Here is a 115,343-nt window from a genome sequence, read left to right as displayed (position 1 = left end):
TGAGGTCGTTTTTGCCAGCCAGAACGCGACCGGCAGCCCGAGCAGAATAATCAGGCCGACCGATATCAGACTCAGGCCGAGCGACACCACCACCGCATGGCTGTCGCCGTAAGCCAGATGAAAATCTGACCACGGCGTCAGGAAAAGCAGCGTGACAAAAGGCACCATCAGCAGTGCCAGCGCGGGAACCGCCATTCCTGACGCACGCAACTTAAAGGTTTCCGCCTTTAGGTTTGTCGTAGCCGTTTTGTTCAAACAGCTTCTGACCTTTGGCGCTTTGCAGGTAAGTGATAAATTCTTTCGCCAGTTTCGGATGCGGCGCGTTGTTCAGCACCACCGCGTAGAAGACCAGCGGCTGCGTGCTCAGCGTTTTCTCTTTGCCGGTGGAATCTTTGACGTTGAAAGTCACCTTGCTGTACCAGTCTTTCGACATCTGCGGATTGCTCAGGTTAATTTCATCCGGCAGTTTGATGTACGGCAGGTGCGCGGAAATCGTGGCACTTTCGTAGCCCGACGCGGCATCAACCTGACCGGCTTCCAGACGGGTCAGAAGGCCGCCCTCGCCCGAAATCTGCTTCGGATTCTGTACATCGCCCAGCACGGCTTTTTCCAGACCCGGCTGTTTGTAGTAATTTTCGGCCAGCATCATGGTGAAAATAATGTTCTGACCCTGAGGATCGCTGACCGGATCGGTACGGCCGAACTGTAATCCGGGAGTTTGGAGCACTTTCCACCACGGCTCAGCGCCCGCTTTGCCTTCCTTTATCGCGGCAAATTTTTCGGCATATTTGCCTTTCGGATTATAAGCAATGACCATGCTGGTGCTGGCCACCGGGATTGCCTGCCCGGCCATGCCCGCTTTTTGCAGGATCTCAACCGGCCCCGGCGTTATCGAAACGAACACATCCGCCACGACTTTTTTCGACGCCAGCAAGTTCGCCATGCCGTAAGCGCCCTGCCCCTGGCCCTGATAATTGACCTTCTTCTCTTTCGCAAAATCCGGCCCCAGATATTTGTCCATTACCACGCCCATCGAACCGGCGTAGGTGACGCGAAAATCGTCAGCGGCTTGTGAAGCCTGCGCCGCCATCAGTCCTGCCATCAGCAGAAGTGTTGTCTGCATTTTTGCCATTGAAAATCCCCTTACCCTTCATCGTTATATAATTTGGGAGATAACGATAAGCCAATCTGCAAGGGAATTTCTAAATAAAGTGTAAATGAGAGAAAAATGAAAAATACCGGTAAGGCGAAACCGTTGCTTGACCTTCCCCTTGCTGGAAGGTTTATCCTCTGTTCTTAGTGAAAGTTAACCCAAGGAAAACCACTATGACCACCACCGTATTATCTCTGCAAGGCCTGTCCTGCGGGCATTGTGTGGCTTCAACGCGTAAAGCGCTCGAAGCGGTTGACGGCACCACCGCCGTTGAAGTTTCTCTGGATAAAGCCATTGTGAAAGGCGACGCCAGCAGCCAGAGCCTGATCGACGCCGTCGTAAATGCCGGATATGAAGCACAACTGGTGGAAGACGCGTCCCCAAAATCTGAGCCGCTGACCGATAAGGCGAGTGTTTTGCCGGAACCCCTGTCAGCGGCCGCGTCACCTGTTCCGGCTGAAAACCACATTCTTCAAACCTCAGCCTCTGATGACAGCGTGCAGCTGTTGCTCAGCGGTATGAGCTGCGCCAGCTGTGTCAGTAAAGTGCAGCGGGCGCTGGAAGGCGTGAACGGCGTCGAACGTGCGCGGGTCAATCTGGCGGAACGCAGTGCGCTGGTCAGCGGTGATGCTGACCAGAATGCCCTGATTGCGGCGGTTGAACGCGCGGGTTACGGCGCTGAAATCATTATTGATGAAACCAGACGCCGCGAGCGCCAGCAGCAAACGGCGCGCAGCAGCATGATCCGTTTCAGTTGGCAGGCGGCGGTCGGGCTGGCGGCGGGTATCCCGCTGATGTTGTGGGGATTGCTGGGCGGCGAAATGATGGTCACCGCCAGCAACCAGACCGGCTGGCTGATTGTCGGCCTGCTGACGCTGCTGATCATGATTGTCGCAGGCGGCCACTTCTACCGCAGCGCGTGGAAAAGCCTGATGCACGGCAGCGCCAATATGGACACGCTGGTATCACTTGGTACCGGTGCGGCGTGGATATTTTCCATTTCTGTCAGCCTCTGGCCGGATGCCTTTCCGATGCAGGCGCGGCATCTTTATTACGAAGCCAGCGTGATGATCATCGGCCTGATTAACCTCGGCCATGCGCTGGAACAACGCGGGCGTCAGCGCTCGTCACAAGCTCTGGAACGCCTGCTGGATCTCACGCCGCCGACGGCGCGCGTGGTGACTCCGGAAGGCGAAAAAACGCTGCCGCTGGCCGATGTGCAGCAAGGTATGACGCTGCGCCTGACCACCGGCGACCGCGTTCCGGTTGACGGCGAAATTCAGAGCGGCGAAGCGTGGATGGATGAAGCGATGCTGACCGGCGAACCTGTCCCGCAACAAAAATCTCAGGGCGAAAAAGTGCATGCTGGTACGCTGGTCAGAGACGGCAGCGTATTGTTCCGCGCGGATGCGATTGGCAGCCAGACCACGCTTTCTCGCATCATCAAACTGGTGCGGGAAGCGCAAAGCAGCAAACCGGAAATCGGCAAACTGGCGGATAAAATTTCATCCGTCTTCGTACCCGTCGTGGTGCTGATTGCCCTGTTCAGCGGTGCCATCTGGTATTTCTTCGGCCCGCAGCCGCAGCTGATGTACACGCTGGTGATCGTCACCACGGTGCTGATCATCGCCTGCCCTTGCGCACTGGGGCTCGCAACGCCGATGTCGATTACCGCCGGTGTCGGGCGCGCCGCAGAGTTGGGTGTGCTGGTTCGTGATGCCGATGCCCTGCAAAAAGCCAGTACGCTTTCGACGCTGGTTTTCGATAAAACCGGGACGCTGACAGAAGGCCAGCCGAAAGTGACGGATATTCACACCTTCGGCGGTGTCAGTGAACAGCAGGCACTGCGCTTTGCCGCCGCGCTGGAACAGGGCTCGCACCACCCGCTCGCGCAGGCGATTGTCGATAAAGCGGAGGGTCTGGCGATACCTGACGTGCAGTATTTCCGCACGCTCGGCGGGCTGGGCCTGCGCGGTGAAGCAGAAGGCAAAACGCTGTTGCTGGGGAATCAGGCGCTGATGCAGGAAAACGGCGTCGATACACAGCAGACCGATGCGCTGTTGGAAGCGATGTCTGAGCAAGGTGCAACGCCGGTGCTTCTGGCGGCAGACGGTGAAATTGCCGCGCTGTTCGCCCTGCGGGATCCGCTGCGCAGTGACAGCATTGCCGCGCTGCAACGCCTGCATCAGCTGGGTTATCAGCTGGTGATGCTGACCGGCGATAATCCGCGCACGGCACAAGCTATTGCCGCGCAGGCAGGCATCGATACGGTGATTGCCGGTGTTCGTCCGGAAGGAAAAGCCGAGGCGATTAAAGCGTTGCAGGCCAAAGGCCAGCAGGTTGCGATGATTGGCGATGGCATTAACGATGCGCCCGCACTGGCGCAGGCAGATGTCGGGATTGCAATGGGCGGCGGCAGCGATGTGGCGATTGAAACGGCGGCCATCACGCTGATGCGGCCAAGCCTGAACGGCGTTGCCGATGCACTGGCCATGTCACAGGCCACGCTGCGCAATATGAAGCAGAACCTGTTAGGCGCGTTTGTGTATAACGTGATTGGCATTCCGGTTGCCGCAGGCGTGCTCTACCCGCTGACCGGCACATTGCTCAGCCCGGTTGTCGCAGGCGCGGCGATGGCGTTGTCTTCCATTACCGTTGTCACTAACGCAAACCGCCTCTTACGCTTTACCCCGAAAAAACAAGACGTTTCCTCTGTTCGCTAAAACGCTGACGCGTTAGCATGGTCTCTCATTTTTCGGGAGACCATGCGATATGGCACAGTTTTTCAACCAGGCTTTCAGCTGGCTACGCAGGCTGTTTCCTGTCGAGTATTCATATCCTGCCATGGATATCCGGCTTCCCGGCAACCGCTCGCTGCATCTGGTCGGCAGCATTCATATGGGCACGCAGGATATGCAACCGCTGCCCGCGGCTTTGTTACGCCGCCTGCAAAAAGCCGATGCCCTGATTGTCGAAGCCGATATCAGCGGAACAGAATCCCCTTTCAGCATGTCCGGCGAATTTCCGCCTCTGGCCGATCGTCTGACCGAATCCGAATATCTCCACGTTGAGCGCTTATGCGAAGAGCTTGGCGTTTCAATGTGGACGCTGAACCCGCTTCCTTCCTGGCAGGTTGCGCTGATGTTGCAGGCAACACAGGCACAGCGTCTGGGATTGCGCGGGGATTACGGCATCGACTATCAGTTGTTGCAATCGGCAAAGCAGCAAAACACGCGGGTCATCGAACTCGAAGGGCCGCAGGAACAGTTTGAACTGTTGCAGCAACTGCCCGACGGCGGCAGAGCGCTGCTCGAAGATACGCTGACACACTGGCACACCAACGCCCGATTACTGCAAACGATGATCAGCTGGTGGCTTGATGCCAAACCGGGGCTGGCGATTGAACAGCTGCCGAATACGTTTAGCAACGATCTCTACGATATTCTGATGAATCAGCGCAATGTGCGCTGGAAAAAACAGCTTTCCGAACTTCCGCCGGGAAATTACGTGGTCGCCGTGGGCGCGCTGCATTTGTATGGTGAAGGGAATCTGCCGGAATTGCTGAAAGGATAAAAAAATGGCCGGTTTTTAAGGCCGGCCAGTCAAAGAGGAATTTCATTTTTTTGTTATAGCTTCAGTACCGGCCTTTTCAGGCACAGCACCGGCGCGCACAGGGTAGCAACCTGTAGCGGGTCTTGGCAATAACCATTCATTGCTCTACTATTTCCCCTCCGCGTAATAAAGATACTTTGTTGTTAAATTTCATCAGATTGAGCTGATGACGTTTTTTCGAACAAAAAAACAAAATAAGGAGACAGGTATGACCCCTGCCGTATTGCTCCTGGAAAAAAATAAAGTCAGTTTTACCCTTCACCCGTATGAACACAGCAGCGACGAAACCAACTTTGGCGACGAGGCGGTAAAAAAGCTCGGGCTGGATGCGCGTCAGGTCTACAAAACATTGCTGGTTTCACTGAATGGCGATCCCAAAAATCTCGCCGTTGCCGTCACGCCGGTGGCATCAATGCTGGATCTGAAGAAAGTCGCCAAAGCGCTCGGCGCCAAAAAAGCCGACATGGCCGATCCCGTCATCGCACAGCGCGTCACCGGTTATCTGGTGGGCGGCATCAGCCCTCTGGGGCAGAAAAAGCTGCTGCCGACGGTGATCGATAGCCCGGCGCAGACTTTCTCTACCATTTATGTTTCAGGTGGTAAACGCGGGCTTGATCTTGAACTTGCGGCAGGCGATCTTTGCCGCTTACTGAAAGGCCAGTTTGCTGAGATCGCAAAAGCCGACTGACCGGATCGACTGATTCCCTACACGCATTTCCTATATGCACAAATAAGACAGGTTCATCTGCTATGACCGACAATACGGCCACGCCAGACAGCCCGCAGAAAGACGCAGTCAAAAAGACTGCGTTTTCTATTCTGGCGGCGATCAGCGTTTCTCATCTGCTCAATGACATGATTCAGTCGCTGATTCTGGCGATCTATCCGTTGCTGCAAAACGAATTCTCACTCAGCTTTACTCAGATTGGCCTGATCACGCTGACGTATCAGATTACCGCGTCGCTGCTACAACCGCTGATTGGTTATTACACCGATAAACATCCGCAGCCATATTCGCTGCCCATCGGCATGGGCTTTACGCTGTCTGGTTTGCTTTTGCTAGCCGTGGCGCAAAGTTTCCCGGTGGTGCTGCTGGCCGCCGCGCTGGTCGGTACAGGTTCGTCGGTGTTCCATCCTGAATCGTCCCGCGTGGCGCGTATGGCTTCCGGCGGACGTCACGGGCTGGCGCAATCGCTGTTCCAGGTCGGCGGGAATTTCGGGGCATCGCTTGGCCCGTTGCTGGCGGCGTTAATCATCGCGCCCTACGGTAAAGGCAACGTCGCGTGGTTCTCGCTGGCGGCGCTGCTGGGGATTGTCGTTCTGCTGCAAATCAGTAAGTGGTATCGCCAGCAGCATCTGATGGCGAAAAAGCGCGGACCGGTGAAAAATACCGTGACCGTGTTGCCGCGTAAAACTGTGGCGATGTCGTTGGGGATTTTACTGGTGCTGGTGTTCTCGAAGTATTTTTACCTGACCAGCCTGAGCAGTTACTACACCTTCTATCTGATTCATAAATTTGGTGTTTCCGTACAGAATGCGCAAATCCATCTGTTCGTTTTCCTGTTTGCCGTAGCAGCCGGAACCATTATCGGCGGTCCGGTTGGGGATAAGATTGGGCGCAAATACGTCATATGGGCGTCAATTCTCGGCGTCGCGCCATTTACCCTGCTTTTGCCGCACGCCAATCTGATGTGGACCAGCGTTCTCAGCGTCATTATCGGCGTGATTCTGGCCTCGGCGTTTTCGGCAATTCTGGTGTTTGCCCAGGAACTGATGCCGGGAAAAGTCGGTATGGTTTCGGGGCTATTCTTTGGCCTGGCGTTTGGCATGGGCGGCCTTGGCGCTGCGGTGCTGGGCTATGTGGCGGACAGAACCAGCATCGAGCTGGTTTATCAAATTTGTGCCTTCCTGCCATTGCTGGGGATACTGACGGCATTCCTGCCAAATATTGAACGTAAACAAGCCTGAAGCATTCCCTTCCACTGCCGATAATGATTTATCGGCAGCAAAAAAAGCCGTTGCCTCTTGAGATTCGCCCGCGAAAACCCATTTAAATCTCCCGTTCGAATTTTTTTTTCGGTCTGTCGTGCATTTAGCGCAAAAAAGGCCAAAAAATACCAACGCGTAAACGATTTTTACCATAAACTTAGAAACAATCTGCAACACATTTGTGCCATGCATAACCAGAAGGAGACTGAATGCATCATTCTACGCCTCTCATCACTACCATCGTCGGCGGTCTGGTACTCGCTTTCCTGTTAGGAATGCTCGCCAACCGCCTGCGAATATCCCCTCTGGTTGGCTATCTCGCCGCAGGCGTGCTGGCCGGTCCTTTTACACCGGGCTTTGTTGCTGATACTTCACTTGCACCGGAGCTGGCCGAAATCGGCGTGATATTGCTGATGTTTGGCGTCGGTTTGCATTTTTCCATGAAAGATTTACTCGCGGTAAAGTCGATAGCCATTCCCGGCGCTGTAGCCCAAATCGCGGTAGCGACGCTGCTTGGGATGGGTTTATCGCGTTTACTCGGCTGGGACATGGCGACCGGGCTGGTGTTTGGCCTCTGCCTGTCCACCGCCAGTACCGTAGTTCTGCTGCGTGCGCTGGAAGAACGGCAACTCATTGAAAGTCAGCGCGGGCAAATCGCCATCGGCTGGCTTATTGTTGAAGATCTGGTGATGGTACTGACGCTGGTTTTGTTACCGGCATTCAGCAGCATGCTCGAAAGCAACCACGCCAGCATTACCGGCCTGCTGACTGAACTGGCGATTACTATCGGCAAAGTCATTGCCTTTATGGTGCTGATGATGGTTGTCGGCCGCCGCGTGGTGCCCTGGATCCTGGCAAAAACCGCCAGCACCGGTTCACGCGAGCTGTTCACGCTGTCGGTTCTGGCACTGGCACTGGGCATCGCCTACGGCGCGGTCGAATTCTTCGACGTGTCGTTTGCACTGGGCGCGTTCTTCGCCGGGATGGTGCTGAACGAATCCGAACTCAGCCAGCGCGCCGCGCACGATACGTTACCGCTGCGTGATGCTTTCGCCGTGCTGTTCTTTGTGTCGGTCGGCATGTTGTTTGACCCGATGATTCTGGTGCGCGAACCGCTGACAGTCGTCGCTACGCTGGCGATTATTGTGTTCGGCAAGTCGATTGCCGCCTTCTTACTGGTGAAGATGTTCGGGCATTCGCGGCGCACGGCGCTGACGATTTCAGTCAGTCTCGCGCAGATTGGTGAATTCGCCTTTATCCTCGCAGGTCTGGGTATTTCGCTGGGGCTGCTGTCTGAGCATGGCCGCAATCTGGTTCTGGCGGGCGCAATCTTGTCGATTATGTTTAACCCGCTGCTGTTCAGTTTGCTGGAAAAATATCTGGAAAAAACCGAGACCATCGAAGATCAGAGCGTTGAAGAAGCGGTGGAAGACGAAAAACAGATCCCGTTTGATCTGTGCAATCACGCCCTGCTGGTCGGTTATGGCCGCGTGGGAAGCCTGCTTGGCGAGAAGCTTCAGGCTGCCGGTATTCCGCTGGTGGTGATTGAAAATTCGCGTCCGCGCGTCGAAGCATTGCGCGATCAGGGAATAAGCACGGTGCTGGGGAATGCCGCCAATCAGGAAATTATGGATCTGGCGCGCCTTGACTGTGCCCGCTGGCTGCTGGTGACGATTCCGAACGGTTATGAAGCCGGTGAAATCGTCGCATCAGCCCGCGCAAAACGGCCCAATATTGAGATCATCGCCCGTGCGCACTATGACGATGAAGTCACCTACATCATGGAGCGCGGCGCGGACCGCGTGGTGATGGGCGAGCGTGAAATCGCCAACAGCATGATCGATATGCTGCAAATAGACACCCTGACCGAAGACCAGAAACGGCCATTTTGCCCCATCTGATTCTTTCTGAATGCCGGGCGCAGTACTTTTGCTGCGCCCGTCCCCTTCCCGCACAAATTTCCCTTTAACTTGCGCAACATAAAAAGAACCAAATCAGATCGTTTCGCGGTATCCTCTTTTTATGCCAAAAATTGACCGGTACTGCGATGTTGCTATCCCATCTGGAAACGTTGAACATTTTGAGCACGCCGGTCTGGGTTGTCTCATTACATAACCAGCAAATTCTTTTCGCCAATACAGCGGCCAGAAAACTTGCGGGTAACAGTTTGCTTGGTCCCCTGCGCAACGGGCAGTTTTCGGCCCGGTCTTTGCAATCCCTCGAGTCCTATCTGCCACATCTGAAAAAAGGCGATCAGGTGATTGAAATCTGGACCATCCACAAAGAAGGTCGTGCCTTCCCCCTGAGCTGTCGTCTTTCTCTGGCACAGTTTGGCTTGCAGGAACAGGTCATCGTGTTCGAAGGCACGCATACCTCTGCGGCCAATGTTCCGGCACCCGGTTCATTCCTGAGCGAAGCCCGACCTTACCGCCGTGATCAGAGCGGTTTCTATGAACGATTTTTCCAGACCAACACCGCGCCGATGCTGCTGATTGACCCGGACAATAACGGGCAAATTGTGGATGCAAATCTGGCGGCGACACGATTCTATGGCTATTCACGCGATGAAATGTGCATGAGACACACATGGGAAATTAATGCGATGGGGCAGGATGTATTACCCGTGATGCATGAAATCGCGCGTTTGCCCGGCGGGCATAAGCCGCTGACGTTTATGCACAAACTGGCAGACGGCAATCTGCGTCATGTGCAGACCTATGCCGGCCCGGTGGACGTGGATGGCGTGCGGCTGATGCTGTGCATCATTCATGATATTACCGAGCAAAAGCGCCTTGAGCAGGAGCTGGAACACGCGGCGCTCCGTGATCCGCTGACCGGGCTGGGCAACCGCCGCCAGTTTATGCAGTTGGTGGAAAACGCGCGGACGCAAAACCCGCAGCGAACGCATAATTTCAGTCTGATGCTGGTGGATGCCGATCACTTCAAGACGATTAATGATCAGCACGGTCATAACAAAGGCGATGATGCGCTGGTAATGCTGGCGCGAACGCTGGAAACGGGGATCCGCGAAAGCGATACTGTGTTTCGCTGGGGTGGCGAGGAGTTTCTGATTTTGCTGCCGCTGACCGGCCTGGAAGGCGCATTACATGTCGCTGAGACGCTGCGCTTAGCCGTGGAAGGATTTACGCACAATGATTTACCTGCAATGACCGTGAGCGTCGGCGTGGTGCAGTATGAAACGGGGGAAGACTTCACCCGGCTGTTTAAACGTGTGGATGACGCGTTATATCGCGCGAAAACGTCAGGCAGGAATCAGGTTCAGGCGGGCTGAAAAAAAAGGGCGGAGGTTCAAATCCCCCCGCCCTTTTGACTTCCCGTTCCCGGCCACGTTTATCGTTCCCAGTAACTTTCTTCCAGACTGTCTTCACGTTCCGGCAATCCTCGCGTCAGACGCGGAGAATGCTGATTCAGTACCTGATAGCTGACGCGGTTGGCATATTTGCACACCTGCGCCAGCGAGGAATACGTCAGATACTCACGGGCGTGTTTGCTGGAATTCGGCACAGAAGTACGGTGGAAACCGTTAGCCGCAATGTCATGCAGCAGCGCAGACAGCGCGCCATCGCCCGCCCCGTTGGTATTCATGATTTTTTCCGGCCCGCCCATATACGGCGCGATATGCGAATAAATTTTCATTGGCTGCTGGCAGCAGTCGCGGCGCATTGCGCGGCTGAATTCATACTGGTTGAATTCAGCAATCGCGCCCGGCAGCAGCGGATGCTGCGTGGTGCGCTTGAATTCCTCTTCGGTATAACTCGCCATAAATAAGCCGTTCGGTCCGGCGGTACACAGCACCAGATCCACCCACTCCAGAGCCTTGTCGGCGGCCATCAGCGGGTCTTTCAGACCGGTCAGTGCGAAACCCTCGTCTTCGTTCATCGCCAGAATCGAAACGTGATCACGCAGGAAATCACGCCAGGCCTGAGGATCATCGGCAATGACGTATTGCGTACCGAGCGTTAAGACCACCGGCACCTGATGTTTTTTCGCGTATTCAATCGCCTGCATCGTAGCTTCCGGCATCGGTTCGCCGGGTTTGCTGCGCAACAGATAGGACGTCAGCAGCAGCGCGGACGCCCCGGCAATGACCTCTTCCGGCACGCTTGAGGCGTGCAGTTCGTTCATTTTGCCCGGACTGATGGCAAACGTACGCTCGCCTGTATCGCTTATCAGCGTGAAGCAGCGGCCAATTGCGCCGTCCACGCCTTGCAGGTAATTGAGATCAACACGGCTGGAGGTGTTACAAAGATACCGGTAGGCGTAATCGCCAATCTTCACGTTGCTGCACATCACGCCGAGCAGGACGGAACGGTCATCGGCCAGCACGGAGTAGTTGTGCAAGGTATTGCCGACGGTACCGCCCGCAAACTGATGAGAAATGAGATCATGACTTCTCAGTTCCTGATAAAGCGCTTCCGACATTTCATCATTCAGAATGTTGGATTCGCCGGGCGTCAGCCCGTAGCGGGCCACAAAACTTTCATCAACGCGCGCTTCAATATCGACCATGGTCTGGTCGATACCCACGATATAAGACGCGCCGCCTTCGGATTCCGGCTGCATCTCCTGCAACATGGAGTCACGCAATAAGGGGTCACGTGCGCTGACCGGAAAATAGTGTTTAGACTTACGTTTACCAGGAAATTTCATTCATTGTTCTCGGGAAATTCAAAAAGCTCAGGCTTCAGTCAGAAGTGCTGAGTGACCAGCTGTTGCAGCAAATCGATATGCTCGGGCTGGTCGTTTAAGGCGTCAATATATTCGAAGCGCTCGCCGCCTGCATGAATAAAAATCTCACGGTTCTCTTCTTTGATTTCTTCCAGCGTCTCCAGACAGTCCGCCGCAAAGCCCGGGCAGATAATCTGAATGTGCTTAACGCCCTGAGCCGGAAGGCCTTTCAGCGTTTCATCGGTATACGGCGTCAGCCAGGGTTCGCGGCCAAAGCGCGACTGGAACGTCAGCATAATTTTGCCGGCGGGAAGTTGCAGCGCCTCGGTCAGCGCCTGCGCCGTTTCATGGCAGCGTTTTTCATAATCATCGCCTTCCGCTACAAAACGTTTCGGTATCCCGTGGAAGGACAATACCAGACGATCCGGTTCACCATGCTGAGCAAATGAACGTTCGATGCTGGCTTTCAGCGCAGAAATGTACGCCGGATGCGTGGCGTAATCGCGGATAAAGCTCAGGGAAGGCAGGCGACGCTGGGATTTCAGCACACGCGCCACGCCGTCAAAAACGGCCGCGCTGGTGGAACAGGAATATTGCGGGTACAGCGGCAGAACCACCATTTTCGTTACGCCCTGCGCCAGCAATTTTTCAATCGGCTCTTTCATGCCCGGCTTGCCATAACTCATCGCCAGTTCCACCGGCGTCCCCGGCAGACGCTCTGCCAGTGCCTTTTGCTGACGGCGGCTGAAGACCATCAGAGGCGAACCTTCTTCCATCCAGACCGCTTTATACAGTTTAGAAACGCGCGGAGAGCGCAGGGGCAAAATCACGAAATTCAGAATAGGCCACCACAGCAGACGTGGGGTATCCACAACGCGGATATCACTCAAAAACTCAGCCAGATATTTTTTAACGGCCTGCGGAGTTGGTGCTTCCGGTGTCCCGAGATTGACCAGAAGGACACCGAATTTGGTCTGCGTCATGCGGAATTTCCTAAATTGAAGGCCCTGAAGCCAGTGTGAAAAGATGGGCGCCGCCGTTTAACTGAGACATGGCAAAGTGGCGCACGTCATTGTAACGAAAACAAAGACAATCGGAACAACGGCAATAGCTATCAATGCGAATTGTTATTAATTACCCGTCATACTTCGGGTTGCAGAAAAACAAACGGGGCGACCGAAGTCACCCCGTGATAGTGCAGAACTTGTGAGAATTAGCCTAAAATTTTAGCCAGTTCATCACGTACTGCGGAAACCTGCTGTGTACCGTCGATTTTGACGTATTTGGTGTTACCCGCAGCGGCTTCTTTGCTGTAGTAGGAAATCAGCGGCTCAGTCAGCTCATGGTATTCCACCAGACGTTTACGCACGGTTTCTTCCTGATCGTCTTTACGGGTGATCAGTTCTTCGCCAGTGACATCGTCTTTGCCTTCAACTTTCGGCGGGTTGTACTGGATGTGATACACGCGGCCAGAGCCCGGGTGTACACGACGGCCAACGATACGGTCAACGATCAGTTCGTCCGGCACATCGAATTCCAGCACGTAATCCACGCTGATGCCTGCGTCTTTCATGGCGTCAGCCTGCGGGATCGTGCGCGGGAAACCGTCTAACAGGAAACCGTTGCGGCAATCTTCCTGCTGAATACGTTCTTTCACCAGTGCGATAACCAGTTCATCGGTCACCAGTTTACCGGCATCCATAATCTCTTTTGCTTTCTTGCCGAGCTCACTTCCGGCCTTCACAGCGGCGCGCAACATATCACCGGTAGAAATCTGAGGAATACCAAATTTCTCCATGATGAATTGAGCCTGAGTACCCTTACCTGCGCCCGGAGCGCCCAGCAGAATGATACGCATTGCGTAAATCCCCTTGCATGTAATTATTATGAATCTCGAAAACCGGTCAACCATACCATTCTGAGCACTTTTGCTCAAGGAACAACCCCTGCGGGCACCGGGTTAACGCAACGGAAAACACAGCGGCCATAAAAAAAGGGCCTCGTTTTCACGATGCCCTTTTCAGTGTTATTTCAGCCAATTATGCCTGCAAAAGCGTATTCATGCGGCGGATAAACAGGTTTGGATCTTCCAGCGTACCGCGCTCAGCAAACAGCGCCTGATCGAGCAGCAGTTCGATCCACTCGCTGAACTGGTCTTCGTCAGCCACATCAGACGCGCGTTTCACCAGCGCGTGTTCCGGGTTCAGCTCGAAGATGTATTTCACTTCCGGCGCGTCCTGACCGGCAGCGGCGAACAGTTTTGCCATCTGCGTGGTCATTTCATCGGCACCGGTGGTGACGATAGCTGGCGTGTCGGTCAGACGGTGCGTCAGACGCACTTCTTTCACGCGATCGCCCAGCAGCGTTTTCACACGTTCAACGAACGGCTCCAGCGCTTTCTCAGCTTCTTTCTGCTCTTCGCTTTCGTCAGCCAGTTTGTCGAGCGTGTCGTCGGCTTTGCTGACGGACTGGAAGGTTTTGCCATCGAACTCAGTCAGATAGCTCATCATCCATTCGTCGATGCGGTCAGACAGCAGCAGAACTTCAATGCCTTTTTTGCGGAACAGTTCCAGGTGCGGGCTGCTCTTAGCGGCGGCATAGCTGTCAGCGGTGATGTAATAAATCTTGTCCTGACCTTCCACCATGTTCGCCACATACTCTTCCAGCGACAGTGTTTGCGCGCTGTTGTCATTGCGGGTGCTGGCGAAACGCAACAGTTTGGCGATCGCTTCTTTGTTCGCGCCGTCTTCTGCCGGGCCTTCTTTCAATACCAGACCAAACTGTTTCCAGAATTGCAGGTATTTTTCGTTGTCGTCTTTGGCCAGTTTTTCCAGCATTTGCAGAACACGCTTGGTCAACGCGCTGCGCAGGTTCTGGGTAATACGGCTGTCCTGAAGGATTTCACGCGAAACGTTCAGCGGCAGATCGTTGGAATCTATCAGGCCCCGCACGAAACGCAGGTAGTTCGGCATGAACTGCTCGGCTTCGTCCATGATGAACACGCGCTGAACATAGAGTTTCAGGCCGTGTTTGTGATCACGGTTCCACATGTCCCACGGTGCCTGCGAAGGGATGTACAACAGGCTGGTGTATTCCTGTTTACCTTCAACGCGGTTATGGCTCCAGCTCAGCGGATCGCTGAAGTCATGGGAAATGTGTTTGTAGAATTCTTTATATTCTTCATCGGTGACTTCGGCTTTACCACGGGTCCACAAAGCCTGCGCTTTGTTGATTTGCTCCCAGGTCACGGTGCCGTCTTCTTCGTTGCGGGTTTCGACTTCAACCGGCAGCGCAATGTGGTCGGAATATTTGCTGATGATGGAGCGCACGCGCCAGTCATCCAGGAACTCGTCCTGATCTTCACGCAGGTGCAGGGTAATTTCGGTCCCGCGATCGGCTTTTTCGATGTCTGCCAGGGTGTACTCGCCTTCACCGGCGGATTCCCAGAACACGCCTTCATCAGCGCTGGCGCCCGCCGCACGGGTACGCACGGTCACTTTGTCTGCCACGATGAAGGCAGAGTAGAAGCCCACACCAAACTGGCCGATCAGCTGGCTGTCTTTAGCCTGTTCTGAACCGACAGATTGCAGGAAAGCCTTGGTGCCGGATTTCGCGATAGTCCCGAGGTTGTCGATGACTTCATCGCGGGTCATCCCGATGCCGTTATCGCTCAGCGTCAGGGTGCGTTTTTCTTTATCAAACGCCAGACGCACATGCAGCTCGCCGTCGCCTTCATACAGTTCAGGCGTAGACAGCGCACGGAAGCGCAGTTTGTCAGCGGCATCGGAAGCGTTAGAGATTAACTCGCGCAGGAAAATTTCTTTGTTTGAATACAGAGAATGGATCATCAGATGAAGCAGTTGTTTTACTTCAGACTGGAACCCGCGTGTCTCTTGTCCTTTCATACTCATCAAATTACCTCAATCCAGATACTGTTAGTGACCAAATCAGACGTTGAGGAGTAAGTGGGGTTATGGACCGGGGTTTTCAAGCATAAGGGAAAATTTTTAAGAAGAAATGCAGAGGGATAGCAGAAATTAAGCCGGGGCAGCAAGGTGCGCCCGGCGATAATAGTCAGAACCGGAAGGGATTGCGTCCGGCGAGGGAATGCGACAGCGTGGTGCCGTCAACCATATCCAGTTCGCCGCCGACCGGCACACCGTGCGCGATACGGCTCGCCAGCACGCCATACTGGCCGCACATTTCTGCGATGTAGTTAGCGGTCGCTTCACCTTCAACCGTCGGGTTAGTCGCCAGAATCACTTCCTGAATGTTTTCACTCTCAAGACGCTCTTCCAGACGGCCTAAACCAATATCGTCCGGCCCGATGCCATCCAGCGGTGACAGGTGGCCCATCAGCACAAAATAGCGACCGGAAAACTGACCGGTTTGTTCTATCGCGTGAATGTCCGCCGGGCTTTCGACCACGCAAATCTGGCCGTTCTCTTTACGCCGTGGATTGGCGCAAATCGTACAGATTTCCTGCTCGGTAAAAGTACGGCAATCGGCACAGTGACCGATTTCAGACATGGCGCGCGTTAAAGACTGCGCCAGCCGCATTCCGCCGCTGCGATCACGTTGCAGCAGCTGGAATGCCATACGCTGCGCTGACTTCGGGCCAACGCCCGGCAGGCAACGCAACGCCTCCATTAAAGATTCAAGGAGAGGGCTGGTTTGCATCAGAATGGCATCTTAAAGCCTGGTGGCAATTGCATGCCGCCAGACACCGCTGCCATTTTTTCTTTCTGAGTTTCGTCGATACGACGGGCCGCATCGTTGAATGCCGCAGCGATCAGATCTTCCAGCATGTCTTTATCGTCTTCCAGCAGGCTTGGATCGATTTCAACGCGACGCACGTTGTGCGCACCGTTGATGGTGATTTTCACCAGGCCAGCGCCTGATTCACCGGTGACTTCCAGCTGAGCGATTTCCGCCTGAGCTTGTTGCATTTTTTCCTGCATTTGCTGGGCCTGTTTCATCAGGTTACCAATGCCGCCTTTTCCAAACATAGTCTTCTCTCTCAGCAATGGCCGCGTCACAACCGCGGCGTTTAAATAGGGCGAATACTTTCTTCATCCAGCTCTGCATCGAAGAAACGACGCAAAGTCTGAATGTTGTTATCCGCAATAATAGACTGACGCGCCTGCGCCAGCTTTTCTTCATAAATGGCCTGACGCCATTCCAGCGGCGTTTTCACCGCCAGATTATCATCTTCCACTACGGTCAGTTCAACCGGAGTCTGATGCAGTGCCGATAAGGCATCCGACAGTACTTTCTGCGCCGACGGTGAATTCAGGTGCTTTTGCGATGAACGCAGATGCAGGCAAATTTTGCCCGGCTCGGGTTGCTCACAAAATGCATTCAGTGCCAGCTGTTGTACCAGTTTTGGCATTGGCATCTGGCTAATCTGAGCGGCCCATGCGTCACGTTCAATAGCTTCTTCGGCGAGACGCGAAGCCAGTTCCGGCGATTTTTCATGTTCCAGCGCGGCACGTAATGCTTTTGGCGTGGCGACCGGTTCCGGCGCTTCTTCCGGTTCGTTCTGCGCAACCCAGCGGTACGCCTCTTCTTTTACCGGCGCAGCGGGTTCTTTCTTCACGCTGGCCATTGTCTGCGCACGTTCAGTCACCGAAGCGAGGCGCTCCAGTGCTGAATTTGCCGGCCGCGCTTTTCCTGGCGCTGCCGGCTCAGCTTTTTTTGGGGTGGTACTCCCCTGCCTGAGCAACTGAGTTCGCGCCTGCAAAAGCTGGGCGGTGGTGTCCGGCATCTGCGCCGGTTCCGCATTGCCCTGCGACGGCGGTGACGAATAATTCTGTGGAGCTTGCGGAGCCTGAGGCGCGTTGTACGGCGCGGCGGACTGCGCCGGTGCCTGTGGTGGAACGTACGCAGGAGCCGCCACCGGCACCGGCGCCGGTTCTGCAATAATCACTTTCGGATGGAAGGCCAGCGCGCGCAGCAACGTCATTTCAACGCCCATGCGTTTGTCCGGCGCATACGCCAGCTCTTTGCGGCCAATCAGTAATGTCTGGTAGTAAAGCTGGACGTCGGCTGGTGGAATCACCCGCGCCAGCTCACGCAAACGTTGTTCGATCGCGGCGTAATGGTTGTCGAGGACGGAAGGTAACAGCTGAACCATCGCAATGCGGTGCAGTAATGCCAGCGTTTCCACCAGCAGATTTTCCCAGTCCACGCCACGCGATGCGGCCTGTTCCACCTGCGCCATCATCTGGCCGCCGTCCGCACTGACCAGCGCTTCAAGCATGGCCAGCGGTTGTTCGTCGTCAAGCGTACCGAGCATCTGCGCTACGGTTTCTGTCGTCACCGCGCCCTGCCCCATGGCGATGGCCTGGTCGGTAAGGCTCAGCGCATCACGCATACTGCCGTCCGCCGCGCGAGAAAGCAGTTGAAGCGCACGCGGTTCAGTCGTGATCGTTTCTTCAGTTAAAACGTGTTCGAGCTGTTTGCGGATCTGTTCAGCGTCCAGCGCCTTCAGATGGAACTGCAAACAACGCGATAAAATAGTGACCGGTAATTTTTGCGGATCGGTGGTCGCCAGCAGGAATTTCACGTGCTCCGGCGGCTCTTCGAGCGTCTTCAACAGCGCATTAAAGCTGTGGCGCGAGAGCATGTGGACTTCGTCAATCAGGTAAACTTTGAAGCGGCCACGGGCCGGTGCGTATTGCACGTTATCCAGCAATTCGCGGGTATCTTCAACTTTGGTGCGGGAAGCGGCGTCGATTTCGATCAGGTCAACAAAACGGCCCTGCTCGATTTCGCGGCAGTTTTCACAAACGCCACAAGGTGTGGACGTGATGCCCGTTTCGCAGTTAAGCCCTTTCGCCAGCAAGCGGGCAATAGTGGTTTTCCCCACGCCGCGGGTACCGGAAAACAGGTAAGCGTGATGGATGCGCCCGAGCGACAGGCCATTAGCCAGTGCGGTCAGCACATGTTCCTGTCCGACGACGTCGGCAAAAGTTTGGGGGCGCCACTTACGGGCAAGAACCTGATAGCTCATTAATACCGGGAAAGTCAGGGGATCATGAAGGCAATGCTATCACAGCCTCGCCTGAGCAGGCGAGGCTTGTCTGGATCAATGCCCGTCGAAAGAAACCAGGCTGTAGCAGTTGATGCTTAAATCGTTGAGGCGTTTTTCACCGCCGAGTTCCGGCAGGTTGATGATGAACGCGGCGTCGGTTACTTCCCCACCCAGACGGCGGATCAGTTTCGCGGTGGCTTCAATCGTGCCACCTGTTGCCAGCAAATCGTCGATCACCAGAATTTTTTCGCCAGGCTGAATAGCATCAACGTGGATTTCAAGGCTGTCAGTACCGTATTCAAGATCATACGTTTCGCTGATAGTTTTACGCGGTAATTTACCTGGCTTGCGAACGGGGACAAAACCCACGCCCAGAACCAGGGCAACCGGTGCGCCAAACAGGAAACCCCGTGCTTCGGTGCCGACCACTTTGGTCACACCGGCGTCGCGGTAACGATCGGCCAGTAACTGAATGCTTGCAGCATAAGCTTTCGGGTCTTCCAGCAAGCTGGTGACGTCACGGAACAGTATGCCTAGCTTAGGATAGTCAGGGATGGTCTTAATACTGTCTTTAATAAACTGTAGCTGCTGTGCGGTAGCGGTCATAATGTTAATTGCCTGATAAAGCTGCTGTTCATACTTAAACGCGGGCGGTCAAATGTCCCCCGTCACGCTCATATAAAGCATGCCGTTTAAGGAAGGAAATTGGGAGCGCACCGACGTACGAGATGCCCAAATCTATGCAAAGCTGCTTTAAAAAGCAACCCGCAGCCGGACATGATCACCTTTTTTATTGCTCAAGGTCAACCACTGGTAATCGCCACATCATGATAAGCAACATAAACATCATGCAGACCAATAAAATACGCACCCATAATAGCGGGACAAAATAAATCGAAATGGCGAAAGTCACTGCGATCAGGATCACTGCTTTGGGTTTTGCCCCTTTTGGCAACGCACGATGTTGCTGCCAGTGGCGTAGGTAACCGCCAAACCATGAACGATAGAGTAACCACTGGTGGAAACGTGGCGATGATCGGGCGAAACACCAGGCGGCGAGCAGCAAAAAAGGCGTCGTTGGTAGCAACGGCAAGACGACACCCAGTGTGGCCAGCACGACACATACCCAGCCACCGATAATCAACAGAACACGTTTCATGGAGAGGTTAAGGTTTTAGAATGAGGAAAGATGTGTCCCAGTGTAAACAAGTGTGAGATTGCTGTCATATCCGGGTGAGACTTGTATCGCCGGGGGTTACAGGTAAGCTAGGCGCGTCATCCAAGGAGAGTCGCCGTGAGCACAGAACGAATTTTACATGTCCTTGATCAGCAGATAGAAACGCTGGCGCGGGAAATTGAGCCGATTGGCCACGTTTCGGCTTCTCAGGCGCGCTTTGATGTCGCCCTGTTTTCAACCAAAGGCACCCGTCTGCGGGATTATCTGGCTGAAATAAAAATCAATTTGCAGCAACTGAATCAGGAAGTTGTCGAAAAGCGTTCAGCGCAGGTGGCTTTTATTGCCGAACGACTGGTGGCGCAAATTACCGCCATGCAGCGCGAACTGGCGACGCAAACATTGCGGAAAACGCACCAGACGCCGGAACGCAAAAGCCATGATAACTATACGCGACTGGCGGAAACTCAGCAGTTTGAGCGCCGTCTGGTGGCAATGATTGAAGACCGGGAAACGACGCTCGGGCAACTGGCTACTTTCGCCGATCAGCAGCGGGTACAGAAAGAACTGGCTGCACTGGAAGGCCGTCTGATGCGTTGTCGTCAGGCGCTGGCTAAAATTGAGAGACAAATCGAGCGTCAGGAAAAAGGTTTTTGAATCTTTATCACATTTTTTGAATCCGGCATTCAGAGCCCGCCTTTTCTTATCTATAATGATAAGTCCAAAACCTGCTTCTAATAATGTTGGCTAATATGTCAGTAGAAAATGCGCCCCCCGAACTTCAGCTTGCTGTCGATCTGATTTACCTGCTTGAGTGCAATGAAATTGCGCCCGAGACGGCTCTTGCAGCACTGGAAATCGTTCAGCGTGATTATCAGGAAAAGCTGAAAAACAGCAAAAACACGCTTTCTATCAGTTATCTCTAAGCCGTCCGCCCGGCTGCCTGTTTCAGGGGAATCCGTCGCTTTCCCCTGAATTGTCCGGCGGTAATCAGCTCTGCGGCAGCGCGTCCGGTTCATCTCCCGGTTGTCTCAGCGACCGCTTCAGTTCCTGCACTTCATTCCCGTCCTGGTTATGCAAATACACTTCCAACTGATTGAAGGCGATATTGATGTCGTTTTCGCGGCAAAGTTTATCAATGCTGCGGTTAAGCTCATCGACGGTATAACTGCGATCCCCCAGTTCACGGACATAAACCCGCAGTTCGTGATCCAGCGTGCTGGCACCGAAATTCAGGAAAAACACCAGCGGCGAAGGATCACTCATCACGCGCGGATTCTCATGCGCCGCTTGCAATAAGATCTCTTTCACTTTGTCGAGATCGGATCCGTAGGCCACACCGATTTTGATCAGCACGCGGGTCACGGTGTCGCTCAGCGACCAGTTGATCAGCCGCTCAGTAACGAATGCTTTGTTCGGGATGATCACTTCTTTGCGGTCAAAGTCGATAATCGTCGTCGCGCGGATACGGATGCGGCTGACCGTGCCCGAGAACGTACCGATAGTGACGGTATCGCCAATACGCACCGGGCGTTCAAACAATATGATCAGACCCGATACGAAGTTGGCGAAAATCTCCTGCAAACCAAAGCCCAGCCCGACCGACAGTGCTGCCACCAGCCACTGCAATTTATCCCAGGAAACGCCGAGCGATCCGAGTGCGGTTATCGCGCCAATCACCGTAATCGAATAAGTCAGGATCGTGGTGATGGCGTACGACGTCCCCTGCCGCAGTTGGAGGCGCGAAAGCACCACAACTTCCAGCAATCCCGGCAAGTTGCGCGTTAAAACATACGCCACTATCACCGCCAGGAATCCAAGCAATAAATTCCCCAGTGTGACCGTTTGTTGCGTCACGGTTCCGGCCACTGTGCCGGAGTAATGCCACAGAGAAATGCTGTCGAGATAGGAAATCACCGTCAGTAAATCAGACCAAATCCAGTAAAACACGGTGGCAAAGATGAAGAACAACACCATGGTGGTCAGCCGCAAAGACTGCTGGTTAATCTGATCCAAGCCCAGCGGCGGCTCTTCTTCTACCGGTTCACTCCCTTCCGCGCCCTCTTTCGCAGCGGCAGTCTGTCGCCTTGCCAGCGCACGGCGATAAGCCAGCCGTCGCGCCGCCACACTCAGTCCTCGCAGCGCGGTGAGATACATGATGTTCCAGAAAATCAGCAGATAAAGGCTGTCAATCCAGCGACCTGCAAGACGTAGTGTGGTGTAGAAGTAGCCGGTGACGACCAGCCCTGTCAGGAAAACCGGTGCCAGCGCAATAGCCGTGACCATCACGAGACGAATGCTGTGAGAATCTTTTTCACGCCAGCCGTCGCGGGCAATCGGGAAGACCAGCACGCTCAGCGCCAGTAAGGTCAGGAATATCACTATCTGCCCGATGATGTCGTCCACCAGCCCCAGCGGCGCTTTTTCACCACGTACCGACCAGAAGATCAGCGGCAACATTACCAGGCTCAGGCGGATCACCGAACGCCGGTAATGTGCGCATGTGGCAACCGGCGTATTAAAGTGACGTTCATTAATGCCGCCAGGTTTGAGCATCCGGTAGCAAAAGCCCATCACAAACTGGAAGACGGCCAGCCGCTGCGCCAGCGTCCATAAAAAATCACTCGAATCAATATCGCATTGTGAAAGCCAGTAGCCGATGCCCAGCGTCAGAAACACACCCGGCAGCACGTTGAGCGCCAGAAGAATCAGCGCCTGCGGCGTGTGCAGCTGGCTGTCACGTTTGAGTTGCCCGACATCATTACTCAGAGATTCGATGCGCTGGTTGATATATTTCCGGCGCCAGAGTAAAAGCAGAATGACCAGTAAAATCGGGATCGTGGCGGGCAATGAATGCAGCGCGCCCATCATCAGCTCGCCGCGCGGGAAATTAAAACTCAGACTGCTCAGCTGGTTTTTCACATCGTCAGGCAGCGACTTTATGAATTCCCAGTTCATCGGTTTGTTGCTGCTCACCCAGAAAATCTGCTGCGTCAGCGTTTCGGTCAGCGACTGGTTAATACTTATCAGTTGCTGCTGGTTAATCTGCAAATTGATTGCCAGAGAAAGCTGATTGCCGAGCTGTTTATTCAGTTGATCGAGCAGTTCACGGCGCATGTCCACAATTTGATCGAGCGCGTCGCTGATATCTTCGTTAATGTTTTCTTTGCTGGTGGCGACGACGCCCTGAATGTAACTGTCGCCCTGGAATAACGCGTCACGCTGCTGGTTAATGGTGAACTGTTCAAGGCGTAAATCGGCAATGTGCGCACTCATGTCAGTGATCAGGCCGGACGGCGGAATAGTATTTTGCTGTTGCTGATACAGGATCCGCGAAAGCAATAAGCTGCCTTTCAGTACGGTAATTTGCTCTTTAAGATCATGCTCGGCCTGCGCAGAACGGTCGAGCCAGTTTTTTACCGTGATATTTTTCTGAACCAGCTGGTTGCCCTCTTCCGTGGCGGCAATCAGACGTTCGCTGAGCTTGCGGTTAATTCCCAACTCCTGCGCCACCAGCGGGTCGTTCTGAATGTTCGAGGTATCGTCCGGCGTCTGGGCTTCTTTCGCCGTCCGCTCGGACAAAATCAGTCGCTTGCCATTTACCACTTCCTGCAATAACTGCGCGGTATGTTCGAGCTGGTTAATGTGCGCGTTGGTGTAGTCACGTTGCTTTTGGAGTAAATCCTGCAACGTGGTGTTGGCCTCGAGACTTTTGCGCTGTAAATCAATCTGCGCGCTGAGCAGCGCCTGCTGCGTCACCAGCATCGTTTGTTGTGTATTGCGAAGGTCCTGTTGCCCCGGCGACATTCCGTTGAGCTGATTACGGATTTTCTGAATCGCCAGAGAATAGCTGTACATCGCGTTCTGCACGCGTTCGGGCTGGGTTTGCAGCGAAATCAGCTGGGTGTTGAACGTCGACAAATCTTCCTGAGAGGACTGGAGATCGTCGAGCGTATCATTGAGGCGATTCTCCAGCTGACGCAGCGACAACGCGGAAAGCTGCGCTTTATCCACGTCATCTTTGGTGCTGTTCTTTAACTGATCAAGCCCGTCCATCGCAACACGCAGTTTCTGCGGCGCTTCGGCAACCTGCTGATGAAGCTGAGTGACATCCTGTTTAACCCGATCTAACGCATCCAGATATTCCAGCGTGTGAATCAAATCCTGCTGCGACAATTTATCTACCGGCGTCAGGTTCTTCTGCCGGTTTAACGCATCCAGCTGATTTTGGACTTCATTGCGGGTCGGAATATCGTTGCTGGCGGCATGACCGGGAAGGGAAAATATCAATATTGAGAGATAAATCACGAGCGTGAAAACGCGCCAAATCCCATTTTTTTTCAGGACAGAAACGTTGTCTGAAGGAACGGCCATACACCGGATAAACATACGTCAGCTTCAACTCATTTGCCGAATGAATAATATAAGGATGACAATAGCAGCGTTCGACTTTAAAGGAAGGAGAAAAGCGTTTCTGAATACAACATCAGAAAGTGAAATTTTTGGGCTGAGGTGTCAATAAAGATTGCAGACTTATTAATTGCGAGAAAACGATTACACGGTTTTGGTCGGGAGAACCAGGAAAGAGGAGTGGCGCAGCATGTCGAGATAAGTGTCCACAAACCGCTCAGCATTACTTTGTAAATCAAAGCTTTCGGGGATAAATAACCAGTTTTCCATCAGCCCGGTCAGGTAAGCCCGCAAAATAACGGCGGCCTGACGGGTATCCAGTGTGGCAGGTAATTGTTTTTCTTTAATACATCTCTCAAGAATACGTTCAATTTTACCGTATCCTTCCATATAGAGGGATTTTCTGGCTTCATGAACGGACGTCATCTCCCCAACAAATTCACATTTATGGAATATAATTTCCATCAATGCTTTACGCTGAGGATCAGTGACCGTGGCGACCAGAATGTAAATCAGGATTTCACGCAAAATACGCAGTGGATTATTCGGAAACTTTGTCTGATACTCTAGTTCGAGTACTTTAATCTGGGACTCATAGGCCTCCCAAATCGCGTTAAACAGTTCCACTTTGTTCCTGAAATGCCAATAAATTGCGCCCCGTGTCACACCGGCTGCATTCGCAATATCAGTCAGTGATGTCGACGATACCCCTCGGGCAGAAAACTCACGCACAGCCGCATCCAGTATGTGTTGCCTGGTCTCCAGCGCCTGTGATTTGGTTTTTCGTGCCATAGGATTATCATTCAGGGGAGTTTGATTTACATACATTCTTGAATGTATGTAACATAGCATGCACATACTAAGAGCGCAGCAATGGATTTTAAGTCTTGTGATCCATTGGACAATTTGAAATCGGACACTTGAGGTTTATTTATGAACAAAAACAGAGGGTTAACGCCTCTGGCGGTAGTTCTGATGCTATCCGGAAGTTTAGCACTTACAGGATGTAACGATAAAGACGCCCAAAAAGGTGCGCCGCAAGCCCCTCAGGTAGGCGTCGTTACACTGAAAACAGAACCGCTTAATGTGACTACCGAACTTCCTGGCCGTACTGCTTCTTTCCGTATTGCTGAAGTACGTCCGCAGGTTGGCGGCATTATTCTGAAACGAAACTTCGTTGAAGGCAGCGAAATTAAAGCCGGGACCTCTTTATATCAAATTGATCCAGCCACTTATCAGGCCGCGTATGACAGCGCTAAAGGCGATCTGGTAAAAGCGCAGGCTAATGCGCAAATTTCTCGTCTTACCGTGACCCGTTACAAACCTCTGCTCGGCACTAACTACATCAGTAAGCAAGATTACGATACTGCTGTAGCGACCGCAGCGCAGGCCGATGCGGCTGTTGTGACAGCCAAAGCGGCTGTTGAAACGGCGCGTATCAATCTGGCTTACACCAAAGTGACCTCCCCTATCAGCGGACGTATTGGTATTTCCTCTGTGACCGAAGGCGCGCTGGTCTCTACCGGCCAGACAACCGCAATGGCGACCGTGCAGCAACTGGATCCTATCTATGTTGACGTGACCCAGTCGAGCAATGACTTCCTGCGTCTGAAACAAGAACTGGCTGATGGTTCCCTGAAACAGGTGGACGGTAAAGCACAGGTCAAGCTGCTGTTGGATAACGGTAAAGAATATACGCAGGCGGGTACATTAGAATTCTCTGATGTGACGGTTGATGAAACGACGGGCTCCATTACGTTGCGTGCCATTTTCCCTAACCCACAAGGTTCGTTGCTGCCGGGCATGTTCGTGCGTGCGCGTCTTGATGAAGGGGTAAACAACAACGCTCTGCTGGTTCCTCAGCAAGGTATCACCCGTAACCCACGCGGTGATGCGACAGCGATGGTGGTAGGTGCTGACAATAAAGTTGAACTTCGCACTGTCACCACAACGCAGGCAATCGGCGACAAATGGGTCGTGACCGATGGCCTGAAAAGTGGCGATAAAGTTATCGTGACAGGTCTGCAAAAAATTAAGCCAGGCGTACCGGTTACTGCACAGGAAGTTGATCAAAACGCAGCAGCACCCGCTACAGCGACGAAGTCTTAATAGGAGCCGGTAATTCATGGCTAAGTTTTTTATAGATCGTCCCATCTTTGCATGGGTGATCGCCATCATCATCATGTTGGCGGGGGCACTGGCAATTCTTAAATTGCCTATTGCACAGTATCCAACCGTTGCGCCACCGGCTATCCAGCTGACCGCAACTTACCCGGGTGCGGATGCGCAGACGGTACAGGATACGGTCACGCAGGTTATCGAACAGAACATGAACGGTATCGACAACATGATGTACATGTCGTCGACCAGTGACTCTTCTGGTACGGTTCAGATCACCCTGACCTTTGCTTCTGGTACCGACGCGGATATCGCGCAGGTTCAGGTACAGAACAAACTGCAGTTGGCAACACCGTTGCTGCCGCAGGAAGTTCAGCAACAGGGTATTTCCGTTGAGAAATCGAGCAGCAGCTTCCTGATGGTAGCGGGCTTTATCTCCAACAACGGTACGATGACCCAGGATGACATCGCCGACTACGTCGGTTCGAACATCAAAGACCCGGTCAGCCGTACCGCCGGTGTGGGTGACGTTCAGCTGTTTGGTGCCCAGTACGCGATGCGTATCTGGATGGATCCGAACAAGCTGAATAACTTCCAGCTGACGCCGGTTGATGTCATCAACGCAATCAAAATTCAGAACAACCAGATTGCCGCAGGCCAGCTCGGTGGTACACCACCGGTTCCGGGCCAACAGCTGAACTCCTCTATCGTGGCGCAGACTCGTCTGAAGTCCGCTGATGAGTTCGGTAAAATCATTCTGAAAGTGAATCAGGATGGCTCTCAGGTACGTTTGAAAGATGTGGCAAAAATTGAACTCGGTGGTGAAAACTACGATGTTATTGCCCGCTTCAACGGACAACCTGCTTCTGGTTTAGGGATCAAACTGGCGACCGGCGCTAACGCCCTTGATACAGCAGCATCGGTCAAGGCAACGCTGGCTAAGCTTCAGCCATTCTTCCCGGCTGGCCTGGAAGTCGTTTACCCGTACGATACAACGCCGTTCGTTAAAATCTCGATCAAGGAAGTGGGTAAAACACTGTTCGAAGCTATCGTTCTGGTGTTCCTCGTCATGTTCCTGTTCCTGCAAAACTTCCGCGCAACGCTGATCCCAACCATCGCGGTTCCGGTCGTATTGCTCGGTACGTTTGCGATTCTGGCAGCATTCGGATACTCGATAAACACCCTGACGATGTTCGGGATGGTGCTTGCGATAGGCTTGCTCGTCGATGATGCCATCGTGGTGGTAGAAAACGTCGAGCGCGTGATGGTCGAAGACGGCCTGCCGCCAAAAGAAGCCACTAAGAAATCCATGGAGCAAATCCAGGGTGCTCTGGTCGGTATCGCGATGGTGCTGTCCGCAGTATTCATCCCGATGGCCTTCTTCGGCGGTTCTACCGGTGTTATCTACCGTCAGTTCTCCATCACTATCGTTTCGGCCATGGTGTTGTCTGTTCTGGTGGCGATGATCCTGACGCCAGCGCTGTGTGCGACCATGCTTAAGCCGGTTGCCAAAGGCGAGCATCACGAGAAGAAAGGCTTCTTCGGCTGGTTTAACAAGAAATTTGAGCAAAGCACGCACCACTACACCGACAGCGTAGGCAACATTCTGCGCAGCACCGGTCGTTATCTGGTGATTTATCTGTTGATCGTTGTCGGCATGGCGTTCCTGTTTATTCGCCTGCCAACCTCCTTCCTGCCGGAAGAAGACCAGGGCGTATTCCTGACCATGGCGCAGTTGCCAGCAGGTGCGACGCAGGAACGTACGCAGAAAGTGCTCGATGAAGTCAGCAATTACTACCTGACCAAAGAAAAGGCCAACGTAAACTCCGTGTTTACCGTTAACGGCTTTGGCTTTGCAGGTCGTGGTCAGAACACCGGTATCGCGTTCGTCAGTCTGAAAGACTGGTCTGAACGTGGCGGAGCTGAGAACAAGGTTCCTGCGATTGCAGGCCGTGCAATGGGCGCTTTCAGTACCATCAAAGATGCGCTGGTGTTCCCGTTCAACTTACCGGCAATTGTTGAGTTAGGTACGGCAACAGGCTTCGACTTCCAGCTGATTGACCAGGCTAACCTTGGGCATGACAAACTGACCCAGGCACGTAACCAGTTGCTGGGCATGGTTGCTCAGCATCCTGACTTACTGACTCAGGTTCGTCCAAACGGTCTGGAAGATACACCACAGTTCAAAATCGAAATTGATCAGGAAAAAGCAACGGCTCTTGGCGTTTCAATTTCCGACATCAACACCACATTAGGTGCATCGATTGGTGGTAGCTACGTCAACGACTTCATCGACCGTGGTCGTGTGAAGAAGGTGTACGTACAAGCTGAAAACAAATATCGCATGCTGCCTTCCGATATTAATAATCTGTATGTCCGTGGCAGCGCAGGCCAGATGGTACCGTTCTCCGCGTTCTCGAGCGCGAAATGGGAATACGGTTCACCGCGTCTGGAACGTTATAATGGTCTGCCTTCGATGGAAATCCTGGGTCAGCCAGCACCGGGTAAAAGTAGTGGTGATGCGATGGCAATGATGGAGTCTCTGGCTTCTAAACTGCCAAACGGTATCGGCTTTGACTGGACTGGTTTGTCTTATCAGGAACGTCTGTCAGGTAACCAGGCTCCGGCACTGTACGCCATCTCACTGATTGTCGTCTTCCTGTGTCTGGCGGCGTTGTATGAAAGCTGGTCTATACCGTTCTCGGTTATGCTGGTAGTGCCGCTCGGTGTGGTCGGTGCGCTTCTGGCCGCGACAATGCGTGGCCTGAGCAACGACGTTTACTTCCAGGTAGGTCTGTTGACCACCATCGGGTTGTCCGCGAAGAACGCCATATTGATTGTCGAATTCGCCAAAGACCTGATGGATAAAGAAGGTAAAGGTCTCATCGAATCAACTCTGGAGGCGGTTCGTATGCGTCTGCGTCCGATTCTGATGACCTCACTGGCCTTTATCCTCGGTGTAATGCCGCTGGTTATCAGTTCCGGTGCAGGTTCCGGTTCTCAGAACGCCGTAGGTACCGGCGTAATGGGCGGGATGATCACTGCAACACTGCTGGCGATTTTCTTTGTTCCGGTCTTCTTCGTGGTGGTTCGCCGCCGCTTTGGTAAGAAGAACGAAGACATCGAACATACCCACAAAGTAGAGCATCCGACGCTGTAAGAGGATACGCTCCATAGAAAAGGCCGCATATGCGGCCTTTTTTTTCGCCTGAGTCTTGAACCGGAAAACAGATGGGTGCATACTTATTGTTATAGTATAACATAACATTTCGAGGCATTATGAAACCCGCTATACATCCTGCGTATCGCACCGTGGTTTTTCACGACACCAGCGCAGACGAATACTTCAAAGTCGGTTCAACCATTTCTACTGACCGGACCATTGAACTGGAAGGCGCAACCTATCCGTATGTGACTATCGAAGTCTCTTCAGCGTCACATCCGTATTACACCGGCAAGCAGAAAGAATATTCCAAAGAAGGCAGCACCGCGCGCTTCAATCAGCGCTTTGGCAGCTTCCTCGGTAAGAAATAAACCACTCCAGGGAAAATGAAATGCAGGTTCTCAGTTCATTACGTTCAGCTAAAAACCGACATCCGGATTGCCGCGTAGTCCGTCGTAAAGGCCGGATTTATGTGATTTGTAAAAGTAATCCACGCTTCAAAGCGGTACAGGGTAAAAAGAAGAAACGTTAATATTTTCTGCTGGCCCGTTTACCCATAAAACAAAAGCCCCGCCGCTTGCCCGACGGGGCTTTTTCTATGATTAAGACATGATGTAAACCTCCCCACAGTATGACCGTGAGGAGGGAAATCTTATTTCATGCTGGCGACAATCGTCTCAACGTTATGCTTGAACGCTTTCACATAAGTCGTTGCCGGACCTTGCGGGCCTGACAATGCTTCCGGATACAACTCTCCACCCGGTTGCGCCCCGCTGGCAGCAGCAATCTGCTTCACCAGACGTGGATCGGTTTGGTTCTCGATGAAGTAAGTTTTCACTTTCTCTTCTTTAATCTGCTTAATCAGTGAAGCCACACCACTGGCGCTGGCTTCCGCTTCGGTAGAAAAACCGACCGGAGCCATAAAGCTGACGTGATATTCCTGACCGAAATAACCAAATGCGTCATGACTGGTCAGCACTTTACGTTTTGACTGAGGGATACCGGTGAATTCCGTTTTCGCCCAGGCATCCAGCTTTTGTAACTGCTCAATGTAAGCCGTGCCGCGCTGGCGGAAATAATCCGCATCTTCCGGATCGGCTTTGATCAGCGCATTCATCACATTAGTCGCGTAAATCACGCCGTTCGCCATGCTGTTCCAGGCATGAGGATCGGTGATTTGCTTACCGTCTTCTTCCATCTTGCGGGAATTAACACCTTCAGATGCCGTTACCAGATGGCCTTTATAACCGGAAGCTTTCACCAGTCGATCAATCCACCCTTCCAGCCCCAAACCGCTGACAAACACGACGTCAGACGCATTGATGGCTTTGCTGTCTTTCGGTGAAGGTTCAAAACTGTGCGGATCACCATCCGGCCCGACTAACGTCGTAACCTTAACGTGTTCGCCCCCGACTTCCTGAACGATGTCACCCAGAATAGAAAAACTGGCTACCGCGTCTACGGTTTTCGCCATTGCCAGCGGGCTCGACAGCAGGGCAGCTACTGCGAGTGATACAGGTAATACTTTCATCATGTCCCCTTAATAGTGGTACTTCTTAACAACGCGACGCCGTTAACATCCCGCCGCGCTTTCCAAATAAAACTGAAATAAAGAAAATAACGGTCGCGCTCAGCACAATCGCCGGTCCCGCCGGCAACGATGCGTAATAAGACCAGATCAGCCCTACCACGCTGGCGATGACACCAATGATCATGGCGCTCAGTAAGGTATGCGGTAAATCCCGTGCCCAGAAACGTGCGCTGGCCGCAGGCAGCATCATTAAACCGACTGACATCAGCGTGCCGAGGATCTGGAAACCGGCAACCAGATTGATGACGACCAGCGCCAGAAAAATACCGTGGATCGCCGCCAGCCATTTCCCGGCGCTGACACGAAGAAATAAAGCGTCGAAAGATTCAATCACCAGCGCGCGATAAATACAGGCCAGCACCAGCAATGACAGACTGGTGATAATGCCGACCATAATCATGGCGGAAGAATCGATGGCCAGAATAGAACCGAACAAAACGTGCAGAAGGTCGACGCTCGAGCCGCGCAGCGAAACCAGCGTGACGCCGAGCGCCAGCGAGCCGAGATAAAATCCGGCAAAACTGGCGTCTTCTTTAAGCTGCGTTCTGCGGCTCACCAGCCCGGATAACATGGCAACCGCCAGCCCTGCAATAAACCCGCCGATCCCCATTGCGACCAGCGACATACCCGAAATCAGATAGCCGATAGCGGCACCGGGCAATACCGCGTGCGAAAGTGCATCGCCGACCAGACTCATACGACGTAATAACAGGAAAACGCCCAACGGCGTGGCGCTGATTGATAATGCGATACAGGCGATTAAGGCGCGGCGCATAAAGCCGAATTCAATAAAGGGATCGGCCAGCAAATGAAAAAGCATCATGAATTTGCGACTCCCGCCGCCAGAGAGAAAGGTTCTGCCGAGACGCAGGCATGCGCCTGATGAGGAAAATGTCCGAGAACGTCGTGCGCACTTCCCCACAGATTTTGGCTTGCGCTGAGATAAAGCACATGGGGAAAATGCCGGGCAACCATAGAGATGTCGTGTAAAACTGCGATCACGGTTTTACCTTCCTGATGCCACTGCGCAATGACTTTCAGCAGCAGTTCAGTCGTCTGGCTGTCGATGCCGGTAAACGGCTCATCGAGCATAATTAACGGCGCCTGCTGAACCAGCAAACGCGCGAACAACGTGCGCTGCAACTGTCCGCCGGAAAGCGAACCCACAGGAAGCAGTGACATTTCTGTCATGCCGACAGTATCTAACGCCTTTGCCACCGCCGCCGCAGACTGGCGGTTAATTCCGCCAAACAAACCACTTTGCGGCCAGCAGCCCATAGCGACCAGATCAAAGACGCTGATAGGAAATCCGCGATCCAGTTCGGCCTGCTGCGGTAAATACGCCAGCCGCGGACGTTTGCCACTGGTAAACGTAATATCGCCCGCCACAGACTGTTGCAGCCCTGCGAGTGTTTTTAGAAACGTCGATTTCCCTGCACCGTTCGCGCCGATAATGGCCGTCAGTGAACCACTTCGAAACTGCCCGTTCAACGGCATGGCAACCGCATGCCGGTCATAACCGACTTCGACATTATTAACAAAAATCATGGTAGTGAAATCGCCCAATAAATCGCAGCCCATAAAACAACGAGCACAGCCAGTACCGCAACGCAGCGTACCGGCGAAGAAAGCGTAAAGAGTGTTTTAGTCATGGCCCCTCCATTCGTTACAATATAACATCACAAACCAAACTGCAGAGCAATACGTGAACTGTTTCAGTTTTTTACCGGCTGGAGGATTTCAGCCGGTGCCCTGGCACCGAATTGCGGGCAAAAATGTCAGAAAAGGGTAAAAATTGATGTGCTGATGATAATTTTCATGAGAATCAGAAAGTTATAAAATTTCTGTCAGGTTTTTTTTTTCACTGGTCAAAACACATCCTGTTAAAAATGTGCAATAATGAAAAGGTAAGTGAGTAAGAGGTAATTACTGTTGAAGAAAATCATCCCTTACGATATTAATGAGAAAATTCTATCTCCTCAGGTACTGCAACAGATAATTGAATGCACTTTATCTGAAATTGAAGCACCTTTAATTGGGGATTTACGTTATTTCTCAGAAAATGCGCAGTATGAACCGAGTTCTTTGCAAATCGTGTCAATAACACAAATTGACAAAAACTATTATTCAATGACTTACCGTTTCCGCTGGACAGTCTTCAATGGCTGCCTGGACATTAATGCCGAAGAGTTCATGACGCAAAGTGTCACATTCCATGTAAAACCTGAGGGTTTGGAGTTTGATATAATTGAATTGAACAAAGGAACGACGGCCGACGAATTGTAAGTTTGAGTAATACGTTTGCACAGCTTTCTGAAAATGAATTATATTTAAATTACTGGCTGTATATAAATTGAGTAAACCTCCGTTCAAAGACATTGTCCTATGTAAGGGTCTTTGAAATTTTAGTAAGTTCATAGCGTTTGTAGTGAGAGCCGTTTTCTGTAAGCCACCAAGTTTTGTTGTTTACTCACAGAGTGTTATCAACACCGAATAAACCATTACGGAGGGGATGATATGGATGAGTACTCGCCTAAGCGGCACGATATCGCTCAGTTACGCTACCTGAATGAAATGTTGTACGATGAAGGAATTGCGACACTGGGTGACAGTCACCATGGCTGGGTCAACGACCCGACTTCGGCTGTAAACCTGCAGCTCAATGAACTGATTGAACACATTGCGTCTTTCGTGATGAGTTTTAAAATTAAGTATCCGGACGATACCCATTTAAGTGACCTGGTTGAAGAGTATCTGGATGATACCTACACCCTGTTCAGTAATTATGGAATTAACGATTCTGACTTGCGCCAATGGCAGAAAACCAAGAAGCGACTATTCAGAATGTTCTCAGGGGACTACATCTGTACCCTGATGAAGACTTGAGTAATAATTTATATGCAGTCATCAGATAAAAATGAAAAGGCGAAGATGAACAAAATCGACTATTTGATGCGTTTAAGAAAATGCACCACTATTGATACACTTGAACGTGTTATTGAAAAAAATAAGTACGAACTTTCCGACGATGAACTCGAATTGTTTTACTCGGCGGCAGACCATCGTTTAGCGGAGCTGACGATGAACAAGCTTTACGATAAAATCCCGGTATCCGTTTGGAAGTTTGTACGTTGATCGATAAAGTTGGGTCGAAATAACTTTCGGCCCAATGCTTATTATTTATACAAAATAACGTTAGCGTTATTTAACAATTTCTTTCAGATAATTCTCTCTGCGTTCTGTTTGATCTGGTTGTGAAATGTCTGCAAAAGAAACTGAAAACATTGTTCAGTTTTCGGCGATCTCAATGGCGCGGGTTTACGCATCATCGCTACCGTGCGGCTTAATGTCGGCTGTTGCAAATGAATCACTGTTAATTCGTCATCATTAAGCGTTGCCGTATATAACTCTGGTAATATTGCCACCGCCAGTCGCGAACGCACTAAACCATACAGTGTTTCCTGAAAATCCACACGATAACCCACACGCAAATTCAGACGATGGCTTTCAATAAGCGATGTCACCAGCCTGCTCACATTCCCCTTTGAAAACATAGCAATATCCCTTTTTGCCAGTTGTCGCCATGGAATATTATGCCCTTCTGCCAGTGCATCATCGCACCGCATCACTGCCACAAAAGGATCCTCAAGCAGAGGATAAATCGCTACAGAACCCGGCACAGTACTGTCGGTTGCGCCGATACCAAAATCCACGGAACCGTTATCAAGTTCCAGTAATAAAGCATCGTTTGTCAGGTCGTGAAATTCCACACGCATGTCAGGGAAATATTCGGATAATAATTGCGGCACAGCAGGAAATAACAATGTACTGACCGAAGGCACAAGCCCGATACGCAAAGTCCCGTCTCCCCCCTCCCGCATAATTTGCTGCATATCATCGAATACGCCATGCGCTGTATTCAATAAGCGCTCTGCATATGGCAAAACAGCTTCGCCCTGCTCTGTCAGGCTCACGCCCTGCGCAGTCCGGTGCAACAACTTTCCGCCCAGCACCGATTCAATTTGCCGCAGAGCACTGCTCAGCGCGGGCTGACTAATTGCCAGTCGGTTCGCCGTTTCTGTAAAACTGCGCAACTGCGCGAGCGTGACAAAATACTGGATTTGCTTGAGCGAGAGTGCAGGCAACCGGCGCCAGGGTTCAGACATATATGCAGCCATTCCGCGAAAAATAGAAAACGTTTGCTCAGCATAACCGCATCTTATACACGGATAAAATAATTCATCTGTGCAAAGCCGTTTCCTCTGCCTACATTAGCCCGATAACACTGCAAATCCGGATTCTGAAATGACCGATAACATCACTTCTGCTTCCCTGCGCCAGCGGGCTGTGAGCGCTGCGTTAGGGAAAATTCCTTTCGACCGTCTTCTGATAAACGCAAAAATCATCGATATGGTGACGGGAGAAATTCGTGAAGCCGACGTCGGGATCACCGGCAATATGATTGCCAGCGTTCATCCGCGCGGAAAATTCGCGCAGGCAAGCAACATTGATGATTTATCAGGGCATTATTTGTCGCCGGGCTTTATCGATACACACGTCCATATTGAAAGCTCACATCTGCCGCCGGAAAAATACGCTGAAATCGTCGTCGCTCAGGGCACCACTACGGTGTTCTGGGATCCGCATGAACTGGCGAATGTGTTGGGCGTGCCGGGCGTTCAGTACGCCGTACAGGCCAGCCGGAATTTGCCCTTGCGGGTGATTTGCGCAGCGCCTTCCAGCGTGCCGTCAACGCCGGGGCTGGAAATGTCCGGCGCTGATTTCAAAGGTCAGGAAATGCAGACCATGCTGAGCTGGCCAGAGGTGGCGGGCGTGGCCGAAGTCATGGACATGTACGGCGTGCTCAACGGCAGCGAGAGAATGCTTGAGATCCTTGATGCCGGAATTAATAGCGGCAAGCTGATTGAAGGCCACGCGCGCGGTCTGAAGGACGAGCAGCTGCAGGCGTATCTGGCGGCGGGCGTCACTTCCGATCACGAACTGACTTCCGCAGAAGATGCTCTCGAAAAATTACGCGCCGGTCTGACGCTTCAGATCCGTGGCTCGCATCCTTATCTTTTGCCGGATATCGCCGCCGCGTTGCTCGCGCTCCCGCATTTGTCCTCGCAAATTACATTGTGTACCGATGATGTTCCGCCAGACCATTTGCTGGAAAAAGGCGGACTTATCGCACTGATTAAACTCCTGATCTCTTACGGTTTACGCGTGGAAGACGTTTTGCGAATGGCCACGTTCAATGCCGCTATCCGGATGAAACGTTCAGATTTAGGGCTGATCGCCTCAGGCCGTACCGCTGACATTATCGCTTTCGATTCGCTTGAAAATCTGCACCCGGAAGCCGTGTACGTTGCCGGCGTTCGCGTTGCCAGAAACGGCAAACTTCTGTTTACGCCAGCTGCAGCCAGCGGCGTGGTTCCTCCCCGCGATACGATGCAACTTAAGCCGCTCAGCGAAGATGATTTCCGCCTGAAAATACCCGGTCTGAGCAGCGGTAAAGCGCGTCTGCGCAACATCAAAGGCGCCCGGTTTACACAGTGGAGCGAAGTCACGGTCAGCGTGCAGGACGGTACCGTTCAGCTTCCGGAAGGCTTCAGCCTGATTTGGGTTCAGCATCGCCACGGACGGCACGACGCAACGCCAAAAATGGCTCTGCTTGAAGGTTGGGGAGAATTGCGCGGTGCGATTGCTACGTCTTACTCGCACGATTCACACAATCTGGTGGTGATCGGCCGTGAACCTGCCGACATGACGCTGGCGGCAAACCAACTTATCGCCAGCGGCGGCGGCATGGCCCTGAGTCAGCACGGCAAGCTTCTGGCCAAAATTGAGATGCCGATTGCCGGAATGCTCTCCGACTTACCCGCAGAGCAGCTGGCAAAAGAATTTAAGAATCTGCGCGAACTCAGCGCACAGGTCGCTGACTGGGAGCCGCCTTATCGCGTCTTCAAAGCCATCGAAGGCACCTGTCTGGCGTGTAATGCAGGGCCACACTTAACCGACTTAGGCCTGACCGACGGTGGTTTACGTGAAATCGTCGATCCGGTTCTGGAAATCTGGCCGGATAACGTCTGAGTCGTTCTCAGCGCTAAAACACAAAAATGATAGCAAACACAACATTATAAAAAGCATTTCCAGGGGAGTTTGTATGAGTGAAAGTTCGGTAAAAAATGTTGCACCTGCGACTGAAGGCGGCTGGCTGGAACGCCGCTTTCAGTTACGCCAGCGCCAGACCAAAGTCAAAACGGAATGTCTGGCCGGAATAACCGGATTTCTGGCCGCGGCATATCTGCTGGTCGTTATCCCGGGATTGCTGGCGGTGGGCGGAATGGACAAAGGCGCGGCTACCACGGGCGTGATTGTGGTGTTTGTTCTCGGTTCTTTGCTGATGGCCTTTTACGCCAACCTGCCGTTTATGGTCGGCCCGGGGATTGGTGGCTCGGTTCTGGTCGGCATTACGCTGGCTGGCGACGGCGTCACCTGGCCGGTCGCGCTGGGTATCGCCTGCTGGTCTGGGATTTTGTTTTTTATCATGACCGTGTTCGGCCTGCGCGAAATTGTCACCCGCTCGGTTCCGCAGTCGATCAAATTAGGGCTGACGGCGTCCATCGGGATTTTTGTCGCCCTTCTCGGCTTTCGTAATGCCGGGCTGGTGATGGCGAACGCAAAAACATCGGCTCTCGGATTGGGGGATTTTACTGTACCGGGTGCGCTAATTGCCCTGCTTGGATTGCTGGTTGCCATCGGATTACAGGCGAGAAAAGTGCCGGGTGCCATTCTGTGGGCCATTTTGCTGGCGACAGTTGCGGGTATTCCGTTCGGCGTCACGCATCTGCCTGAACACTGGCTTTCCCTGCCACACTCTGTCGCACCGCTTTTCGGTAAAGTTGATCTGGCAGGCGCAATCAATATCGCTTTCCTGCCGTTTCTGTTTATCTTTTTTGCATCTGAATTTTTTTCAACGATGGGCACGACTCTGGCCGTCGGCGGCGAGGCCGGATTGCTGGATGAGCATGGCAACATGAAACACATCAACCGGCCTTTCATGGTGGATTCGATTGCCGCCGCACTGGGGCCGGTTGTCGGCATTCCTGCGGCGACGGCGCTGATTGAATCTTCCGCCGCGGCCGAAGCAGGGGGGAAAACCGGTCTGACAGCGCTGGCCGCAGCGGTCATGTTCCTGCTGATGCTGTTATTCACGCCGGTTGCGCTGATGATCCCCAAGGAAGCCACCGCGCCAGCGCTGATTCTGATCGGCCTGAATATGTTCAGTAACCTGCGAAAAGTTGATCTGGGCAACTTCACCGATGCGTTACCGGTGCTGATGATGGTCATGATCACGCTGATTTCGAACAGCTTCGGCACCGGTATCGCCGGCGGATTACTGTTTTACATCCTCATTAAAATCGTGGCCGGAAAAGGGCGCGAAGTCCCGCTGGGGTTGTATATTCTGGCTGTTCCGCTGGTGTACTACTTCGCCACGCTGGTACATCATTGATTTCATTTCACCTGATAACGGGCGCGAAAATACCTTGCCCGTTGTTTTAAGGCTGACGCAAAATTTATCTCAAAGAGTGAACGGGTTAGCAGAAGAGGTAAAACGGGAGGGCCTGAAATTGGTGGAGGCCCTGCCAGCTACATCCCGGCACACACGACACCTGCCATGGCTGCTTCCTTCCGGACCTGACCGAGTTAACAAGTTAGTGTTGCGGGAGAACCAACAGGGCCCCCATTGTCGTTATTGGCCCCGCGTCTCTGTACAAGAGAATCGAAGCGGTGGGCATTATCTGTGATGACCAGAGCAAAAGCAAGTTAACCGCCGACAACCGTTGTTTTCTTAAACAATACGCCTGAATCAGGCCGGACAGAACCCCGATTTTTACGTCATACTGTCCGGCAAACACTGAGGAGGATGTCATGTCGGACCCCGATAACTTTCGCCAGCGCGTATTTCAGATTATCGCCGCCATCCCAACCGGACAAGTCACCACATACGGTAACGTGGCGCAGCTCGCAGGATCTCCGCGTGCGGCACGTCAGGTCGGCGGCGTACTCAAGAAACTTCCGGAAGGCAGCACCCTTCCCTGGCATCGCGTGATTAACCGCCACGGCGAGATTTCCCTGCAAGGCGAAGATTTTAAACGTCAACGTCAGGCGTTACTGGCTGAAGGGATTGTCTTTAAGAAAGGCAAAGTCGATTTAGAGAAATACGGCTGGAAATGGTAGAACTGCGCCCATAAAAAAGCACCGCCGGAGCGGTGCCTGAGTGCGCAGACAGCCTTTACATCAGTAAGTTGACTGTGATGGCACTGCGCTGATCGGTGCCGGCGAAGTGCCCAGCCCCGGAGTAGACGGGTTGCTGAGCGGACCTGAAGCATCCGGCTTGGTGGCAACCGGTACGGCGACAACCGGCACAAGTTGCAGGTCGGCACGGGTGCCCTGACCATGGTTAATCACTTCCTTAATGCTGTCGGTGACGAAGGTCATCTGACCATTAACGGTCACCGCTGCGCTCAGGAGGACGCGGGCATTTGGCGCAATTTCCTGCGGGTTATACGGCAGGATAAACGTAAACGGCGCCTGTTTACCCTGGGTTCTTGCGACTTTCTGTGAAATCACGCGTGAAGGCGCATCCGCCAGAGACGCATCAGACAATGTGACGGTCAGAACCGCATCAGGCGGTAAAGCCACTCGCTGATTGATAAACACGCTACCAGACACATTTGGGCCGGTGATCGCAGGTTCGGTCGACGGACTGGCCGCCGTATTAACAGGGGGCTGTTGCGCTGGGTCCTGGTGGTGCGGTGCGCACCCGGCAAGAGTCAGAGACAGCGCGGTTCCACCTACTATCTGCCAAAGTTTCATTGATCGTACTCCCTTTTTATTAGTCGCTTGTCGACAAGCTGTAATAAACGCCGACGATGAATTTAGTGACTTTAACCAGCTTACCTATTAATCATGGCACAAAAATCTGAAGTTTTCCTCCCGACGACAAAACAGGGCTTCTGAGCATCAGGAAGATCCACTATGATTAACAGGTTAGACCTGTGCCGGAGACCGCATTTTTTTTCCGCCCGGCATGCATCAGCCGGTAACTTTCATGAGGCCACTATGAGTCAGGCATTAAAAAATCTGCTGGATCTTTTAGATCTGGAAAAAATCGAAGAAGGGCTGTTTCGTGGTCAAAGTGAAGATCTGGGTTTACGTCAGGTCTTTGGTGGTCAGGTTGTCGGTCAGGCGCTGTATGCCGCCAAACAAACCGTACCGGTCGATCGTGGTATTCATTCGTTTCACAGTTACTTTTTGCGCCCGGGCGACAGCAGCAAACCGATTATTTATGACGTTGAAATCCTGCGCGACGGCAACAGTTTCAGCGCCCGTCGGGTGAAAGCCGTACAGCACGGCAAGCCAATTTTTTATATGACGGCTTCTTTTCAGAGTCAGGAAGAAGGTTTTGAGCACCAAAATACGATGCCGGACGTGCCACCGCCGGAATCACTGGTGTCGGAATCCGATATTGCTAAAAATCTGGCGCATCTTATTCCGGAAAAATTCCGCGAAAAATTCATCGGCCATAAGCCAATCGAGATGCGCCCGGTGAAATTCCACAACCCGCTGAAAGGCAGTGTTGAAGAGCCGCACCGTGCCGTGTGGTTCCGCGCGAACGGCGAAATGCCTGACGATCTGCGGATCCACCAGTATTTGCTGGGCTACGCGTCTGATTTCAATTTCCTTCCCACCGCGCTACAACCTCACGGCATTGGCTTCCTGGAGCCGGGAATGCAGGTGGCGACCATCGACCATTCGATGTGGTTCCACCGCCCTTTCCGCATGGACGACTGGCTGCTGTATGCCGTTGAAAGCACCTCAGCTTCCGGCGCCCGCGGTTTTGTGCGCGGCCAGTTCTATACGCGTGAAGGGGTTTTAGTGGCCTCTACGGTGCAGGAAGGCGTGATCCGCCAAAGACCGGTCGAGTAAATCCGCTATTACGCAAAATCAGACATAAAAAAGGGGCGACAGTGATATCGCCCCTTCTGTTTTTTCATCTTTATTATTTTATACTGCTTAATTAGAGAGTTAGCGCACTACTTTCTCTGAAATCAGCTTACTGGTTGTAAGCATTCTCGCCGTGGCTGTTCACGTCCAGACCTTCACGTTCCTGCTCTTCAGGAACACGCAGACCTACAATCATGTCAGCCACTTTGTAACCGATGAAGGCCACAACGCCAGACCAGACCAGCGTAACGCAGACGCTGAAGAACTGAACCCAGACCTGATGGCCCATGGTGACGCCTTCTGCATAACCCACACCGCCCAGAGAGCTGGAAGTGAATACGCCAGTCAGCAGACAACCTACGATACCGCACACGCCGTGGACACCGAAAACGTCACAGGTATCGTCCACACGCAGCCATTTTTTCAGGGTAACCACACCCCAAAGACCGGTAATGCCGCCTACCAGACCGATAATCAGAGCACCGCCCACGCCAACAGTACCGCACGCCGGGGTGATAGCAACCAGACCTGCGATAGCACCGGAGCTTGCGCCCAGCAGAGAAGGCTTACCGCGAACCATCCACTCAACCAGCGTCCAGGACAGGATTGCACCTGCGGTCGCAATAACGGTGTTGAGGAATGCCAGGGCTGCAATGGAGCTCGCCGCGCTTGCCGAACCGGCGTTGAAGCCGAACCAGCCCACGTACAGGATTGAAGCGCCGGTGAAGACCATCGGCAGGTTGTGTGGTTTGAACGCTTCTTTACCAAAGCCTGCGCGTTTGCCCAGCAGATATGCACCCACCAGACCTGCGATAGCGGCGTTGATGTGAACAACCGTACCACCCGCGAAGTCCAGCGCGCCATCAGCCGCCAGGAAGCCGCCCGCCCACACCATGTGAGCCATCGGGATGTAAGAGAAGGTCAGCCAGATCACAGTGAAAATCAGCACCGCAGAGAAACGAACACGTTCAGCGATACCGCCCACAATCAGCGCTACAGTGATGCAGGCGAAAGAGCATTGGAACGCAACGTGAATCATCTGGGAGAAGGTGCCCGTGACTGAATCCAGGCCGATGCCTTTCATCATCACATTGCTGAAGCCGCCGAAGAAGGCGTTACCTTCACTGAATGCGAGGCTGTAGCCATAAAGGATCCACAGAACACAAACCAGCGCGAAGGTCACGATAACCTGAGTCAGCATGGACAGAACGTTCTTAGAACGCAGTAAGCCGCCGTAGAACAATGCCACGCCAGGTACAGTCATAAACAGTACCAAGGCAGTACAGATCATCATAAATGCGTTGTCAGCACCGTTTGCGGCTGCCGGTGCTGCTGCCATGGCAAGCGAAGGCAGCAATGCAACCGCGCCAAGCCCCATCATGGATAAAAGTTTTTTCATTATTAACCCACCCCTGTTTCTCAAAACTGTTTTTTCTAACCTGATTTATATCAAAGCGATTTATATCAGAGATAAAGGCCTGAAATTACAGTGCTGCTTCGTCAGTTTCACCCGTACGGATACGGATGACGCGTTGCAATTCTGCAACGAAAATTTTGCCATCACCGATCTTGCCGGTGTAGGCCGCTTTGCTAATCACGTCGATCACTTCATCCAGCTGATCGTCAGCGATAGCAATGTCGATTTTTACTTTTGGCAGGAAGTTCACGCTGTATTCCGCACCGCGATACAACTCAGCGTGACCTTTCTGACGGCCGAAACCTTTAACTTCCGTTACGGTCAGCCCCTGAATTCCAACAGCAGACAGTGCTTCACGCACGTCTTCCAGCTTAAAAGGTTTGATCACCACAGTAACCAGCTTCATATTGCCACTCCTCGAATTAAGGGCTTGCCGCGAGAAACCTCGCGCCCGATACGGAATGGTTAAAGCAAAGGGTGTGCCAGAGTTGAAATCACGCAAATATTCATGCGATTCCCGCGTAATACGGCATTTTCAGATTATTCGTGACCCGGCGCACAGTTGTGAGGCCGTATTCAGCCTGACCCCATGCGCACCATTTAAGTGCCTGTCGCTACCTTTTAGTGCAGAGAAAGTCAGAGGAACGTTTTGGCTGCATGAATCAGGTGCGTGAGACGCGAAAAGGAGGGATTAAAAGAACAGGAAGAAATGAACTGGCGCAGCAATCAGGCTGCGCCAGCTAAAAGATTATACGTTTTCTGTTGCTGAAATAATCGTACCGGTGGACGCCAGCTCCTGCCCTGCGAGCTGCAACTGATACATCTGATAATAACGGCCTTTTTCTGCCAGAAGCTGAAAATGGTTACCTTGTTCAACCGCCTGACCCCGATGCAATACCAAAATATTATCGGCATCGACAATCGTTGAAAGACGGTGGGCGATCACCACCAGCGTGGTTTGCTGACGGATAGCCCGCAACGCACGCTGAATTGCCTGCTCGGTTCCGGAATCAATATTGGCCGTTGCCTCGTCAAGGATCAGAATCTCAGGCGCCTGCACCAAAACGCGCGCCATCGCCAGCAACTGTTTCTGGCCCACGGAAAGATTATTCCCCTGTTCACCCAGACGCGTATTGAGCCCTTCCGGCATTTCACGCACCAGCGGCGAAAGCTGCACGATGTCCAGCGCGTGCCAGACCTGAGCTTCATCAATATCCCGCCCCAGTGTCACATTGGCGAACACCGATTCCGCCAGCACCACCGGATCCTGCTGAACCATTGCGATACCTTTACGCAGGCTGGTATGCGACAGGTCAGCAAGATTGCGTCCGTCCACGCGGATTTCACCTTTATTGAGCGGGTAATATCCCATCAGCAGATTCGCCAGCGTACTTTTGCCACTACCCGTATGCCCGACCAGCGCTACAAACCCGCGCGACGGAACGTGCAGGGAGATATTTTCCAGTACCCATTTGTCGGGCTGATAAGCGAAGCTGACGTCCCTGACTTCAATTTCTCCGCTGGTGAGTAATTTGTCGTCCGGACCGTATTGTTGCTGGGTTCTGTCCATCAAATCGAAAATACGTTCACCGGCAACAACCGCCTGCTGCAAAATAGATTGCTGCGAAGTCAGTTCGATCAGCGGTTCGTTGAGGCGCCCGAGATAGTTAATGAAGGCATACAACACGCCCACACCAATTGAGCCTTCGGCACTGAATCCGAAAAGCAGCAACAAACCGCACAGAATCAGCGATGAAAACAGGCTGAGCAATGGACGCAGCAGAAAACCTTCCAGCCTCAGCGTTTGCATACGCGCCATGTAGTGCGACTGGCTGGCGCGCGTGAGGCGTTCGCCGAATCTTTTCTGCTGACGAAATTGCTGGATGACGTTCATGCCATTAATGACTTCGTTAAACCCGTCATTAATGTCCGCCAGATAAGCGCGCACCTTGCGGACAACCGGCGTGCTGTAGACCTGATACAGCCCCATCACGACAAATACTGCCGGGAAAATGCAAATAGCCACGGAAGCCAGCCGCCAGTCCAGGCTGAACATCGCGATCAACATTGCGCCAATCAGGGCGATGCTGCGCAACACTGTCGACACCACGGTCACGTATAAATCGCGGATCACTTCAGTATCATTGGTCACACGGGAAATAAGCTGCCCGACCGGCTGGGTATCGAACGCACTGAGCGGCTGCCGGAGTGCGGCGTCCATAACATCGGTACGTAAACGCTGGACCACACCCACGGCGGCACGGTTAAACAATAACGCCTGAAAATAGTGCAGGCTTGCGGCAAGAAATTGCAGGAAGATAAAGCAAAGTGCCAGCAAGCTGACTTTCCCCCAGGGCAACTCCCCTTTCGCGACATAATGATCAATAAAGAAACTGATCAGAATGGGCCCGGTCACTTCCGCCGCGGCAGCAACCCACAACATTATGACAGCATAGGAAAGTGGCTTGCTGTAGGGTTTTCCGTATTTGAGAAGTCGTTTAAGCGTTGGCCATAACTTCTGAATTTTATTCGTTTTTGGTTCAGCCACGTTGTTCCGTCTCCATTTCCTGCGGCACGTCGTCCAGCGCAGCTTCAAGCTGCTGATAGCGGAACATATCCCGGTACCAGCCGGGCTGCGCAACAAGCTGATCGTGATTGCCACGTTGCGAAATGCTTCCATGGTTGAAGACCAAAATTTCGCTTGCTTCGGTCAGGGCAGAAAGGCGGTGTGCGCTGATGATCACCGTGCGGTCACTTCCCCACTGCCGTAAGTTATGCAGGATCTGATGTTCCGTACGACCATCAACTGCCGACAGCGCATCGTCAAGGATCAGGATTTCTGCTTTCATCAGTAACGCACGGGCGATGGAAATACGTTGTTTTTGCCCGCCGGAAAGCATTACGCCGCGCTCACCGACTTCGGTTTCGTATCCCTGGGGCAATCGCAGAATATCGTCATGTACACTGGCAAGCCGCGCCGCTTCTTGAATTTCTTCCTGAGTGGCTTCCGGACGCCCAAGCGCAATGTTTTGCGCCACCGTGTCGGAGAACAGGAAAGGTGTCTGGCTGACAATCGCCAGACGCGCGCGCCAGTTGTCGAGCTGAATGTCTTTAAGAGATAACCCGTGATAGCGCACGTCCCCTTCTGTAACGTCAAACTGACGTTGGAGTAGAGCCAGAAGCGTACTCTTCCCGGAGCCGGTCGGGCCGCACAGTCCGAGCATTTTGCCCGGCTCCAGGGTGAATTCCACAGCATTCAGTGCAGACTGACTATTTTCAGGATACTGGAATCGGGTTATCTGAGCTTCAAGCACGGCCCGGCCAGCCGGTAACGGTTTTGTTCCGTCTGCCACAGCAGGGGCTTCCTGCAACAAACTGCGGATACGGCTGTAGGCCGCACTTCCGCGTTCAACAATATTAAACATCCAGGCCAGCGCCAGCATCGGCCAGATCATCAGCCCGAGATACATCACAAAGCTGGTTAATCCACCGAGCGTCAGGTGACCGTTGACTACCATCCAGCTCCCGCCGCCAATCGCCAACAGGTTTGCCATGCCGATAGACACATATATGGTCGGATCAAAACGCGCATCAACGCGCGCAACGCGCATGTTTTTAGCGCCGGTATCTGCCGCAACATCGGCAAACTGCGAGGACTGATGATTCTCCAGCCCAAAAGCTTTGATCATCCGGATACTGGTGAGGCTTTCCTGCGCCTGATCATTCAGTGAGGAGAACGCCGCCTGCGCCGTTTTGAAACGGGAATGCAGCTGGTCGCCATAACGTTTGATGATGATCGCCATCACCGGCATTGGAACCAGAGAAAGTAGCGTCAGTTCCCAGCTAATCTGCGTTGCCATTACAATCAGCACCGCCAGCCCCATGACCAGCGAATCCACCAGAGTCAGAACGCCCTCGCCGGCTGCAAAGACCACGCGGTCAACGTCGTTGGTTGCACGGGCAATTAAATCGCCAGTGCGATGACGCAGATAAAAGGCCGGATGCTGGCGGCTGAGCTGCCGGAAGAAATCCTGCCGCAGTTCGACAGCAAGCTGATAGGACGCTCCGAATAACAGCACGCGCCAGACGTATCGCAACAAATACACCACAACAGCCGTGCCCAGCATCAGGCCAAGCCACGCGAAAAGCACACTTGCAGACATTTGTTTTGACGTTACGCCATCAATAATTACGCCAACCAGCTTGGGTGGCAGTAATTGCAGGATGGCAATAATGATCAGCAAGCCAACGGCACCCAGATACCGGCGCCATTCGCGTCGGAAGTACCAGCCTAATTGTGCAAACAATCTCACGCAGCGTTTTCCATACAAATAATAATGATTTTATTGAGTTAAACAGGTTTCAGAAACCCTGTTTTCTCTTCAGGACGACAAGGATACCAGAGTTAACATGCGTTTCTGATGAAACTTTTTACTGCAACTTTTGCATTAAATTGGCAATGCGGTCGTCGATTTTATGCGTTCCATCGCAAAACTTGAGGTCACATCGTTCAGTCCTGGAATGCCGTTCACAAGCCGCTTGTAGAAGTTGTCGTAGCTTTTCATATCGGAAACCTGAACCTGGAGTAAATAATCGTATTCCCCTGCCATCCGGTAAAAACCGAGCACTTCGGGAAAGGCTTCCACCTGCTGTACAAATCGCTGATACCACTCACTGTTGTGATGCTGAGTTTTAATCAGGACAAACGCTGTCAGGCTCAGCCCGAGTTTTTCACCATCCAGCAGGGCCACTTTTCCACAAATAATGCCGTCGTCTTCAAGACGTTTTATCCGTTTCCAGCAAGGCGTGGTGGTGAGATTTACCGCTTCGGCCAGTTCATTCAGAGAAAGCGTGCAATCCTTTTGCAATAACGACAACAGCCTGAGGTCAATTTTATCTACCATAACGCACTCCGGGAGAATATTTTTCTACAATACGCGCAGCTCATGGGGTAAAGGGTAACTTATTTCTCTGCCGCTTGCGTTATTCTTAATCCTACAAAACTTCTTCTGCGAGCTCTCATTATGCAAAACGCCTGGGTTAATCACGCTATCAAAGAAATCGACGCGGATTTTCAGCGTTCAGCCGATACACATTTAATTCGTCTCGCCCTGAATGATTTCCCCGGAATTTCGCTGTATCTGAAAGATGAAAGCACGCATCCGTCCGGCAGCCTGAAACATCGTCTGGCGCGTTCCCTGTTTTTGTATGGTCTGTGCAACGGCTGGATACGTGAAAATACGCCGATCATCGAGGCGTCGTCGGGCAGTACGGCTATTTCTGAGGCCTATTTCGCGCGCCTGCTCGGCCTGCCTTTTATTGCCGTGATGCCTGCCTGTACCGCGCCTCGAAAAATTCAGCAAATTGAATTTTATGGCGGCCGCTGCCACTTTGTTGAAAACTCCGGTCAGATTTATGCCGCTTCCGAACTGCTTGCCCGTGAACTGAACGGGCATTACATGGATCAGTTTACCTTTGCTGAGCGCGCTACCGACTGGCGGGGAAACAATAACATCGCTGACAGTATTTTCCGCCAGATGTCCCGCGAGCCGCATCCGGTACCGCGATATCTGGTAATGAGCGCCGGAACAGGCGGCACCTCAGCCACACTGGGGCGTTATATTCGTTATCAGGGGCATAATACCGAACTGGTGGTGGTCGATCCGGAAAACTCAGTATTTTATGATTACTATCAGCAACATGATGCCAGCGTAACTGCGCAATGCAGCAGCCGTATCGAAGGGATTGGCCGCCCGCGCGCCGAGCCTTCTTTTATTCCCAGCGTCATCGACAGCATGATGCAGGTGCCTGATGCGGCCAGCGTCGCGACGCTTCACTGGCTGGAAAAAGTGCTTGGTCGTAAAGTGGGCGGTTCAACCGGAACAAATGTCTGGGGCGCGCTGCAACTGGCTAAACAAATGCGAGAAAATGGCGAGACAGGTTCAATCGTCACGTTACTTTGCGACAGTGGCGAACGTTATCTGAATACCTATTTTGACGAGAACTGGATCGCGAAGAACATCGGGGATATTTCGGTGTACGCACAGCAGCTAGAAGGCCTTAACTGAGGTTTTAGGTTAGCCAACGCACCAGCAGCTTGAAGTATGAAGGAAAAAAGCCGGGACAGATAATCCCGGCTTGCTGCAAAACCTTAATATTCGGGGGAATAGGTGAGGTTTGGTGTGTGCAGCCAGTGTTGCAAAAAGTGAGACACCGCCTGATTCCGGCAGTGCCCGATAACTTGCAGATGCGGCGATTGTTCTTTCAGCACAGGCAATGCATTGCCCATGATCAGCCCCATTCCGACGCTTTCCAGCATTTCCCTGTCATTCATCGCATCGCCAAAGGCCATGCATTCAGACATTTTGATCTCAAGCCCCCCCGTCAGAAGTGCCAGCGCGCTGCCTTTGTTACAGCCCGCAGGCTGTACATCCAGGCAATCATGCGCCGAAAAACACAGGTCCAAACGATTGCCGAAATGCGCTTTCAGCTGGGGAACCAGTTTCAGCAGGGTTTCATGCGGTGCGCAGAAACACACTTTGCTGTTGCCTGCATCGGGCAATGTGCGCAGATCCTGCAAATGATAACGGAAACCGCTGAACTGATGCGGGATCAGCAAGTCGGGGTCGTCCAGAGCGGTAAACCAGCCGTCGTCACGAAAAACATGCTGACTCGCCGGTGTATCCCAGCCCGTGTGCAGCAATTCATGCGCACAATCTTCCGGTAAATCACTGGCGTGCAGTAAATGCCCGGACAAGTCATGAATACGTGTGCCATTGCCGGTAATCAGAAAACCTTCCATGCCTATATTGGCCAGAATATCTTTCATTTCAAGATAATGACGTCCGGTAGCAAAGGTAAGTCGCATGGGTTTTTCTGCCAACTGGCGCAGGGTTGCCAGCGTTTTCTCGCCCAGGGTATGGTCGGGTAAAAGAAGTGTGCCATCCATATCGAATGCAGCTAAACGGTACATATTTCCTCTCTGGGCGGGAATGATTTTCACGTTCAAAGTATGGACTGCGATTTGCGGAACTAATAGTGAACAGTTTATGAATACTCTTCCGGGTTTAGTTCACACTTTGGTTTTCGGCCCCGCGCCATCGGCAAAAGTCTGCGATATGCTGAAGTGAATCCCGTACCAGAAAAATAAGGTTCCGTATTTTCCATGCGATTGCAAAACCGGCTTAACCAGTATCAGCGCCTGTATGTGAAAACCGGGCAGGAACCCGTTTTACTGACTGTGACTGAACTGGCCGATATTTTCTGCTGCAGCGAACGCCACACGCGGACGTTGCTGAGCCATTTTAAAGATGCGGGGTGGATAAACTGGCACTCACAGTCCGGTCGCGGAAAACGCGCGTCGTTGTGCTGCCTTAAATCCCCCGAGGATTTGCGCGGTGCTTATTTGCAGGAGTTGCTCAAAAACGGCGAGCATTCGGCAGCTTTGCAACTCAGTCAGCTGGACCCGACACATCTGAATACCCTGCTTGCGCCGCACCTTGGCGGACAATGGCAGGAAGATTCGCCCACGCTGCGGATCCCGTATTACCGCCCTCTCCAGTTTCTGGATCCCTTAACGCTGACCGGCCGCGCAGAACAACACCTGGCGCATACCATTCATGCAGGTCTGACGCACTTTGTCCCCGGAAACCCGACGCCACAGCCGGATCTGGCCCATCACTGGCAAATCAGCAATGACGGCAAAACCTGGCAGTTCTTTCTGCGCAGTCAGCTTTTCTGGCACAACGGAGAACCGCTGAAAACATCGCAACTGCTGACCCGCTTTGAGCAATTGCGCCATTCAGCACGGGGAAAACACAATCTGGCATCTGTGATCCAAATATCTCAGCCACACGCACAGTGCCTGCAATTTGATCTCGATATTCCTGATTACTGGCTGGCGCACCGGTTTGCCGATCTTAATTGTCTGCTCTCACATCCTGAAAATCCGCACATCGGCGCGGGTCCTTTCCGGCTGACGCATTTTTCTCCCGAACTGGTCAGGCTGGAACAGCACACGCTTTATACCCTGCAACATCCTTATCTTGCGGCGATAGAATTTTGGATCACGCCGCAGTTATTCGCGCAAAAGAATAATGTGAGCTGTCAGCATCCGGTGAGGATCATTCTGGGAGAAGAGGAAGAATTGTCGCGCGTCAAACCAGTCAGGCGCAGCACCAGCCTGGGATTTTGTTATATCGCCACCAATCTGCGGCGGGGCGTTCTGAATGAAGCTCAGGCACGGAAAATTGTCCGGCTGATCCAGCGCAGTGGCATGCTGGATAATCTTCCGATTGATCATGACCTGGTGAAAGCCAGCAAAGAAATGCTGCCCGGCTGGCCCATTCCTTTGCATGACGATACCGACGTTCCTCTGCCGGAAAAGCTGAGGCTCCTGTTTCATCCGCCGGTGGAATTTGAATTGGTCGCTCATGCTTTGCAGCAAAAACTGGCTGATGAGGGCTGCGCGCTGGAAGTCATTTATCACGAGGGGCGTTTGTGGGAAGACGGAGAACTGTTGAAATCCGCCGATCTGCTGCTCGGCGATCGTCTGATCGGTGAATCACCTGAAGCCACGCTGGAAAACTGGTTGCAGCAGGATCCGCTCTGGCTGGAAATTTTACGCGAAGATGATCTGCACAAACAGCAACAGCGCCTCCTCCATATTCAGCAAATTCCGCTCGAAAACCGTCGCGCCGATGAATTGCGCGAACATTTCTATCAATGGATGCAAACCGGGATCGTAACACCTTTATTTAACTATCAGTATCAGGTCAGCGCGCCGCCGCGGATTAGCGGGGTTCAGCTCACGGCGTGGGGCTGGTTTGATTTTTGTCAGGCCTGGGTTCCGCCGCCTTTGTTATCCGAAAACGCGTGAACGAGCTGTTTCGCTACACTATGACGTTAAAGGAAAGTACCATTAGCCCAATTTTACTGCGCCGGACGCAGTCGGTTTCGTAATACAGGTAAACAGAATGAAAAGAGCAGTGGTGGTTTTCAGCGGCGGACAAGACTCAACAACTTGTCTGATTCAGGCATTGAAGCAATATGACGAAGTTCACTGCGTCACGTTTGATTACGGCCAGCGCCATCGTGCTGAAATTGAGATTGCACAAAAGCTGTCCGTAGAATTAGGTGCCCGCGCACACAAAGTGCTGGATGTGAATTTGCTCAATGAACTGGCGGTCAGCAGCCTGACGCGCGATAACATCCCTGTACCTAACTTTGGCGATGAAAATGACGGCGGCCTGCCGAGCACTTTTGTTCCCGGCCGTAATATTTTGTTCCTGACACTGGCAGCAATTTATGCCTATCAAATTCAGGCAGAAGCCGTGATTACCGGCGTGTGTGAAACTGACTTCTCCGGCTATCCGGATTGCCGTGACGAGTTCGTGAAGGCGCTGAATACGGCTGTCTCTCTGGGTCTTGCGCGTGATATTCGTTTCGAGACGCCGCTGATGTGGCTGAACAAAGCGGAAACCTGGGCGCTGGCGGATTATTACCAGCAACTGGATCTGGTCCGCCACAAAACGCTGACCTGCTATAACGGCATTGCCGGAGATGGCTGCGGCGAATGTGCAGCCTGTCATCTGCGCGCCAACGGCCTGCAACAATATCAGTTGGATAAAAATGGCGTTACCGCCAGCCTTAAGAAGAAAACCGGTCTGCGTTAACGGTCAGACGGCAAAGTTTTATGACGGGCGGCCTGAAGCTGCCCGTTTTTGTTTTCACTGTGCAGCCGCGAATCAGTCGTTCTCCAGTTCCAGCTCACGTAATCTTTCCAGCAGCTCACCTTCCAGCGGTAACGCTTTTTGTGTCCGCAGATCGATACACACAAACGTCAGCGTGGCATCTGCCACCACTTCGCCTTCACAAGTTACCACCTGTTCCAGCACACCGCTTCGACCGTTTAACTGCTGCATACTGCTGTCAATGCGCAGCACATCGCCGAGTACGGCCGGTTTGCGATAATTGATGTTGATATTGACCACGATGAAAGCGATTTTGTTTTCGCTCATCCACTGGAAGCCGGATTGATTATCCAGCCATTCCCAGCGTGCCGTCTCCAGAAATTCAAGATAACGCGCGTTGTTAACGTGCTGGTAAACATCGATGTGAAAACCGCGAACTTTAATAAACGTATGCATAGTGGTTAAAAAACTCCTGATAATCGCCTGAGGCATACAACCAAACTGGTCAGATGTCTTTAGAGATTAGCAGAAGAAAACGGCGGCAACCGTTCAGGAATTGCCGCCGCGACATCCGTCACAGTTTCAGACGGTCCTTGTTACGTTCGAACAGTGCAGCACCGATCCCCGGTACTTCTCGCAGCTGTTCGATGTCGGTGAATTGCCCGAGTTCTTCACGGTAGCTGATAATGGCCTGCGCCTTTTTCATCCCTACGCCATTCATCACTTTGGCAAACTCTTCCGCTGTTGCGGTATTGATGTTGACGGTACTTTCATCTGTCACCGCCACCTGTTCCTTTTTCACCTGCGGGCCTGAGACTTTGCCCGCTGCTGTCACGGGCGCAGCCGTCGTGGTTGCCACGCTACTGGCGGCATTCGGTGCCGCCTGCAACATCACCGGTAAAGTAGAAAGCCCCAAAGCCAGAGCCAACGAAAGTGAAGTAATGCCTAATTTTTTCATGCTGTATCCTCCATGTGTTTGACAGCACGGAGAGAGTGCATCAGGGCGAAACAGCGAACAATGGGCAACTTTCAAATATGGAAAAGGCCGCGAAAGCGGCCTTTGTTTGTTGCAACGCGTTGCATAACTTTGCGGCGTTTACTGGTTTTGTGCGGCTGAACCGTATTTAATTTTTGCTTCCTGACGAAGATTTGTCAGCAGCGCATCAAAGGTCACGTTCGAGGAGGTCTGTTGCATCTCCTGCGTGAAACGTGCCACATCGGCTTCAGGCACAACGCCAGGTGTCACGCCGGTCAGCTTGACCAGAACGCTGTTACCTTTGTCATCCTGAGACAGGCCATAAACCGGCTGGTCTTTTTGCGGGTGTGGTAACGCGTAGACGTTTTCTTCGAACGCAGAAGGCTGCTGGCTGCGCTGTACTTTCTGTACTGCGCCAAAGCTCAGACCTGCGGCTTTCATCGCGTCATCGCCTTTACCGTCTTTCAGAGCGGTCAGCAGTTTCTCACCATCAACACGCGCCTGATCCTGTGCTTTTTGATGTTTAAGCATCGCCGTCACCTGATCTTTCACGTCAGCGAACGGTTTAACCCCTTCAGCTTTATGCGCATCGACACGTACCACGAAGGCGCGATCGCCGTCTACGGTGATGATGTCTGAGTTGCTGCCCGGTGAACCGTCCTGACCAATCAGACCGCCTTCAAAAATCGCCTGCACAACAGGTTTGAAATTAATACCTGCAGGGATTTGATTCTGAGTGAACCAGTCAGTATGAACCGCTTTGGTTCCTGCAACCTGCTCAGCAGAAGCTAAAGACTCGTTATCATTGGTCGCGGCTTCGCTGACTTTTTGTTGCAGCGCGTAGTAAGCATCCAGTGATTTTTCCTGCTTCAGCTTGTCGGTAATCGTGTTACGGACTTCAGCAAGAGGTTTCACCTTCTCAGGCGTCACATCTTCAAGGCGCAAGATGAAGAAACCGCTGTCAGATTTAATGACGCCAGACACCTGACCTTTCGTGGTCAGATTCGCGTTTTTAAATTCTGGCAGAGTTGTTTCAGGTTCCATCCAGCCCAGATCACCGCCTTGTTTTGCACTCAGTGCATCGGTCGATTTAGTTTTCGCCAGCTCTGCGAAATCAGTGCCTTTCGCCAGCTCTGCTGCCACAGCGTCGGCATCAGCCTGAGTTTTCAGGACGATAACGCTGTAACGACGACGTTCCGGCTGACCGAATTCGTTTTTGTGCTGATCGTAGTAAGCGCTGATATCCGCGTCAGTCACGTCAGTTTTGCCCTGCATCGCCGTAGCATCCATTTCGATGTAGCTGATCTTGACTTGCTCAGGGGAAATAAACTTGTTTTTGTTCTGGTCGTAGAAAGCCTGTAACTCTGCGTCAGTGACCTGCTGCTTGGCCGCCAGAGCGTTTGTGTCCAGCGTGGCCGTCTGTACATCGCGGCTTTGCAGGATCAGTTCACCCAGCGATTTGCTTTCTGCTGGCAGAACAAAATCGGACTGACCGAAGGCTTGTTCGAGCTGCTGGCTGATCAGCTGACGTTTCATCAGCTGTGCAAAGTTATCCGCGGTGTAACCCATGCTCTGGATGCTTTGCAGATATTTAGCGTTATCGAAACGGCCATCAGTCTGGAATTGTGGGGTCGCAAAAATCGCGTCTTTGATCTGCTGATCGCTGACGGCAATGCCTAATTTTTTGGAATACTGATCCAGCAAAGTGACGTCAATCAGATTGCTCAGGGATTCCTGACGCAACTGCTGCATATAACCTTCGCTGCCTGCCAGCGCAGAGAATTGATCACCGAGCTGCTGCTGCAGACGGCTCCGCTGATTCTGCACCGCCTGCTCTAACTGAGCACGCCCGATTTCCTGACCATTCACTTTCGCTGCATAGTCGCCTGAACCGCCGACCAGGTAGTTGCCCACCCCTGTCAAAATAAAGGACAGAATAATCAGGGCCAGAATGATTTTGAGCACGACGTTATTGGAAGCCGCGCGTAAATTGTCCATCATAGTGAGGCAACACTCCGCTGTAATAAAAAAAGCGCACCGTTTTCGATGCGCCTTATATCTTACCTTACCAGCCCGATGACGTCAGGTTATTGTTTAACAACCAGACCTGAATGAAAAAGCATCAGCAATGCCCCTCACACAGTTTCGACGTCAGTCAGCAGGTAATTAACCGTTAACGGCATCTTTCAGCGCTTTACCTGCACGGAAGCCAGGTACTTTAGCCGCTGCAATACTGATTTCTTTACCGGTCTGTGGGTTACGGCCGGTACGTGCTGAACGTTCACGCACTGAGAAAGTACCGAAACCAACCAGAGCGACTTCATCCCCAGCTTTCAGGGTGTCAGTAACAGATGCAAGAACAGCATCTAAAACACGTCCCGCTGCGGCTTTAGAAATATCAGCACCGGCAGCAATTTTGTCGATCAATTGTGACTTATTCACTCTTTTCATCCCCTCTTAAAATTCGATCATCACGGCGCATTTTCCCTACGGACGTGACCGCGCTGCTGTTATATCAATCTTGTCAGGGCTATGCAAGCGACTGAAAGCAGCCTGAAACCTTCTGACAGTTGACTAACTTAACGGCACAAAAAAAAGCTGGCAAGTGAGATTTCACCTGCCAGCCTGAGTTTTATTCAACTGTGTCTGTCGCGGTCACTATTTTGCTGCAACCGGTAATGCGCCATAAGCCGGATTTTGCAGTGCGATGTTCAGAACATCATCAATACGTTTAACCGGGTGGATCTCAAGATCTGCCAGCACGTTCGCCGGAATTTCTTCCAGATCGCGTTTGTTGTCATCTGGGATCAGAACCACTTTGATGCCACCACGATGCGCTGCCAGCAGTTTTTCTTTCAAACCGCCGATTGGCAGAACCAAACCACGCAGAGTGATTTCACCGGTCATCGCCACATCCGCACGAACCGGGTTACCTGTCAGACAAGACACCAGCGCGGTACACATTGCAATACCGGCACTCGGGCCATCTTTCGGCGTTGCCCCTTCTGGTACGTGAACATGAATATCACGTTTTTCGTAGAAGTCAGGGTTGATACCCAGTTTGTCCGCACGCGAACGTACAACAGTCAGCGCGGCCTGAATAGATTCCTGCATAACTTCGCCCAGAGAACCGGTGTAAGTCAGCTTTCCTTTGCCCGGTACGCAGGCCGTTTCGATGGTCAGCAATTCGCCGCCCACTTCGGTCCACGCCAGGCCGGTGACCTGGCCCACACGGTTTTCGGTGTCAGCACGGCCGTAATCGACCTTCTGCACGCCGAGGAAATCTTTCAGGTTGTCGCCGTTGATTTCAATGTGCTTGAGGTCTTTATCCATCAGCAATTGTTTAACCGCTTTTCGGCAAAGTTTAGACAACTCACGTTCTAAACTACGTACACCCGCTTCACGGGTATAGAAACGGATAATGCCGATAATCGCGCTGTCATCAACAGTCAGTTCATTCTTCTTGAGCGCATTACGTTCAAGCTGTTTTGGCAACAGGTGCTGTTTGGCGATGTTCAGTTTTTCGTCTTCGGTATAACCGGAAAGACGGATCACTTCCATACGATCCAGCAAAGGTGCCGGTATGTTCATCGAGTTCGAGGTCGCCACAAACATCACGTCTGACAGGTCGTAATCGACTTCCAGATAGTGATCGTTGAACGCCACGTTCTGTTCAGGATCCAGCACTTCCAGCAACGCTGAAGCCGGGTCACCGCGCATGTCAGATGACATCTTGTCGATTTCATCCAGCAGGAACAGCGGGTTTTTCACCCCAACTTTCGCCATTTTCTGAATCAGTTTGCCCGGCATAGAACCGATGTAGGTACGACGGTGACCGCGGATTTCCGCTTCATCACGTACACCACCCAGCGCCATACGCACATACTGACGGCCCGTCGCACGCGCGATGGACTGACCCAGTGAGGTTTTACCCACACCCGGAGGCCCAACCAGACACAGGATTGGTCCTTTGATTTTGCTGACGCGCGTCTGCACCGCAAGATACTCAAGGATACGGTCTTTGACACGTTCGAGGCCAAAGTGATCGGTATCCAGAACTTCCTGGGCTTTGCGCAGGTCTTTTTTCACTTTGCTGCGGGCGTTCCATGGCACCTGAAGCATCCAGTCGATATAACCACGAACAACTGTGGCTTCGGCGGACATTGGTGACATCATTTTCAGCTTTTGCAGCTCAGCTTCGGTTTTTTCACGCGCTTCTTTCGGCATTTTAGCCGCTTCGATTTTGCGTTTCAGCGCCTCATGCTCATCAGGCGTGTCATCCATTTCGCCAAGTTCTTTCTGAATCGCTTTCATTTGCTCATTCAGATAGTACTCGCGCTGGCTTTTCTCCATCTGTTTTTTGACACGATTACGAATGCGTTTCTCAACCTGCAACAGGTCGATTTCCGATTCCATCATCGCCATCAGATATTCCAGACGCTCGGTGATATCAAACATTTCCAGCACGGATTGTTTGTCAGCGAGTTTCAGCGGCATATGTGCAGCGATGGTGTCAGCCAGACGTGCGGCATCTTCAATGCTGTTAAGCGAAGTCAGCACTTCCGGCGGGATCTTTTTGTTCAGTTTGATATAACCTTCAAACTGATTAATCGCTGTGCGAACCAGAACTTCCTGCTCGCGTTCGTCCACGGCCGGAGATTCAAGGTATTCCGCCTGGGCAGCAAAATGCTCGCCACTGTCAGAAAGCGTCGTAATACGCGCGCGTTGTAACCCTTCCACCAGCACTTTGACAGTGCCGTCCGGGAGCTTCAGCATTTGTAATATTGAGGCTACCGTACCCACGGAGAAGAGATCGTTAACGCCCGGCTCATCGGTTGACGCTTCTTTCTGCGCCACCAGCATGATTTTTTTGTCGTGATCCATCGCGGCTTCGAGGCACCGAATCGATTTTTCCCTGCCAACAAACAACGGGATCACCATGTGCGGATAAACCACCACATCGCGCAGAGGCAATACGGGGATTTCTATGCGTTCAGAACGCTCAGGGTTCATAGAGCTCTCTCTTAGTTTAGCTTCCGCCAGGTTAAGGAAATCTCGTGAAACACGAGTCAGACGGGTTTCAGCAAGTCGTTAACTGAGTATATGGGGATGAATGTCCGACATTCAACGATAAGAATGTGCGAAAAAAAAATGGGGGACAAAATCCCCCATTTCGTGGCTAACTCTCTGGATAGATTGGCTAATTATTCGCCAGATGCTTGTTGTGCTTCTGGTTTGCCATAAATCATCAGAGGTTCTGACTGGCCCGCAATCACGGATTCATCAATAACCACTTTCTCGACATCTTCAAGAGATGGCAGATCATACATCGTATCCAGCAATGCGGCTTCAACGATTGAACGCAGACCACGGGCACCGGTTTTACGGACCATGGCTTTTTTCGCAATCGCGACCAGCGCTTCATCGCGGAATTCCAGTTCAACGCCTTCCAGATTGAACAATGCCTGATATTGCTTAGTCAGGGCATTTTTCGGCTCTTTCAGAATTTGAATCAGAGCTTCTTCATTCAGTTCGCTCAGTGTTGCAACGACAGGCAGACGACCAATGAACTCAGGGATCAGACCAAATTTGATCAAATCTTCTGGTTCAGCCTGCGCCAGCAACTGACCTTCTGTTGCCTTCTGCTCTTTGCCTTTCACTTCTGCACCAAAACCGATACCGGTGTTGGTATTGATACGCTGACCAATCACTTTATCCAGGCCGGCAAACGCGCCACCACAGATAAACAGGATTTTAGAAGTATCAACTTGCAGGAATTCCTGCTGAGGGTGTTTGCGTCCGCCTTGCGGAGGTACGGCAGCGACAGTCCCTTCAATCAGTTTCAAAAGCGCCTGCTGAACACCTTCACCGGACACGTCACGTGTGATCGATGGGTTGTCAGACTTGCGGGAAATCTTGTCGATTTCATCAATATAAACAATACCGCGTTGCGCTTTCTGAACGTCGTAATCACATTTCTGCAGCAGTTTCTGAATGATGTTTTCGACGTCTTCACCCACATAACCGGCTTCGGTCAACGTGGTGGCATCGGCCATCGTGAATGGCACATCCAGGAAACGCGCCAGGGTTTCAGCCAGAAGCGTTTTACCGCTACCTGTCGGCCCGATCAGCAAAATGTTGCTCTTGCCTAATTCGATACCGTTGCTGGTATCGCCATTACGCAGGCGCTTGTAGTGGTTGTAAACTGCCACTGCCAGCACTTTCTTCGCAGGCTCCTGACCGATAACATAATCGTCAAGATGCTGACGAATTTCATGCGGTGTCGGTAATGCGCTGCGTTCACGATGTGGCGCGACTTCTTTGATCTCTTCGCGAATAATGTCGTTACATAAGTCGACACACTCATCGCAGATATACACTGACGGCCCGGCAATCAGCTTACGAACTTCATGCTGGCTTTTGCCGCAAAAAGAGCAGTACAGCAGCTTTCCTGAACCGTCTTTGCGCTTATCTGTCATCAGTAAACCTCTTCTTTAATATCAGTCCCGCAGCGTAACAAACACCACGGCACGACCCTATTACACAACAGCCGCATGATTGGCTGATGTCTGTTCGTTCCCGTTATCACTCAAAGTGAGCAACGTTTGTTTAATTGACAAACGCTGCCCCTGAGACATCCGTATGAGTATAACTATAGACCATCAGCCCGGCAGAACTAAGCCGTCAGGCGCGATGGGTAAATACGGAATCGACTAACCCGTACTCTACAGCCTCGTTCGCAGACAGGAAACGATCTCGTTCAGTGTCACGCTCTATTTCTTCAAGAGTTTTGCCCGTATGTTTCGCCATCAGCTCATTCATGCGGGATTTCACTTTCAGAATTTCTTTCGCGTGGATTTCGATATCTGTGGCCTGCCCCTGGAAACCACCCAACGGCTGGTGAATCATCACACGGGAGTTTGGCAGGCAGAAACGCTTGCCTTCAGCACCGGCAGTTAACAAGAACGCACCCATTGAACACGCCTGGCCCATACAAATGGTGCTGACGTCCGGCTTGATAAATTGCATGGTGTCGTAAATCGACATCCCCGCAGTGATCACGCCACCCGGTGAGTTGATATAAAGGTAAATGTCTTTTTCCGGGCTTTCTGCTTCCAGGAACAGCATCTGGGCAACAATCAGGTTAGCCATATGGTCTTCAACCTGACCCGTCAGGAAGATGATTCGTTCCTTAAGCAGACGGGAGAAGATGTCGTATGAACGCTCGCCCCGTGAAGTTTGCTCAACCACCATGGGTACCAACGCCATGTTTGGTGCAAATTGCTCTCTTTCACCACTGTATGACATAACCGTCTCCTAATAGATTCTGTTTGGCGCTATTTAAAACCGATTCTACTTGAGATAGGCACACATGACTATGCTCAAGCGGCCAAGTCGCCATTTACACGTCTGACGGTCGTTATCAGTCAGATTTTAACTGCAAATTTACCTGGGTTCGTCATTATTAATTGGGGGATTTACGCCCTTTTTTCAAGCCTGACGGAAAATTTCTTTTCTCTTTCACCCCGACCGGGTGGATGAAAGGCCATATTGGTGAAATGGAATGAACAGGTCTACGTGAGCTGTGCCTTATATTGATAAATATAGTGCAAAAACAACAGCCAAAAACAAAAATATCTGATTTTCAGGAAATAAAAAGCCCGCAGTAAAAACTGCGGGCTTCAGTGTCGAACCTGTAAACAGGCTCAGCAACATGCAATCAGATTATGCAGGTTGAGTCTGGTTCATCAGCTCAGTAAAGGTGGTGGCTTTTTCAGTCACTTTCGCTTTAGACAACAGAGTTTCGACCGCTTGTTCTTCCAGCGCGACGTTACGCATGTTGTTCATCAGCTCTTTATTTTTGCTGTAGAACTCAACCACTTCCTGTGGATCTTCATACGCAGAAGCCATTTCTTCGATCAACGCTTTAACGCGATCTTCATCAGCTTTCAGTTCGTGCTGGCTGATCACTTCGCCCAGCAGCAAACCGACAACAACGCGACGTTTAGCTTGCTCTTCGAACAACTCGCGTGGCAGTTCCAGCGCTTGTTTTTCGTTGCCGCCGAAACGTTGTGCAGCCTGACGACGCAGAACGTCTACTTCGCCGTCGATCAGTGCAGATGGCACGTCGATTTCGTTAGCGCTGACCAGACCGTCGATTGCCTGAGTTTTGATGCGGTTACGTACAGCACCTTTCAGTTCGCGTTCCATGTTTTTACGCACTTCAGCACGCAGACCTTCAACAGAACCATCAGCCACGCCGAAACGTTTGATGAATTCTGGCGTCAGTTCTGGCAGCTCACGTTCTTCAACTTTCTTCAGGGTAATCGCGAATTTAGCCGCTTTACCTTTCAGGTTTTCTGCGTGGTAATCTTCAGGGAAGTTTACGTCGATGGTGAATTCTTCACCGGCTTTGTGACCCACCAGACCGTCTTCGAAGCCTGGGATCATGCGGCCCTGGCCCATAGCCAGTACGAAATCAGAGGCTTTGCCGCCTTCGAATTCTTCACCGTCGATAGAACCGGAGAAATCAACGGTAACGCGGTCTTCAGCAGTGGCTGCAGCGTCAGTTTCTTTCCAGTCAGCTTGTTGCTTGCGCAGAGTTTCCAGCATGGTATCAACATCAGCGTCGTTAACTTCAACAACAGGTTTTTCAACTTCGATGTTTTCCAGATCTTTCAGCTCAACTTCCGGGTACACTTCAAATTCTACGGAGAAATTGAAGTCTTCACCCTGCTTGTACTCACCCGGGATATAGTTAGGTGCGCCAGCTGGATTGATTTTTTCTTTGATGATCGCATCAACGAAGTTGCGTTGCATCAGATCACCCAGTACGTCCTGACGTACTGACGCGCCATAACGCTGTTCGATGATGTGGCTTGGTACTTTGCCTTTACGGAAGCCGTCAATACGTACTTTTTTAGAGACGTTGATCAGTTCACTGCTCACTGCTTTTTCAATGCTTTCAGCAGGAACAGTAATCGTTACGCGGCGCCCAAGGCCTTGAGTGGTTTCAACAGAAACTTGCATCTTGTTACCTCAAAAAAAAATCACAGTGCTCGGTCAACTCCAGAAGTCGTTCTCAAGATGAGAAGCACAATCGCGCGAACTTACCTTGAAAACGACTTCTAAGAACCGGGACAGTTCTGTTATCAGAACGTAGCCCTGTATTCGAGAGCGTCCGAAACCATTCCGGAAAAATTAGACGCGACATTATAGCGACGCATGCGCACTGAGTCGAGGACGGTATCTCTACGCGCGGGAGGGAAACTCACACGGGACTCGATCCTTCGAAAAATGCGGTCGATGCAAAGGCGTTAACCACCTTGTCGTCTGCCTGTCAGAGGAAAAACAAAAACGGCCCGCGGGCCGTTTCTTGAAATTCGCCTCTACTAATACCGCATCTGATAAGGAAAGTTCCAGTTTTACCGTCTCAAATGCTGATATTTGTGCCTTTTGTGAATCAGATCCTCACTATCAGGCCATTGTTCCCGCACCGCGGCAAGGCGGTGATGCGGGAACGGTGTCCTGTAAGCCTTCCCACTCTTTTTGCGTGTAAGTATGGAGAGCAAGTGCGTGCACGCTGCCCGCCAGTTCTTCGGTTAAACGCCCGTAAATGGCACGATGACGTGCTAAAAAGCGTTCGCCGACGAATTTATCGGACACCATGACGACTTTGAAATGGCTTTCTGAGCCTGCCGGTACATTATGACGATAGCTTTCGTCAGTCACTTCCAGGAACGCAGGGTCGAATGCCTCAGCTAATTTTGCTTCTATTTGCTCACGAATCATAGCAATCTCCTCACACCGCATCTGCAGAGAACCGCGCCTGTCTGGTACACCTATCTACTTAAAACTCTCTACATTTAAATAATAGGCTGCTTTACAGCTCTACGTTAATCACATTAAAAAATTTATGCAGTTGATTGATAAAAATGGCGCTCAGTCTGTCAAAGAAATCGCGGCTTCGCTACGCCGGAGTCGGTGATACTGCATACTTGCTGAAAAAAAACGCTAAATATCCGTTTTTACAGATTGACGGGACTTCCACCCGCAAATGGCGATGTTATGATGTCGGCAAATTTTTGAGCATTACTCCTTTATTAATATTGAGAAAACACACATGTTAAAAAAAATCATTTTCCCTGTGCTGGCACTGTTCATGCTGGCCGGATGCGCAACCAGCACTAACACGCTGGATGTGTCCCCGAAAATTGTTCTGCCTTCACAAGACCCAACACTTCAGGGCATCACGATCAGCATCAACGGTGCTGACCAGCGCCAGGATCAGGCTCTGGCCAAAGTTAACCGTGACGGCCAGCTGATTTCCCTCACGCCTTCACGTGATCTGCGTTTCCTGTTGCAGGAATCTCTGGAAAAACAAATGACCGCACGCGGTTACATGGTCGGTGCTGACGGCGCAGTTGACCTCCAGATTGTCGTCAATAACCTGTATGCGGATGTTCAGGAAGGTAACCTGCGCTACAACATCACCACCAAAGCAGATATTTCTATCATCGCTACGGCGAAAAATGGCAGCAAGCAGGTGAAAAATTACCGCTCAACGTACAACGTTCAGGGTGCGCTTTCCGCCACCAACGCCAAAATCACCAACGCGGTTAACACCACTCTGGGTGATGTCATCAGCGACATGGCCTCCGACACCAGCATCAGCGACTTCATCAAGGCTAACGCCCGATAAGCTCCGGCTGAAATCTGTGTGACCTATTCTGCCCGGCCAGTCCGGGCAGAATGCTTTTCAGAACAAGCATTCCTTCCTTTATTCTCCCCGCTTCCTTTATTATGCCTCTGCGTCACTCTCTCACCGGTTCGCAGGAACACATTTTCATGATCAGTCAGTACTTTAAGATTTTCACGCAACGCAATACCGTCATTTTACTGCTTCTGGGCTTTGCTTCCGGTTTACCGCTGGCGCTGACGTCCGGCACATTGCAGGCGTGGATGACCGTCGAAAATGTCGATCTGAAAACTATTGGGATTTTCTCGCTGGTCGGCCAGGCTTACGTGTTCAAATTCCTGTGGTCGCCGATGATGGACCGCTATACCCCGTCATTTCTCGGACGCCGCCGCGGCTGGCTGATCCTGACGCAATTGCTGCTGGTCGCGGCGATTTTCGCCATGGGCTTTATGGATCCCGGTAAAGATTTGTTCTGGCTGGCTGCGCTGGCAGTGCTGATTGCTTTCGCATCGGCTTCGCAAGACATCGTATTCGATGCGTATAAAACGGATTTACTGCCACCTGAAGAACGCGGAAACGGTGCCGCAGTTTCCGTGCTGGGCTATCGTCTGGCAATGCTGGTTTCCGGCGGGCTGGCGTTATGGCTTGCAGACCGATATCTCGGCTGGCAGCACATGTACTGGCTGATGGCGGTGCTGATGCTGATGGGCGTTTTCGCCACACTGATATCGCCGGAACCGCAAAATTCTCAGCCTGCACCGCGCACGATTGAAATGGCCGTTGTGGCACCTCTGAAAGACTTCTTTGGCCGCAATAACGCCTGGCTGATTTTACTTCTCATCGTGATGTACAAAATGGGCGACGCGTTTGCGGGCAGCCTGAGCACGACATTCTTAATCCGTGGTGTCGGGTTTGACGCAGGGGAAGTCGGGCTGGTGAACAAAACGCTCGGTCTGATGGCCACGATTATTGGCGCGCTTTTTGGCGGGATGCTGATGCAGCGTCTGAGCCTGTTCCGCGCGCTGATGCTGTTTGGTATTTTACAGGCAGTTTCAAATGCGGGTTACTGGCTTCTCGCCATTACCGATAAAGATCTATATACCATGGGCGCGGCAATTTTCTTCGAAAACCTGTGCGGCGGGATGGGAACAGCGGCGTTTGTGGCCCTGCTGATGACGCTTTGCAACCGTTCGTTCTCCGCAACCCAGTTCGCCCTGCTCTCTGCACTTTCTGCGGTGGGCCGTGTCTATGTGGGTCCGATTGCCGGCTGGTTCGTGGAGGCTTACGGCTGGCCGTGGTTCTATCTTTTCTCGATTGTTGCCGGTGTTCCGGGGTTGCTGTTGTTAGCGGTTTGCCGCCAGACGCTCGAATACACTCAAAAAACGGACACTTTCCTGCCGCGCATTCACTTCGCCAAACCTTACAGCTGGGCGTTACGCTGCATGCTGGGCGGGAGTTTGCTGCTGGTGGTGTGGCTGGTGACGCTGATTGTGAACAGTTTAGGCTGGGCGTCGTGGCACGGGTTTACCGGATTTTTGCTGGAGGCGGGCGTTTTCGTTTGTCTTATCGGTATTATTTTAGGCAGTTTGCTCGATTTTCTCTCACTGCGCAGGACTGCACGTTCCTGATTTACCGCCATTCATTATCAAAATGAATGGCGCGTTTCATTTAACAAATGATCTATAAATATCACCCAATAAATTAAATTCAGGAAAAATTATATTTGTTGGGATAATTTTTCTCCGGTTCTTTTTGTGTGTTTTATTTCACTTGGTTTCTACATTAATTTAACATTAATTAAACCTATTGCCGGGATTATGGACGGCCATAAATATTTGAAAATGTATCACCCCTTGTTTTTCATCACTATAGAAAAAAATCTATACGCAACATATTGTTGCCCACTGTAAATTGTCACGATCCGTGACATGTGTGACTGCGTTAACATAAAGTGTCAACAGCGCTTTGACACTTGTTTAAGCGTGTTTACAGTCCTGCAACCTTCCCGTAAAATGCCCGCACACCTGAAGCGACAATAGAGCCCTAGTTATTGAGGTCGTTAGATGAGACTTAAGAAATACAATAAAAGTATTGGGATGTTGTCCTTATTTGCCTCCGCGTTAATGTTGAGCGGTTGCAATACGGCATTGATGGATCCCAAGGGAGCAATTGGACTTGAGCAGAGAACGCTGATTTTAACAGCGATTGGTTTAATGCTGATCGTCGTTATACCAGTTATTATCATGGCGTTTGCCTTTGCGTGGAAGTATCGTGCTTCCAACACAAAAGCAAAATACAGTCCTGATTGGTCCCACTCCAACAAAATTGAAGCCGTCGTCTGGACAGTTCCAATTATAATCATTGCCATTCTGGCAACGATTACCTGGAAAACCACCCACTCGCTTGATCCGTTCAAGCCTATCGTGACTGACGAAAAACCGATGACGGTTGAAGTCGTTTCTCTGGACTGGAAATGGTTGTTCATTTATCCGGAACAGGGCATCGCTACCGTTAACGAGCTCGTCATTCCTAAAGATGTGCCGGTTCAGTTCAAAGTCACTTCTGACTCTGTGATGAACTCGTTCTTTATTCCTCAGTTAGGCGGGCAGATTTATGCGATGGCCGGTATGCAGACTCAGTTGCACTTGATTGCAAATGAGGCGGGTACCTATAAGGGCATCTCAGCAAGCTTCAGCGGCCGCGGCTTCTCTGGCATGAAGTTCAACACAATTGCGACTCCAACCCGTGCCGATTTCGACACCTGGGTAGCAAAAGTGAAAAGCGCACCGAACCAGCTGGCAACCACTGATGACTTCAACAAACTGGCTGCACAGAGTATCGACAACCCGGTCGAATACTTCTCTGTAGCAAAACCTGGTTTGTTCAAAGAAATCATTGGCAAATACTCCATGCATGACATGAAGGCAGCGCCAGAAGGTCATACCATGCCAATGCCAGCCGGCAGTGACATGAAAGGCATGGATATGGGTGGACAGTCTCACGCAGCCGGAGCCGAGGAATAAACGATGTTCGGAAAATTAACGCTTGATTCGGTTCCGTATCATGAACCGATTATCATGGTCACAGTTGCCGCGATTATCATTGGTGGCCTGGCAGTTCTTGCCGGCATCACCTATTTCGGTAAGTGGAAGTATCTGTGGACCGAGTGGCTGACGTCTGTCGACCACAAAAAATTAGGTATCATGTACATCATTCTGGCCTTCGTCATGCTGCTGCGTGGCTTTGCCGATGCGATCATGATGCGTAGCCAGCAGGTTCTTGCTTCTGCAGGTGAACCGGGCTTCCTGCCGCCTCATCACTATGACCAAATCTTTACCGCGCACGGCGTTATCATGATCTTCTTCATGGCGATGCCTTTCGTAATCGGTCTGATGAACGTAGTGGTTCCTTTGCAAATAGGTGCGCGCGACGTTGCGTTCCCGTTCCTGAACAACGTGAGCTTCTGGTTCACCGCCGCGGCTGTGGTGCTTATCAACATCTCTCTGGGTGTTGGCGAGTTCGCACAGACCGGCTGGCTGGCTTATCCGCCACTGTCAGGTAAGGAATACAGTCCCGGGGTCGGGGTAGATTACTGGATCTGGAGTCTCCAGATATCCGGTGTCGGGACCTTGCTAACCGGTGTTAACTTCTTTGCGACCATCCTGAAGATGCGCGCGCCAGGCATGCCGCTGATGAAAATGCCGGTATTTACCTGGGCCGCACTGTGCACCAACGTGTTGATTATCGTGTCCTTCCCGATTCTGACCGTGACTGTTGCACTGCTGACATTAGACCGTTATCTGGGCACCCATTTCTTCACGAATGATATGGGCGGCAACATGATGATGTACATCAACCTGATTTGGGCCTGGGGCCATCCGGAAGTGTACATTTTGGTTCTGCCAGTATTTGGTGTGTTCTCGGAAGTTACTGCAACTTTCTCCAAAAAACGTCTGTTCGGTTACACCTCGCTGGTATGGGCAACCATCGCCATCACCGTGTTGTCGTTCATCGTTTGGCTGCACCACTTCTTTACCATGGGTTCAGGCGCCAACGTCAATGCCTTCTTCGGCATCATGACGATGATCATTTCTATCCCGACTGGGGTAAAAATCTTCAACTGGCTGTTCACCATGTATCAGGGCCGTATCACGCTTAACGCGGCGATGCTGTGGACCGTTGGCTTCATCATCACCTTCTCCGTTGGTGGTATGACTGGCGTTCTGCTGGCGGTTCCGGGTGCTGACTTCGTGCTGCACAACAGTCTGTTCCTGATTGCCCACTTCCATAACGTTATCATCGGTGGTGTGGTCTTCGGTTGCTTCGCTGGTCTGACTTACTGGTTCCCTAAATCCTTCGGCTTCACGCTGAACGAAAAATGGGGTGTGCGTTCATTCTGGTTCTGGATCATCGGTTTCTTCGTCGCGTTCATGCCTCTGTATGCACTGGGCTTCATGGGGATGACCCGTCGCGTCAGCCAGAATATCGATCCTGAGTTCCACCCGCTGCTGGTTGTTGCGGCATGTGGTGCTGCACTGATTGCTATCGGTATCCTCTGCCAGCTGATCATGATCTTCGTCTCTGTTCGCGACCGCGACCAGAACCGTGATCTGACCGGTGACCCGTGGGGCGCACGTACTCTGGAGTGGTCAACCTCTTCTCCTCCTCCGTTCTACAACTTCGCTATCGTGCCGCAAATTCACGACCGTGATGAGTTCTGGGACATGAAAGAGAAAGGTACCGCTTACAAGCAGCCTGCTAAATATGAACCGATTCATATGCCACGTAACAGCGGCGCCGGTTTCATCATCGCTATGCTGAGCCTGGTTTGTGGTTTCGCATTAATCTGGGATATCTGGTGGCTGGCAGCAGTGAGCTTCATTGCCCTGGCTGCGACCTGGATTGCGAAAAGCTTCGACGAAGATGTTGATTACTACGTGCCAGTTGAAGAAGTGGAACGTATTGAAAACCAGCATTTTGAACAAATCCGTAAAGCAGGTGTGAAACATGGCAACTGATACTCTGACTCACCACGATGAAGCCCATGCTGAGCATGGGCACCACGACGCAGGTGCTACCAAAGTCTTCGGCTTCTGGATCTACCTGATGAGTGACTGCATCTTGTTTGCGAGCCTGTTCGCAACGTATGCAGTACTGGTAAACGGGACCGCTGGCGGTCCCACTGGTAAAGACATTTTTGAACTGCCGTTCGTGCTGGTAGAAACCTTCTGCCTGCTGTTCAGTAGTATCACTTACGGCTTTGCAATGCTGGCCATGAACAAGGGTAACAAAGCAGGCGTTAACGGCTGGTTGTTCCTGACATTCCTGTTCGGTTTAGGCTTCATCGGGATGGAACTCTATGAATTCCATCACCTGATTGCTGAAGGCTATGGCCCGCAGCGCAGTGGTTTCTTGTCTGGCTTCTTTGCACTGGTCGCCACCCACGGTCTGCACGTGACCTGTGGCCTGATTTGGATCCTGACCATGATGGTTCAGGTTTCACGTCGCGGTCTGACTGAAGTTAACAAAACCCGTCTGATGTGTCTGAGCCTGTTCTGGCACTTCCTGGACGTAGTATGGATCTGCGTGTTTACCGTTGTTTATCTGATGGGAGCGATGTAATGAGTCATTCTGCTACTTCCCATGGTGGCGCAAGCCACGGCAGCCTGAAGTCATATGCGATTGGCTTCATCTTGTCGGTTATCCTGACGGTGATCCCGTTTGCCATGGTCATGACCGACACGGCATCACATTCACTGATCCTGGGTACCGTGGTTGCGTCCGCAATCATCCAGATCGTTGTCCATCTGGTGTTCTTCCTGCACATGAATACGTCGTCGGAAGAGCGCTGGAACTTGGTGGCACTTCTGTTCACCGCTGTGATTATCTTTATCGTCGTTGTGGGCTCATTGTGGATTATGTATAACCTCAACCTCAATATGATGGTCAGTTAAAGAGCCGAGCTGCACGTGATGATTAAGCAATACCTGCAAGTAACGAAACCAGGAATTATTTTCGGCAACTTAATTTCTGTCATCGGGGGATTCCTCCTTGCTGCCAAAGGCAGCATCGACTTCCCACTCTTTCTCGCCACTTTGGTGGGTGTTTCGCTGGTTGTCGCATCGGGTTGTGTATTTAACAACTTTATCGACCGCGACATCGACCGGATCATGGAAAGAACGAAGAACCGGGTCCTGGTGAAAGGGCTTATTCCGCCGAAAACAAGCCTGGTTTACGCGACCATTCTGGGTATTGCGGGCTTTGCGTTGTTGTATATCGGAGCAAATCCGCTGGCGATGTGGCTGGCAGTGATGGGCTTTGTGGTTTATGTCGGCGTTTACAGCCTGTACATGAAACGCAACTCGGTATACGGCACGTTGATCGGCAGCTTGTCTGGCGCAGCGCCACCGGTTATCGGTTACTGCGCCGTTTCAGGCCAGTTCGATACCGGTGCCCTGATCCTGCTTCTGATCTTCAGCCTGTGGCAGATGCCGCATTCGTACGCGATTGCCATCTTCCGCTTCAAAGATTATCAGGCAGCAGGCATCCCGGTACTGCCAGTGGTGAAAGGCATCTCTGTCGCCAAACATCATATTATCGTCTACATTCTGGCGTTTATGATTGCGACGCTGATGCTGACCCTGAGCGGTTACGCAGGGTATAAATACCTGGTCGTTGCCGCCGCTGTCAGTATCTGGTGGCTGGGCATGGCACTGAAGGGTTACAAAACGGAAAACGACGTGGTGTGGGCGAGAAAACTGTTTGGTTTCTCCATCATCACTATCATGTCGCTGAGCTTCATGATGTCCGTGGATTTTAATTCTGCGCCAACATCGTTGCTGACCTACGTTTGGTAACACACAATTTCAGTGTAACGCTCTGAAATCATAGCGAAAGGCCAGTAGCAATACTGGCCTTTTCTTTTGCTTTGAGCATCAGGCAAATCCCGTAATATCTGCTAAAGATCCATCGTTTTACCCAGGCCGGCTTAATCATTAAAATGTCGGATTGTTATTTTGAGGTAGTAATGTGAACGATAACCAGATGACCCCGCAGGAAAGTCGGGCTACATGGGGACTAGGGACAGTATTTTCTTTGCGCATGCTTGGCATGTTCATGGTTCTGCCAGTACTGACCACTTATGGCATGAAACTCTCCGGCGCCAGCGAAGCACTGATCGGCATCGCCATAGGCATTTACGGACTGGCACAGGCCGTTTTCCAAATCCCGTTTGGACTGCTTTCTGACCGCGTGGGCCGCAAACCCCTGATCGTCTTTGGTCTGGTCATCTTCTGCATCGGCAGCATTGTGGCTGCTTCAACCGAATCTATCTCGGGCGTGATCATTGGTCGTGCCCTGCAAGGCTCCGGCGCGATTGCTGCCGCCGTCATGGCCCTGCTGTCTGACCTGACCCGCGAACAGAACCGCACCAAAGCAATGGCGTTTATCGGCATCAGCTTCGGCATTACCTTTGCAATTGCGATGGTGCTCGGCCCGATTATCACGCACGCGTGGGGCTTACACGCCCTGTTCTGGGCCATCGCAGTACTGACTATTCTCGGCATCATTATTACCGTTGCCGTGGTGCCCTCCCCTGCCACGCACATTCTTAATCGTGAATCGAGCATGGTGAAAGGCAGCTTCGGTAAAGTGCTGAGCAACGCCAAATTGCTGAAACTCAATTTCGGAATTTTGTGTCTGCATATCCTGCTGATGTCGAGTTTTGTGGTGTTACCGCAAGTGATGGAACACGCAGGTTTCCCGCCAAGCGAACACTGGCGCGTTTACCTGATCACCATGCTTACGTCTTTCGTTGCCGTCATTCCGGTCATTATCTACGCCGAGAAAAAACGCCACATGAAACAGGTATTCATGGGCTGTGTCGCAGTACTGTTGCTGGCGGAAATCGTGCTGTGGTCGGCGGGTCTGCATTTATGGGCCGTGATTGCCGGTATCCAGCTGTTCTTCCTGGCGTTTAACGTTATGGAAGCCATTCTGCCCTCGCTTATCAGCAAAGAATCTCCGGCAGGATACAAAGGCACCGCGATGGGCTTGTATTCCACCAGCCAGTTTATCGGCGTGGCGATCGGCGGCAGCTTAGGCGGTTACGTATACGGAAACTCAGGTGCTGGCGCAGTGTTCCTGGTTTGCGCAGCGATCGCCATTGTCTGGTTGCTGGTCAGTTCTACTATGACCGAACCGCCGTACGTCAGCAGCCTGCGCATTACGCTGTCTGAACTGGCGGTAAAAGATTCCGCCCTTCAGGCGCGCATTCTGGCCCAGCCGGGCGTGGCAGAAGCGGTAGTCGTACCGGAAGAATTCAGTGCTTACGTGAAGGTCGATACCAAACAGACCAACCGCCAGGCTCTCGAACAACTGGTCAGCGCTGCCTGACGCCCTCTGACGTTAATAAATGCTGTGCCTGCAAACTGGCACAGCGTTTCAATTTTATCCCCACCGCGTGACTCTCCTCACTTAAAAAAACCCAGTAATCATTATCCTCAAGAATTCCTTAACAAAATTTTGTCAGTGATGACGGCTTTCGGGCCTATTGAGGATCTCATGAAAACATATGCTCTCGTTGGCACCGGTGGTCGCTCAGGTTTGTACATTGAAGCGATCACCGGCAAATACCGCCACAACGCAAAATTTGTGGCCTTCTGCGATACAAACCAGACGCGAATGGATTATGCAAACCGCCAGCTTGAGCAGAGTGGCATCGCCCGTGTATCAACATGGAAAGCTGCCGATTTCTCTGCAATGCTCGACGAAACTAAACCGGACATCGTGATTGTCACCAGCATGGATCGCACCCACGACGACTACATCGTCCGCGCCCTGCACGCCGGTTGTGACGTCATCACTGAAAAGCCAATGACCATTGATGAACAGCGCGCGCTGCGCATTCTGGATGCTGTCGATGCCACGGGCTATCAGGTTCGCGTCGCGTTCAATTACCGCTACGCCCCGCATCACAGCAAAATCCGCGAACTACTCCAGCAGGAAACCATCGGCGAAGTGCTTTCTGTGCACTTTGAATGGCTGCTCAATACCGAACACGGCGCAGATTATTTCCGTCGCTGGCACCGTGAAAAACGCAATTCCGGCGGCCTGCTGGTGCATAAATCCACCCACCACTTCGACCTGATGAACTTCTGGCTGAACAGCACACCGGAAAAAGTGTATGCCCAGGGTGATTTGCGTTTTTACGGAAAAGAGAATGCCGAGAAGCGCGGCGTGACTCAATTTTATCCGCGTGCACATGGCTATCCGCAGGCGCAGAACGATCCGTTTGCTCTGCACATGGAAGAGAATGCGCAGCTCAAAGCGCTGTACCTGGATGCCGAGCATGAGGATAACTATTTCCGCGACCAGAGCGTATTCAGCGACGGCATTAATATTGAAGATACGCTATCGGTGCTGGTGAAATACCACAACAAAGTGCAGCTGACTTATTCGCTGAATGCGTATCTGCCGTGGGAAGGACTGAACGTGGTGTTCAACGGCACCAAAGGCCGCATTGAAATGAAAATCGTCGAAATGTCTTACGTGAATGCCGGTGGTAAACGTGAGAACGAAGGCAGTATCGAAAAGGCAGAAATCACGGTTTACCCGTTATTTGCACAACCGTGGAAAGCCCAATTCCAGCTGGGAGAAGGCGGTCATGGCGGCGGCGATAATGCCATGCTGGAAGACCTGTTCGGCGAGCGCAAAGATGATCCGTTAAAACGCGCGGCCGATCATCGGGCCGGAGCGATGTCGATCCTGACCGGGATCGCCGGAAATCTTTCAATGCAGCACGATAAACCGATCTACTTTAAAGACTTCGAACTGGTGAAAAGGCTACGCCAGACGAAGTGACCACCATAAAAAAGGGACGCACAGCGTCCCTTTAATATTCCCGCCAGTCAACGCATCTGCAGCGCGAAGGTCGAAGGCTATTAGTCGCGGAAGTTTTTAAACTGGAAGGGCTGGCCTAAATCGCCGTTACGGATTAACGCCATCACGGCCTGCAAATCATCACGCGCTTTGCCGGTGACGCGAACTTCGTCGCCCTGTACCTGCGCCTGCACTTTGATTTTACTGTCTTTGATCAGCTTGACGATTTTCTTCGCCAGCGCGGATTCAATCCCAGAATGCAGTTTAGCTTCAACGCTGTACGTTTTACCGCTGTGATCCATCTGCTCAGGAATTTCCAGCGCCCCGCCTTCAATGCCGCGTTTAGCTAACTTCTCACGCAGAATATCAACCAGCTGATTAACCTGAAAATCAGATTCACTGGCCACTTTGATACTCTCGTTTTTCTCGTTGAGATCGAAGCTGGCCGGAATATTGCGGAAATCCCAGCGGGTTTGCAGTTCACGGCTGGCATTTTCCACGGCGTTGCGCACTTCCTGCATGTCGATTTCGGAAACAATGTCAAAAGACGGCATAATCGCTTCTCCCTGTAGTTTTTGTATTGCACGTTATATGGCGTGCATAATACCGCCTTCAACCGTCGATGCCAAACAACAGCAAACCACCGAACATAAAATGCTCCAATGGTCAAAAAGTACAGGTGGAAATGTGATGTACAGCACAAATGTCTATACTAATAAGATAACCGGACAGCAGAATATTCTTTCTACAACCGGCTTTAACGGCGGTTTTCGCCGCATTCCCGGGGAGGCACAATGAAAATAACAGTTCTTGGTTGTGGTGCGCTGGGGCAACTTTGGCTTTCAGCACTTTATCAGCAAGGCCACGACGTTCAGGGCTGGATACGTATTCCGCAGCCATTTTGTGCCGTCAACGTGATTTCCCCCGAAGGCATCGCCTTTAACCGTAACCTGCCCACCAACGATCCTGAGCATCTGGCGCAAAGCGAATTACTGCTCGTAACCCTCAAAGCCTGGCAGGTTTCCGGAGCCGTCAGCGCGCTGATGCCGATGCTGAACGATAATTGCGCGATATTACTGCTGCACAACGGCATGGGAACCGTCGATGAATTGCCGCCAAACCGGCTGGCGATTTTGCAGGGCGCAACCACGCACGCGGCGCGTCACGAAGGCAATGCCATTCTCCACGTTGCCACTGGTGCCACGCATATCGGGCCAGTTTCGCCACGCGCTGCGGCGCTGAGTTCGCTGGCAGATGTGCTGCATCACGCGCTGCCGGACGTCGCGTGGCACGACAACATCAAGCCGTCGCTGTGGAATAAACTGGCGGTGAACTGCGTGATTAATCCTCTGACCGCCACCTACGAATGTACCAACGGGGATTTGCTGGCGTATGCCGACCAGATTGAACAAATCTGTCAGGAAGTCGCGCAGGTCATGGCGATTGAAGGCGTGGAAATTCACAGTGAATCGCTGCTGAGCTTTATTTATCAGGTGATTGATTCCACCGCCGCCAATCACTCTTCCATGTTGCAGGATATCCGCAACCAGCGTCACACTGAGATTGATTACATTACTGGCTATCTGCTGCGTCGCGGACGCAAATACGGACTCAACCTGCCGGTTAATACCCGATTATTTGAACAAATTAAAAGAAAGGAAAACGACTATGAGCGCATCGGTACTGGTCTGCCTGGCACCTGGTAGCGAGGAAATTGAAGCCGTCACCGTGATTGATTTGCTGGTTCGCGCCGGTATCCACGTCACCACAGCCAGCGTTGCGGGGGATGGCAATCTTGAAATCCGCTGTTCACGCGGTGTGCGTATTCTGGCAGACGCCGCGCTGGTGGATGTCGCCGATGACGACCACGACGTCGTTGTTCTGCCCGGCGGCCTTGGCGGCGCGACCTGTTTCAGTGAAAGCCCGCTGTTGGTGGAGAAAGTCCGTCAGATGCACGTCAGCGGTAAAATCGTGGCGGCGATCTGCGCCGCACCCGCGCTGGTGCTGGAATATCACGATTTATTCCCTGTCGGTAACATGACCGGTTTTCCGGGCCTGAAAGACAAAATCGATCCGAACAAATGGTCCGATCGCCGGGTGATTTTCGATCCGCGCGTAAACCTGCTCACCAGCCAGGGGCCGGGAACGTCCATGGAGTTCGCACTTAAAATTATCGACCTGCTTCTGGGCAAAACCAAAGCCGCAGAAATTGCCGCACAACTGGTTCTGGCGCCAGGTATTTATAACTACACCGACGAAGGCGCACGCGAATCCTAATCCGGATGCCGCAAAGCAAAAGGGGCTCAGCATGGCTGAACCCCTTTATTTTGACTAACGCTTAATGACTATGGGCGATAGACTTTTACATTATCAAAGCCCTGTTCTTTCAGATACAGCGCCTGCAAACGGCTCATTACGCCACGGTCACAATACAACAGATAGGTTTTGGTCTGGTCGAGATCGCCAAACTGAGTCGCAAGTTTGTAGAACGCCAGAGGTTTAACCTCAACGTTTTCCAGTGTCAGCGGCTGCGCGTCGGCTTCATCCGGCGCACGGACATCCAGCACGATATCGGTTGACGTAAATTCAGCGACCGTTTCAATTTCCGGCACGACTTCTGCGGCTTGCGCTGCAATTTCGCGGATATCGACATTTCGCGCTTCGCTGACAACTTTATCCAGCACGCTGAAATCGAACATCGCTTCTTCGGCTTCGATTTTCGCTTTCACGGCTTTCACGGTCGGGCTTTTGGAAATCACGCCACAATATTCAGGCATAGTTTTCGCAAAATCTTCCGTGCCGATTTCACGGGCAATCTTGATGATGTGTTCTTTATCGTGGGAAATCAGCGGACGCAGGATAAGCGTGTCAGACACGTTGTCGATCAGGCGTAAGTTGGTCAGTGTCTGGCTGGACACCTGACCGAGCGCTTCACCAGTGACCAGCGCCTGAACGCCGTAGCGCTCAGCAATGGAAGAGGCGGCACGAATCATCATACGTTTCAGGACAACGCCCATCTGACCGTCTTCGACTTTTTCGAGGATTTCACCCACCACCGGTTCGAAATCGACAGAGATGAAACGCACGCGGTGTGAGCTGCCAAAACGGTTCCACAGATAATGTGCTACCTGTTTCACGCCGATTTCATGCGCCGCGCCGCCCAGATTGAAGAAGCAATAATGCACACGACAGCCGCGACGCATCAGCATATAACTGGACACGCCGGAATCGAAACCGCCGGAAATCAGCGAAAGCACATCTTCCTGCGTGCCAATCGGGTAACCACCCTGACCTTCGAGCCGGCTTTTTACCAACACCAGCTGATCGTCGTTGATTTCGAGTTTCACCGTCACTTGCGGATCTTTCAGGCTGACCTTCGCAGATTCGACGTGCTGATTCAGGCCGCCGCCGATGTAGCGTTCCGCTTCGGTTGAAGAAAAATCATGTTTACCGCGACGCTTAACGCGTACGCAGAACGTTTTTCCTTCTACTTCAGCACGATAGGCTTCCAGCGTTTGTTCGAAAATATGGTGAAGATCCGTGTAAGGACGGTCTTCCACTTCTTCAACATAACGGATACCCGGAATACGGCAGAGTAATTCCTGAATCAGATCGTGTTTGCTTTCGTCTTTGCTGCGAACTTCGATATGATCCCAATGGCGGACTACTGCCAGCGTCTCATCATGCGGCCGCACAACGTTGCGGATGCTGCTTGAGAGGATCTTAATGAAGCGCAAACGCACAGATTGGCTCTTGATGGTGATTTCAGGGAACAATTTAATGATAAACTTCATGGCAGTCTTTTGTTAGCGGGTGAAAAAACGGGGTAGTAAGTCGCTGAATAAGGATCTAGGATCCTATTATTGCTAAGCCAGATGTATGTTATGTGCCACATTGGGCTTAGCAATAATATCTGCGGCGCAGAGTATATCACTTAAAATGCGTACTCTGTGCACAAAACCCGACAGCAGATGTCATGCTGAACAGGAATGTCTCTCGAGGCTGAAAACCGGCTCTGCGGCTCAGACCTCTGATCATCAATTCTGATCAACGATATCAAAAGAGAATTATGCCAAAAAAATCTGCACCACCTGCCAATTTTGAAACGGCCCTGGCCGAACTGGAACAGATCGTTTCCCGCCTTGAGTCTGGCGAGCTGCCTCTGGAAGATGCGCTGAACGAATTTGAACAAGGCGTCCAGCTGGCACGTCAGGGGCAGCAAAAGCTGCAACAGGCAGAACAGCGTGTTCAGATCCTGCTCGACAGCGACAACGAGGCTCCGCTGACTCCGTTCACCCCGGAAGCAGAGTAACTGGTCATGTCTGAAGCGATCTCCTTATCTTCTTCTGACAGCTTTACTGGCGAACTTCGTGCCATGCAAAAGCGTGTCGATGGCGTTCTGACGGCCTACGTTAGCGCACAACCTCTGGCGGATTTACCGCTGGTGGACGCGATGCGTTACGGTTCGCTGCTGGGCGGAAAACGTCTGCGCCCGTATCTGGTGTATGCCAGCGGACAACTGTTCAACCTGGATTTGAAGAATCTGGATGCGCCAGCCGCCGCCGTGGAATGTATTCACGCGTATTCGCTGATCCACGATGATTTACCTGCGATGGACGACGACGATTTGCGCCGTGGCCAGCCGACCTGCCACATTAAATTTGGCGAAGCCAATGCTGTTCTTGCCGGTGACGCACTACAGACACTGGCATTTTCGATTCTCGCCGATGGTGATATGCCGGACGTGGCCGTGAAAGATCGCCTGTCGATGATTTCCGAACTGGCCAGCGCCAGCGGAGCCAGCGGCATGTGTGGCGGTCAGGCACTGGATTTAGCCGCAGAAGGCCAGCAGGTGGGTCTTGAAGCGTTAGAAAAAATCCACCGCCATAAAACCGGTGCGTTGATCCGCGCCGCCGTGCGCATGGGTGCGCTGGCTGCCGGTGAAACCGGACGTGCCGTTTTGCCTATACTGGATAACTACGCACAAGCTATCGGCTTAGCGTTTCAGGTTCAGGACGATATTCTGGATGTGATTGGCGACACCGCTACGCTCGGCAAACGTCAGGGTGCGGATCAGCAACTCGGGAAGAGTACCTACCCTGCCCTGCTGGGGCTGGACGGCGCAAAAGCCAAAGCGATGGATCTGTATCAGGAAGCCGTTTCCGCACTGGATCAGCTGGCTGCACTTTCTTACAACACAGCGCCACTTCTCGCGTTAGCCAGCTTTATCATTGAACGCGATAATTAAACTTACTATGAGCAACTGATGAGTCTTGAATTAGCCAAATACCCGACACTGGCGCTGGCGGAGAATCCCGAAGATCTCCGCTCACTCCCTAAAGAGAGTCTGCCCAAGCTCTGTGACGAACTGCGTCAATATTTATTGGCCAGCGTCAGCCAGTCCAGCGGACACTTTGCGTCCGGTCTGGGAACGGTAGAACTGACCGTTGCGATGCACTATGTCTACAACACGCCATTCGACCACGTTGTCTGGGATGTCGGCCATCAGGCCTATCCGCACAAGATTCTGACCGGCCGTCGCGAACGCATTTCCACCATCCGCCAGAAAGGCGGGCTGCATCCGTTCCCCTGGCGCGGCGAAAGCGAATATGACACGTTGTCCGTGGGCCACTCCTCGACATCCATCAGTGCGGGTCTCGGCATGGCCGTTGCCGCCGAGCGTGAAGGCAAAGGCCGGCGCACCGTTTGCGTGATTGGCGATGGCGCCATCACCGCCGGGATGGCTTTCGAGGCGATGAACCATGCGGGCGATATCAAACCCGACATGCTGGTCATCCTCAATGATAACGAGATGTCGATTTCCGAAAACGTCGGTGCGCTGAACAATCATCTGGCGCAGTTGCTGTCCGGAAAACTCTACTCGCACCTGCGTGAAGGCGGTAAAAAAGTGTTGTCCGGTCTGCCACCGATTAGAGAACTGGTGCGCCGTACCGAAGAACATCTGAAAGGCATGATGGTGCCGGGTACCTTGTTTGAAGAGCTGGGCTTTAACTATATCGGGCCGGTTGACGGGCACGATGTCGTTGCGCTGGCGCAAACGCTGAAAAACATGCGCGAGCTGAAAGGCCCGCAATTGCTGCACATCATGACTAAAAAAGGCAAAGGTTACGCACCAGCGGAAAAGGATCCAATCAGTTTCCACGCAGTGCCGAAATTTGATCCGGCTTCCGGCACGCTGCCAAAAAGCAAAGAAGGTCTGCCTACTTATTCGAAAATTTTCGGCGACTGGTTGTGCGAGACCGCAGCCAAAGACAGCAAACTGATGGCGGTTACGCCTGCGATGCGTGAAGGCTCCGGCATGGTGCGCTTCTCGCGTGAATATCCGCAGCAGTATTTCGACGTTGCAATTGCTGAACAGCACGCCGTGACTTTTGCCGCCGGTCTGGCTATTGGCGGCTACAAGCCGATTGTCGCGATTTACTCGACGTTCCTGCAACGCGCGTACGATCAGGTGATCCACGATGTGGCCATCCAAAATCTGCCAGTGCTGTTCGCCATTGACCGTGGCGGCATCGTCGGGGCAGATGGTCAGACGCATCAGGGCGCTTTCGACCTGTCTTTCCTGCGCTGCATTCCGAACATGACCATCATGACGCCAAGCGATGAAAACGAATGTCGCCAGATGCTGCATACCGGTTATCACCATAACAGCGGCCCGGTTGCCGTGCGTTATCCGCGCGGCAACGGCACGGGCGCAACCTGTGAACCGCTGGCGTCGCTGCCAATTGGCAAAGGCGTTGTGCGTCGTGAAGGCGAGAAAGTTGCCATCCTGAACTTCGGTACTTTACTGCCGGACGCGCTGGCAGCGGCTGAAAAACGTAATGCCACCGTCGTGGATATGCGTTTTGTGAAACCGCTGGATGAGGCTCTGATTCAGGAACTGGCGGCCAGCCATGAAGTGCTGGTGACGCTGGAAGAAAACGCCATTATGGGTGGTGCGGGCAGCGGCGTGAATGAGTTGCTGATGTCCAAACGCATTCTGGTGCCGGTGCTCAATATCGGCCTGGCGGACAACTTTGTTCCGCAAGGCACACAGGACGAAATCCGTCACGATCTGGGGCTGGACGCTGAAGGCATCGACCGTCAGATCACCGACTGGCTGGCCTAGCCTTTTCCCCTCTTTCAGCCTGAAAGAGGGGATTTTCCTTTCTAACTTTTTCCCCCGTCACCCAATCCTGGCGTTCAGTAAGCTACAGTTATAGCGTGCTAATCATTTTCACGACTTTCTGATTTCAATTCATCCTGACCAGGAGATGTCATGCAATACACTATTCTCGGAAAAACCGGCCTGAACGTCTCACGCCTGTGCCTTGGCTGTATGACGTTCGGTGAACCGGATCGCGGAACCCACGCATGGACACTGCCCGAAGAAAGCAGCCGCCCGATCATTAAACAGGCGCTTGAGGCGGGAATAAATTTCTTTGATACCGCCAACAGCTATTCCGACGGCAGCAGCGAAGAAATCGTCGGCCGCGCGCTGAAGGACTTTGCAAAGCGTGATGAGATTGTCGTGGCGACCAAGGTTTACAACGCCGTCACCGGCCTGAAGCCGGGGCTGTCACGCGCTTCGATTATGCAATCCATTGATGACAGCCTGCGCCGCCTTGGCATGGAGTATGTCGATCTGCTGCAAATCCACCGCTGGGATTACGAAACGCCCATTGAAGAAACGCTGGAAGCGCTGAATGATGTCGTCAAAGCCGGTAAGGCACGTTTTATCGGCGCATCTTCCATGCACGCCCATCAGTTTAAACAGGCGCTGGATGTCTCGGCACAAAACGGCTGGGCGAGCTTTGTGTCGATGCAGGATCAATACAATCTTATCCAGCGTGAAGAAGAAAATGAAATGTATCCGCTGTGCCTGGAAAGGAATATTGCGGTGCTGCCATGGAGTCCGCTGGCACGCGGCAAACTGACCCGTCCGTGGGGAGAAACCACGGCACGTTCTGTTTCCGATAATTTTGCCAAAACGCTATATGACGCCACCGATGAGGCCGACGGTAAAATTGCTGAACGCGTGGGTAAAATCGCTGAAGATCACGGGGTGGCGCGTGCGCAGATCGCGCTGGCGTGGATCCTGAGTAAGCGCGTCGTGACCGCACCGATTATCGGTGCATCCCGCCCTGCGCATCTGATAGATGCTATTGGCGCGCTAGACATTACGTTGTCAGCAGAAGAAATTGCAGAGCTGGAAATGGCGTATGTACCGCACGTGGCCACTGGTTTTAAATAATCACAGCGGCTGATACGTGGTTGAAAGGTAAAAAGGCGCTGCGCGAAACCGGCAGCGCCTTTGACATCACGTCACAGCAAATCAGTTCAGAACAACGGCCAGTGATGTCCCACCAGATAGATAATTGCGGCAGCCAGAACACCGGCGACCACATCATCGATCATGATCCCCATCCCGCCCTGAACGTTGCGATCAAACCAGCGGATCGGCCACGGTTTCCAGATATCCAGCACGCGGAAAACGATAAATCCGATCAGCACCCAGCGCCAGTCGTTTACCGGGATCGCCATCAGCGTGATCCACATGCCAACAAACTCATCCCACACGATACTGCCGTGGTCATGAACCCGCATGTCACGCGCAGTCTGGCGACACAAATATACGCCGATACAGATACTGAACATGACGATCATGGAATACACCTGCCACGGCAGATATGTCATGACAATCCAGAATGGGATCGCGGCGATGGAGCCTGCGGTGCCCGGTCCGACAGGGAATAATCCGCTGCCAAAACCGGTTGCCAGTAAGTGCCACGGATTACGCAGGTTCAGACGCTTTTTCGCGGCCGCCATGTCCTGCACCGGATCACCGGTTTTTCCTTTGTACCCTGCCGGGCGTTTTTTACGGCTTATATTCACAACAACTCCCTACCGGCAAAATGATCGAACCCCTGCCATTCAAGTTCAACGGCAGCCCCGGAACGCATAAATTTGAGGCCTTCGGAATGCGGAGCAATTTGCCCGACACAGGTAAAATCAACGCCCAGATGGCTGAGCGCAACATCCAGCGCGCCACGGTTGATTTCCGGTACGGTAAAGCACAGCTCGTAATCTTCGCCGCCCGTAAGCGCCCATTTCAGCGCCTGTTCATGGTCAGCAACCGACTTCATGGCATCGGAGAACGGGATCGCATCGAGATCCAGACGCGCGCCGCATTCGCTGGCATTCAGTATATGTTTAAGATCAGAAATCAGCCCGTCGGACAGGTCGATCGCTGAGGTCGCTAAATCGCGCAATCCCTGCCCCTGCAAAACGCGGGGTGACGGACGCAGATGGCGTTTCAGCAGGAAATCGCGGGTTGGAATATCACTGACATTCAGCTCCTGGAGAAGGATTGCCAGACCCGCCGCGCTGTCGCCCAGCGTGCCGGTGACGAAAATCCAGTCTCCAACACCAGCGCCACCGCGTGTTAATGCGCGACCAGCGGGCACTAACCCCTGAATAGTCAGGGTCATGCTCAGCGGACCGCGGGTGGTATCACCGCCAATCAGCTGCATACCGTAATAATTGAGCTGGTCGAAGAGGCTGTCACTGAATGCCTGCAACCAGTCAGGGTTCACTTCAGGAAGCGTCAGCGCCAGAGAAACCCAGGCAGGATCGGCGCCCATAGCAGCCAGATCGCTGAGGTTAACGGCCAGCGCTTTGTAGCCAAGATCAGCCGGTGAAATCGTTTTGAGAAAATGGATGCCTTCGACCAGAGTATCGGTACTGACTGCTAAAAGTTGCTTCTCGCCCACTGTCAGCAAGGCACAATCATCACCAATGCCTAACTGAACATCCTGTCGGGCGGTTCTGAACCTGTTGAAGTAGCGAGTGATTACATCAAATTCGCCGCATGCCATAGTACAATTCCAAATCGTTAGAATGACTTAAGGCCGGAAGCCCGGCCTTAAAAAGGGGTGTCACACAGAGGATAATCGAGGTGACATCACCAGATTATCAACAGACTCAGTATTGCACCGAAAATGACTGTCGCCATTTATGAATGCCACTGACCCTGGCTGACGATCATTTTTTACGAATGTGCGGGCCCGCTTTATCCAGCACACCATTGACAAACTTATGGCTGTCTTCAGCACCGAAGGTTTTAGCCAGTTCGATAGCTTCGTTGATCGCCACTTTGTAAGGGACGTCCTGGCGTTTGCTCAGCTCAAACAGAGCCAGACGCAAAATCGCTCTTTCCACCTGGCCCAATTCGTCCAACTGGCGGGACAGGTATGGCGCCATCAATGCATCGAGTTTCTCTGCACTGTTTGCCACACCAGACAGCAGTTCGCGGAAATAGGCAATGTCTACGTCTTTGACATCCTGCTCGGTCAGGAATTCTAATTCAACATCGGCGATGTCATTTTTCGACAACTGCCAGGAGTAAAGCGCCTGGACGGCACATTCACGGGCGCGGCGACGAGCAGCAGGTTTCACGGATTTCCCCTTAACTAGATTCAGGCCTTAATAGCCTTGATAACATTAATCATTTCAAGCGCGGTCAGTGCAGCTTCTGCACCTTTGTTACCGGCTTTTGTCCCTGCGCGTTCGATGGCTTGTTCGATGCTTTCTGTCGTCAACACACCAAAGGCAACCGGGATTTCGCTGTTCATTGCAACGCTGGACAGGCCAGAGCTGCATTCGCCCGCTACGAATTCAAAATGGGCAGTGCCCCCGCGGATCACAGTTCCGAGCGCAACAACGGCGTCGTACTTACCGCTTTCAGCCAGTGCACGGGTTGCCAGAGGCAATTCGTATGCGCCAGGGACCCAGACTACGGTGATGTTGTCATCGCTGACCTGACCGATACGTTTCAACGCATCAACAGCACCTGACAGCAGGCTGTCGTTGATGAAATTATTAAAACGAGCAATCGCGATCGCTACGCGCGCGTTCGGCGTGGCTACAGCACCTTCGATAACGTTCATAGTTTTCCTTAAAGTGGGTTCAGGAGTTTCTAACCCCCGCCGCAGGGGGGCGGATTCTATCATAAAATTACCCTGTCTGGACATGCGCTTTTCAAACCCATTCAGACAGAGAGGCGTAAAATTCTCAGTACGTGTTGTTTAGTACACTGGTTTCAGGCGCAAACGTAAGTCAGGGCCTATCTGGCGGATATCGCTGAAAGCAAACTCCGGCGCATCTGCCAGATGCTGCAAACCAGGCAGCTCACAGAGTGCGCGTCCATTATTACCCAATAACTTAGGTGCCATATAAACGATTAATTCATCAACCAGACCGGCTTGTAATAAGGCGCCTGCCAGCTGTGCGCCCGCTTCCACCCAGATGGAGTTTATCTGGCGTTTTGCCAGTTGCATCATCAGCAGAACCAGATCTATACGATTATCGCGTCCGGCCACACGCCATTGTTCGACGGATTCAGGCCAGATTTGCGTATCAGTGTCCAGACGCGCCAGCAACACGTCGCCGGGGATATTCACCAGCTGATGCTGTGGCGTTACGCGGTTCTGACTGTCGAGAATAATGCGCAGCGGCTGACGCAAATTTCCTTCAGGATAAATTGCCTGCACCTCGCTGCCCAGTTCGCTCCAGCGCACATTCAGCGAAGGATTATCAGCCAGGACGGTGGCGCTGGTGCTCAGAATCGCCGAGCTTTCAGCACGAAAACGCTGAACATCCGCACGGGCTGCCGGGGAAGTTATCCACTGACTTTCTCCGGAGGCCATCGCGGTTCTGCCATCCACCGACGCGCCCATTTTGAGCTGCACGTAAGGAAAACCGGTACGCATACGTTTGAGGAAACCGAGATTCACGGCTTCCGCCTGGGAATGCATCAGCCCGTGGCTGACGTCAATGCCGTTCTGTTTGAGGCGATACAAACCGCGCCCGGCAACTTCCGGATTGGGATCCTGCATCGCGGCGACTACGCGGGTCACACCGGCAGCCAGCAGGGCATCGGCACAAGGCGGCGTACGCCCGTGATGGCTGCACGGCTCGAGCGTGACATACGCGGTCGCGCCCCGGGCTTTCTCACCGGCCATGCGTAATGCATGAACTTCCGCATGCGGTTCACCGGCACGCAAATGATAGCCTTCACCGACGATTTCGCCATTAAGGACGATCACGCAGCCGACGTTCGGATTGGGTGTGGTGGTGAAACGTCCGCGACGCGCCAGCTCAAAAGCACGCGCCATAAAACGTTCATCACGGTGTAATTCGTCAGACGATGTTCCGGCAGGCTGTTCGGGGAGCATTAACGTTCCTTAGTCCTGAAGACGGGCAATCTCTTCGCCAAATTCACGGATATCTTCAAAGCTGCGATAAACCGATGCGAAGCGGATGTAGGCGACTTTATCCAGCCCTTTCAGGGCATCCATCACCAGATTACCAATCATTTTGGCAGGAATTTCACGTTCACCGGTAGCCCGTAACTGCGATTTAATGTGGCTGATGGCCGTTTCGACGTCGTCGGAGCTGACCGGTCTTTTTTCCAGCGCTTTCAGAAAGCCGCTGCGAAGCTTGTCTTCGTTGAAAGGTTCGCGAACTTCATTGCTTTTAATGACGCGCGGCATCACCAGTTCCGCCACTTCAAAAGTCGTGAAGCGTTCATGGCAGTCCAGACACTGGCGGCGTCGGCGGACCTGAGATCCATCACCTACCAGGCGGGAATCGATGACTTTAGTATCAACAGCGGCACAAAATGGGCAATGCATAGCACTTCCTGACAGCGAGCATAATTGGACACCAGTTTACCCCGAAGTGTGCCGACAACAAAGGCTGTCGCTACTTTCATAGACATCAGGTTAAACTTACTCATCTTATATTGGTGCCCGGAACGAATGTTTCAACGGGCAGATGAAAGGAAGTCTCTGATATGACAAAACCTCCCCGCCTCTTACTGGCCTTTGCCGCATTGTTCAGCCTTGCGGGCTGCGCACAGCAAGATCCCAAGTTACCGGAACTGAAAGCCGAAGTAGGCCAACTGAACCAAAAACTCTCCCGCCTGACCGATCTGGCGACAGCGCTGGAACAGCAAACTACGCTGAACCGCCAGTCCACTAACGGCGTCTATTTGCTTCCTGCGGCGAAAAGCGCTGCACTGGTGAAGAGTGAAATTGGCGAACTGAGCCTTGCACTGACCCGCGTTGCCCCGGATGCCAGCGGTGTTCAGGCCGTATTAGAAATTAAAAATAATGCCGGCCAGCCGCTGCCTGCATTTACCGCCACACTGAACTGGGGCCAGTTGGATCCAGTGACCGGCAAGCCGCTGACTGTAGATATGCAAACGCAGACCATCACGGTTGAACCGGATTTATTACCAGGTCCGGTGAAAACGATAGAGGTGAAATTCGATCAGGTGACCGTTGAAACGCTGGGCTTTGTTCATCTGCATAATATTGTCGCCACGCAGAAACCCGCTCAGGCCGCAGAACCGGTTCCGGCGAAGTAAAAATTGGGCTTTCAGTTTTAGGAATCAGACATAAAAAAACCCCGCATTGCGGGGTTTTTACTTTCTACGCTACCGGCAGATTACGGCAGAATCGAAGGCTGATCTGCACCTTCTTTTTCCACTTTCTGCTGCAACATATGTTCACGCTTCATGCCCAGTTTCAGAGCCAGCGCGGACGCAACGTAGATTGATGAAGCCGTACCGATTGAAACACCAATCAACATGGTCAGTGAGAAACCACTGAGCAATGCACCGCCAAACAGATACAACATCAGGATCACGACTAACGTGGTACCGGATGTGATTAATGTACGGTGCAGCGTCTGGGTCAGCGACACGTTAAAGATTTCGTAAGGTGTCCCGCGACGGATCTTGCGGAAGTTCTCACGAATACGGTCCGATACCACGATGCTGTCGTTAAGTGAGTAACCAATAACCGACATCAGTGAAGCGACGATGGTCAAGTCAACTTCGATATGGAACAACGAGAGTACACCCATGGTGATCACAACGTCGTGAGCAAGCGCGATAACAACACCTGCGGCAAGACGCCACTCGAAGCGGAAACCGACGTAAATCAGGATAGCGATCAGCGCCACTAACAGCGCCATAGCACCATTCTGCGCCAGATCGGCCCCTACGCTCGGCCCGACGAACTCGATACGTTTCACCTGAGCATTCTGGCTGGTCGTTTCGTTAATCACGCTAAGAACTTTGGTACCCAGAACCTGGCCGCCGGTTTCACCCTGAGTCGGTGGCATGCGTACCATGATGTCACGGCTGCTACCAAAGTTCTGTACCAGCGGATCGGCAAAGCCTGATTTCTCAAGCGCTGCGCGCATCACGTCCAAATCCGCAGGTTTTTCCAGCGAGATTTCAATGACCGTACCGCCGGTGAAATCCAGACCCCAATTGAAACCTTTCACACCGATAATGGCGATAGAAAGGATCAACAGGAAACCAGAGATACCGAAAGCCCAGTAATCCCATCGCATAAAGTCATAGACTTTACGACCATGGTTTAATTGTTCAACAGTATATTCCTGTGCCACAACGCACTCCTCAGATAGACAGCTTTTTGATGCGCTTGCCGCCGTACAACAGGTTTACGATGGCACGGGTACCGATGATTGCGGTAAACATTGACGTCGCTACACCAATACCGGTTGTAATCGCAAAGCCTTTAATTGCCCCGGTGCCGACGGCATACAGGATGATAACCTTGATGAGCGTCGTAACGTTGGCATCAAAGATGGAGCTGAACGCGCCTTTGTAACCTTCTTCGATAGCCTGCTGTACTGAACGTCCGTTACTAAGCTCTTCCTTAATACGTTCGTTAATCAGTACGTTGGCATCAACCGCTACGGCAAGGGTTAATACGATACCCGCAATCCCCGGCATGGTCAGTGTTGCACCCGGTATCAGGGACATGATCCCCACAATAAGTACCAGGTTAGCAATCAGCGCAGTGGTCGCAATCAGGCCAAACTTCTTATAGAAGAACAGCATGAAGATAATTGAAACCACAAGTCCTGCCAGACAGGCTTCCAGACCTTGCTTGATATTTTCCATACCCAGGGTCGGGCCGATGGTACGTTCTTCAACGATCTGAATTGGCGCAATCAACGCACCGGCGCGCAGCAACAGAGAAAGCTGGCGGGCTTCATTCGGATCGTTCACGCCGGTAATACGGAAGCTGTTACCCAGACGTGACTGAATCGTCGCGACGTTAATCACTTCTTCCTGTTTCGCCAGAATCGAACGGCCATTGGCATCTTTCTTACCGCTGTCTTTGTACTCCACGAACAAGGTTGCCATCGGTTTGCCAATGTTATCCTTGGTGAAGTTAGACATGGCGTTACCGCCAGCGCTGTCGAGAGAAATGTTAACCTGTGGCTGATTGTATTCATCCATGCTGGATGTGGAGTCAGTGATATGGTCACCGGTCAGAATCACACGTTTGTACAGGACAACCGGGCGACCATCACGGGTATTTTTCACTTCGCTGTCACCCGGAACACGGCCTGTTGCCGCTGCAGAGGCGTCCACATTGGTGTTAACCAGACGGAATTCCAGCGTTGCCGTTGCGCCTAAGATTTCTTTAGCGCGGGCAGTATCCTGAATACCTGGCAACTCAACCACAATACGGTCTGCGCCCTGACGCTGTACCAGCGGCTCGGCCACACCCAATTGGTTTACACGGTTACGCAGGATAGTGATGTTTTGCTGAACCGCATACTCGCGCGCCTCATTCAGACGGGCATCCGTCATCACCACATTAACAGCAGTATCGCCGCTGTTGGTGATGACTAAATCGCGGTGACGTGGGGTCAGATAGCTGACGGCCGCATCGCGGGTCGCAGCATCACGGAAACGCACCTCAACGCCATAGTTGTCGAGCTTACGCACCGTGGCATAAGGGATATTCTTGTCGCGCAAATCGCTGCGCATGTTGTCCATCGTTTGTTCTTGCAGCTTGCTTAACGCGGTATCCATATCCACTTCCATCAGGAAGTGAACACCACCACGCAAGTCGAGGCCCAGCTTCATCGGCTCAGCACCCAGCATGCTCAACCAGCGCGGCGTTGCCGGAGCCAGGTTAAGTGCAATCACAAATTTGTCGCCCAGAACGCCGTTCAGCACTTCACGAGCGCGAAGCTGAACATCCGTATCTTTAAAACGGGCAAGAATAGCGCCATTCTCCAGAGCAATAGATTTGCTCTGAATGTTATTTTGATCTAAAGCGTTACGGACTTGGTCCAGCGTTACTGCACTGGCGTCGGAACCCCGAGCACCAGTGATTTGAACAGCCGGATCCTCACCATAAAGGTTGGGAAGTGCATAAAGCAGCCCGACGATGATCACAACGACCAGCATCAGATACTTCCACGCAGGATAACGGTTTAACACGGCAGTTCCCTTCGGGAAAATCGAAAATTAGATAGACTTCATCGTGCCTTTTGGCAGAACTGCTGCCACGAAGTCACGCTTGATCATCACTTCGTTAGTGTCGTTCAGTGCGATAACCACATAGCCAGTTTCGGCTACTTTCGTTACGCGACCGATCAAACCACCCGTGGTCATGACTTCGTCACCTTTACCGATGGAATCCATCAGTTTTTTGTGTTCTTTAGAACGCTTTTGCTGCGGGCGCAGGATCATGAAATAGAAAATCAGACCAAATACCACCAGCATAATAACCAGAGAGTAAGGACTTCCCTGTGATGGTGCGCCAGTCGCTGCGACAGCATCGGAAATGAAAAGACTCATTTAAATTCCCTCATTGTTGTTGTGAAGCAAAATTGTTTTAGAAAATAACAGTGATCCAAGCCGGAGTCTGGCGATGAAACGTCTCGCACAATACCCCATAATGCCGGTTCAACAAATGATAAAATCGGCACCACCTTGTGGAGATGCCGACACGGCAAAGAAATCAGAAGTTTAAAGGCGGAACTGGCTTGCCTTTGCGCTCGTAGAAGTCTGTCACAAACTGCTCTAATTTACCTTCTTCGATAGCCTGGCGTAAACCGGCCATCAGACGCTGGTAATAGCGCAGGTTATGGATGGTATTCAACCGCGCACCGAGAATTTCGTTGCAACGGTCGAGATGATGCAAGTAGGCGCGGCTATAATTGCGACATGTGTAACAATCACAATGTTCGTCGAGCGTCGAGGTGTCATCTTTATGCTTGGCGTTACGGATTTTTACGATACCGTCGGTGACAAACAGGTGGCCGTTACGCGCATTACGCGTTGGCATGACGCAGTCAAACATATCGATACCGCGACGTACGCCTTCCACCAAATCTTCCGGTTTACCCACGCCCATCAGATAACGTGGTTTGTCTTCCGGGATTTGCGGGCAAACGTGCTCAAGGATACGGTGCATGTCTTCTTTCGGCTCGCCTACTGCCAAACCGCCCACAGCGTAACCATCAAAGCCGATATCTACCAGCCCTTTTAATGATACATCTCGTAAATCTTCGTAAACGCTTCCCTGAATAATCCCGAACAAAGCATTCTTATTATTCAACTCGTTGAAGCGATCGCGGCTACGTTTTGCCCAGCGTAAAGACATTTCCATCGAACGTTTTGCGTAATCCCAGTCAGCAGGATATGGCGTACATTCATCGAAGATCATCACAATGTCAGAACCGAGATCGTTTTGGATCTCCATGGATTTTTCCGGGCTCAGGAACACCGGATCACCGTTGATCGGATTGCGGAAATGCACACCTTCTTCTTTAATCTTACGCATCGCGCCCAGGCTGAAAACCTGGAAGCCGCCGGAGTCGGTGAGGATCGGGCCATGCCAGTTCATGAAATCATGCAGATCGCCGTGCAGTTTCATGATCTCCTGCCCCGGACGCAGCCACAGGTGGAACGTGTTGCCCAGTAAAATCTGTGCGCCGGTTTCTTTGACTTCTTCCGGAGTCATGCCTTTTACGGTGCCGTAAGTGCCCACAGGCATAAATGCCGGAGTTTCAACCACGCCACGTTCAAAGACCAGACGTCCGCGACGCGCACGGCCATCGGTAGTGCTTAATTCGTATTTCACATTGCCTCCAGCATCAGAGAAACAGTCTGATGAGGTTAAGTCCGTGGCATGACGCCCGGAAAAGAAAGCCTGAATACACCGAGTGCGTCCAGGCCGTTAACTGCTGATTCAGGTTTACTGACCCACCACTTCCTGCGGCGCCAGTGGGTTACGGTTGATGAACATCGCATCGCCATAACTGAAGAAACGGTACTGCTCTGCCACCGCCTGGTGGTAGGCATTCATGGTATTTTTGTATCCGGCAAACGCCGACACCAGCATGATCAGCGTGGATTCAGGCAGATGGAAATTGGTAATCAGGCAATCAATCACCTGATAATGGTATCCCGGATAAATGAAGATTTTAGTATCGCCGAAGAATGGCGCGATCAGCGCGCTTTCACTGGCTTTCGCCGCGCTTTCCAGAGAACGAACTGACGTAGTGCCCACCGCCACCACTTTATTGCCGCGCGCTTTACACGCCAGAACCGCATCGACTACTTCCTGAGGCACTTCGGCGTACTCAGCGTGCATGATGTGGTCTTCAATGGTGTCAACGCGCACCGGCTGGAAAGTCCCCGCGCCGACGTGCAGCGTGACAAACGCCAGCTCAACGCCTTTTTCTTTCAGCGCATCCAGCAGCGGCTGGTCAAAGTGCAGACCGGCGGTCGGTGCGGCAACGGCGCCCGGGCGTTCGCTGTAAACCGTCTGATACAGCTCGCGGTCAGCATCTTCATCCGGACGATCAATATAAGGCGGCAACGGCATATGGCCGATTTCATTGAGCAGCGTAAAGACATCGCGGTCTTCATTAAATTGCAGCTCAAACAGGGTGTCGTGACGCGCCACCATCGTGGCTTTAATATCTTCGTTATCACCCAGCAGCAGTTCAGCGCCCGGCTTTGGCGATTTCGACGCGCGAACGTGCGCCAGAACGCGGTGCGAATCGAGAACGCGCTCAACCAGCACTTCAATTTTACCACCGCTGACTTTACGGCCAAAAACGCGGGCCGGGATCACGCGGGTATTATTGAAGACCAGCAGATCGCCGGGCAGGATTTTATCGAGAATATCGGTGAACACGCCGTGCGTTAACTCACCGCTCGGCCCGTCAAGAGACAACAAACGACAGCCGCTGCGCTGGGTCTGCGGATAGCGGGCAATCAGGGATTCCGGGAGTTCAAAAGAAAAATCGGCAACACGCATGGCTTTTCACTTCACTTTAACGACAAAAACAGGCGGCTTAGTCTAGTGGGACGGGGCATCCCCTGCAAGCTTATGAACGAAGAAAGGCACCCGCTGCCCTGTCAGGGATCAACTTTCCTGCGTTATACTCGCCCGATGAATTTTTTAGCGCACCTCCATCTGGCCTCTCTGGCCGACAGTTCCCTGCTGGGCAATCTGCTGGCGGATTTTGTTCGGGGCAATCCTGACGGGCAATACAGCCCGGAAATTGTCAGTGGGATCCGCATGCATCGTCGCGTCGATGTCATGACGGATTCCCTGCCCGAAGTGAAAATTGCCCGCAGCTATTTTCGGGATGATTTCCGCCGCGTCTCGCCGATTACGCTCGACGTGGTGTGGGATCACTTCCTGTCGCGCCACTGGAATTCCCTGCATCCGCAACAGCCGCTGGAAGATTTTATCGCCGCCTGTCAGCAGGAAATCGAGCCGCAGCTTCCGGGCATGCCGGAACGTTTTCAGAACCTGAATAACTTTATCTGGCCACAGCGCTGGCTGGAGCGTTATGCCGTTCTGCCGTTCATCGGCGAAGTCTTGCAGGGCATGGCGAACCGCCGCCCAAAACTCAGCGCACTGAGCGGCTCTTTCCACGATATAGAGCTCAATTACGACGCACTTGAGCAACTCTTCTGGCAATTTTATCCGGTCATGATGCAGCAGGCGAAAGACCGCGAACTCTGAATAACTCCATAAAGTTGTGAGTGACGGCACGATCCCCTGCAAAACAGCGGATTGTTGTTAAAGAAGATTGAGACTTACGTCAAAGACTGATAGCCGAGTGCTATCTGATTGATTGGTCTGAAGGGGTTTATTCACCTGAGGGTTGCCCCTATACTGGCAGTCGTTTTGTTCACCCTTTCCACTCACCTACGACACCCTCAAGGGTCTTAAAGGAGTAATTTATGGTTCTGGTAACTCGCCCAGCCCCTGACTTTACCGCAGCAGCAGTACTTGGTAGCGGCGAAGTAGTTGAAAACTTCAACTTCAAAAAACACACAGCAGGCAAACCAACTGTTATCTTCTTCTGGCCAATGGACTTCACTTTTGTGTGTCCTTCTGAGCTGATCGCTTTCGATCACCGTTACGAAGAATTCCAGAATCGTGGCGTAGAAGTTGTTGGTGTTTCCTTCGACTCCGAGTTCGTTCACAACGCATGGCGTAACACGCCGGTTGAGAAAGGCGGTATCGGTCCTGTTAAATACGCAATGGTTGCTGATATCAAACGCGAAATTCAGAAAGCCTACGGTATCGAACATCCGGACGCTGGCGTTGCACTGCGCGGCTCTTTCCTGATTGACAAAGAAGGCGTTGTTCGTCACCAGGTAGTGAACGATCTGCCACTGGGTCGTAACATCGACGAAATGCTGCGTATGGTTGACGCACTGCAATTCCACGAAGAGCACGGCGAAGTGTGCCCGGCTCAGTGGGAAAAAGGCAAAAAAGGCATGGGCGCATCTCCGGATGGCGTGGCTAAATACCTGTCTGAAAACGCTTCAAACCTGTAATCCCTTCACGGATTTAACGGTTATCAACGGTCAGCTTAGCTGGCCGTTTTTTTTGGCTGCCGTCCGGCACGATCACAATTTCCTCTTCCTGCTCCCCGTTATTCCTGTTTTGCGTCTACGCTGAAAACGTCCCGGTCGCGTCATTATGGCGTGCAGTTTGCATAGTTATTTGTCGAAATACTGCCGGATTAAAAAACAAAAAAGCGTTATCACACAATAACCTGAAGGTTATGACTCATAAGACAGGGTAATAAACAGGAGCCCCTATGTTACGGAAATCACTCATCGCGCTGGCTTTACTGACCAGCTTCCCGTTGTACGCCGCATCCGGTCCTGCGGTAGAAGCCAAAAATGGCATGGTTGTCACCTCGCAACATCTGGCGTCGCAGGTTGGCGTCGATATTCTCAAAATGGGCGGTAATGCCATTGATGCCGCCGTAGCAGTCGGTTATGCGCAGGCCGTCGTCAACCCGTGTTGTGGCAATATAGGCGGCGGTGGCTTCATGACGGTGCATCTTGCCAATGGTAAAGACACCTTTATTAACTTTCGCGAAACGGCACCGGCTGCCGCCAGCGCCAATATGTATCTCGACGCCGACGGTAACGTAAAAAAAGGCGCCAGCCTCTACGGCTATCTTGCCGCCGGTGTACCGGGTACGGTTTTAGGATTAGATACGGTGCAGAAGGAATACGGCAAACTGACCCGCCAGCAGGTCATGGCGCCGGCGATTAAACTGGCGCGCGAAGGTTTTGTGCTCACCCGTGGCGATACCGATATTCTCGATACCAAGGTCGACCGCTTCAAAGAAGATCCTGAAGCGGCGCGTATCTTCCTGCATAAAGACGGCAGCGCATTCCAGCCCGGCGATACACTGGTGCAAACCGATTTAGCCAATACGCTGGAATCTATATCAAAAAACGGGCCGGATGCTTTCTATAAAGGCAAAATCCCGGCAGCTGTCGAAGCGGCATCAAAAAAAGGGGGCGGCATCCTGACAGCGGCGGATTTCGCAAACTATAAAGTCACTGAAGACGCGCCGATCACTTGCAGCTATCGCGGCTATAAATTTGTGTCCGCCCCTCCTCCGAGTTCCGGCGGTGTGACGATGTGTGAAATTCTCAACATCGTCGAAGGTTATGACCTGAAAAGTATGGGCTTCAACTCGGCGGCTTCAATTCACGTCCTCACCGAAGCCATGCGCCATGCCTACATAGACCGCAATACCTATCTCGGCGATCCGGAATTTGTAAAAAACCCGATCGATCGTCTGGTCAGCAAAAGTTACGCGGAGGAAATCCGTAAGAAAATAGAAGCGGATAAAGCCACGCCTTCTACACAGGTTCAGCCCGGTATGGAACCCCACGAGAAACCGGAAACCACCCATTATTCCATCGTCGATAAAATGGGTAATGCGGTCTCCACCACTTACACTATCAATGGTCTGTTTGGTTCTGTGGTCATTGCACCGGGCACCGGTTTCTTCCTTAACGACGAAATGGATGATTTCACCACCAAAATTGGTGAGAAAAATCTGTTCGGTCTGGTGCAGGGGCCGAAAAATTCAATCGCCCCCGGTAAGCGCCCACTATCGTCAATGAGCCCGAGCCTGGTGACGAAGGACGGTAAAACCTTCATGGTTCTGGGTTCACCGGGCGGTTCACGCATCATCACCATTACCCTGCAGACGGCACTGAATGTAATCGATCACGGAATGCCACCGCAGGAAGCCGTGAATGCGCCGCGTATTCACCATCAATGGTTGCCGGATGAAGTCTATTACGAGCAGCGTGGCGTTTCTCAGGACAGCCTGAACATCCTGCAAAAGATGGGCTATAAAATGGTTGAACAAACACCGTGGGGCGCAGCAGAGCTGATTATGGTGGGATTGCCGGGTGCTGCTGGCGTGACACCGGCCACTTCAGGTAACGACTCTGCAGTATCGGGTAAAGTGCGCGAAGGCTATCTGTACGGCGCGAATGATGTGCGCCGGCCGGCAGGTGCAGCAATAGGTTATTAATCTTCCTGCGTAGAAAATAAAACGCCCCCGCTATCTCGATGATATCGGGGGCGTTTCTTTACCGGAAGGTAAGTGCTTGCTTACGCTTTGTTGCTGAGCGCCAGTGCTGCTTTCTTACGGTCGTTACGCAATTTGAAGCGGTAACCGACCAGCAGCGCCACAACCCAAACCAGACCGACATACAGCGACACGCGGGTATCCGGGAAGTAACCAATCAGCCCGATAATAAACACCAGGAAAATGATCCCGAAGACCGAGGTATAAACGCCGCCGCGTAGCGGGAATTCCAGCTCTTTAATCTGCTGTTTGCTGAGCTTGCGACGGAAACCGATCTGGGAGAACAGGATCATAATCCACACCCAAACGGTCGCGAATGTCGCCAGAGACGCAATCACCAGGAATACGCTGGACGGCATGATGTAGTTCAGATAAACCGCCACCAGCAGCGCCGCCATCATCACCAGAACTGTGACCCACGGCGTGCCAAGACGCGAAACTTTGCTGAACATTTTAGGCGCCTGCCCCTGCTCTGCCATACCGTGCAGCATACGGCCCACGCCGAACACGTCACTGTTAATCGCAGAAAGAGACGCGGTGATCACCACGAAGTTCAGAATGGTTGCCGCCGCCGCAATCCCCATGTGCTGGAACGTCAGCACGAACGGGCTGCCCTGCGTCCCCACCTGATTCCATGGGAAAATCGACATAATCACAAACAGCGTACCCACGTAGAACACCAGAATACGCAGTGGAACGGAGTTGATGGCTTTCGGAATAGATTTCTTCGGGTCTTCCGCTTCACCGGCGGTAATACCGATGATCTCGATACCGCCATAGGCAAACATCACCAGTTGCAACGACAGGATCGTGCCCATGATGCCCTGGCTGAAGAAGCCGCCGTTCGTCCACAGATTGTGGATACCGGTCGCCTGCCCACCGTTGCCAATGCCCCAGAAGATAATACCGAAACCGGCAATGATCATGATGATGATGGTGAAAACTTTGAAGAAGGAGAACCAGAACTCCAGTTCACCGAACACCTTCACGCTCACCAGATTGATAGCGCCGATAATCAGCACCACACTCAGCACCCAGGTCCATTGTGGTACATCCGGGAACCACACGCCCATGTAAATACCGAACGCCGTAACATCGGCAATCGCGACAATCAGAATCTCAAAACAATACGTCCAGCCGGTGATGTAGCCGGCCATCGGCCCGAGATAATCCTGCGCGTAACGGGAGAACGACCCGCTCTGCGGATTATTAACGGACATCTCACCCAATGCACGCATGATGATAAATGCGATGATCCCGCCGACCAGATAGGCAAGCAGCACGCTTGGTCCGGCCATTTTGATGGCATCGGCAGATCCGTAAAATAAACCGGTACCGATGGCTGATCCCAGTGCCATAAAGCGAATATGGCGCGTTGTCAGGCCACGTTTTAGCTTCGTGCCTGGCGCTTCTTTTTGCTCTGTTGGTTGTTCAGCTTCTTGCTGCATGTGCATTAACCCGTATGTTTTTTAAATATCAAAAGTGCGTATTTTAAGAAATTAACTTTTTTACCTGCCAATGAAAAAGCCACGGAAGATTCTCCGTGGCCCGATTGGCGAAACATTCAGCAGACTAATTATATTTTATGCCGTTGAACATTCACCAAATGATCATTGGTGCGCAGTGACGCTACGCGGACCGCTGATTTTGTCATAAATACCGGCCAGCACCAGCATTAATAATGACGGCGGTAACCAGGCCAGACCTTGCGCCGCCAGCGGCAGGTTCGCAGTCCAGGCTGGCATCAGATCTGCAAAAGCAGAAGCTTTGATGCCGTCAACAATACCGAAGACCAGGCTGACAACCATCACAGGTGCGACGATACGCGTAGTGCTGTTCCACCAGCGCAGGGTAAAGCTCAGTACAACCAGCGCAATACACGGCGGATAAATCGCAGTCAGAACCGGTACGGAAATCTGAATCAGATGGCTCAGGCCCAGGTTGGACACCAGCATTGAGAACAGACCCAGAATGAAGACCAGCGTTTTATATGACAACGGCAGATACTGAGCGAAGAACTCAGCACAGGCGCAGGTCAGACCAACCGCGGTGACCATACAGGCGATGAAAATCAGCGCACCGAGGAAGAAACTACCCACGCTGCCAAAAGTATGTGCCACGTAAGCATGCAGGATCACCGCGCCGTTTGTTGCATTTGGCACCAGCGAGGCACTGTTTTCGCCCAGTTTGAACAGACTCAGATAGACCAGCATCAGGCCCAGACCGGCAATCAGCCCTGCCAGAACCGTATAACGGGTCAGCAGTTTGGCATCGGTCACGCCACGCGAACGTGCGGCGTTAACGATAACAATCCCGAAGACCAGCGCGCCCAGCGTATCCATCGTCAGATAGCCGTTAACAAAACCGCTGGAGAACGGCACCGTCTGGTAAGCGTCAACCGCAGGCATGGACTGACCGGCAGGCCATAGCAGTGCAGCGATACCCAGCGCGCCCAGCGCCACCATTTTCAGCGGTGCAAGGAAATGCCCGACGGTATCGAGCAGACGGCCCGGATACAGGGAGATACCAATCACCAGAGCGAAATAAATCACGCTGTAAATCAGCAGAGGCAGCGGGCCGTCACCGGTCATCGGTGCGATACCGACTTCAAAGGAAACCGTCGCCGTACGCGGTGTGGCAAACAGCGGGCCCACAGCCAGATAACAGACAGTCGCCAGAAGAATACCGGCACCACGACCAATAGGCGTACTCAGGGCGTCAACACCGCCACCGACGCGCGCAAGCGCAATCACAGTCATCACAGGAAGCCCTACCGCCGTGATCATAAACCCGGCAGCTGCCCACCAGACTTCATGACCGGCCTGCAAGCCTACCATCGGCGGGAAAATGATGTTTCCTGCCCCGACGAATAAGGCGAAGGTCATGAAACCCAGCGCCAGAATATCTTTATTTGTTAAACGAGTACTCATGATTGGTGTCGTGTTGCCTGTTCAAATGAATAAAGTGTCCGATGCTGTCGTCGTGCTACTCCGTCAGAAGGATGAATGGCGTTGTCATAGCCAGAGAACACCAATGTGAGGATCGGAGTGAGCTAAAAACGCCTGATGATATGCAGATGATTACGTTGTTATGCAGGGAGTATCGAGCGACAGCGGGGCTTAAGGTAAACGTTTATAGCGTAGAAAGGCAAGCCGTGATCGAAAAAGCAGAGTGTTCAACCAGATTAATACGACAAAGCAGTAACAATCACTAAATACCTTCCAAAACACGCAATATGATATGTATGATTTTTGAACGAACAAAGCACAAGATATGCTCCGATAAGATTAAAAATGCGTGAAATCACCATTCACAGGTCATTTCACGCACAATATCCAGCATTTTTACGAGGGCAAAATTTAGCCGCTTTCCGGATTTACCAGACGCGGGCGGCGATATCCACCACCAGTTTAAGTTTTTCCCACTGCTGCGCTTCGGTCAGGCTATTGCCTTCTTCCGTAGACGCGAAGCCACACTGCGGGCTCAGGCAAATCTGGTTAATGTCCAGATATTCAGCCGCCTCTGCGATCCGTGCTTCCACGGTTTTCGCCAGCTCAAGTTCACCGGATTTGGTGGTAATCAGCCCCAGAACCGCCTGCTGATGACCTTTTTTGATGAAACGCAGTGGCTCAAAACCGCCTGAACGTTCATTGTCATATTCCAGGAAGAAGGCGTCGATATTCACACCGCCAAACAGAATCTCTGCCACCGGCTCATAGCCACCTTCAGAAATCCAGGTTGAACGGAAGTTACCGCGGCAAACATGCAGGCCAATCACCAGATCGTCAGGTTTACCGGCGATGGCTTTGTTGAGCACGTCAGCGTAAGTACGTGCTAACTCTTCCGGAGAGTCACCCCGTTCGCGGATTTGTTTCTTCTGATCTTCAGAACACAGATACGCCCAGACGGTATCGTCGAGTTGCAGATAACGACAGCCGGCATCGTAAAAGGCTTTGATCGCGTCCCGGTAAACCTGTGCCAGATCGTCAAAATAGTCTTTCAGATCAGGATAAACGTCTTTGCTGATAGCATTTCGGCCACCGCGAAAATGCATCACGCTCGGGCTGGGAATAGTCATTTTCGGCACAGCCGTTCCGCTGATACTTTTCAGGAAACGGAAATCTTCCAGCATCGGGTGCGAACCAAAACCGAGTTTGCTCACCACTTTGATACTGCGCGCTTTCGTCTGTACGCCGTTGAACTGGATCCCCTGAACCGCATCATAACCTTCCACCCCTTCCAGGCCTTCGAAGAAGTCAAAGTGCCACCACGCACGGCGGAACTCGCCATCCGTCACCACCTGCAGACCGGCTTCACGCTGCAAATCCACCACACGGCGGATTTCAGTGTCTTCCACCGCGCGCAGCTGTACTGCATTAATTTCACCGGCCTGAAACTGTTTGCGGGCTTCTTTGATCGCGGCCGGACGCAGGAAACTGCCAACGACGTCAGCGCGGAACGGAGGGGTAGTACGTTGCATGAAAACTCCTTATGGCATCACGCCCCTGGCGGAATGCGAATGATTTACAAAGTAAATAATTACGTTGCGTTACCTGTAGACATCTGGATGTCTAAACGGCTTTAAGGCCATACTGTCATGCAGCCTGTTCACTCACAACAGAGGAATTTTCATGGGACGTGAAATAAATTCATGATCATCAGGCAGAATCGCGCCATAAACAGAAATGAAAAAGCCTGCTATCGGCTGATAACAGACTTTACGTAAATTGCTGAAATTAAGGTTTTACGGTGACCGGGGAGTCTGAACCCTGAGGAACAATCAATTTTGGTGCCAGCGTGAACATAAACCGCGTGCCGACACCGACTTCGCTGAGAACTTCGAGTTTCGAATTATGGTGGCTGAGCGCATGTTTTACGATGGCGAGCCCCAGTCCGCTGCCGCCGGTCTGGCGTGAGCGCGCCTTATCCACACGGTAAAAACGTTCGGTCAGACGCGGTAAGTGCTGCGGCGCAATGCCCGGCCCGTTGTCACTTATCTGAAACTGCGCGCCATGTTGAATTTGCTGCCAGCTGACTTCAATCCGCGTGCCCGGCGGGGTGTGATTCACGGCGTTATACACCAGATTCGACACCGCACTGCGCAGCTGATCTTCATTGCCAAAGACTTTCAGCTTTTCGTTTACGCGAAACACCACTTCATGTTTCCCGCCGCTTAACGTCTGCACTTCCCGCTCAAGCATGCTGAGCATCACCGGAATATCGACCTTCTCGTGCATATCGATATTGGCGGATGCTTCGATTTTCGACAGGGTCAGAAGCTGCTTCACCAGCCCGTCCATGCGCCTCGTCTGCTCCTGCATCGTATCCAGCGCTTTGGTGCGGAACGGCTCTTCCAGCTTGGCGTCTTCCATCATTTCCAGATACCCCTGCAACACAGTGAGCGGCGTGCGAAGTTCATGGCTGACGTTGGCAAAGAAGTTACGTCGCGCGCCTTCGAGCTGACGCATCTGCGTGACGTCACGCGCCACCATCAGAAGCTGCCCCTCGGAATACGGCATCACGCGAAACTCGACGTAATGTTCATTATTGAGTTGCAGATTCAGGGCACGGCTGAAGTCACGGGTCTGGATCCAGGTGCGGAATTCCGGATAACGCAGCAGGTTAAAAATATGCTGGCCGTTATCTTCCGGCCAGCGGAAACCGAGCAGATCCTGCGCCAGTCCGTTACACCAGAAGATATTGCCTTCTTCCGTCGCCAGAACCACCGCATCCGGCAGCGATTCGGCACCGCTGCGGAAACGTTTGATCAACTGACCTAATTCACGACGACGTCGCCGGTTGCGCATCTGCATCTGGTTCAGCCCGTAAAACAGCGGTTCCCAGCTCCAGCGCCCGTTCGGCGGGGTGATGCTGCGGTCAAGCCACAGCCAGTGAGAGAGTTTAAGCTGATTGTAATAATTCCAGCCCAGCGCCGCGACCAGCGACGCAAAGAGGAGCCAGCCGAAATGGCCGACGAAAATTCCGAGGATCAGGGCTGGCAGACAAAAGAGAAAAAATTCGCCGGCCAGACGTTTCCATGACAAACGTTCTAACACACAGGTTCTCCGCTGTGGGGGACTCAATAACGCGTTGAGAAACGATATCCGGTACCACGAACAGTCTGGATCATTCTGTCATGTCCACTGGTTTCCAGCGCTTTACGCAAACGACGAATATGCACGTCTACCGTGCGATCTTCCACATAAACGTTAGTGCCCCACACGTTATTGAGCAACTGTTCTCTGCTGTAAACGCGTTCGGAATGGGTCATAAAGAAGTGTAACAACTTAAATTCGGTCGGCCCCATATCGAGCGCCTGCTCGTTGGCCATCACCCGGTGAGACGACGGATCCAGACTGAGCCCCAGCATGTCGATCACTTCTTCGACCGCCATTGGCGAAATCCGGCGCATCACCGCTTTAATACGGGCAACCAGTTCTTTTGGTGAAAACGGTTTAGTGATGTAATCATCGGCACCGACTTCCAGGCCGCGCACCCGATCTTCTTCTTCACCGCGAGCGGTCAGCATCATCACCGGAATTTCGCGGGTCAGTGCTTCACGTTTAAGGTGCTTAATAAACTGAATACCGGAACCGCCGGGTAGCATCCAGTCGAGCAGGATCAGTTCTGGGTAAGGTTCCACTAACTGGCCAATCGCTGAATCAAAATCTTCAGCTTCTACTGCCTGATATCCATTCTGTTCCAGTACAAAACACACCATTTCACGGATTGGAGCTTCGTCTTCAACCACCAATATACGTCTAGCCATCGTAGGTCCTGCCAATAGGTTAGCGATCTTTTATTTGATTGCGGGCGCCATTATGCGTCAGTTTTGTGACAGATTTATGAATGAAAATGATGGTTCATTTAAGGCAAATATGACAGATAAATTCCCGCCATCCTGCTGAAATTGGTCTGATTTATCGGGGACAGGTTCCCCCGCCGACGTTTATACTTTGCACCATTGTCGTCATACAGGGTTCACACGGGAGTCTCATGCGCCTGATCCACACCTCCGACTGGCACCTCGGCCAGTACTTTTTTACCAAAAGCCGCGCCGCTGAACATCAGGCATTTTTGCGCTGGCTGACCGGTCAGGTGCAGCAGCATCAGGTGGACGCCGTCATTGTCGCCGGGGACATCTTTGATACCGGTTCGCCGCCCAGTTACGCCCGCGAGTTGTACAACCGCTTCGTGGTGGAATTACAACAAACCGGCTGTCAGCTGGTGGTGCTGGCCGGGAATCACGATTCCGTCGCCACGCTCAATGAATCCCGCGAACTGCTTTCGTGCCTGAATACGCGGGTGATCGCCACCGTAGGCGAAAATCTGGAGGAACAGGTTTTAGTGCTGAACACGCGTGAAGGCCAGCCCGGCGCGGTGTTGTGTGCCATTCCGTTTTTGCGTCCGCGCGATTTACTCGCCAGCCAGGCCGGACAGTCCGGCAGCGACAAACAGCTCGCGTTGCAGGAAGCCATTGCGGCGCATTATGACGCGCTGTATCAGGCCGCACTGGCGAAGCGTCAGAAACTTGGTGTGCCGTTGCCCATTATCGCTACCGGCCATCTGACCACCGTCGGCGTCAGCACGTCTGACTCCGTGCGCGACATCTATATAGGCACGCTCGACGCCTTCCCGGCCCAGGCATTTCCGCCGGTAGATTACGTGGCGCTCGGGCATATTCACCGCGCCCAGTGCGTCGCAAAAACCGAACATATCCGTTACAGCGGCTCGCCGATTGCCCTGAGTTTTGACGAACTGAGCAAAGCCAAAAGTGTGTACTTACTCGATTTCGACGGCGCAACGCTTAACGCCATCGACACGCTGGAAATCCCGGTTTTCCAGCCCATGCAGATCATCAAAGGTTCGCTGGCTGAAATCGAAAAACAGCTGGCGCAGTTTGCAGGCGGCGATACGCAAAAGCCGGTCTGGCTGGATATCGAAGTCGCCACGCAGGACTATCTCAGCGATATTCAGCGACGCATTCAGGCGCTGACGGAAGATCTGCCGGTAGAAGTCGTGCTGTTACGCCGCAGCAAAGAACAGCGCATCCACAGTATTGAGCAGCAGGAAAAGGAAACGCTGAGCGAGCTGAGCGTCAGTGACGTGTTTGAACGACGTCTGGCGCTGGAACCGGATCCTGATGAGCCGCGTCAGGCGCGGATGCGCACGCTGTTTGCGCAGGTCGTTGAACAGATCACCAGCGGTCAGAATGCGGAGGACGGCGCACAATGAAAATTCTCAGCCTGCGATTAAAAAACCTGAACTCGCTGGAAGGCGAATGGAAAATTGATTTCACCGCTGAGCCGTTTGCCAGCAACGGTTTATTTGCCATCACCGGCCCGACCGGCGCGGGGAAAACCACCCTGCTCGACGCCATTTGTCTGGCGCTTTATCACCAGACACCGCGTCTGAACGTCACGCCGAGTCAGAATGAACTGATGACCCGCCACACCGCCGAATCGCTGGCGGAAGTCGAGTTTGAGGTCAAAGGCATTGGCTACCGCGCGTTCTGGAGCCAGCGCCGGGCCAAAAACTCGCCGGACGGCAATTTACAGGCGCCGAAAGTGGAACTGGCACTGCTGGCCGATGGAAAAATTCTGGCCGACAAAGTGCGCGATAAACTTGATGCCATCGCCGAGCTGACCGGGCTGGATTTTGGCCGTTTCACCAAATCAATGATGCTTTCACAAGGCCAGTTCGCCGCGTTCCTGAATGCCGATGCCAACGACCGCGCGGAATTGCTGGAAGAACTCACCGGCACCGAAATCTACGGGCGGCTTTCTGAGCGCGTGTTTGAACAACATAAAGAAGCCAAAAATCAGCTCGACGGTTTGTATCAGCGTATGGCAGGTATCGAGTTGCTCAGCGAAGAGCAGCGTCAGGCGTTTGAAACGGAACTGGCCGCGCTGAACGCGCAGGAAATTATCCTCAGCCAGCAGGCGCTTCAGCGCCAGAAGGATCTGAACTGGTTGCAACAATGGCAGCAGGTACAGCAAAAATATCAGCAATCTCAGCAGCAGCTGACGGCGGCAGAGCAGGAAAACCTCGCCGCAGCGCCGCAGTTGCAACAACTCGCGCGCAGTGAACCGGCTGAAAAGCTGCGTCCGCTGCTCAGCGACCGGTTGCGCTGTGAGAAAGAAACACAGGAGTTACAGCAAGCGCTCACGCAACTGGTTCAGCAACAGCAACAACAGGCCGCACAGATGACACCGCTGGCTTTGGCGCTGGAACAGGCGAAAACCGCTCGCCAGAAACAGGCCGGAGAGCAGCGCCAGCTACAGACGCTGATGGACGAAAAAGTTCTGCCGCTGGATAGCGAAATTGCCCGGTGGCACAAATCACTGACTGACACGCAGCAGGCCGTCAGTGAAGTACAGAAACAGGCCAGTGAGCATAACGCGACGCTGGCGAAAATCACCGAAGAACGGCAGAAACTGGAGGTACAGAGTCAGCAGCATCAGGCGAAACACACCACGCTGACCGCCGCGCTTGAGACTCAGCAACAGCGTCAGGTTGAACTGGAAAAACAGCAGCCGCTGACGGCGTTGCAGAAGCGGCAATCTGAACTGGCGCAACTGCGTCCGGTACGCCAGCAGCTGTTCTCACTCGCACAGATTTTCCCTCAGCTCGACTCACGTGTCCGTCAGCAGCATCAGGATTTTGCGCAGAATCAGACGGCAATCGCGGAAGAAGAAGAACGCCTTGGCAAAATCCGTCTGCAATGCCAGAAACAGCTCGAGCATCTGAATGATGTCAAAGCGCGGCTGAAAAGCGAGGAACTGATCGTCAGCCTGACGGCAGAACGCGCGAATCTGCAAAGCGGCCTACCCTGCCCGCTGTGCGGTTCCACCTCGCATCCGGCGATTGAAAGTTATCAGGAGATCAAACCGTCTGAAACGGCGCAGCGTGTTGAGAAAATGCAGCTGGAATTTGATGCAGCGAAAGCCAGCGGAATCGAACTGGCCGCGAAAATTAAAAGCCTGAAAGAACACCAATTGCGCCTGCAAACGCAGCTTGAGCACGACCAGCAGCAACTGAACGCGCATCTCGAAAACTGGAAGAAAATCAGCGCTCCGCATGGTCTGACGTTCACCCTGAATGATGCGGCGGACATTCAGCAATGGCTGGCGTCATGCGATCAGGAAGAACAGCAAACACAGGAAACCCTCCGCCAGCATGAACAGCTGGCCCGTGCGCTGCAACAGGCGAAAGACGCCCTCAGCGAAGCCGCCGGCGAACAACAAAAAGTCCAGCAGCAAAGTGCATTGCTGGCAGAGCGTTTTACGCTGACGCAGCAAAACCTGACGAAGTCTCTGGAACAGCTTGAACGCCTGCAAACCCAGTATGCGGATGGCGAGAAAACGCTGAAGGAACTGACGGCGCAGCGCACAGAACTCTTCGGCGCCCGTCAGGTTACGCAGGTTCGCGAGCACTTACATCAGCAACAACAGGCCGCCGAGAAAGCGGTCAGCGAAGCCGAGACTGCCCTTCACCGGGCGCAGGAACTTCGCGACAAACTGGCCGGTCAGCTCGCCAGCACGCAATTGCAACATCAGCAGGCCACGGCCCGTCTGCATCAGGCACAAACAGACTGGCAACAGGCGCTGGCCCACAGCGAGTTTGCGGATGAAGACGCAGTGAAACTCGCGATGCTCGACGACGCATTACGCCAGCAACTCCTTGAGCGTAAAGACCAGTTGCAGAAACAGCGGGTACAGGCTCAGGCGTTGTTAAGCGACGCGAAAGAGACACTGGAGAAACAGCGGCTCGCACGCCCGGCGCATCTGAGTGAATACGAAAGCGATCTCACGGCGCTGATGGCCGAGCAGGAATCGCTGTCACAAAGCCTGAAAGCGCTGCAACAGCGCACCGGCGAAGTGAGTAATCAGCTTAAATTCGACAAGGAACGAAGCGGCAGCCAGCAGCAGTTAATCGCGCAGATTGCGCAGGCGCAGCTGACCTGTGATGACTGGGGATATCTTAATCAGATGATTGGCTCCAGCGATGGCGCGAAATTCCGTAAGTTCGCGCAGGGGCTGACGCTGGATCATCTGGTGTATCTGGCGAACCGCCAGCTGGAAAAACTGCATGGCCGTTATCTGTTGCAACGTAAAACCAGCGACGCGCTGGAGTTGCAGGTTGTCGATACGTGGCAGGCAGACGCCGTGCGTGATACCCGCACGTTATCCGGCGGCGAGAGTTTCCTGGTCAGTCTGGCGCTGGCGCTGGCGTTGTCAGATCTGGTGAGCGATAAAACCCGCATCGATTCGCTGTTCCTCGACGAAGGTTTTGGTACGCTCGACGCCGACACGCTGGACACCGCGCTGGACGCCCTCGACAGCCTGAACGCCTCCGGTAAAACCATTGGCGTGATCAGCCACGTTGAAGCGATGAAAGACCGCATTCCGGTGCAAATCAAAGTGACCAAGGTGAACGGGCTGGGCGTCAGCCGCCTGAGCAGTGAATTTAAAGTCCCGTCGCAGTAACCGATACAGCCGCATGATGGCGTGACATCATGCGGCTTTTGTCTGCCAGAAAATTACAACGCGAAGCGCGACTGCGGCCACAACCAGGCTGCACCGCGAACACCGCTGGAATCGCCGTGAACCGCTTTAAGGATCGGCGTTTCACATTCGCCGCCAAACACCCACTGTTTGATCAGCACGGGAACGGTCTGGTACAGACGATCGACGTTGCTCATGCCGCCGCCAAAAACGATGACATCCGGATCCAGAATATTCACCACGTTGGCCAGCGCTTTCGCCAGACGACGCTCGTAGCGGCCCAGCGCCAGCTCCGCCGTTTCGTCGCCCTGCTCAACAAGCTCAATAATTTCCGCACCTTTCAGCCGCTGGCCTGACAGCCGGAAATAATCTTCTGCAAAACCGGTGCCCGACACAAACGTCTCCACGCAGCCGGATTTGCCGCAATAGCACGGCACGTCGCGGGCAAACTGGATTTCTTCCTCGTCCTGCCACGGCAGCGGGTTGTGTCCCCATTCGCCTGCATTGCCGTTGCCGCCCGCGTGCGCCACGCCGTTAAGCGCAATACCGGAGCCGCAGCCGGTACCAATAATCACGGCAAACACGGTGTGACGGCCTGCGCCTGCGCCATCAGTGGCTTCGGAAACCGCCAGACAGTTCGCGTCGTTAGCAATATGCACTTCGCGTTTGAGCAACAGCGCCAGATCTTCATCCAGCTGCTGGCCATTTAGCCAGACCGAGTTGGCATTTTTCACTTTACCGGTAAACGGCGAAAGCGTACCGGGGATCCCAAGGCCGACGCTGCCGTGCTGGCCGGTGGCTTTTTCGGCGTCCAGCACCAGACCTTCAATCGCTTTCAGCGTGCGTTCGTAATCATTTCTTGGCGTATCCACCCGCTTGCGGAACAGTTCTTTCCCTTCGCCGGATAACGCGATGACTTCTATTTTTGTGCCGCCTAAATCAATGCCAATTCGCACGTTTTCTCTCCTGTTTCTGCCGGTAGGGTCAGTTATTTTTGAGGTTAAATCAGTGTAGAAGCTCGCTGCTGTCGTCACCAGAATAAGCTGTTATGCAATGTTTCATGCTGCGGTGATTTCTTAACGACGACCGGCGCTCAATTGGTTATCATGCCGCCCTGCATTCATTTAATCAGCGTACCACGAGTGCGCCGGGACAGGGATAACGCCATGTTATGGTTTAAGAATTTGTTGGTATACCGTTTGAGCCGTGAAGTTTCGTTATCTGCTGACGAAATGGAAAAACAGCTCAGCGCTTTCACCTTTACCCCGTGCGGCAGCCAGGATATGGCGAAAACCGGCTGGGTTTCACCAATGGGTTCCCACGGTGGCGACGCGCTGACTCACGTTAACGGCGGTCAGATCCTGATCTGCGCCCGTAAAGAAGAAAAAATCCTGCCTTCTCCGGTCATCAAACAGGAGTTACAGGCGAAGATTGATCAGCTTGAAGGTGAGCAACACCGTAAGCTGAAGAAAACCGAAAAAGATTCCCTGAAAGACGAAGTGCTGCACAGCCTGATGCCGCGCGCATTCAGCCGTTTCAGCCAGACATTCATGTGGATCGACACCGTTAACGGCCTGATCATGGTCGATGCCGCCAGCGCGAAAAAAGCGGAAGACATGCTGGCGCTGCTGCGTAAAAGCCTCGGTTCACTGCCGGTTGTGCCATTAACCATGGAAAGCCCGATCGAACTGACGCTGACCGAATGGGTGCGTTCAGGCCAGACGCCTGCCGGTTTTGCCCTGCAGGACGAAGCCGAGCTGAAAGCGATTCTTGAAGAAGGCGGCGTGATCCGCTGTAAGAAACAGGCGCTGGTCAGCGACGAAATCGCCACGCACATCGAGAATGGCAAACTGGTCACCAAGCTGGCCGTCGACTGGCAGGAACGCATTGCCGTTGTTCTGGCCGACGACGGCAGCATCAAACGTCTGAAATTCAGCGACGTGATCCGTGACCAGAACGAAGACATCGATCGCGAAGATTTCGCCGGACGTTTCGATGCTGATTTCGTGCTGATGACCGGTGAACTGGCTGCATTAATCCAGAATCTGATTGAGGCGCTGGGCGGCGAAGCCCAACGTTAATTTCAGGTCTGCAAGAATAAGAAAAGGCGCTCATTGGCGCCTTTTCTTTTTTGCTGTGTCTGAATGATTTATTTGGTCAGATACTTGCAGAGATACGACGTGGTTTCGCCGACCTGCAAATTGAATTCACTTTTACCCGGAATGTAGAAGGTTTCGCCCGGTTTGAAGACCTGCCAGTCCGGAGAACCCGGGATCAGCACTTTCAGCGAGCCGCTGATGACGGTCATTTCTTCCGGCTTAGCGGTGCCGAAAGTGTATTCGCCGACGGCCATCACGCCAACGCTGGCTGAACCCGTACTGTCGCTGTCAAAACCAATCGACTTAACTTTCCCGTCAAAATACTCATTATTTTTCAACATAGATTGGCCCTTTGCGATAATTTTCAGAGCCTCCATATTAGGGGCACAAACCTCATTCTGTCACTGATTATTACCGCTTTATCTGCACCAGACGACACCGCCCGCAAAGCGGCGTCGCTGATTTGATTTTAGCGTCGCACAGTGCCATTGTGGGTGGCTATCCGCTCCGCACATAACCGCTTTACTCCCCGGCGTCAGACGATCAGTTCCGCCGCCAGTTTTGCCATCAGCACGTTCGACAACAGAACCGGAATGCTGAGATGTTTTTTCAGCAATTCGGCGTGATGCCGCGTGTAACCAATACAATCGAGTACCACCACTTCCGCACCCTGCTGCGCCAGACGCATCGCCGCTTCGATAATGGTCTGGTCATCGGAAATATACGGGCTGGCCACCGCAAAGCACGGCGGTTTGGACAGCTTCCGCCATTTGCCAGACTGCTCGACGATCTGCTCTTCGATCGGCACGACAATTCCTGCGCGATGCCCGCCGACAATCGCACCAATCAGTGGCGGGATAATCCGGTCAGGCTCGAGCAGAAGCGCATTGCGGGCGTGCAGCTTTTTAAATTCGCCGGTACACAGCAGCAAAATAGTCATGCAGCCGAGCGCTTCCAGAACGTCGATTTTTTCCTGTAATCCGCGCTCAACCCGATGCGCCGCCATGGTGACCTGCGAACCGTCCAGCAAACGCGAAACCAGCACCGCATCGCCTTCCGCAGGCGCATATCGCTGCTCAATTTGCTCCGTGCTCATTCCGTCCAGCAGGCCCACGTGGGTCACTGATTTGGCCGGCAGATGCGCCATCAGCAGCGGCATAATATCGCTGCGCGGCGCCTGTCCAATGGTTAACGTCGCAAAGGTCGTGATCATAAGGCTTACTTCCGGTTTTGCAGGTGGCGCAAGCTTCCGTACAGCGACAACAGGAGTTGATATTCGTCGGCATCAAAGAACTGGCACGTACCGCGCCCGAATTCTTTTGCGACTTCCACGGCAAACTTCGCCGCCAGGGCGATATCCACTTCATGGCTCGCGCCGGTACCGCAGCCCGGCACCACAGATTCTGCCGTGATCGCAACGCCAACCACCGGAACGCTGGTCGCCGTTGACGGCTGCAAAATGCTGTTGAGGTGATGAACGCCGTTGCCGTAGGGCGTAATGTCCTGTGTGGTGACAGGGAAAGTGACCGCCGGCTTGCCGCTGGTCATCTCCATAATGCGCACAAGGTCTTCGGAAACACGCAGGATGTAGCCCTCTTTCACCGTCGGCGAAATGGCGTAACCCTTGTGATTGATAATGCGGTTGCCCTTGGTGGTATCGATGGAAAGGATCGCATCCACGCCGTCGACGACTTCGTTGTCATTCATAGTCACGTCGTCGATCGGCGAATCCATGAAATCTACCGGATCGTGCGGGCGGGTTGGCGCGTTCGGGCAGATGTGGGTAGTGATAATGACATCGCCTTCCAGCGTATCGCCTTTACGCTGCATGTCCGCCAGTTTCAGCGCACAGGTTACCGCAGCAATCGCGCCGTCCGCGTCGGACACCAGACCAATACGCGTCGGGCGTGCACCAATCCCGCCCAGACGGCCGATAATCCCCAGCGTCGGCGCAGTGCCGCCACTGCTTTTTCCTTTGCTGCCAGGCACGGTGATTCGGACGAAATCCGTGCCGCCTTTCGGGCCATCCGCACGGTTTGTTCTGGCGATAACGCCCGGATAACGGGCAAATAAATCCACAACATCCTGACCGCTGACGTGTGCGCTATCCATCAGTTCAAATACCGTTAATGTCTGTTGCAAACTCATCACAAAATCCTCTTAAAACTTCGTGACCGGCGCACAGGCGCAAAAGCCAAAACGGTCACGAACGCTGTTCATCATCGGAACAGTCAGTGTTTAATGCTGGCCAGATAACGGCCCTGGTGTTGGCAATAACGCTTTACTTTTTGGCACTGAAAACCGAGGTGAAGAAGCTGTAAAGTGCGTCACCGGCAATAAAACCTGCCGCCAGCACTTCCATTGGCGTACGCCCTTTTTCACCCCAGATACGAATAATGATGATGCGCAGCACGATACCGCAGACTACCGCCCAGCCCGCCATCACGCTGTTGATCAGAAGCCCGGTCGCCAGCAGTACGCCGAGCTGGCGTTTTGGGCCGCCAATCAGCTGAATCAGCGCGCCCGGAATCGCCCAAATCAGCAGACTGTGAGCGATCCCCGGCTGAGCACCGGCCTGAATGGTTTTGGCGTAAACGCGCGCCACCGGCGGCACCAGATCCTGCGCGAAGTAGCCGTAATGGGCGTACCACACCACAGGGATCGCAATGATAAAAGCCAGCAACGCGGCGAATAACTGAATGCGACGCCCCGCCAGTTCGGCCCGTAAGTCTTTACCATAACCGCGCAGAATGAATCCGGCTTTCAGGTCGAAGCCCATATCGGCAAACGCCGGGCCGGTCGCGGCGGTAAAGCCGGTCAGCACGCAAAGTGCCAGCGGCGGGAAACCAATCAGAATGCCGATAATCAACGTGATCAGCGCCACGGCAAACGCCGGGAACCAGCCGGAATGCATGGCCGCAATGCCGACGATCAGCTCGTGGAAGAAAGCGGCAAAGGCGGCGTAAGCCACGAACGCAATCAGCATGCCGACGGACATTTCGCTGTATAACCCCCCGGCCAGTGCCAGCAACGCAGCAATCGCGATATAGCCGAATGCGCCCAACCCCAGCGCCGTACGCACTTCTTTCGCCGGCTGGGTAAACGTCGTGCGTGCATCGGCATTTTTAGCGCGAACCACCTGAATCACCTGAATCAGCGAAACCAGCCCCGCGCCGACCATCATGCCGTGCGGAATGTACAGGGCATTAAGATCCAGCCCGGCCACCGGTTGTGCGTAAGCGCGGATCAGCAATCCGATGCCGAACATGCTGAGCGCCCAGATATTACCGATGAATGCCGTCCCAAACGCCGCCATCGGAATTTTCAGTACCGCGCCACCGAGCCCGATCACCACGCCCGCCACCAGCAACCACGCCTGACGCCCGCCGTTATCGCCGGCTTTGATCGCTTCCGCCGCCGCCACGCCCGGGGGCCAGGCGTTACTGGCCGGGAAAACTTTGGTATCGAAGAGGCGGTAAAGCAGATAGGCGTCCAGCAGCATCGCGGCGGCAACACCGATAAACATCGGCATAATCAGCTGCGGCTGTCCGAGAACATAAGGCACGGCAATCGGCATCAGCAGGCTGTTTGCTGCGCCAAAAGTTGCGGAAGAAATGACGGTCTGCGCCAGATTCTGGGTGTGGATTGAACGGTAACGCTGAAAAGCCTGCATCGGAATGCGGGCCAGCAGCATGGCAAACAGCGCGCCGATAATAGAGGTATTAGGCGTAACACCTAACGTCGTTATTAACTGGACCCCGATGATAGCGCCTAAAATAGACAGAATAATCATCACGATGAGCGTGCCAATATCCTTTAGCGGATTTTCCTTATTATCTTTTGCACGTTGGTCTGACATAAGGCCCCTGGTGTTGGCTAAAAATGAATAAATAATCCGGGTCCGTTACTGGTCCTTGCGATGAAAAATCATTGCCAGTACTCATCACCCAATTTTTCGGCGACTTGCCGGGTCACAGCAATTAATCCTTCTTTTATGCCTTTCGGAATATTTTTACCCTGTTCGGGAGAAGGGAATGACAAACAAAGCCCTACCGTTTCATTTCTGTGTTTATTAAAAATGCTGGTCGCTAAAGAACTGATGCCCTGAAGCGTTTCATTATTGGCAAACGATAATCCTGTCTGCCTGACTTCCGCCAGCCTGGTCAAAAGAAGATCCATATTTGCAGGGGAATTGACGGAGTTAACCTGATATTCCCCGTTAAAACGCTGAACCACCTCTTCGTCGCTAAAACGCGCCAGGATCGCACGGCCAATGGCGGTCTCATGCGCTGGCAGCAGGCTTCCGGCTGGCGTCACTACTTGTAAATAGGTTCTGCCGGGGAACATACGCATGACCATAATGTCGCGCCCTTCCAGCATCGACACATAGCCCGTGCATTGCGTCAACTGACTCAGTTGCGTCATATACGGTGAAACAGAATCCACCAGCGGCACGGATAAATAATGGCTGGAGACTGCCAGCAATAATTTACCGATCCGGTATAAACGGCTGTCCTGATCGCGTTCCAAAAGCCCTTGCGTTTCCATCGTCATCAGTAAACGTGAAACGGTACTTTTCGGTAATTTTAAATTTTCGACCACGTCACTGAATGACAAGCCGGGATGTCCCTGCCGGATCCCCTGGGTTGAAAATAACTTCAGCACCGCAGCCGCATTTTCTAAAGTGGTCATAAAGGAGTAAGTTCCGGTATATGGAACAGGGTTCCTGTTAAGTTAAATAAAAACTAAAGCTGATACGTGTCAGCGTCAAGACGTTTATTTAACCGCCAGAAGAAGACAGATAAATGAATATGCTTAAAGAAATTCCTAAAGCAATCGAATGGCGAGGAGAGGGAAATGAATGCCGAGTATTTATGAAGTGAACGATGTAAAACTCAGCAGATTATTTTGATTAAATATTACGCAAAATATACAACGCGATCGAAGCTTCGACCAGAATGATCGTGATCGACCAGATTGCGGGCATGGCTTTACTGTGCTGGTTAAAGAAAGACATCAGGGGTTTCATCATCGGGTCCGTTGTGGGTTTTCAGCGTCACGGCGCTGCGTCTAAGTAATCACCTGAGTTATTAGTTTACGCCCGCTCATACACCAGTACAATACTTAGGCGAATGTGATCCCTGTCACGAGAAATGGCCCGTTTTGTTTACAGCTTAACACCGGATTTCAGGCAAAAAAAACGGGCCTCAGAGGACCCGTCGTGATGACGTTTTACCGCAGATGACGTTAGCGCGCCATCGGCAACGCCAGTGCATTCATGACAGAATTCACTACCCGCGCAGGATCCTGAGTACCATCCACCACGTGGTGAGC

102 protein-coding genes, 1 other RNA gene and 1 other annotated feature (2 of these 104 cut by a window edge) are annotated in these 115,343 nt (G+C 52.5%); of the genes, 44 read left to right on the top strand and 59 right to left on the bottom strand.

The window, feature by feature from the left end:
• Together GW579_RS12560 and GW579_RS12555 are read right to left on the bottom strand one after the other, a co-directional pair.
• On the bottom strand, positions 1 to 195 hold the beginning of the coding sequence (locus GW579_RS12560; protein WP_195823985.1) for a molybdate ABC transporter permease subunit. The gene continues 546 nt to the left of window position 1, outside the view; 195 of the gene's 741 nt are visible here — the first part of the coding sequence; its start codon is at positions 193 to 195; the stop codon falls past the left edge of the window.
• Between the two features lie 16 nt (positions 196 to 211).
• On the bottom strand, positions 212 to 1,132 hold the full coding sequence (locus GW579_RS12555) for an extracellular solute-binding protein (protein ID WP_152327911.1): 921 nt from the start codon (positions 1,130 to 1,132) through the stop codon (positions 212 to 214).
• 194 nt (positions 1,133 to 1,326) lie between these two features.
• On the opposite strand from GW579_RS12555, the gene copA reads away from it, so the two are divergent.
• From copA to GW579_RS12525, 6 genes are all read left to right on the top strand, one after another.
• The gene (copA, locus tag GW579_RS12550; RefSeq protein ID WP_165059332.1) at positions 1,327 to 3,876 is read left to right on the top strand and encodes a copper-exporting P-type ATPase CopA; all 2,550 of its coding nucleotides are present in this window, start codon (positions 1,327 to 1,329) and stop codon (positions 3,874 to 3,876) included.
• A 49-nt stretch (positions 3,877 to 3,925) separates the two neighbouring features.
• Positions 3,926 to 4,726 carry a TraB/GumN family protein gene (locus GW579_RS12545; protein ID WP_152327909.1) on the top strand — a complete coding sequence of 267 codons (801 nt, stop codon included), beginning with the start codon at positions 3,926 to 3,928 and terminating at the stop codon, positions 4,724 to 4,726.
• Between the two features lie 247 nt (positions 4,727 to 4,973).
• Entirely contained in the window at positions 4,974 to 5,453 is a 480-nt protein-coding gene (gene ybaK / locus GW579_RS12540; protein ID WP_152327908.1) for a Cys-tRNA(Pro)/Cys-tRNA(Cys) deacylase YbaK, read from the top strand.
• Between the two features lie 62 nt (positions 5,454 to 5,515).
• Entirely contained in the window at positions 5,516 to 6,733 is a 1,218-nt protein-coding gene (locus GW579_RS12535) for an MFS transporter (protein ID WP_152327907.1), read from the top strand.
• Positions 6,734 to 6,963: 230 nt separating this feature from the next.
• Positions 6,964 to 8,655: a YbaL family putative K(+) efflux transporter gene (gene ybaL / locus GW579_RS12530; RefSeq protein WP_165059330.1), complete on the top strand. Its 1,692-nt coding sequence runs from the start codon at positions 6,964 to 6,966 to the stop codon at positions 8,653 to 8,655.
• 146 nt (positions 8,656 to 8,801) lie between these two features.
• Positions 8,802 to 10,046, top strand: a complete 1,245-nt coding sequence (locus GW579_RS12525) for a sensor domain-containing diguanylate cyclase (protein ID WP_152327905.1) — start codon at positions 8,802 to 8,804, stop codon at positions 10,044 to 10,046.
• A 59-nt stretch (positions 10,047 to 10,105) separates the two neighbouring features.
• Here the strand turns inward: GW579_RS12525 and GW579_RS12520 are convergent, their stop codons facing one another.
• The 9 genes from GW579_RS12520 to GW579_RS12480 all read right to left on the bottom strand — a co-directional run bounded on the left by GW579_RS12520 (position 10,106) and on the right by GW579_RS12480 (position 19,638).
• On the bottom strand, positions 10,106 to 11,425 hold the full coding sequence (locus GW579_RS12520) for an inosine/guanosine kinase (protein WP_152327904.1): 1,320 nt from the start codon (positions 11,423 to 11,425) through the stop codon (positions 10,106 to 10,108).
• A gap of 38 nt (positions 11,426 to 11,463) precedes the next feature.
• Positions 11,464 to 12,426 carry a ferrochelatase gene (gene hemH / locus GW579_RS12515; RefSeq protein WP_152327903.1) on the bottom strand — a complete coding sequence of 321 codons (963 nt, stop codon included), beginning with the start codon at positions 12,424 to 12,426 and terminating at the stop codon, positions 11,464 to 11,466.
• Positions 12,427 to 12,656: 230 nt separating this feature from the next.
• Positions 12,657 to 13,301 carry an adenylate kinase gene (gene adk / locus GW579_RS12510; protein ID WP_165059328.1) on the bottom strand — a complete coding sequence of 215 codons (645 nt, stop codon included), beginning with the start codon at positions 13,299 to 13,301 and terminating at the stop codon, positions 12,657 to 12,659.
• Positions 13,302 to 13,482: 181 nt separating this feature from the next.
• Positions 13,483 to 15,348 (bottom strand): molecular chaperone HtpG, encoded by a 1,866-nt coding sequence (htpG, locus tag GW579_RS12505; protein WP_165059721.1) that lies wholly within the window; start codon positions 15,346 to 15,348, stop codon positions 13,483 to 13,485.
• Between the two features lie 169 nt (positions 15,349 to 15,517).
• Positions 15,518 to 16,123 (bottom strand): recombination mediator RecR, encoded by a 606-nt coding sequence (gene recR / locus GW579_RS12500; RefSeq protein WP_095924987.1) that lies wholly within the window; start codon positions 16,121 to 16,123, stop codon positions 15,518 to 15,520.
• A complete protein-coding gene (locus tag GW579_RS12495) occupies positions 16,123 to 16,452 on the bottom strand; it encodes a YbaB/EbfC family nucleoid-associated protein (protein ID WP_013576599.1) in 330 nt (109 codons plus the stop codon). Before GW579_RS12495 ends, recR begins: the two co-directional genes overlap by 1 nt.
• A gap of 41 nt (positions 16,453 to 16,493) precedes the next feature.
• A complete protein-coding gene (gene dnaX / locus GW579_RS12490; RefSeq protein ID WP_165059326.1) occupies positions 16,494 to 18,458 on the bottom strand; it encodes a DNA polymerase III subunit gamma/tau in 1,965 nt (654 codons plus the stop codon).
• Positions 17,097 to 17,161, bottom strand: a sequence feature (DnaX frameshifting element). It overlaps the preceding gene by 65 nt.
• A gap of 75 nt (positions 18,459 to 18,533) precedes the next feature.
• The gene (apt, locus tag GW579_RS12485; protein WP_165059324.1) at positions 18,534 to 19,085 is read right to left on the bottom strand and encodes an adenine phosphoribosyltransferase; all 552 of its coding nucleotides are present in this window, start codon (positions 19,083 to 19,085) and stop codon (positions 18,534 to 18,536) included.
• A gap of 184 nt (positions 19,086 to 19,269) precedes the next feature.
• Positions 19,270 to 19,638, bottom strand: a complete 369-nt coding sequence (locus tag GW579_RS12480; protein WP_152327898.1) for a DUF454 family protein — start codon at positions 19,636 to 19,638, stop codon at positions 19,270 to 19,272.
• A gap of 135 nt (positions 19,639 to 19,773) precedes the next feature.
• Here GW579_RS12480 and priC point away from each other — a divergent pair, with 135 nt between their 5' ends.
• Together priC and rsmS are read left to right on the top strand one after the other, a co-directional pair.
• Complete coding sequence (gene priC, locus GW579_RS12475; RefSeq protein ID WP_152327897.1) at positions 19,774 to 20,310, top strand: primosomal replication protein PriC; 537 nt, start codon at positions 19,774 to 19,776, stop codon at positions 20,308 to 20,310.
• A gap of 95 nt (positions 20,311 to 20,405) precedes the next feature.
• Entirely contained in the window at positions 20,406 to 20,579 is a 174-nt protein-coding gene (rsmS, locus tag GW579_RS12470) for a pleiotropic regulatory protein RsmS (protein ID WP_101075801.1), read from the top strand.
• A 64-nt stretch (positions 20,580 to 20,643) separates the two neighbouring features.
• Here rsmS and mscK read toward each other — a convergent pair whose 3' ends face one another.
• Entirely contained in the window at positions 20,644 to 24,027 is a 3,384-nt protein-coding gene (mscK, locus tag GW579_RS12465; protein ID WP_420821542.1) for a mechanosensitive channel MscK, read from the bottom strand.
• A gap of 180 nt (positions 24,028 to 24,207) precedes the next feature.
• Positions 24,208 to 24,855 (bottom strand): multidrug efflux transporter transcriptional repressor AcrR, encoded by a 648-nt coding sequence (gene acrR, locus GW579_RS12460; protein ID WP_165059719.1) that lies wholly within the window; start codon positions 24,853 to 24,855, stop codon positions 24,208 to 24,210.
• A 141-nt stretch (positions 24,856 to 24,996) separates the two neighbouring features.
• On the opposite strand from acrR, the gene GW579_RS12455 reads away from it, so the two are divergent.
• From GW579_RS12455 to ykgO, 4 genes are all read left to right on the top strand, one after another.
• On the top strand, positions 24,997 to 26,172 hold the full coding sequence (locus GW579_RS12455) for an efflux RND transporter periplasmic adaptor subunit (protein WP_152327894.1): 1,176 nt from the start codon (positions 24,997 to 24,999) through the stop codon (positions 26,170 to 26,172).
• 16 nt (positions 26,173 to 26,188) lie between these two features.
• Positions 26,189 to 29,341 (top strand): multidrug efflux RND transporter permease subunit AcrB, encoded by a 3,153-nt coding sequence (gene acrB, locus GW579_RS12450; protein ID WP_152327893.1) that lies wholly within the window; start codon positions 26,189 to 26,191, stop codon positions 29,339 to 29,341.
• Between the two features lie 119 nt (positions 29,342 to 29,460).
• Positions 29,461 to 29,715, top strand: coding sequence for a type B 50S ribosomal protein L31 (locus tag GW579_RS12445; RefSeq protein WP_101075513.1), 255 nt, complete (start codon positions 29,461 to 29,463; stop codon positions 29,713 to 29,715).
• Positions 29,716 to 29,735: 20 nt separating this feature from the next.
• Positions 29,736 to 29,876 (top strand): type B 50S ribosomal protein L36, encoded by a 141-nt coding sequence (gene ykgO, locus GW579_RS12440; RefSeq protein ID WP_095924976.1) that lies wholly within the window; start codon positions 29,736 to 29,738, stop codon positions 29,874 to 29,876.
• Positions 29,877 to 29,996: 120 nt separating this feature from the next.
• On the opposite strand, the gene GW579_RS12435 is transcribed toward ykgO, so the two are convergent.
• Genes GW579_RS12435 through GW579_RS12425 form a run of 3 tightly spaced genes read right to left on the bottom strand, consistent with a single transcriptional unit; the run spans position 29,997 to position 32,483 of the window.
• Entirely contained in the window at positions 29,997 to 30,875 is an 879-nt protein-coding gene (locus GW579_RS12435) for a metal ABC transporter substrate-binding protein (protein WP_152328028.1), read from the bottom strand.
• Between the two features lie 25 nt (positions 30,876 to 30,900).
• Entirely contained in the window at positions 30,901 to 31,758 is an 858-nt protein-coding gene (locus GW579_RS12430; protein WP_165059320.1) for a metal ABC transporter permease, read from the bottom strand.
• Positions 31,755 to 32,483: a metal ABC transporter ATP-binding protein gene (locus GW579_RS12425; protein WP_193333209.1), complete on the bottom strand. Its 729-nt coding sequence runs from the start codon at positions 32,481 to 32,483 to the stop codon at positions 31,755 to 31,757. The genes GW579_RS12430 and GW579_RS12425 overlap by 4 nt, the downstream gene beginning before the upstream one ends.
• A gap of 384 nt (positions 32,484 to 32,867) precedes the next feature.
• Here GW579_RS12425 and GW579_RS12420 point away from each other — a divergent pair, with 384 nt between their 5' ends.
• The 3 genes from GW579_RS12420 to GW579_RS12410 all read left to right on the top strand — a co-directional run bounded on the left by GW579_RS12420 (position 32,868) and on the right by GW579_RS12410 (position 34,070).
• Entirely contained in the window at positions 32,868 to 33,221 is a 354-nt protein-coding gene (locus GW579_RS12420; protein ID WP_165059318.1) for a hypothetical protein, read from the top strand.
• A 231-nt stretch (positions 33,222 to 33,452) separates the two neighbouring features.
• Positions 33,453 to 33,821 (top strand): Hha toxicity modulator TomB, encoded by a 369-nt coding sequence (gene tomB / locus GW579_RS12415; RefSeq protein ID WP_104923047.1) that lies wholly within the window; start codon positions 33,453 to 33,455, stop codon positions 33,819 to 33,821.
• 45 nt (positions 33,822 to 33,866) lie between these two features.
• Positions 33,867 to 34,070 carry an HHA domain-containing protein gene (locus GW579_RS12410; protein WP_013576617.1) on the top strand — a complete coding sequence of 68 codons (204 nt, stop codon included), beginning with the start codon at positions 33,867 to 33,869 and terminating at the stop codon, positions 34,068 to 34,070.
• Between the two features lie 83 nt (positions 34,071 to 34,153).
• Here GW579_RS12410 and GW579_RS12405 read toward each other — a convergent pair whose 3' ends face one another.
• A complete protein-coding gene (locus GW579_RS12405; protein WP_152327888.1) occupies positions 34,154 to 35,101 on the bottom strand; it encodes a LysR family transcriptional regulator in 948 nt (315 codons plus the stop codon).
• A 139-nt stretch (positions 35,102 to 35,240) separates the two neighbouring features.
• Between GW579_RS12405 and GW579_RS12400 the strand changes: the two genes are divergently transcribed.
• Together GW579_RS12400 and GW579_RS12395 are read left to right on the top strand one after the other, a co-directional pair.
• On the top strand, positions 35,241 to 37,028 hold the full coding sequence (locus tag GW579_RS12400; RefSeq protein ID WP_165059316.1) for an adenine deaminase: 1,788 nt from the start codon (positions 35,241 to 35,243) through the stop codon (positions 37,026 to 37,028).
• 73 nt (positions 37,029 to 37,101) lie between these two features.
• Positions 37,102 to 38,451: an NCS2 family permease gene (locus GW579_RS12395; RefSeq protein ID WP_165059314.1), complete on the top strand. Its 1,350-nt coding sequence runs from the start codon at positions 37,102 to 37,104 to the stop codon at positions 38,449 to 38,451.
• A gap of 128 nt (positions 38,452 to 38,579) precedes the next feature.
• Here the strand turns inward: GW579_RS12395 and ffs are convergent.
• An RNA gene (gene ffs, locus GW579_RS12390) (signal recognition particle sRNA small type) lies at positions 38,580 to 38,676 on the bottom strand.
• A 194-nt stretch (positions 38,677 to 38,870) separates the two neighbouring features.
• On the opposite strand from ffs, the gene GW579_RS12385 reads away from it, so the two are divergent.
• The gene (locus GW579_RS12385; RefSeq protein WP_165059312.1) at positions 38,871 to 39,179 is read left to right on the top strand and encodes an MGMT family protein; all 309 of its coding nucleotides are present in this window, start codon (positions 38,871 to 38,873) and stop codon (positions 39,177 to 39,179) included.
• Between the two features lie 60 nt (positions 39,180 to 39,239).
• Here GW579_RS12385 and GW579_RS12380 read toward each other — a convergent pair whose 3' ends face one another.
• The gene (locus tag GW579_RS12380) at positions 39,240 to 39,818 is read right to left on the bottom strand and encodes a YbaY family lipoprotein (protein WP_165059310.1); all 579 of its coding nucleotides are present in this window, start codon (positions 39,816 to 39,818) and stop codon (positions 39,240 to 39,242) included.
• 246 nt (positions 39,819 to 40,064) lie between these two features.
• Here GW579_RS12380 and tesB point away from each other — a divergent pair, with 246 nt between their 5' ends.
• Positions 40,065 to 40,931, top strand: coding sequence for an acyl-CoA thioesterase II (tesB, locus tag GW579_RS12375; protein WP_165059308.1), 867 nt, complete (start codon positions 40,065 to 40,067; stop codon positions 40,929 to 40,931).
• A 127-nt stretch (positions 40,932 to 41,058) separates the two neighbouring features.
• On the opposite strand, the gene amtB is transcribed toward tesB, so the two are convergent.
• The 5 genes from amtB to GW579_RS12350 form a co-directional block, all read right to left on the bottom strand.
• A complete protein-coding gene (gene amtB / locus GW579_RS12370; protein ID WP_101075501.1) occupies positions 41,059 to 42,348 on the bottom strand; it encodes an ammonium transporter AmtB in 1,290 nt (429 codons plus the stop codon).
• A gap of 85 nt (positions 42,349 to 42,433) precedes the next feature.
• Positions 42,434 to 42,772 carry a P-II family nitrogen regulator gene (glnK, locus tag GW579_RS12365; protein ID WP_009639071.1) on the bottom strand — a complete coding sequence of 113 codons (339 nt, stop codon included), beginning with the start codon at positions 42,770 to 42,772 and terminating at the stop codon, positions 42,434 to 42,436.
• Between the two features lie 342 nt (positions 42,773 to 43,114).
• Positions 43,115 to 44,914 (bottom strand): SmdB family multidrug efflux ABC transporter permease/ATP-binding protein, encoded by a 1,800-nt coding sequence (locus GW579_RS12360; protein WP_152327883.1) that lies wholly within the window; start codon positions 44,912 to 44,914, stop codon positions 43,115 to 43,117.
• Positions 44,907 to 46,679, bottom strand: a complete 1,773-nt coding sequence (locus tag GW579_RS12355) for a SmdA family multidrug ABC transporter permease/ATP-binding protein (RefSeq protein ID WP_165059307.1) — start codon at positions 46,677 to 46,679, stop codon at positions 44,907 to 44,909. The genes GW579_RS12360 and GW579_RS12355 overlap by 8 nt, the downstream gene beginning before the upstream one ends.
• 135 nt (positions 46,680 to 46,814) lie before the next feature.
• Positions 46,815 to 47,270 carry an Lrp/AsnC family transcriptional regulator gene (locus GW579_RS12350; protein WP_104923057.1) on the bottom strand — a complete coding sequence of 152 codons (456 nt, stop codon included), beginning with the start codon at positions 47,268 to 47,270 and terminating at the stop codon, positions 46,815 to 46,817.
• A 120-nt stretch (positions 47,271 to 47,390) separates the two neighbouring features.
• Here GW579_RS12350 and GW579_RS12345 point away from each other — a divergent pair, with 120 nt between their 5' ends.
• Positions 47,391 to 48,434, top strand: coding sequence for a PLP-dependent cysteine synthase family protein (locus GW579_RS12345; protein ID WP_165059305.1), 1,044 nt, complete (start codon positions 47,391 to 47,393; stop codon positions 48,432 to 48,434).
• Between the two features lie 83 nt (positions 48,435 to 48,517).
• Here the strand turns inward: GW579_RS12345 and cof are convergent, their stop codons facing one another.
• The gene (gene cof, locus GW579_RS12340; RefSeq protein ID WP_165059303.1) at positions 48,518 to 49,339 is read right to left on the bottom strand and encodes an HMP-PP phosphatase; all 822 of its coding nucleotides are present in this window, start codon (positions 49,337 to 49,339) and stop codon (positions 48,518 to 48,520) included.
• A 192-nt stretch (positions 49,340 to 49,531) separates the two neighbouring features.
• Between cof and GW579_RS12335 the strand changes: the two genes are divergently transcribed.
• Together GW579_RS12335 and queC are read left to right on the top strand one after the other, a co-directional pair.
• A complete protein-coding gene (locus GW579_RS12335; RefSeq protein ID WP_165059302.1) occupies positions 49,532 to 51,244 on the top strand; it encodes an SgrR family transcriptional regulator in 1,713 nt (570 codons plus the stop codon).
• A 97-nt stretch (positions 51,245 to 51,341) separates the two neighbouring features.
• Complete coding sequence (queC, locus tag GW579_RS12330; RefSeq protein WP_165059300.1) at positions 51,342 to 52,040, top strand: 7-cyano-7-deazaguanine synthase QueC; 699 nt, start codon at positions 51,342 to 51,344, stop codon at positions 52,038 to 52,040.
• Positions 52,041 to 52,112: 72 nt separating this feature from the next.
• On the opposite strand, the gene GW579_RS12325 is transcribed toward queC, so the two are convergent.
• From GW579_RS12325 to bolA, 9 genes are all read right to left on the bottom strand, one after another.
• On the bottom strand, positions 52,113 to 52,514 hold the full coding sequence (locus GW579_RS12325) for a YbgC/FadM family acyl-CoA thioesterase (protein ID WP_112287511.1): 402 nt from the start codon (positions 52,512 to 52,514) through the stop codon (positions 52,113 to 52,115).
• A gap of 118 nt (positions 52,515 to 52,632) precedes the next feature.
• Positions 52,633 to 53,016, bottom strand: coding sequence for a ComEA family DNA-binding protein (locus GW579_RS12320; protein WP_152327877.1), 384 nt, complete (start codon positions 53,014 to 53,016; stop codon positions 52,633 to 52,635).
• 138 nt (positions 53,017 to 53,154) lie between these two features.
• Positions 53,155 to 55,035, bottom strand: a complete 1,881-nt coding sequence (ppiD, locus tag GW579_RS12315) for a peptidylprolyl isomerase (protein WP_165059299.1) — start codon at positions 55,033 to 55,035, stop codon at positions 53,155 to 53,157.
• Positions 55,036 to 55,200: 165 nt separating this feature from the next.
• Positions 55,201 to 55,476: a nucleoid-associated protein HU-beta gene (gene hupB / locus GW579_RS12310; RefSeq protein ID WP_013576637.1), complete on the bottom strand. Its 276-nt coding sequence runs from the start codon at positions 55,474 to 55,476 to the stop codon at positions 55,201 to 55,203.
• Positions 55,477 to 55,692: 216 nt separating this feature from the next.
• The gene (gene lon / locus GW579_RS12305; protein ID WP_152327875.1) at positions 55,693 to 58,047 is read right to left on the bottom strand and encodes an endopeptidase La; all 2,355 of its coding nucleotides are present in this window, start codon (positions 58,045 to 58,047) and stop codon (positions 55,693 to 55,695) included.
• A gap of 191 nt (positions 58,048 to 58,238) precedes the next feature.
• Positions 58,239 to 59,513 carry an ATP-dependent protease ATP-binding subunit ClpX gene (clpX, locus tag GW579_RS12300; RefSeq protein WP_112287508.1) on the bottom strand — a complete coding sequence of 425 codons (1,275 nt, stop codon included), beginning with the start codon at positions 59,511 to 59,513 and terminating at the stop codon, positions 58,239 to 58,241.
• Between the two features lie 205 nt (positions 59,514 to 59,718).
• The gene (gene clpP, locus GW579_RS12295) at positions 59,719 to 60,342 is read right to left on the bottom strand and encodes an ATP-dependent Clp endopeptidase proteolytic subunit ClpP (protein ID WP_152327874.1); all 624 of its coding nucleotides are present in this window, start codon (positions 60,340 to 60,342) and stop codon (positions 59,719 to 59,721) included.
• Between the two features lie 417 nt (positions 60,343 to 60,759).
• The gene (tig, locus tag GW579_RS12290) at positions 60,760 to 62,064 is read right to left on the bottom strand and encodes a trigger factor (RefSeq protein WP_013576641.1); all 1,305 of its coding nucleotides are present in this window, start codon (positions 62,062 to 62,064) and stop codon (positions 60,760 to 60,762) included.
• A gap of 447 nt (positions 62,065 to 62,511) precedes the next feature.
• Positions 62,512 to 62,826, bottom strand: a complete 315-nt coding sequence (gene bolA, locus GW579_RS12285; RefSeq protein WP_152327873.1) for a transcriptional regulator BolA — start codon at positions 62,824 to 62,826, stop codon at positions 62,512 to 62,514.
• Positions 62,827 to 63,157: 331 nt separating this feature from the next.
• Between bolA and GW579_RS12280 the strand changes: the two genes are divergently transcribed.
• The 9 genes from GW579_RS12280 (at position 63,158) to GW579_RS12240 (ending at position 73,594) form a co-directional block, all read left to right on the top strand.
• Positions 63,158 to 63,736 carry a lipoprotein gene (locus GW579_RS12280; protein WP_013576643.1) on the top strand — a complete coding sequence of 193 codons (579 nt, stop codon included), beginning with the start codon at positions 63,158 to 63,160 and terminating at the stop codon, positions 63,734 to 63,736.
• A 146-nt stretch (positions 63,737 to 63,882) separates the two neighbouring features.
• A complete protein-coding gene (gene ampG, locus GW579_RS12275; protein ID WP_152327872.1) occupies positions 63,883 to 65,361 on the top strand; it encodes a muropeptide MFS transporter AmpG in 1,479 nt (492 codons plus the stop codon).
• A 435-nt stretch (positions 65,362 to 65,796) separates the two neighbouring features.
• Positions 65,797 to 66,756, top strand: coding sequence for a cytochrome o ubiquinol oxidase subunit II (cyoA, locus tag GW579_RS12270; protein WP_152327871.1), 960 nt, complete (start codon positions 65,797 to 65,799; stop codon positions 66,754 to 66,756).
• A 3-nt stretch (positions 66,757 to 66,759) separates the two neighbouring features.
• On the top strand, positions 66,760 to 68,751 hold the full coding sequence (gene cyoB, locus GW579_RS12265) for a cytochrome o ubiquinol oxidase subunit I (RefSeq protein ID WP_152327870.1): 1,992 nt from the start codon (positions 66,760 to 66,762) through the stop codon (positions 68,749 to 68,751).
• Positions 68,741 to 69,355, top strand: coding sequence for a cytochrome o ubiquinol oxidase subunit III (locus GW579_RS12260; RefSeq protein ID WP_152327869.1), 615 nt, complete (start codon positions 68,741 to 68,743; stop codon positions 69,353 to 69,355). Before cyoB ends, GW579_RS12260 begins: the two co-directional genes overlap by 11 nt.
• Positions 69,355 to 69,687 (top strand): cytochrome o ubiquinol oxidase subunit IV, encoded by a 333-nt coding sequence (locus GW579_RS12255; protein ID WP_013576648.1) that lies wholly within the window; start codon positions 69,355 to 69,357, stop codon positions 69,685 to 69,687. The genes GW579_RS12260 and GW579_RS12255 overlap by 1 nt, the downstream gene beginning before the upstream one ends.
• 18 nt (positions 69,688 to 69,705) lie before the next feature.
• Positions 69,706 to 70,590, top strand: coding sequence for a heme o synthase (gene cyoE / locus GW579_RS12250; protein WP_112287502.1), 885 nt, complete (start codon positions 69,706 to 69,708; stop codon positions 70,588 to 70,590).
• Between the two features lie 172 nt (positions 70,591 to 70,762).
• A complete protein-coding gene (locus tag GW579_RS12245) occupies positions 70,763 to 72,127 on the top strand; it encodes an MFS transporter (protein ID WP_165059298.1) in 1,365 nt (454 codons plus the stop codon).
• 168 nt (positions 72,128 to 72,295) lie between these two features.
• Positions 72,296 to 73,594 carry a Gfo/Idh/MocA family protein gene (locus GW579_RS12240; RefSeq protein WP_165059297.1) on the top strand — a complete coding sequence of 433 codons (1,299 nt, stop codon included), beginning with the start codon at positions 72,296 to 72,298 and terminating at the stop codon, positions 73,592 to 73,594.
• An 80-nt stretch (positions 73,595 to 73,674) separates the two neighbouring features.
• On the opposite strand, the gene GW579_RS12235 is transcribed toward GW579_RS12240, so the two are convergent.
• The gene (locus GW579_RS12235) at positions 73,675 to 74,166 is read right to left on the bottom strand and encodes a YajQ family cyclic di-GMP-binding protein (protein ID WP_132965051.1); all 492 of its coding nucleotides are present in this window, start codon (positions 74,164 to 74,166) and stop codon (positions 73,675 to 73,677) included.
• A gap of 240 nt (positions 74,167 to 74,406) precedes the next feature.
• On the opposite strand from GW579_RS12235, the gene panE reads away from it, so the two are divergent.
• Together panE and yajL are read left to right on the top strand one after the other, a co-directional pair.
• A complete protein-coding gene (gene panE / locus GW579_RS12230) occupies positions 74,407 to 75,318 on the top strand; it encodes a 2-dehydropantoate 2-reductase (RefSeq protein ID WP_152327866.1) in 912 nt (303 codons plus the stop codon).
• Positions 75,281 to 75,889, top strand: coding sequence for a protein deglycase YajL (gene yajL, locus GW579_RS12225; protein ID WP_165059296.1), 609 nt, complete (start codon positions 75,281 to 75,283; stop codon positions 75,887 to 75,889). Before panE ends, yajL begins: the two co-directional genes overlap by 38 nt.
• A 68-nt stretch (positions 75,890 to 75,957) precedes the next feature.
• Here the strand turns inward: yajL and thiI are convergent, their stop codons facing one another.
• A complete protein-coding gene (gene thiI / locus GW579_RS12220) occupies positions 75,958 to 77,406 on the bottom strand; it encodes a tRNA uracil 4-sulfurtransferase ThiI (protein WP_152327864.1) in 1,449 nt (482 codons plus the stop codon).
• 275 nt (positions 77,407 to 77,681) lie between these two features.
• Here thiI and xseB point away from each other — a divergent pair, with 275 nt between their 5' ends.
• From xseB to GW579_RS12200, 4 genes are all read left to right on the top strand, one after another.
• Entirely contained in the window at positions 77,682 to 77,924 is a 243-nt protein-coding gene (gene xseB, locus GW579_RS12215) for an exodeoxyribonuclease VII small subunit (protein WP_165059295.1), read from the top strand.
• Between the two features lie 6 nt (positions 77,925 to 77,930).
• Positions 77,931 to 78,860, top strand: a complete 930-nt coding sequence (gene ispA, locus GW579_RS12210; protein ID WP_165059294.1) for a (2E,6E)-farnesyl diphosphate synthase — start codon at positions 77,931 to 77,933, stop codon at positions 78,858 to 78,860.
• Between the two features lie 18 nt (positions 78,861 to 78,878).
• Entirely contained in the window at positions 78,879 to 80,741 is a 1,863-nt protein-coding gene (gene dxs / locus GW579_RS12205; RefSeq protein WP_165059293.1) for a 1-deoxy-D-xylulose-5-phosphate synthase, read from the top strand.
• Positions 80,742 to 80,891: 150 nt separating this feature from the next.
• The gene (locus tag GW579_RS12200; protein ID WP_165059292.1) at positions 80,892 to 81,866 is read left to right on the top strand and encodes an aldo/keto reductase; all 975 of its coding nucleotides are present in this window, start codon (positions 80,892 to 80,894) and stop codon (positions 81,864 to 81,866) included.
• Positions 81,867 to 81,952: 86 nt separating this feature from the next.
• On the opposite strand, the gene pgpA is transcribed toward GW579_RS12200, so the two are convergent.
• The 6 genes from pgpA to nrdR all read right to left on the bottom strand — a co-directional run bounded on the left by pgpA (position 81,953) and on the right by nrdR (position 86,307).
• Positions 81,953 to 82,441: a phosphatidylglycerophosphatase A gene (gene pgpA, locus GW579_RS12195; protein ID WP_101075798.1), complete on the bottom strand. Its 489-nt coding sequence runs from the start codon at positions 82,439 to 82,441 to the stop codon at positions 81,953 to 81,955.
• 62 nt (positions 82,442 to 82,503) lie between these two features.
• The gene (thiL, locus tag GW579_RS12190) at positions 82,504 to 83,490 is read right to left on the bottom strand and encodes a thiamine-phosphate kinase (RefSeq protein WP_165059290.1); all 987 of its coding nucleotides are present in this window, start codon (positions 83,488 to 83,490) and stop codon (positions 82,504 to 82,506) included.
• A gap of 166 nt (positions 83,491 to 83,656) precedes the next feature.
• Positions 83,657 to 84,070, bottom strand: a complete 414-nt coding sequence (nusB, locus tag GW579_RS12185) for a transcription antitermination factor NusB (RefSeq protein WP_101075473.1) — start codon at positions 84,068 to 84,070, stop codon at positions 83,657 to 83,659.
• A 20-nt stretch (positions 84,071 to 84,090) separates the two neighbouring features.
• Positions 84,091 to 84,561: a 6,7-dimethyl-8-ribityllumazine synthase gene (gene ribH / locus GW579_RS12180; RefSeq protein ID WP_101075472.1), complete on the bottom strand. Its 471-nt coding sequence runs from the start codon at positions 84,559 to 84,561 to the stop codon at positions 84,091 to 84,093.
• A 138-nt stretch (positions 84,562 to 84,699) separates the two neighbouring features.
• Positions 84,700 to 85,848, bottom strand: a complete 1,149-nt coding sequence (gene ribD, locus GW579_RS12175; protein WP_152327859.1) for a bifunctional diaminohydroxyphosphoribosylaminopyrimidine deaminase/5-amino-6-(5-phosphoribosylamino)uracil reductase RibD — start codon at positions 85,846 to 85,848, stop codon at positions 84,700 to 84,702.
• A 9-nt stretch (positions 85,849 to 85,857) separates the two neighbouring features.
• Positions 85,858 to 86,307 (bottom strand): transcriptional regulator NrdR, encoded by a 450-nt coding sequence (gene nrdR, locus GW579_RS12170; protein ID WP_104923087.1) that lies wholly within the window; start codon positions 86,305 to 86,307, stop codon positions 85,858 to 85,860.
• Positions 86,308 to 86,468: 161 nt separating this feature from the next.
• Here nrdR and GW579_RS12165 point away from each other — a divergent pair, with 161 nt between their 5' ends.
• Positions 86,469 to 87,044: a SadB/YajI family lipoprotein gene (locus GW579_RS12165; RefSeq protein WP_165059288.1), complete on the top strand. Its 576-nt coding sequence runs from the start codon at positions 86,469 to 86,471 to the stop codon at positions 87,042 to 87,044.
• A gap of 80 nt (positions 87,045 to 87,124) precedes the next feature.
• Here GW579_RS12165 and secF read toward each other — a convergent pair whose 3' ends face one another.
• The 5 genes from secF to queA form a co-directional block, all read right to left on the bottom strand.
• A complete protein-coding gene (gene secF, locus GW579_RS12160; RefSeq protein ID WP_165059286.1) occupies positions 87,125 to 88,096 on the bottom strand; it encodes a protein translocase subunit SecF in 972 nt (323 codons plus the stop codon).
• A gap of 10 nt (positions 88,097 to 88,106) precedes the next feature.
• Positions 88,107 to 89,954, bottom strand: a complete 1,848-nt coding sequence (secD, locus tag GW579_RS12155; protein WP_152327856.1) for a protein translocase subunit SecD — start codon at positions 89,952 to 89,954, stop codon at positions 88,107 to 88,109.
• Between the two features lie 27 nt (positions 89,955 to 89,981).
• The gene (gene yajC / locus GW579_RS12150) at positions 89,982 to 90,314 is read right to left on the bottom strand and encodes a preprotein translocase subunit YajC (RefSeq protein WP_013576670.1); all 333 of its coding nucleotides are present in this window, start codon (positions 90,312 to 90,314) and stop codon (positions 89,982 to 89,984) included.
• Positions 90,315 to 90,477: 163 nt separating this feature from the next.
• Positions 90,478 to 91,602: a tRNA guanosine(34) transglycosylase Tgt gene (gene tgt / locus GW579_RS12145; RefSeq protein WP_152327855.1), complete on the bottom strand. Its 1,125-nt coding sequence runs from the start codon at positions 91,600 to 91,602 to the stop codon at positions 90,478 to 90,480.
• Between the two features lie 114 nt (positions 91,603 to 91,716).
• On the bottom strand, positions 91,717 to 92,787 hold the full coding sequence (gene queA / locus GW579_RS12140) for a tRNA preQ1(34) S-adenosylmethionine ribosyltransferase-isomerase QueA (RefSeq protein WP_152327854.1): 1,071 nt from the start codon (positions 92,785 to 92,787) through the stop codon (positions 91,717 to 91,719).
• Between the two features lie 135 nt (positions 92,788 to 92,922).
• On the opposite strand from queA, the gene GW579_RS12135 reads away from it, so the two are divergent.
• The 3 genes from GW579_RS12135 to ggt all read left to right on the top strand — a co-directional run bounded on the left by GW579_RS12135 (position 92,923) and on the right by ggt (position 96,346).
• Complete coding sequence (locus GW579_RS12135) at positions 92,923 to 93,504, top strand: acyl carrier protein phosphodiesterase (protein WP_152327853.1); 582 nt, start codon at positions 92,923 to 92,925, stop codon at positions 93,502 to 93,504.
• A gap of 221 nt (positions 93,505 to 93,725) precedes the next feature.
• Positions 93,726 to 94,328 (top strand): peroxiredoxin C, encoded by a 603-nt coding sequence (locus GW579_RS12130; RefSeq protein ID WP_013576674.1) that lies wholly within the window; start codon positions 93,726 to 93,728, stop codon positions 94,326 to 94,328.
• Positions 94,329 to 94,594: 266 nt separating this feature from the next.
• Positions 94,595 to 96,346, top strand: a complete 1,752-nt coding sequence (gene ggt, locus GW579_RS12125) for a gamma-glutamyltransferase (protein WP_165059284.1) — start codon at positions 94,595 to 94,597, stop codon at positions 96,344 to 96,346.
• A gap of 80 nt (positions 96,347 to 96,426) precedes the next feature.
• On the opposite strand, the gene proY is transcribed toward ggt, so the two are convergent.
• The 5 genes from proY to phoB form a co-directional block, all read right to left on the bottom strand.
• A complete protein-coding gene (gene proY, locus GW579_RS12120; protein ID WP_195823662.1) occupies positions 96,427 to 97,851 on the bottom strand; it encodes a proline-specific permease ProY in 1,425 nt (474 codons plus the stop codon).
• A gap of 162 nt (positions 97,852 to 98,013) precedes the next feature.
• Positions 98,014 to 99,333 (bottom strand): branched-chain amino acid transport system II carrier protein, encoded by a 1,320-nt coding sequence (gene brnQ / locus GW579_RS12115; RefSeq protein WP_165059281.1) that lies wholly within the window; start codon positions 99,331 to 99,333, stop codon positions 98,014 to 98,016.
• A 446-nt stretch (positions 99,334 to 99,779) separates the two neighbouring features.
• A complete protein-coding gene (locus GW579_RS12110) occupies positions 99,780 to 100,883 on the bottom strand; it encodes a cobalamin-independent methionine synthase II family protein (protein WP_152327849.1) in 1,104 nt (367 codons plus the stop codon).
• Positions 100,884 to 101,139: 256 nt separating this feature from the next.
• Complete coding sequence (phoR, locus tag GW579_RS12105; RefSeq protein WP_152327848.1) at positions 101,140 to 102,459, bottom strand: phosphate regulon sensor histidine kinase PhoR; 1,320 nt, start codon at positions 102,457 to 102,459, stop codon at positions 101,140 to 101,142.
• 23 nt (positions 102,460 to 102,482) lie between these two features.
• Positions 102,483 to 103,172: a phosphate response regulator transcription factor PhoB gene (gene phoB, locus GW579_RS12100; protein WP_165059279.1), complete on the bottom strand. Its 690-nt coding sequence runs from the start codon at positions 103,170 to 103,172 to the stop codon at positions 102,483 to 102,485.
• A gap of 227 nt (positions 103,173 to 103,399) precedes the next feature.
• Between phoB and sbcD the strand changes: the two genes are divergently transcribed.
• Positions 103,400 to 104,638, top strand: a complete 1,239-nt coding sequence (gene sbcD / locus GW579_RS12095) for an exonuclease subunit SbcD (protein ID WP_165059277.1) — start codon at positions 103,400 to 103,402, stop codon at positions 104,636 to 104,638.
• On the top strand, positions 104,635 to 107,892 hold the full coding sequence (gene sbcC / locus GW579_RS12090; RefSeq protein ID WP_165059275.1) for an exonuclease subunit SbcC: 3,258 nt from the start codon (positions 104,635 to 104,637) through the stop codon (positions 107,890 to 107,892). The genes sbcD and sbcC overlap by 4 nt, the downstream gene beginning before the upstream one ends.
• A 53-nt stretch (positions 107,893 to 107,945) precedes the next feature.
• Here the strand turns inward: sbcC and mak are convergent, their stop codons facing one another.
• Positions 107,946 to 108,866, bottom strand: a complete 921-nt coding sequence (gene mak / locus GW579_RS12085) for a fructokinase (protein ID WP_152327845.1) — start codon at positions 108,864 to 108,866, stop codon at positions 107,946 to 107,948.
• Positions 108,867 to 109,076: 210 nt separating this feature from the next.
• On the opposite strand from mak, the gene rdgC reads away from it, so the two are divergent.
• A complete protein-coding gene (gene rdgC / locus GW579_RS12080; protein ID WP_101075448.1) occupies positions 109,077 to 109,991 on the top strand; it encodes a recombination-associated protein RdgC in 915 nt (304 codons plus the stop codon).
• Positions 109,992 to 110,059: 68 nt separating this feature from the next.
• Here the strand turns inward: rdgC and ppnP are convergent, their stop codons facing one another.
• The 6 genes from ppnP to aroL form a co-directional block, all read right to left on the bottom strand.
• Entirely contained in the window at positions 110,060 to 110,350 is a 291-nt protein-coding gene (gene ppnP, locus GW579_RS12075; RefSeq protein WP_101075794.1) for a pyrimidine/purine nucleoside phosphorylase, read from the bottom strand.
• Positions 110,351 to 110,544: 194 nt separating this feature from the next.
• A complete protein-coding gene (locus GW579_RS12070) occupies positions 110,545 to 111,222 on the bottom strand; it encodes an AroM family protein (RefSeq protein WP_165059273.1) in 678 nt (225 codons plus the stop codon).
• Between the two features lie 5 nt (positions 111,223 to 111,227).
• Complete coding sequence (locus tag GW579_RS12065; RefSeq protein ID WP_152327843.1) at positions 111,228 to 112,157, bottom strand: DUF1177 domain-containing protein; 930 nt, start codon at positions 112,155 to 112,157, stop codon at positions 111,228 to 111,230.
• A 133-nt stretch (positions 112,158 to 112,290) separates the two neighbouring features.
• Entirely contained in the window at positions 112,291 to 113,868 is a 1,578-nt protein-coding gene (locus tag GW579_RS12060) for an OPT/YSL family transporter (protein WP_152327842.1), read from the bottom strand.
• A gap of 68 nt (positions 113,869 to 113,936) precedes the next feature.
• Positions 113,937 to 114,701 (bottom strand): IclR family transcriptional regulator, encoded by a 765-nt coding sequence (locus tag GW579_RS12055; RefSeq protein ID WP_165059271.1) that lies wholly within the window; start codon positions 114,699 to 114,701, stop codon positions 113,937 to 113,939.
• Between the two features lie 555 nt (positions 114,702 to 115,256).
• A protein-coding gene (gene aroL / locus GW579_RS12050) for a shikimate kinase AroL (protein WP_165059270.1) crosses the window boundary here: on the bottom strand, positions 115,257 to 115,343 show its end. Its footprint extends 438 nt past the window's final position; only the last 87 of its 525 coding nucleotides appear in the window; the start codon falls outside the window, past its right edge — the gene reads right to left on this strand; the stop codon is at positions 115,257 to 115,259.

The sequence above is a fragment of the Rahnella contaminans genome (assembly GCF_011065485.1).
Taxonomy (GTDB): Bacteria; Pseudomonadota; Gammaproteobacteria; order Enterobacterales; family Enterobacteriaceae; genus Rahnella; species Rahnella contaminans.
This window is presented reverse-complemented; position numbering and strand designations above follow the sequence as displayed.

Bases quoted from the DNA above. Each gene is read 5' to 3' on its own strand.
- GW579_RS12320 (WP_152327877.1), bottom strand. From the start codon at position 53,016: ATGAAAAAATTAGGCATTACTTCACTTTCGTTGGCTCTGGCTTTGGGG.
- ykgO (WP_095924976.1), top strand. From the start codon at position 29,736: ATGCAGGTTCTCAGTTCATTACGTTCAGCTAAAAACCGACATCCGGAT.
- GW579_RS12555 (WP_152327911.1), bottom strand. From the start codon at position 1,132: ATGGCAAAAATGCAGACAACACTTCTGCTGATGGCAGGACTGATGGCG.
- GW579_RS12060 (WP_152327842.1), bottom strand. From the start codon at position 113,868: ATGTCAGACCAACGTGCAAAAGATAATAAGGAAAATCCGCTAAAGGAT.
- sbcC (WP_165059275.1), top strand. From the start codon at position 104,635: ATGAAAATTCTCAGCCTGCGATTAAAAAACCTGAACTCGCTGGAAGGC.
- rdgC (WP_101075448.1), top strand. From the start codon at position 109,077: ATGTTATGGTTTAAGAATTTGTTGGTATACCGTTTGAGCCGTGAAGTT.
- GW579_RS12110 (WP_152327849.1), bottom strand. From the start codon at position 100,883: ATGCAACGTACTACCCCTCCGTTCCGCGCTGACGTCGTTGGCAGTTTC.
- tomB (WP_104923047.1), top strand. From the start codon at position 33,453: ATGGATGAGTACTCGCCTAAGCGGCACGATATCGCTCAGTTACGCTAC.
- GW579_RS12335 (WP_165059302.1), top strand. From the start codon at position 49,532: ATGCGATTGCAAAACCGGCTTAACCAGTATCAGCGCCTGTATGTGAAA.
- recR (WP_095924987.1), bottom strand. From the start codon at position 16,123: ATGCAAACCAGCCCTCTCCTTGAATCTTTAATGGAGGCGTTGCGTTGC.
- glnK (WP_009639071.1), bottom strand. From the start codon at position 42,772: ATGAAGCTGGTTACTGTGGTGATCAAACCTTTTAAGCTGGAAGACGTG.
- apt (WP_165059324.1), bottom strand. From the start codon at position 19,085: ATGACCGCTACCGCACAGCAGCTACAGTTTATTAAAGACAGTATTAAG.
- bolA (WP_152327873.1), bottom strand. From the start codon at position 62,826: ATGATTCGTGAGCAAATAGAAGCAAAATTAGCTGAGGCATTCGACCCT.
- proY (WP_195823662.1), bottom strand. From the start codon at position 97,851: ATGCAGCAAGAAGCTGAACAACCAACAGAGCAAAAAGAAGCGCCAGGC.
- ybaL (WP_165059330.1), top strand. From the start codon at position 6,964: ATGCATCATTCTACGCCTCTCATCACTACCATCGTCGGCGGTCTGGTA.
- GW579_RS12135 (WP_152327853.1), top strand. From the start codon at position 92,923: ATGAATTTTTTAGCGCACCTCCATCTGGCCTCTCTGGCCGACAGTTCC.
- clpX (WP_112287508.1), bottom strand. From the start codon at position 59,513: ATGACAGATAAGCGCAAAGACGGTTCAGGAAAGCTGCTGTACTGCTCT.
- GW579_RS12535 (WP_152327907.1), top strand. From the start codon at position 5,516: ATGACCGACAATACGGCCACGCCAGACAGCCCGCAGAAAGACGCAGTC.
- GW579_RS12400 (WP_165059316.1), top strand. From the start codon at position 35,241: ATGACCGATAACATCACTTCTGCTTCCCTGCGCCAGCGGGCTGTGAGC.
- GW579_RS12435 (WP_152328028.1), bottom strand. From the start codon at position 30,875: ATGAAAGTATTACCTGTATCACTCGCAGTAGCTGCCCTGCTGTCGAGC.
- ribH (WP_101075472.1), bottom strand. From the start codon at position 84,561: ATGAACGTTATCGAAGGTGCTGTAGCCACGCCGAACGCGCGCGTAGCG.
- GW579_RS12480 (WP_152327898.1), bottom strand. From the start codon at position 19,638: ATGAAACGTGTTCTGTTGATTATCGGTGGCTGGGTATGTGTCGTGCTG.
- GW579_RS12380 (WP_165059310.1), bottom strand. From the start codon at position 39,818: ATGAAACTTTGGCAGATAGTAGGTGGAACCGCGCTGTCTCTGACTCTT.
- cyoE (WP_112287502.1), top strand. From the start codon at position 69,706: ATGATTAAGCAATACCTGCAAGTAACGAAACCAGGAATTATTTTCGGC.
- yajC (WP_013576670.1), bottom strand. From the start codon at position 90,314: ATGAGTCTTTTCATTTCCGATGCTGTCGCAGCGACTGGCGCACCATCA.
- GW579_RS12430 (WP_165059320.1), bottom strand. From the start codon at position 31,758: ATGATGCTTTTTCATTTGCTGGCCGATCCCTTTATTGAATTCGGCTTT.
- queA (WP_152327854.1), bottom strand. From the start codon at position 92,787: ATGCGTGTTGCCGATTTTTCTTTTGAACTCCCGGAATCCCTGATTGCC.
- cof (WP_165059303.1), bottom strand. From the start codon at position 49,339: ATGTACCGTTTAGCTGCATTCGATATGGATGGCACACTTCTTTTACCC.
- GW579_RS12350 (WP_104923057.1), bottom strand. From the start codon at position 47,270: ATGGTAGATAAAATTGACCTCAGGCTGTTGTCGTTATTGCAAAAGGAT.
- GW579_RS12395 (WP_165059314.1), top strand. From the start codon at position 37,102: ATGAGTGAAAGTTCGGTAAAAAATGTTGCACCTGCGACTGAAGGCGGC.
- nrdR (WP_104923087.1), bottom strand. From the start codon at position 86,307: ATGCATTGCCCATTTTGTGCCGCTGTTGATACTAAAGTCATCGATTCC.
- GW579_RS12255 (WP_013576648.1), top strand. From the start codon at position 69,355: ATGAGTCATTCTGCTACTTCCCATGGTGGCGCAAGCCACGGCAGCCTG.
- tig (WP_013576641.1), bottom strand. From the start codon at position 62,064: ATGCAAGTTTCTGTTGAAACCACTCAAGGCCTTGGGCGCCGCGTAACG.
- mscK (WP_420821542.1), bottom strand. From the start codon at position 24,027: ATGGCCGTTCCTTCAGACAACGTTTCTGTCCTGAAAAAAAATGGGATT.
- clpP (WP_152327874.1), bottom strand. From the start codon at position 60,342: ATGTCATACAGTGGTGAAAGAGAGCAATTTGCACCAAACATGGCGTTG.
- panE (WP_152327866.1), top strand. From the start codon at position 74,407: ATGAAAATAACAGTTCTTGGTTGTGGTGCGCTGGGGCAACTTTGGCTT.
- sbcD (WP_165059277.1), top strand. From the start codon at position 103,400: ATGCGCCTGATCCACACCTCCGACTGGCACCTCGGCCAGTACTTTTTT.
- ppiD (WP_165059299.1), bottom strand. From the start codon at position 55,035: ATGATGGACAATTTACGCGCGGCTTCCAATAACGTCGTGCTCAAAATC.
- thiI (WP_152327864.1), bottom strand. From the start codon at position 77,406: ATGAAGTTTATCATTAAATTGTTCCCTGAAATCACCATCAAGAGCCAA.
- yajL (WP_165059296.1), top strand. From the start codon at position 75,281: ATGAGCGCATCGGTACTGGTCTGCCTGGCACCTGGTAGCGAGGAAATT.
- GW579_RS12065 (WP_152327843.1), bottom strand. From the start codon at position 112,157: ATGAGTTTGCAACAGACATTAACGGTATTTGAACTGATGGATAGCGCA.
- GW579_RS12280 (WP_013576643.1), top strand. From the start codon at position 63,158: ATGTTAAAAAAAATCATTTTCCCTGTGCTGGCACTGTTCATGCTGGCC.
- brnQ (WP_165059281.1), bottom strand. From the start codon at position 99,333: ATGAGTACTCGTTTAACAAATAAAGATATTCTGGCGCTGGGTTTCATG.
- copA (WP_165059332.1), top strand. From the start codon at position 1,327: ATGACCACCACCGTATTATCTCTGCAAGGCCTGTCCTGCGGGCATTGT.
- GW579_RS12410 (WP_013576617.1), top strand. From the start codon at position 33,867: ATGAACAAAATCGACTATTTGATGCGTTTAAGAAAATGCACCACTATT.
- GW579_RS12520 (WP_152327904.1), bottom strand. From the start codon at position 11,425: ATGAAATTTCCTGGTAAACGTAAGTCTAAACACTATTTTCCGGTCAGC.
- GW579_RS12260 (WP_152327869.1), top strand. From the start codon at position 68,741: ATGGCAACTGATACTCTGACTCACCACGATGAAGCCCATGCTGAGCAT.
- phoB (WP_165059279.1), bottom strand. From the start codon at position 103,172: ATGGCTAGACGTATATTGGTGGTTGAAGACGAAGCTCCAATCCGTGAA.
- acrB (WP_152327893.1), top strand. From the start codon at position 26,189: ATGGCTAAGTTTTTTATAGATCGTCCCATCTTTGCATGGGTGATCGCC.
- queC (WP_165059300.1), top strand. From the start codon at position 51,342: ATGAAAAGAGCAGTGGTGGTTTTCAGCGGCGGACAAGACTCAACAACT.
- GW579_RS12525 (WP_152327905.1), top strand. From the start codon at position 8,802: ATGTTGCTATCCCATCTGGAAACGTTGAACATTTTGAGCACGCCGGTC.
- adk (WP_165059328.1), bottom strand. From the start codon at position 13,301: ATGCGTATCATTCTGCTGGGCGCTCCGGGCGCAGGTAAGGGTACTCAG.
- htpG (WP_165059721.1), bottom strand. From the start codon at position 15,348: ATGAAAGGACAAGAGACACGCGGGTTCCAGTCTGAAGTAAAACAACTG.
- GW579_RS12455 (WP_152327894.1), top strand. From the start codon at position 24,997: ATGAACAAAAACAGAGGGTTAACGCCTCTGGCGGTAGTTCTGATGCTA.
- ispA (WP_165059294.1), top strand. From the start codon at position 77,931: ATGTCTGAAGCGATCTCCTTATCTTCTTCTGACAGCTTTACTGGCGAA.
- xseB (WP_165059295.1), top strand. From the start codon at position 77,682: ATGCCAAAAAAATCTGCACCACCTGCCAATTTTGAAACGGCCCTGGCC.
- amtB (WP_101075501.1), bottom strand. From the start codon at position 42,348: ATGAAAAAACTTTTATCCATGATGGGGCTTGGCGCGGTTGCATTGCTG.
- GW579_RS12345 (WP_165059305.1), top strand. From the start codon at position 47,391: ATGCAAAACGCCTGGGTTAATCACGCTATCAAAGAAATCGACGCGGAT.
- dxs (WP_165059293.1), top strand. From the start codon at position 78,879: ATGAGTCTTGAATTAGCCAAATACCCGACACTGGCGCTGGCGGAGAAT.
- GW579_RS12165 (WP_165059288.1), top strand. From the start codon at position 86,469: ATGACAAAACCTCCCCGCCTCTTACTGGCCTTTGCCGCATTGTTCAGC.
- thiL (WP_165059290.1), bottom strand. From the start codon at position 83,490: ATGGCATGCGGCGAATTTGATGTAATCACTCGCTACTTCAACAGGTTC.
- GW579_RS12055 (WP_165059271.1), bottom strand. From the start codon at position 114,701: ATGACCACTTTAGAAAATGCGGCTGCGGTGCTGAAGTTATTTTCAACC.
- cyoA (WP_152327871.1), top strand. From the start codon at position 65,797: ATGAGACTTAAGAAATACAATAAAAGTATTGGGATGTTGTCCTTATTT.
- GW579_RS12240 (WP_165059297.1), top strand. From the start codon at position 72,296: ATGAAAACATATGCTCTCGTTGGCACCGGTGGTCGCTCAGGTTTGTAC.
- lon (WP_152327875.1), bottom strand. From the start codon at position 58,047: ATGAACCCTGAGCGTTCTGAACGCATAGAAATCCCCGTATTGCCTCTG.
- GW579_RS12385 (WP_165059312.1), top strand. From the start codon at position 38,871: ATGTCGGACCCCGATAACTTTCGCCAGCGCGTATTTCAGATTATCGCC.
- GW579_RS12405 (WP_152327888.1), bottom strand. From the start codon at position 35,101: ATGTCTGAACCCTGGCGCCGGTTGCCTGCACTCTCGCTCAAGCAAATC.
- dnaX (WP_165059326.1), bottom strand. From the start codon at position 18,458: ATGAGCTATCAGGTTCTTGCCCGTAAGTGGCGCCCCCAAACTTTTGCC.
- GW579_RS12235 (WP_132965051.1), bottom strand. From the start codon at position 74,166: ATGCCGTCTTTTGACATTGTTTCCGAAATCGACATGCAGGAAGTGCGC.
- ribD (WP_152327859.1), bottom strand. From the start codon at position 85,848: ATGCTCCCCGAACAGCCTGCCGGAACATCGTCTGACGAATTACACCGT.
- GW579_RS12070 (WP_165059273.1), bottom strand. From the start codon at position 111,222: ATGATCACGACCTTTGCGACGTTAACCATTGGACAGGCGCCGCGCAGC.
- ppnP (WP_101075794.1), bottom strand. From the start codon at position 110,350: ATGTTGAAAAATAATGAGTATTTTGACGGGAAAGTTAAGTCGATTGGT.
- rsmS (WP_101075801.1), top strand. From the start codon at position 20,406: ATGTCAGTAGAAAATGCGCCCCCCGAACTTCAGCTTGCTGTCGATCTG.
- acrR (WP_165059719.1), bottom strand. From the start codon at position 24,855: ATGGCACGAAAAACCAAATCACAGGCGCTGGAGACCAGGCAACACATA.
- cyoB (WP_152327870.1), top strand. From the start codon at position 66,760: ATGTTCGGAAAATTAACGCTTGATTCGGTTCCGTATCATGAACCGATT.
- GW579_RS12545 (WP_152327909.1), top strand. From the start codon at position 3,926: ATGGCACAGTTTTTCAACCAGGCTTTCAGCTGGCTACGCAGGCTGTTT.
- GW579_RS12445 (WP_101075513.1), top strand. From the start codon at position 29,461: ATGAAACCCGCTATACATCCTGCGTATCGCACCGTGGTTTTTCACGAC.
- GW579_RS12325 (WP_112287511.1), bottom strand. From the start codon at position 52,514: ATGCATACGTTTATTAAAGTTCGCGGTTTTCACATCGATGTTTACCAG.
- ggt (WP_165059284.1), top strand. From the start codon at position 94,595: ATGTTACGGAAATCACTCATCGCGCTGGCTTTACTGACCAGCTTCCCG.
- GW579_RS12425 (WP_193333209.1), bottom strand. From the start codon at position 32,483: ATGATTTTTGTTAATAATGTCGAAGTCGGTTATGACCGGCATGCGGTT.
- hemH (WP_152327903.1), bottom strand. From the start codon at position 12,426: ATGACGCAGACCAAATTCGGTGTCCTTCTGGTCAATCTCGGGACACCG.
- GW579_RS12200 (WP_165059292.1), top strand. From the start codon at position 80,892: ATGCAATACACTATTCTCGGAAAAACCGGCCTGAACGTCTCACGCCTG.
- tesB (WP_165059308.1), top strand. From the start codon at position 40,065: ATGAGTCAGGCATTAAAAAATCTGCTGGATCTTTTAGATCTGGAAAAA.
- GW579_RS12495 (WP_013576599.1), bottom strand. From the start codon at position 16,452: ATGTTTGGAAAAGGCGGCATTGGTAACCTGATGAAACAGGCCCAGCAA.
- pgpA (WP_101075798.1), bottom strand. From the start codon at position 82,441: ATGGCGGCCGCGAAAAAGCGTCTGAACCTGCGTAATCCGTGGCACTTA.
- ampG (WP_152327872.1), top strand. From the start codon at position 63,883: ATGATCAGTCAGTACTTTAAGATTTTCACGCAACGCAATACCGTCATT.
- ybaK (WP_152327908.1), top strand. From the start codon at position 4,974: ATGACCCCTGCCGTATTGCTCCTGGAAAAAAATAAAGTCAGTTTTACC.
- GW579_RS12130 (WP_013576674.1), top strand. From the start codon at position 93,726: ATGGTTCTGGTAACTCGCCCAGCCCCTGACTTTACCGCAGCAGCAGTA.